The organism is Xenorhabdus ishibashii (assembly GCF_002632755.1).
Taxonomy (GTDB): Bacteria; Pseudomonadota; Gammaproteobacteria; order Enterobacterales; family Enterobacteriaceae; genus Xenorhabdus; species Xenorhabdus ishibashii.
Genome location: NZ_NJAK01000001.1, coordinates 865073 through 980415, shown reverse-complemented (window position 1 = coordinate 980415; position 115343 = coordinate 865073). Strand labels below are relative to the sequence as shown.

At 43.8% G+C, this 115343-nt stretch carries 93 protein-coding genes, 3 tRNA genes, 3 rRNA genes and 4 pseudogenes (2 of these 103 running past the window's edge); 67 read left to right on the top strand and 36 right to left on the bottom strand.

Features of this window, described 5'->3' with window-relative positions:
• Together Xish_RS04550 and Xish_RS04545 are read right to left on the bottom strand one after the other, a co-directional pair.
• Positions 1-254, bottom strand: the beginning of a protein-coding gene (locus Xish_RS04550; RefSeq protein WP_099116903.1) for an aminoglycoside adenylyltransferase family protein. 529 nt of this gene lie to the left of the window's left edge; the window shows 254 of its 783 coding nt (coding positions 1-254); its start codon is at positions 252-254; the stop codon falls past the left edge of the window.
• Positions 255-354: 100 nt separating this feature from the next.
• Positions 355-2103, bottom strand: coding sequence for a beta-ketoacyl synthase (locus Xish_RS04545; RefSeq protein ID WP_244185920.1), 1749 nt, complete (start codon positions 2101-2103; stop codon positions 355-357).
• A gap of 152 nt (positions 2104-2255) precedes the next feature.
• On the opposite strand from Xish_RS04545, the gene Xish_RS04540 reads away from it, so the two are divergent.
• On the top strand, positions 2256-3224 hold the full coding sequence (locus Xish_RS04540) for a GlxA family transcriptional regulator (RefSeq protein WP_167383216.1): 969 nt from the start codon (positions 2256-2258) through the stop codon (positions 3222-3224).
• 102 nt (positions 3225-3326) lie between these two features.
• Here Xish_RS04540 and glk read toward each other — a convergent pair whose 3' ends face one another.
• Entirely contained in the window at positions 3327-4295 is a 969-nt protein-coding gene (glk, locus tag Xish_RS04535; protein ID WP_099116900.1) for a glucokinase, read from the bottom strand.
• Between the two features lie 431 nt (positions 4296-4726).
• On the opposite strand from glk, the gene Xish_RS04530 reads away from it, so the two are divergent.
• The 3 genes from Xish_RS04530 (at position 4727) to Xish_RS04520 (ending at position 8940) form a co-directional block, all read left to right on the top strand.
• Positions 4727-6073: an NCS2 family permease gene (locus Xish_RS04530; protein WP_099116899.1), complete on the top strand. Its 1347-nt coding sequence runs from the start codon at positions 4727-4729 to the stop codon at positions 6071-6073.
• A gap of 296 nt (positions 6074-6369) precedes the next feature.
• A complete protein-coding gene (locus Xish_RS04525; protein ID WP_099116898.1) occupies positions 6370-8019 on the top strand; it encodes a Na+/H+ antiporter in 1650 nt (549 codons plus the stop codon).
• A gap of 21 nt (positions 8020-8040) precedes the next feature.
• The gene (locus Xish_RS04520) at positions 8041-8940 is read left to right on the top strand and encodes a carboxylate/amino acid/amine transporter (RefSeq protein ID WP_099116897.1); all 900 of its coding nucleotides are present in this window, start codon (positions 8041-8043) and stop codon (positions 8938-8940) included.
• On the opposite strand, the gene metR is transcribed toward Xish_RS04520, so the two are convergent.
• Positions 8825-9781 (bottom strand): HTH-type transcriptional regulator MetR, encoded by a 957-nt coding sequence (gene metR / locus Xish_RS04515; protein ID WP_141553939.1) that lies wholly within the window; start codon positions 9779-9781, stop codon positions 8825-8827. The genes Xish_RS04520 and metR overlap by 116 nt on opposite strands.
• A 108-nt stretch (positions 9782-9889) precedes the next feature.
• Between metR and metE the strand changes: the two genes are divergently transcribed.
• The 13 genes from metE to hemB all read left to right on the top strand — a co-directional run bounded on the left by metE (position 9890) and on the right by hemB (position 23823).
• Positions 9890-12169: a 5-methyltetrahydropteroyltriglutamate--homocysteine S-methyltransferase gene (gene metE / locus Xish_RS04510; RefSeq protein ID WP_099116896.1), complete on the top strand. Its 2280-nt coding sequence runs from the start codon at positions 9890-9892 to the stop codon at positions 12167-12169.
• Between the two features lie 304 nt (positions 12170-12473).
• Positions 12474-13847 (top strand): GntP family permease, encoded by a 1374-nt coding sequence (locus tag Xish_RS04505; RefSeq protein ID WP_099118667.1) that lies wholly within the window; start codon positions 12474-12476, stop codon positions 13845-13847.
• 186 nt (positions 13848-14033) lie between these two features.
• Entirely contained in the window at positions 14034-14789 is a 756-nt protein-coding gene (gene udp / locus Xish_RS04500; RefSeq protein ID WP_099116895.1) for a uridine phosphorylase, read from the top strand.
• A gap of 148 nt (positions 14790-14937) precedes the next feature.
• Positions 14938-15720, top strand: a complete 783-nt coding sequence (locus tag Xish_RS04495; RefSeq protein ID WP_099116894.1) for a tyrosine-protein phosphatase — start codon at positions 14938-14940, stop codon at positions 15718-15720.
• 76 nt (positions 15721-15796) lie between these two features.
• The gene (locus Xish_RS04490; protein ID WP_099116893.1) at positions 15797-16327 is read left to right on the top strand and encodes a DedA family protein; all 531 of its coding nucleotides are present in this window, start codon (positions 15797-15799) and stop codon (positions 16325-16327) included.
• A 204-nt stretch (positions 16328-16531) separates the two neighbouring features.
• Positions 16532-17887, top strand: a complete 1356-nt coding sequence (rmuC, locus tag Xish_RS04485; RefSeq protein ID WP_099116892.1) for a DNA recombination protein RmuC — start codon at positions 16532-16534, stop codon at positions 17885-17887.
• A gap of 75 nt (positions 17888-17962) precedes the next feature.
• Complete coding sequence (gene ubiE / locus Xish_RS04480) at positions 17963-18718, top strand: bifunctional demethylmenaquinone methyltransferase/2-methoxy-6-polyprenyl-1,4-benzoquinol methylase UbiE (RefSeq protein WP_099116891.1); 756 nt, start codon at positions 17963-17965, stop codon at positions 18716-18718.
• Between the two features lies 1 nt (position 18719).
• A complete protein-coding gene (locus tag Xish_RS04475) occupies positions 18720-19388 on the top strand; it encodes a ubiquinone biosynthesis accessory factor UbiJ (RefSeq protein WP_099116890.1) in 669 nt (222 codons plus the stop codon).
• The gene (ubiB, locus tag Xish_RS04470) at positions 19375-21012 is read left to right on the top strand and encodes a ubiquinone biosynthesis regulatory protein kinase UbiB (protein WP_099116889.1); all 1638 of its coding nucleotides are present in this window, start codon (positions 19375-19377) and stop codon (positions 21010-21012) included. Before Xish_RS04475 ends, ubiB begins: the two co-directional genes overlap by 14 nt.
• A gap of 132 nt (positions 21013-21144) precedes the next feature.
• Positions 21145-21411: a Sec-independent protein translocase subunit TatA gene (tatA, locus tag Xish_RS04465; protein ID WP_099116888.1), complete on the top strand. Its 267-nt coding sequence runs from the start codon at positions 21145-21147 to the stop codon at positions 21409-21411.
• 3 nt (positions 21412-21414) lie between these two features.
• The gene (tatB, locus tag Xish_RS04460) at positions 21415-21897 is read left to right on the top strand and encodes a Sec-independent protein translocase protein TatB (RefSeq protein WP_099116887.1); all 483 of its coding nucleotides are present in this window, start codon (positions 21415-21417) and stop codon (positions 21895-21897) included.
• A 3-nt stretch (positions 21898-21900) separates the two neighbouring features.
• Positions 21901-22689: a Sec-independent protein translocase subunit TatC gene (tatC, locus tag Xish_RS04455; protein ID WP_099116886.1), complete on the top strand. Its 789-nt coding sequence runs from the start codon at positions 21901-21903 to the stop codon at positions 22687-22689.
• Positions 22690-22806: 117 nt separating this feature from the next.
• On the top strand, positions 22807-23823 hold the full coding sequence (gene hemB / locus Xish_RS04450) for a porphobilinogen synthase (protein WP_099116885.1): 1017 nt from the start codon (positions 22807-22809) through the stop codon (positions 23821-23823).
• Between the two features lie 51 nt (positions 23824-23874).
• Here the strand turns inward: hemB and rfaH are convergent, their stop codons facing one another.
• Positions 23875-24363, bottom strand: a complete 489-nt coding sequence (gene rfaH / locus Xish_RS04445; RefSeq protein ID WP_099116884.1) for a transcription/translation regulatory transformer protein RfaH — start codon at positions 24361-24363, stop codon at positions 23875-23877.
• A 255-nt stretch (positions 24364-24618) separates the two neighbouring features.
• Here rfaH and ubiD point away from each other — a divergent pair, with 255 nt between their 5' ends.
• Positions 24619-26091 carry a 4-hydroxy-3-polyprenylbenzoate decarboxylase gene (gene ubiD, locus Xish_RS04440; protein WP_099118666.1) on the top strand — a complete coding sequence of 491 codons (1473 nt, stop codon included), beginning with the start codon at positions 24619-24621 and terminating at the stop codon, positions 26089-26091.
• Positions 26092-26101: 10 nt separating this feature from the next.
• The gene (fre, locus tag Xish_RS04435) at positions 26102-26803 is read left to right on the top strand and encodes an NAD(P)H-flavin reductase (protein WP_099116883.1); all 702 of its coding nucleotides are present in this window, start codon (positions 26102-26104) and stop codon (positions 26801-26803) included.
• Between the two features lie 163 nt (positions 26804-26966).
• Here fre and fadA read toward each other — a convergent pair whose 3' ends face one another.
• Positions 26967-28130, bottom strand: a complete 1164-nt coding sequence (gene fadA, locus Xish_RS04430; RefSeq protein ID WP_099118665.1) for an acetyl-CoA C-acyltransferase FadA — start codon at positions 28128-28130, stop codon at positions 26967-26969.
• Between the two features lie 11 nt (positions 28131-28141).
• Positions 28142-30328 carry a fatty acid oxidation complex subunit alpha FadB gene (fadB, locus tag Xish_RS04425; RefSeq protein WP_099116882.1) on the bottom strand — a complete coding sequence of 729 codons (2187 nt, stop codon included), beginning with the start codon at positions 30326-30328 and terminating at the stop codon, positions 28142-28144.
• Between the two features lie 273 nt (positions 30329-30601).
• Here fadB and pepQ point away from each other — a divergent pair, with 273 nt between their 5' ends.
• From pepQ to Xish_RS04370, 11 genes are all read left to right on the top strand, one after another.
• The gene (gene pepQ / locus Xish_RS04420) at positions 30602-31936 is read left to right on the top strand and encodes a Xaa-Pro dipeptidase (protein ID WP_099116881.1); all 1335 of its coding nucleotides are present in this window, start codon (positions 30602-30604) and stop codon (positions 31934-31936) included.
• A complete protein-coding gene (locus tag Xish_RS04415) occupies positions 31936-32547 on the top strand; it encodes an IMPACT family protein (protein WP_099116880.1) in 612 nt (203 codons plus the stop codon). The genes pepQ and Xish_RS04415 overlap by 1 nt, the downstream gene beginning before the upstream one ends.
• 70 nt (positions 32548-32617) lie before the next feature.
• Positions 32618-34069, top strand: coding sequence for a Trk system potassium transporter TrkH (gene trkH, locus Xish_RS04410; protein WP_099116879.1), 1452 nt, complete (start codon positions 32618-32620; stop codon positions 34067-34069).
• Positions 34070-34107: 38 nt separating this feature from the next.
• Positions 34108-34650: a menaquinone-dependent protoporphyrinogen IX dehydrogenase gene (gene hemG, locus Xish_RS04405; RefSeq protein ID WP_099116878.1), complete on the top strand. Its 543-nt coding sequence runs from the start codon at positions 34108-34110 to the stop codon at positions 34648-34650.
• 389 nt (positions 34651-35039) lie between these two features.
• Positions 35040-36582, top strand: a 16S ribosomal RNA gene (locus Xish_RS04400).
• A gap of 66 nt (positions 36583-36648) precedes the next feature.
• A tRNA-Ile gene (locus Xish_RS04395) sits at positions 36649-36725 on the top strand.
• Positions 36726-36746: 21 nt separating this feature from the next.
• Positions 36747-36822 (top strand) — tRNA-Ala (locus tag Xish_RS04390).
• A 175-nt stretch (positions 36823-36997) separates the two neighbouring features.
• Positions 36998-39907: ribosomal RNA gene (locus tag Xish_RS04385) — 23S ribosomal RNA — on the top strand.
• An 81-nt stretch (positions 39908-39988) separates the two neighbouring features.
• Positions 39989-40104 (top strand): 5S ribosomal RNA (gene rrf / locus Xish_RS04380).
• Together the 16S, 23S and 5S rRNA genes with 3 tRNA genes alongside form the textbook arrangement of a ribosomal RNA operon.
• 55 nt (positions 40105-40159) lie before the next feature.
• Positions 40160-40236 (top strand) — tRNA-Asp (locus Xish_RS04375).
• Positions 40237-40577: 341 nt separating this feature from the next.
• Complete coding sequence (locus Xish_RS04370; protein ID WP_279625652.1) at positions 40578-41408, top strand: endonuclease/exonuclease/phosphatase family protein; 831 nt, start codon at positions 40578-40580, stop codon at positions 41406-41408.
• A gap of 112 nt (positions 41409-41520) precedes the next feature.
• On the opposite strand, the gene Xish_RS04365 is transcribed toward Xish_RS04370, so the two are convergent.
• On the bottom strand, positions 41521-42906 hold the full coding sequence (locus tag Xish_RS04365; protein ID WP_099116876.1) for an amino acid permease: 1386 nt from the start codon (positions 42904-42906) through the stop codon (positions 41521-41523).
• A gap of 167 nt (positions 42907-43073) precedes the next feature.
• On the opposite strand from Xish_RS04365, the gene queE reads away from it, so the two are divergent.
• Positions 43074-43745, top strand: a complete 672-nt coding sequence (queE, locus tag Xish_RS04360) for a 7-carboxy-7-deazaguanine synthase QueE (RefSeq protein ID WP_099116875.1) — start codon at positions 43074-43076, stop codon at positions 43743-43745.
• 34 nt (positions 43746-43779) lie between these two features.
• On the opposite strand, the gene queD is transcribed toward queE, so the two are convergent.
• On the bottom strand, positions 43780-44142 hold the full coding sequence (gene queD, locus Xish_RS04355; protein ID WP_099116874.1) for a 6-carboxytetrahydropterin synthase QueD: 363 nt from the start codon (positions 44140-44142) through the stop codon (positions 43780-43782).
• Positions 44143-44418: 276 nt separating this feature from the next.
• Here queD and cysJ point away from each other — a divergent pair, with 276 nt between their 5' ends.
• From cysJ to rpoS, 15 genes and pseudogenes are all read left to right on the top strand, one after another.
• Entirely contained in the window at positions 44419-46215 is a 1797-nt protein-coding gene (cysJ, locus tag Xish_RS04350; protein ID WP_099118664.1) for an NADPH-dependent assimilatory sulfite reductase flavoprotein subunit, read from the top strand.
• A gap of 14 nt (positions 46216-46229) precedes the next feature.
• Positions 46230-47969, top strand: a complete 1740-nt coding sequence (cysI, locus tag Xish_RS04345) for an assimilatory sulfite reductase (NADPH) hemoprotein subunit (protein WP_099116873.1) — start codon at positions 46230-46232, stop codon at positions 47967-47969.
• Positions 47966-48700 carry a phosphoadenylyl-sulfate reductase gene (locus tag Xish_RS04340; protein ID WP_099116872.1) on the top strand — a complete coding sequence of 245 codons (735 nt, stop codon included), beginning with the start codon at positions 47966-47968 and terminating at the stop codon, positions 48698-48700. Before cysI ends, Xish_RS04340 begins: the two co-directional genes overlap by 4 nt.
• A 279-nt stretch (positions 48701-48979) precedes the next feature.
• Positions 48980-50400: pseudogene (gene cysG / locus Xish_RS04335) on the top strand (siroheme synthase CysG).
• A gap of 10 nt (positions 50401-50410) precedes the next feature.
• The gene (cysD, locus tag Xish_RS04330; RefSeq protein WP_099116871.1) at positions 50411-51319 is read left to right on the top strand and encodes a sulfate adenylyltransferase subunit CysD; all 909 of its coding nucleotides are present in this window, start codon (positions 50411-50413) and stop codon (positions 51317-51319) included.
• Positions 51320-51330: 11 nt separating this feature from the next.
• Positions 51331-52773: a sulfate adenylyltransferase subunit CysN gene (cysN, locus tag Xish_RS04325; protein WP_099116870.1), complete on the top strand. Its 1443-nt coding sequence runs from the start codon at positions 51331-51333 to the stop codon at positions 52771-52773.
• Complete coding sequence (gene cysC / locus Xish_RS04320) at positions 52774-53373, top strand: adenylyl-sulfate kinase (RefSeq protein WP_099116869.1); 600 nt, start codon at positions 52774-52776, stop codon at positions 53371-53373.
• 221 nt (positions 53374-53594) lie between these two features.
• A complete protein-coding gene (gene ftsB, locus Xish_RS04315) occupies positions 53595-53888 on the top strand; it encodes a cell division protein FtsB (RefSeq protein WP_099116868.1) in 294 nt (97 codons plus the stop codon).
• Between the two features lie 32 nt (positions 53889-53920).
• A complete protein-coding gene (gene ispD, locus Xish_RS04310) occupies positions 53921-54715 on the top strand; it encodes a 2-C-methyl-D-erythritol 4-phosphate cytidylyltransferase (protein WP_099116867.1) in 795 nt (264 codons plus the stop codon).
• On the top strand, positions 54712-55185 hold the full coding sequence (gene ispF, locus Xish_RS04305; protein WP_099116866.1) for a 2-C-methyl-D-erythritol 2,4-cyclodiphosphate synthase: 474 nt from the start codon (positions 54712-54714) through the stop codon (positions 55183-55185). The genes ispD and ispF overlap by 4 nt, the downstream gene beginning before the upstream one ends.
• Positions 55186-55187: 2 nt before the next feature.
• On the top strand, positions 55188-56234 hold the full coding sequence (gene truD / locus Xish_RS04300; protein ID WP_099116865.1) for a tRNA pseudouridine(13) synthase TruD: 1047 nt from the start codon (positions 55188-55190) through the stop codon (positions 56232-56234).
• Positions 56235-56343: 109 nt separating this feature from the next.
• Entirely contained in the window at positions 56344-57108 is a 765-nt protein-coding gene (gene surE, locus Xish_RS04295) for a 5'/3'-nucleotidase SurE (protein WP_099116864.1), read from the top strand.
• Positions 57102-57728: a protein-L-isoaspartate(D-aspartate) O-methyltransferase gene (locus Xish_RS04290; RefSeq protein ID WP_099116863.1), complete on the top strand. Its 627-nt coding sequence runs from the start codon at positions 57102-57104 to the stop codon at positions 57726-57728. The genes surE and Xish_RS04290 overlap by 7 nt, the downstream gene beginning before the upstream one ends.
• 170 nt (positions 57729-57898) lie before the next feature.
• Entirely contained in the window at positions 57899-58870 is a 972-nt protein-coding gene (nlpD, locus tag Xish_RS04285; protein WP_208614838.1) for a murein hydrolase activator NlpD, read from the top strand.
• A 54-nt stretch (positions 58871-58924) separates the two neighbouring features.
• Positions 58925-59920: an RNA polymerase sigma factor RpoS gene (gene rpoS, locus Xish_RS04280; RefSeq protein ID WP_099116861.1), complete on the top strand. Its 996-nt coding sequence runs from the start codon at positions 58925-58927 to the stop codon at positions 59918-59920.
• A gap of 273 nt (positions 59921-60193) precedes the next feature.
• On the opposite strand, the gene miaE is transcribed toward rpoS, so the two are convergent.
• Both miaE and mutS read right to left on the bottom strand, forming a co-directional pair.
• On the bottom strand, positions 60194-60958 hold the full coding sequence (gene miaE, locus Xish_RS04275) for a tRNA isopentenyl-2-thiomethyl-A-37 hydroxylase MiaE (RefSeq protein WP_099118663.1): 765 nt from the start codon (positions 60956-60958) through the stop codon (positions 60194-60196).
• A 17-nt stretch (positions 60959-60975) separates the two neighbouring features.
• Positions 60976-63537, bottom strand: coding sequence for a DNA mismatch repair protein MutS (gene mutS / locus Xish_RS04270; protein WP_099118662.1), 2562 nt, complete (start codon positions 63535-63537; stop codon positions 60976-60978).
• A gap of 384 nt (positions 63538-63921) precedes the next feature.
• Here mutS and Xish_RS04265 point away from each other — a divergent pair, with 384 nt between their 5' ends.
• From Xish_RS04265 to yjiA, 6 genes are all read left to right on the top strand, one after another.
• Positions 63922-64410 carry a Fic family protein gene (locus Xish_RS04265; protein ID WP_244185918.1) on the top strand — a complete coding sequence of 163 codons (489 nt, stop codon included), beginning with the start codon at positions 63922-63924 and terminating at the stop codon, positions 64408-64410.
• Positions 64370-64687, top strand: a complete 318-nt coding sequence (locus tag Xish_RS04260; protein ID WP_208614807.1) for a M24 family metallopeptidase — start codon at positions 64370-64372, stop codon at positions 64685-64687. Before Xish_RS04265 ends, Xish_RS04260 begins: the two co-directional genes overlap by 41 nt.
• Positions 64688-65090: 403 nt before the next feature.
• A complete protein-coding gene (locus Xish_RS04255) occupies positions 65091-66482 on the top strand; it encodes a phosphoethanolamine transferase (protein ID WP_167383215.1) in 1392 nt (463 codons plus the stop codon).
• Positions 66483-66783: 301 nt separating this feature from the next.
• Positions 66784-68937 (top strand): carbon starvation CstA family protein, encoded by a 2154-nt coding sequence (locus Xish_RS04250; RefSeq protein WP_099116859.1) that lies wholly within the window; start codon positions 66784-66786, stop codon positions 68935-68937.
• Positions 68938-69073: 136 nt separating this feature from the next.
• Positions 69074-69277 carry a YbdD/YjiX family protein gene (locus Xish_RS04245; protein WP_099118661.1) on the top strand — a complete coding sequence of 68 codons (204 nt, stop codon included), beginning with the start codon at positions 69074-69076 and terminating at the stop codon, positions 69275-69277.
• Between the two features lie 60 nt (positions 69278-69337).
• Entirely contained in the window at positions 69338-70297 is a 960-nt protein-coding gene (gene yjiA, locus Xish_RS04240; RefSeq protein WP_099116858.1) for a GTPase, read from the top strand.
• Between the two features lie 352 nt (positions 70298-70649).
• On the opposite strand, the pseudogene Xish_RS04235 reads toward yjiA, so the two are convergent.
• The 10 genes and pseudogenes from Xish_RS04235 to Xish_RS04195 form a co-directional block, all read right to left on the bottom strand.
• A pseudogene (locus Xish_RS04235) lies at positions 70650-71216 on the bottom strand (tyrosine-type DNA invertase); the annotation flags it as partial.
• Positions 71217-72373: 1157 nt separating this feature from the next.
• Positions 72374-72541 carry a hypothetical protein gene (locus Xish_RS18530; RefSeq protein ID WP_167383214.1) on the bottom strand — a complete coding sequence of 56 codons (168 nt, stop codon included), beginning with the start codon at positions 72539-72541 and terminating at the stop codon, positions 72374-72376.
• 161 nt (positions 72542-72702) lie between these two features.
• Positions 72703-73035, bottom strand: coding sequence for a hypothetical protein (locus Xish_RS04230; protein WP_244185915.1), 333 nt, complete (start codon positions 73033-73035; stop codon positions 72703-72705).
• 325 nt (positions 73036-73360) lie between these two features.
• Positions 73361-73695, bottom strand: a pseudogene (locus tag Xish_RS04225) (IS1-like element transposase); the annotation flags it as partial.
• A 183-nt stretch (positions 73696-73878) separates the two neighbouring features.
• The gene (locus Xish_RS04220) at positions 73879-75204 is read right to left on the bottom strand and encodes an SLC5/6 family protein (protein ID WP_099118659.1); all 1326 of its coding nucleotides are present in this window, start codon (positions 75202-75204) and stop codon (positions 73879-73881) included.
• A 459-nt stretch (positions 75205-75663) separates the two neighbouring features.
• Positions 75664-77004 (bottom strand): MATE family efflux transporter, encoded by a 1341-nt coding sequence (locus Xish_RS04215; protein ID WP_099116855.1) that lies wholly within the window; start codon positions 77002-77004, stop codon positions 75664-75666.
• 334 nt (positions 77005-77338) lie between these two features.
• Positions 77339-78133, bottom strand: coding sequence for an adenosylmethionine decarboxylase (speD, locus tag Xish_RS04210; RefSeq protein ID WP_099116854.1), 795 nt, complete (start codon positions 78131-78133; stop codon positions 77339-77341).
• Between the two features lie 27 nt (positions 78134-78160).
• A complete protein-coding gene (gene speE / locus Xish_RS04205) occupies positions 78161-79024 on the bottom strand; it encodes a polyamine aminopropyltransferase (protein ID WP_099116853.1) in 864 nt (287 codons plus the stop codon).
• A 118-nt stretch (positions 79025-79142) separates the two neighbouring features.
• On the bottom strand, positions 79143-79490 hold the full coding sequence (locus tag Xish_RS04200) for a YacC family pilotin-like protein (protein ID WP_099116852.1): 348 nt from the start codon (positions 79488-79490) through the stop codon (positions 79143-79145).
• A gap of 258 nt (positions 79491-79748) precedes the next feature.
• Positions 79749-80111, bottom strand: coding sequence for a MarR family winged helix-turn-helix transcriptional regulator (locus Xish_RS04195; protein ID WP_244185913.1), 363 nt, complete (start codon positions 80109-80111; stop codon positions 79749-79751).
• Between the two features lie 175 nt (positions 80112-80286).
• Between Xish_RS04195 and Xish_RS04190 the strand changes: the two genes are divergently transcribed.
• Positions 80287-80757, top strand: a complete 471-nt coding sequence (locus Xish_RS04190; RefSeq protein WP_099116850.1) for a carboxymuconolactone decarboxylase family protein — start codon at positions 80287-80289, stop codon at positions 80755-80757.
• A 328-nt stretch (positions 80758-81085) separates the two neighbouring features.
• Positions 81086-81625: a hypoxanthine phosphoribosyltransferase gene (gene hpt / locus Xish_RS04185; protein WP_074019160.1), complete on the top strand. Its 540-nt coding sequence runs from the start codon at positions 81086-81088 to the stop codon at positions 81623-81625.
• 74 nt (positions 81626-81699) lie between these two features.
• On the opposite strand, the gene can is transcribed toward hpt, so the two are convergent.
• Positions 81700-82353 carry a carbonate dehydratase gene (can, locus tag Xish_RS04180; protein WP_099116848.1) on the bottom strand — a complete coding sequence of 218 codons (654 nt, stop codon included), beginning with the start codon at positions 82351-82353 and terminating at the stop codon, positions 81700-81702.
• Positions 82354-82537: 184 nt separating this feature from the next.
• On the opposite strand from can, the gene Xish_RS04175 reads away from it, so the two are divergent.
• Positions 82538-83461, top strand: coding sequence for an ABC transporter ATP-binding protein (locus tag Xish_RS04175; protein ID WP_099116847.1), 924 nt, complete (start codon positions 82538-82540; stop codon positions 83459-83461).
• Positions 83461-84231 (top strand): ABC transporter permease, encoded by a 771-nt coding sequence (locus Xish_RS04170; protein WP_099116846.1) that lies wholly within the window; start codon positions 83461-83463, stop codon positions 84229-84231. The genes Xish_RS04175 and Xish_RS04170 overlap by 1 nt, the downstream gene beginning before the upstream one ends.
• A gap of 70 nt (positions 84232-84301) precedes the next feature.
• On the opposite strand, the gene panC is transcribed toward Xish_RS04170, so the two are convergent.
• From panC to sfsA, 7 genes are all read right to left on the bottom strand, one after another.
• Entirely contained in the window at positions 84302-85159 is an 858-nt protein-coding gene (gene panC, locus Xish_RS04165) for a pantoate--beta-alanine ligase (RefSeq protein WP_099116845.1), read from the bottom strand.
• A 39-nt stretch (positions 85160-85198) separates the two neighbouring features.
• Positions 85199-85990 (bottom strand): 3-methyl-2-oxobutanoate hydroxymethyltransferase, encoded by a 792-nt coding sequence (gene panB, locus Xish_RS04160; RefSeq protein ID WP_099116844.1) that lies wholly within the window; start codon positions 85988-85990, stop codon positions 85199-85201.
• 63 nt (positions 85991-86053) lie between these two features.
• Entirely contained in the window at positions 86054-86536 is a 483-nt protein-coding gene (folK, locus tag Xish_RS04155) for a 2-amino-4-hydroxy-6-hydroxymethyldihydropteridine diphosphokinase (RefSeq protein WP_099118658.1), read from the bottom strand.
• A 1-nt stretch (position 86537) separates the two neighbouring features.
• Positions 86538-87896, bottom strand: coding sequence for a polynucleotide adenylyltransferase PcnB (gene pcnB, locus Xish_RS04150; RefSeq protein ID WP_208614806.1), 1359 nt, complete (start codon positions 87894-87896; stop codon positions 86538-86540).
• 309 nt (positions 87897-88205) lie between these two features.
• Complete coding sequence (gene gluQRS, locus Xish_RS04145; RefSeq protein ID WP_099116842.1) at positions 88206-89087, bottom strand: tRNA glutamyl-Q(34) synthetase GluQRS; 882 nt, start codon at positions 89085-89087, stop codon at positions 88206-88208.
• A gap of 56 nt (positions 89088-89143) precedes the next feature.
• Positions 89144-89599 carry an RNA polymerase-binding protein DksA gene (dksA, locus tag Xish_RS04140; protein ID WP_074019168.1) on the bottom strand — a complete coding sequence of 152 codons (456 nt, stop codon included), beginning with the start codon at positions 89597-89599 and terminating at the stop codon, positions 89144-89146.
• Between the two features lie 195 nt (positions 89600-89794).
• Positions 89795-90505, bottom strand: coding sequence for a DNA/RNA nuclease SfsA (gene sfsA, locus Xish_RS04135; RefSeq protein ID WP_099116841.1), 711 nt, complete (start codon positions 90503-90505; stop codon positions 89795-89797).
• Between the two features lie 91 nt (positions 90506-90596).
• Here sfsA and hrpB point away from each other — a divergent pair, with 91 nt between their 5' ends.
• From hrpB to Xish_RS04120, 3 genes are all read left to right on the top strand, one after another.
• Positions 90597-93104, top strand: a complete 2508-nt coding sequence (gene hrpB / locus Xish_RS04130; protein WP_099116840.1) for an ATP-dependent helicase HrpB — start codon at positions 90597-90599, stop codon at positions 93102-93104.
• Between the two features lie 38 nt (positions 93105-93142).
• Positions 93143-95617, top strand: a complete 2475-nt coding sequence (gene mrcB, locus Xish_RS04125) for a bifunctional glycosyl transferase/transpeptidase (RefSeq protein WP_099116839.1) — start codon at positions 93143-93145, stop codon at positions 95615-95617.
• A gap of 254 nt (positions 95618-95871) precedes the next feature.
• The gene (locus Xish_RS04120) at positions 95872-96627 is read left to right on the top strand and encodes a hypothetical protein (protein WP_099116838.1); all 756 of its coding nucleotides are present in this window, start codon (positions 95872-95874) and stop codon (positions 96625-96627) included.
• A 91-nt stretch (positions 96628-96718) separates the two neighbouring features.
• On the opposite strand, the pseudogene Xish_RS19310 reads toward Xish_RS04120, so the two are convergent.
• From Xish_RS19310 to hemL, 3 genes and pseudogenes are all read right to left on the bottom strand, one after another.
• Positions 96719-96799, bottom strand: a pseudogene (locus tag Xish_RS19310) (IS5/IS1182 family transposase); the annotation flags it as partial.
• A gap of 50 nt (positions 96800-96849) precedes the next feature.
• Complete coding sequence (locus tag Xish_RS04115; protein ID WP_099116261.1) at positions 96850-97947, bottom strand: ISAs1 family transposase; 1098 nt, start codon at positions 97945-97947, stop codon at positions 96850-96852.
• A 224-nt stretch (positions 97948-98171) separates the two neighbouring features.
• On the bottom strand, positions 98172-99455 hold the full coding sequence (hemL, locus tag Xish_RS04110) for a glutamate-1-semialdehyde 2,1-aminomutase (protein ID WP_099118657.1): 1284 nt from the start codon (positions 99453-99455) through the stop codon (positions 98172-98174).
• A gap of 221 nt (positions 99456-99676) precedes the next feature.
• Between hemL and erpA the strand changes: the two genes are divergently transcribed.
• Positions 99677-100021: an iron-sulfur cluster insertion protein ErpA gene (erpA, locus tag Xish_RS04105; protein ID WP_099116837.1), complete on the top strand. Its 345-nt coding sequence runs from the start codon at positions 99677-99679 to the stop codon at positions 100019-100021.
• Positions 100022-100117: 96 nt separating this feature from the next.
• Here the strand turns inward: erpA and Xish_RS19120 are convergent, their stop codons facing one another.
• The 3 genes from Xish_RS19120 to mtnN all read right to left on the bottom strand — a co-directional run bounded on the left by Xish_RS19120 (position 100118) and on the right by mtnN (position 102203).
• On the bottom strand, positions 100118-100249 hold the full coding sequence (locus tag Xish_RS19120) for a hypothetical protein (protein ID WP_279625596.1): 132 nt from the start codon (positions 100247-100249) through the stop codon (positions 100118-100120).
• Positions 100250-100631: 382 nt separating this feature from the next.
• Positions 100632-101477 carry a vitamin B12 ABC transporter substrate-binding protein BtuF gene (btuF, locus tag Xish_RS04095; protein ID WP_099116836.1) on the bottom strand — a complete coding sequence of 282 codons (846 nt, stop codon included), beginning with the start codon at positions 101475-101477 and terminating at the stop codon, positions 100632-100634.
• A gap of 27 nt (positions 101478-101504) precedes the next feature.
• Positions 101505-102203: a 5'-methylthioadenosine/S-adenosylhomocysteine nucleosidase gene (gene mtnN, locus Xish_RS04090; RefSeq protein ID WP_099116835.1), complete on the bottom strand. Its 699-nt coding sequence runs from the start codon at positions 102201-102203 to the stop codon at positions 101505-101507.
• 134 nt (positions 102204-102337) lie between these two features.
• Here mtnN and dgt point away from each other — a divergent pair, with 134 nt between their 5' ends.
• On the top strand, positions 102338-103873 hold the full coding sequence (gene dgt / locus Xish_RS04085; RefSeq protein ID WP_099116834.1) for a dGTPase: 1536 nt from the start codon (positions 102338-102340) through the stop codon (positions 103871-103873).
• Here the strand turns inward: dgt and Xish_RS04080 are convergent.
• Positions 103857-106205 carry an ATP-binding protein gene (locus Xish_RS04080; protein WP_099116833.1) on the bottom strand — a complete coding sequence of 783 codons (2349 nt, stop codon included), beginning with the start codon at positions 106203-106205 and terminating at the stop codon, positions 103857-103859. The two genes, dgt and Xish_RS04080, sit on opposite strands and share 17 nt — an antisense overlap.
• Positions 106206-106258: 53 nt before the next feature.
• On the opposite strand from Xish_RS04080, the gene rlmD reads away from it, so the two are divergent.
• The 6 genes from rlmD to Xish_RS04050 all read left to right on the top strand — a co-directional run.
• The gene (gene rlmD, locus Xish_RS04075; RefSeq protein WP_099118656.1) at positions 106259-107593 is read left to right on the top strand and encodes a 23S rRNA (uracil(1939)-C(5))-methyltransferase RlmD; all 1335 of its coding nucleotides are present in this window, start codon (positions 106259-106261) and stop codon (positions 107591-107593) included.
• A gap of 9 nt (positions 107594-107602) precedes the next feature.
• On the top strand, positions 107603-109840 hold the full coding sequence (gene relA / locus Xish_RS04070) for a GTP diphosphokinase (protein WP_099116832.1): 2238 nt from the start codon (positions 107603-107605) through the stop codon (positions 109838-109840).
• Between the two features lie 17 nt (positions 109841-109857).
• On the top strand, positions 109858-110649 hold the full coding sequence (gene mazG / locus Xish_RS04065) for a nucleoside triphosphate pyrophosphohydrolase (protein WP_099116831.1): 792 nt from the start codon (positions 109858-109860) through the stop codon (positions 110647-110649).
• Between the two features lie 307 nt (positions 110650-110956).
• Entirely contained in the window at positions 110957-112594 is a 1638-nt protein-coding gene (pyrG, locus tag Xish_RS04060) for a glutamine hydrolyzing CTP synthase (RefSeq protein ID WP_099116830.1), read from the top strand.
• A gap of 130 nt (positions 112595-112724) precedes the next feature.
• The gene (eno, locus tag Xish_RS04055) at positions 112725-114026 is read left to right on the top strand and encodes a phosphopyruvate hydratase (RefSeq protein ID WP_099116829.1); all 1302 of its coding nucleotides are present in this window, start codon (positions 112725-112727) and stop codon (positions 114024-114026) included.
• A gap of 352 nt (positions 114027-114378) precedes the next feature.
• Positions 114379-115343: the 5' portion of an SLC13 family permease gene (locus Xish_RS04050; protein WP_099116828.1), read on the top strand. Its footprint extends 421 nt past the window's final position; 965 of the gene's 1386 nt are visible here — the first part of the coding sequence; it begins with the start codon at positions 114379-114381; its stop codon lies beyond the right edge, outside the window.

Sequence of the window (115343 nt, the reverse complement as noted above, 5' to 3'; positions counted from 1 at the left end):
ACAATCAGTTCAACAGGGCGACGTCCATCAGGATCAGAAGGATATCGCCCCGATATCATCATTAAATCGGCAGCAAGACATTTCCGAACCTCAGACGTCATTGGCTGGTCAATCACCACGAGCAAATCTACATCGCTGCGGGGGCGAAGACCACCAACCACAGCCGAACCATGAAGGTAAACAGCTACCAGCGATTTCGCTAATCGCTTCTGGACGATCAACAACACCTTATTTACTTCAGAAGGAATAGTCATAAATAATCCACCTTGGATATAGCGAGAATGATGTTTCTGAGGATCTTATCTCCTCATGCTGCTCCGTTAACCGGATTTCCGAATACCCGAAAAATCTCATTCATAAAAATTCACTAAATTCTTCTGCGGTAGGGAGCCTTATCGGTTGTTTAACACCATTTAATCTCACTTCCTGTCGCGAAAGCTGAATATCCGATGGTTGCAGCACTGCATTACCAAAGTTATAAACGATAGATTCTTCACCACGACAAATTGCCCGATCTTGTTCTTCACTCTTGCTTTTAACTATTTCATTGCGTTTATGGTATGAACTGATGGAAGATCTACCGTGTTTTTTGCCCAGCATTTGCATCGTTTGTTGGGGTGATAAAATCACTGCGCTTGCGTTATTACCGCCGAATCCTTTTGCATTAATGATTGTAGCCTGCATATTTTCGCCATATTCGCCGACAAATTTATTTTGCATTAAGATGTTTAAATTGGACGCATGTACATCTTCGGCAATATGATCAATCGTTGTAATTCCTGGAATCCAACCATATTGCCAAACACCTAAAACACAGGCTAATTGATCCCCTGCTGCTGCGGCAATAGAGTGACCAATATGTGCTTTAATAGCAGTGACGTCCCAGTTATTGAGTCCAAAAGTTTTAGCTACTTCATTAATAATATGACTTTCAGTCACTCTATTTTGTGGTGTTCCAGTTCCGTGTGCCTGAACATAGGAATGTCGCAATTTCCCATCCAGTAAGTGGTTAGTAAGGGAAGCTGCTTTCATCATAGTGATGTAATTACCTATCCCCGGTGAAGAAATTGATTTTTTGTTCGCATCGCTATTAACAAAAACATCCGGCACAGAGCCAAGGATATTTACGCCGCATTGCAAGGCTAAATCATCACTCATCAGTAATACAAATTGTGCGGATTCTGCAATAGTAAACCCGACATTAGTCGAAAATGGGCGGCAAGCACGACGGTGGTTAACGATATCAGTCCCATCGAGTTCACAGAGTTGGTGATCTTCGGCAAGAGCACTCATGGCTCTGAATCCTTCAATGATTGCAGGGACAACAGGTGCTTCGGCACATCCGACTAAACAGATCTTTGACTTACCTTGCTTGATATCATTAATGCCTTGTTTGAGGTTATATAGAAAGCTAGCACAGGCTCCAAGATTAGCCGAAGTCGTACCAAGATTGTTGATAATATAGCTATTAATAAAACCTGCTGGCATGTCAGCCATGGAAAGTGGGAGCATTTTGGAACTGACACGTGAACCATTCAATGGATTGCCGATTAATCCAGCCATTGATAATCGGTCTATCTGACCCAGAGAACTACCGGCATAAACCGAAATCTGATCAGGTTTCACCAAAGCGGTGATATCTGACCATGAAATGCCAATCGAATTTAACAAATCCGAAGCACCATAGACTGTTAAGCGTAAACCGCGTGGATGGCTGATTGCATTATATAAATCGCCAATTTCAAATCCCTCTGGCAATTGCCCTGCACTGGTGACAGAAAGCGATGTATGCATGCTGTTTAATAGCCTGTCTGAATTGTTGTCAATGTCGGTGAGTATTTTGTTTATTGGCACTTTTTGGGTATCAAATCGCGTGATTTTTCTTATTAATGTACCGTTTTGGGCGCATTCAATATGGGAGGCTGTCATAGATTCTACATTCCTGATAATACCCATCCGATTGCATAAATCAGCCCATGTATTTTGCATAATTTCGCCTTTGAGACTGTCTGATACAATGCGCTTATATCCGTGGAATCCAGAACTTCTTCCTGCTGCATTGATGCCACCCAAACCAACTATTACGGGTAATTTACTCATCATAAACTCCAAAAAGATTTTTATTGAAGTTTATCAGTTAGAACTAATTACTCTCTCTGAGATTCATGTCAATAAAGCAAAGAATATGGTCACTGTATCCATTATTTGGATGTAATATAGTGATATTTAGGCAGGCGCAATATGTGGAGATAGGCATGAAAATCGCGTTTGTTTTATATGATAAGGCATTGCAAAGTGGGATAACTTTAGCGTCGGATATGTTAAATAGCGCTAGTAGTTTGAGAAGTCGAAAGCAGCAGAGAGAACATCCTCTTCATATGTCTGTTATTGGGAATTTAACGAAAAATAATGAACAAATTAAGCTACATACTCATTGTCAGTTTTCAGATCAGGTTAATTTTGATTTAGTGTTTTTGCCTCCTATGTGGGGAAACCCATTTTCTTCTATGGCTGATAGAGAAGATATTCTTGAGTGGCTGTGTAGGCAAAAAGATAATCAGGCTATCATCATTGCGACGGGAACAGGAGGATGTTGGTTAGCAAAAGCGGGTTTGCTTGAGGAAAAAACAGTAACAACTCATTGGTATTTCTATGACAAATTTGAGAGCCATTTCCCAACAGTGGATGTGAATCGTAAAGCGAGCATCACATATTGCGACAACATTTATTGTGTGAGGAGTATTAATTCCCAAACGGAACTGCTCGTTTACCTTATCGCTCAATTTTTCAGTATCCCAATTGCTAAAATTATTGAGAAGCACTTTTTACATGAAGTATCACACTTTCAATCAGAACCATTTTTTCAAATCGGGGGTAATATGCAATTTGATGAAATGGTTTCAATAGCACAGAATTATATTAAGCAGCATGTTGATTCACAAATCACCATTAAAGATATTGCCACTTATGTTGGTGTATCGGAAAGTACTTTGATTCGTAGGTTTAAAGGGCAAATTGGTATTTCACCTCATAAATATATACTGAATCACCGACTGTCAACAGCCAAACAATTGCTAATGGACAATAGCTTAACCTTACTGCATATTGCTCAATTAGTGGGATTTAAGGATGCTTATTACTTTAGTAAGATATTTGAACAACATTTCAAACTAACTCCAACCGCTTATCGTAAGTTGGTAAAAGCCAAAGTGTTCCATGCTTGATGAATAGGTTAAAAAGATACTCATGCTAAATATTGCTCAAAATTATTACCAGAAAATCAAACAAACAACTAGCATGAGCGAATATAAATATCTCGGTTCTATTTAACTAATTGCTTTACCTAGTGATTGGCGAATATAAGATCCCGCACCCAATAATCCCGGTTTATCATGGGTAATCAGATACACAGGAATATCTTTTAAATAGTCCGTAAATCTGCCCTTGTTTTCAAACCCTTGCCGGAAACCTGATTTTTGGAAAAAATCAAGGAAACGCGGGACGATGCCACCCGCAATATAAACACCGCCAAATGCGCCAAGATTCAGCGCTAAATTCCCACCAAAACGTCCTAACGCGGTACAGAAAAGTTCTAACGCCTGTTTGCAGATAGGACAATTTCCATTCAGTGCGCGGTCAGAAATATCGCGAGGGGTAATATCTTCGGCGACTTGACCGTTAAGTTTCATCAGAGAACGGTAAATATTCACCAAACCAGGTCCAGACAGGACACGTTCAGCGGAGACATGACCATATTCTTCACGCAGTACGCTCAACATATGATCTTCTTCCGTACTCTCTGGCGCAAAATCCACATGACCACCTTCACCAGGTAAACTCATCCATTGGGTTCCTGTGTGAATAAGATGCGCGACACCTAACCCAGTTCCTGCACCATAAACCGCAATGGGACGTTTAGCCTGAGGTTGCTTTCCACCAATCTGAATTACATCATCTGCTCCCAAAACCGGAATGGCGAGGGAAACGGCAGTAAAATCGTTAATCACCTCAAAATGTTCCCATCCCAGCGATGCTTTCATTTGGCTAACAGAAAAACGCCAACTGTGGTTGGTCATACTGATCACATCATCTGTCACCGGACAGGCAATAGCGATACAGCCATATTTGACTTCACAGTTCTTCTGTTTCAAATATTGGCGGATAACAATTTCAAGCGATGGATAATGTGCACAGGGATAGAATTCGACTGCGCTCAGTTGCCCAGTATCTACATCACATAATGCCAGACGTGCATTTGTACCGCCGATATCACCTACCAGAGCATAAGTTGTCATGGTTTATCTCCTTAATTCTTACAGAAATCCTAATGAACCAGTCAAAAATCGAATTGAGGGGATTTTACACAAGGTCAGGCTTAAAGGCCGCATAAAAATGTGTCGATATGGAGCAGGATCCAGATAATTTTGCATCGGATACATATCCTTTAGTTTTCGAGTCACTTTAACCTACTGAATATGCGTTTTATCATCCTCAATGTGATTATCGCTTGATTCTTATCCCTGATTCACTGGATAATCGTCCGCCTCAAATTTTCTCACAGTTTCTTTATCCAGAAAGCCAAACGATTGCGCAAACGAATGGCTAAACCCATGAACACGGCACTAATTGTTATTATCTTGTGACGTAATCGTTTTCGTTTGGCGAGGTGAAGAAATAGAACGAACGCTTTTTAAAGCGACATATTTAACAGAAGCAGGGGAAAAACATGTCTGGTATGCAGGCACCAACTCAATGCAAACTCGATAGGTATTTTAAGATTACTGAACGTGGATCGACAGTACGTCAGGAAATTCTTGCCGGATTAACGACATTTTTGGCGATGGTTTATTCCGTTATTGTGGTACCAGGGATGCTTGGGCAAGCGGGATTTCCTCATACCGCCGTGTTTATTTCTGTTTGTCTGGTGACCGGTATTGGTTCGTTATTGATGGGATTGTGGGTCAATTTGCCAATGGCGATTGGTTGTGCGATCTCATTGACTGCATTTACCGCATTTAGCCTGGTATTAGGGCAACAAGTAAGCATTCCTGTGGCACTTGGTGCGGTTTTCCTGATGGGATGTTTATTTACGTTAATTTCAGTAACGGGCGTGCGAGCGTGGATTTTGCGCAATATGCCAATGGGCATTGCACATGGAACGGGCATTGGCATCGGGTTGTTTTTATTGTTGATTGCAGCTAATGGTGTTGGCTTGGTGATTAAGAATCCACACGCAGGTTTGCCTGTTGCGTTTGGTTCATTGGCTTCATTTCCTGTAGTTATGACGCTATTGGGGCTGGCAGGTATTATCGGTCTGGAACGAAAGAAGGTGCCTGGCGGTATTTTGCTGGTGATTATCGCAATTTCTATTATCGGCTTGATTTTTGACCCAGCCGTTAAATATCAAGGATTATTTAAGTTTCCTACATTAGGGGAAGATGGCCTGTCTCTGATGTTTAGTATGGATATTATGGGAGCCTTACAGCCTATTGTATTACCCAGTGTTTTGGCGCTGGTAATGACAGCGATATTTGATGCGACGGGTACTATTCGGGCTGTAGCGGGGCAAGCTAATTTATTGGATAAGAGAGGCCAGATTATTAATGGCGGCAAGGCACTGACAGCAGATTCTGTCAGTAGTATTTTTGCTGGGGTTATCGGTTCTTCTCCCGCAGCGGTTTATATTGAGTCTGCCGCAGGAACCGCTGCTGGTGGTAAAACGGGTTTAACAGCTTCCGTTGTCGGTATTTTATTCCTGTTAATTTTATTCCTGTCTCCGCTGTCGTATTTGGTTCCTGGCTATGCTACGGCTCCTGCCTTGATGTACGTTGGATTACTGATGCTGAGCAATGTGAGAAAGCTGAATTTTGATGATTTTGTTGATGCAATGTCAGGTTTATTGTGTGCTGTATTTATCGTGCTGACTTGTAATATCGTCACAGGCATTATGCTGGGTTTCAGTGCGCTGGTTGTTGGGCGTATTTTTTCGGGTGAATGGCGCAAACTGAATATTGGTACAGTTATACTTGCCATTATATTAGTTATATTTTATGCCGGAAATTGGGCCATCTAATTAAAATAAGATGCGCAAACAATAGGGAGTTGCGCATCCCTTCCACATCCTTACTATGCCAATGTTAGTCATACTGTGATTGCCAGGCATATTCTAAAATGTGTTAATTTTCTCAACACACTCAAGCCGATAAGCATAAAATAGAAAAATGAATCAATGCTTATTGATTTACAATGTGATTGCTTTTTGATTTTCTTTAATAACTGTAATATTTATGGTTATTAGCGCTATTATTAACAGTAAAAAACAGTCACAATCTTTCCACTGACGGATTTTTGGCAATTTGTAAGGGTAACATGGAAATATTCTTTACTATCTTGATCTTGATTTTGGTGGTGTCAGTTTCTGGTGTTCTTACTAAAATGATTCCGTTCCGTATCCCTTTGCCGATAGTGCAAATAGCAATGGGAGCGCTGCTGGCATGGCCTCATTTTGGTTTACACGTTACTTTCGATCCTGAACTATTTCTCGTTTTACTTATCCCTCCTTTATTATTTGTTGATGGTTGGAAAACACCGACTAGAGAGTTTTTCCAGCATGGGCGTGAAATCGTCATCTTAGTATTAGTATTAGTATTGGTGACGGTTATTGGCATTGGTTATTTGATCTATTGGTTATTGCCGAGTGTCCCGCTTATTGCTGCTTTTGCACTAGCGGCTGTATTATCCCCGACAGATGCGGTGGCGTTGTCATCAATTGTTGGAAAAGGGCGTATTCCTAAAAACATGATGAGCGTGCTGGAAGGGGAAGCATTAATGAATGATGCTTCTGGTCTGGTGGCTCTGAAATTTGCCGTGGCAATTGCTATGGGCACGATGGTTTTTACGGTCACTGGCGCAACAGTGGAGTTTTTCAAGGTTGCGGTTGGTGGTTTATTGTCAGGGATCGCTATCACATGGTTATACAGTAAATCACTACGCTTGATGAGTCGCTGGAGTGGGGATGATCCTGCAACTCAAATCATGTTTATGATGCTGTTACCGTTTGCTTCTTATATGATTGCTGAACATATCGGTGTATCCGGTATTCTGGCTGCGGTTGCCGCAGGGATGACTATCAGTAAGGCCGGAGTGATCCGCAACGCACCACTGGATATGCGTTTGCGTGCCGATAATGTATGGGGAATGCTGGCCTTTGTCTTCAACGGCCTTGTGTTTATCATGCTGGGGCTGCAATTGCCGGGGATTTGGGAAACATCGGTAACTCAAGCTGAGCTTGACCCGAATGTTGAAACCTGGATGCTGTTCGCTGCCGTTGGGATCATTTACATTGCGCTGGTATTACTGCGATTCAGTTGGTTATGGCTGATGAAAAATATCAGCAGGATGCTGATAAAGAAAAAACCACTTCAATTTGCCTCCTATACGACCCGTGAGTTGTGGTTAGCCTCATTTGCTGGCGTTCGTGGAGCAATTACGCTGGCAGGTGCGCTGTCTGTACCATTGTTCTTGCCGGATGGTGACCCATTCCCGGCACGTTATCAGTTGATTTTCATTTCTGCGGGCGTGATCCTGTTCTCCCTTTTTGTCGGGGTTGTTGCTTTGCCTTTGCTGCTACGTGGCATGAAAGTCGGTGATAAGCTGGCAGATCTCAATGAAATCAGAATGGCAAAATCGGCAATGGCTGAAGTTGCTATTGTCAGTATGAATAAGATGGAAGAGCGTTTGTCGGCCAGTACTGAAGAAAAACTGGATGCAGAAGTCATTAATGAAATTGCTTCTCGTGTTACTGGTTATTTACGGCGTCGTACTGCGGGAACGGATGAAATCGAGCATAACCTGATGGTTGAAGATTTGGAGCGCCGCTTCCGTTTGACGGCATTAAGGGCTGAACGGGGAGAGTTATATCATCTGCGTGCAACTCGTAAAATTAGTAATGAAACACTGCAAACATTACTGCATGATCTTGATTTGCTGGAAGCACTTTTAGTGGAAAAAGATCAATAAAAGGTAAAAGATCGATAAATTATGTGGCTGTTAACGATCACAACATTTTTGTGGGCCGCCTCATTTAGCCTGATTGGCGCTTATCTCGCTGGTCAGGTTGATAGCTGGTTTTCGGTTCTTGTCAGGGTAATGTTGGCCGCAATGGTATTTTTACCATTTTTGCGCTGGCGTGGGTTATCTCTGAAAGTCATTTCACTGTATATGGCTGTCGGTGCCTGTCAGCTCGGTGTGATGTATTTGTTTGTATTTCATGCCTATCACTATCTGACTGTGGCAGAATTTTTGCTGTTTACCATCATGACACCGCTCTATGTCACATTAATTTATGATCTGATGGGGCGTCAGCGGTTGCGCTCGGGCTATGCTTTAAGTTCTTTATTGGCAGTGGCTGGGGCTGCAATTATTCGTTATGACCGATTGAGTGAATCTTTTTGGATTGGCTTAATATTGGTGCAATTCGCAAATATTTTCTTTGCAATTGGGCAGGTCGGTTATAAGCGTTTGATGGAAACTCATCCGATCCCGCAACGAGTGGCATTTTCATGGTTCTATCTTGGGGCTTGTGTCGTCGCCATCATCGGCTGGCTGATGTTTGGTGATCCGCAAAAATTACCAACAACTCAGCTACAGTGGGGCGTCTTGATCTGGCTAGGTGTTGGGGCGTCGGGGATTGGTTACTTTATGTGGAACTATGGGGCAACGCAAGTAGATGCCGGAACGTTGGCAATTATGAATAATATGCTGATTCCGGCAGGGTTGTTAGTCAATTTTGCAATTTGGCAGCAACATCCTAATTGGCTGAGTTTTACCATTGGAGGCAGCTTGATTGTTGCGTCACTTTGGGTGCATCACCGTTGGATCCTGAAACCCGTTTCACAAACGGCAAATTGTCCACCGCGTGTTGACGCGCAGAACGAATAAAAGTATCAATAGCGGGTTGGCGCTGCTCCCCTTCTCGGCTGGCAGCGTACAATCTGCTCCATAATCCCTCTCCTAATGTTTGGGTTACAATCAACCCTTGTCTTTCGAATGTTTCCACCGCCCAGTGAGGTAATGCGGCAATACCCAATCGGGCGGCAACCATCTGAATCAGCAATAGCGTATTATCGACAGTTTTTAATGTTGGAGTAATATCCGCAGGCTGGAGAAAGTGTCGCCAAATATCAAGCCGTTGGCGCTGAACCGGATAAATCAGCAAAGTTTCAGCCGCGAGATCTTGTGGATGAATATCACGTTTATTTGCCAGTGGATGATCCGGTGCGATCACCAGCTTCACTTCATAATCAAACAGTGACGTATAGTGCAGGTTACTGTCTGCAATAATGTCAGATGTCAGAACGATATCCAGCTCGCGTTTTTGCAGTGCAGGTTGAGGATCAAATGTCACACCAGATGTAAAGTCCACATTAACCTGTGGCCAACTTTCACGAAAACGCTTAAGTGCGGGAGTCAGCCATTGAATGCAGCTATGACACTCAATGGCAATGCGTAAGTTTGTCTCTTCCGGCTCATGGCATTGACGTAAGGAATCCGTTACCAAGGGTAAAACTTGCTCTGCCAACTTTAATAACACTTCTCCTTGAGCCGTTAGCTTCAAGGGTTGGCTTTTACGAATGAATAACTTAAATCCCAACCGATGTTCTAATTCACTGAATTGGTGCGAAAGGGCGGATTGCGTCTGATGCAAATAATTTGCCGCTGCTGCAAGTGAGCCACACTGGTTCAGTGCATGTAGTGTTTTTAAGTGTTTTAATTCGATCATGAAAAACCTTCAAGATGATAATGAATAATTTGCGCTTGTGGTTTATACATTACCTGTTGATTATAGAAGTGTAAACATCTAGACGGCTAAAATTTTACGGGTGACGACATGACGGTTTTGAATCATACATTAGGTTTTCCACGTATTGGGTTGAAAAGAGAACTAAAAAAGGCGCAAGAAAGCTATTGGGCAGGAAATATTTCTCAACAGGAATTGCTGGAAACAGGCCGTGAATTGCGTGCACATCACTGGCAACAACAAAAAGAAGCGGGCGTTGATTTAGTCCCCGTTGGTGATTTTGCCTGGTATGACCAAGTATTGACCACAAGCTTGTTACTGGGCAATGTTCCCCCGCGTCATCAAAATGCAGATGGCAATATTGATCTGGATACGCTGTTCCGTATCGCTCGTGGTCGGGCACCAACAGGTACACCTGCGGCTGCTGCGGAAATGACGAAATGGTTTAACACAAATTATCACTATATTGTGCCTGAATTTCAGGAAGGGCAGGAATTTAAGCTAGGCTGGACTCAACTATTGGACGAAGTTGATGAAGCTTTGGCACTGGGGCACAAAGTAAAACCTGTTCTTTTGGGGCCTGTGACCTATTTATGGCTCGGTAAGGTGAAAGGCAAAGTTTTTGATCGCTTGTCTCTATTAAACGATATCCTGCCGGTATACCAGCAAGTACTGGCGGAACTGGCAAAACGTGACATTGAATGGGTACAGATTGATGAGCCGGCTCTGGTACTGGAATTACCAGAAGAGTGGCTGGCGGCATTCTCAACGGCTTATCAAGCACTTGATGGACAGGTAAAATTGTTGCTGACGACCTATTTCGATAGCATCGGTCACAATCTGGAGACAATAAAATCGCTGCCAGTGCAAGGATTGCATGTTGATTTGGTTGCAGGAAGGGATTCTCTTAAGGATTTGGATAAATCTCTGCCAAAAGATTGGTTGCTTTCATTGGGTGTGGTTAACGGCCGCAATGTTTGGCGAGCTGACTTAAGTGAGAAATATCAGCTTGTTGCACCATTGGTTGGTAAGAGAACTGTGTGGATCGGCACTTCCTGTTCATTGCTTCATAGCCCAATAGATCTGAATGATGAAACTGGGTTGGATGAAGAAGTGAAAAGCTGGTTTGCCTTTGCATTGCAAAAATGTGCGGAACTTGCTTTGTTATCACAAGCATTGAATGCGCCAGAAGGCAATAAACAGGCTGAACTGGATGCCTATAGTGCCCCAATCCGCGCCCGTCGTAGCTCCACAAGGGTGAATAACTCTGCGGTCGCTGAGCGTATTGCGGCAATTAAGCCACAGGACAGTGAACGTCATCAGGTATATCCTGAGCGTGCTAAGATTCAGCGCCAACGTTATAACTTACCACTGTGGCCAACAACAACTATCGGTTCATTCCCGCAAACCACAGAAATTCGTAGCCTGCGTCTCGATTTCAAAAAGGGGCGGGTGGATAGCACGAACTACCGAGCCAATATCAGTGAGCATATCAAACAGGCGATCCAAGAGCAGGAGCGTTTGGGGCTGGATGTATTGGTACATGGTGAAGCTGAACGTAACGACATGGTGGAATATTTCGGTGAACACTTTGACGGTTATGTCTTTACCCAAAATGGTTGGGTGCAGAGTTATGGCTCGCGTTGCGTGAAACCACCGGTAATTATTGGCGATATTAGCCGTCCAGAGGCGATAACAGTGAACTGGGCGACATATGCGCAATCCTTGACTGATAAGCCAGTCAAAGGGATGTTGACGGGACCTGTGACCATTCTCTGTTGGTCATTCCCAAGGGAAGATATCAGCCGTGAAACCATCGCTAAACAGATCGCATTGGCTTTGCGGGATGAAGTTGATGATTTGCAGAAAGCAGGCATTGGCATTATTCAGATTGATGAACCTGCATTGCGTGAAGGCTTGCCACTGCGCAGAGAAGAATGGCGGGAATATCTGGAGTGGGCGGTGGATGCTTTCAAACTAAGTGCAGCGATTGCGAAAGATGATACCCAAATCCACACGCATATGTGTTATTGCGAGTTCAATGACATCATGCCGTCAATTGCAGCGCTGGATGCAGATGTGATCACCATTGAAACCTCGCGCTCGGATATGGAGTTGCTGGATTCGTTTGAAGATTTCGCGTATCCGAATGAGATAGGGCCTGGTGTGTATGATATTCACTCACCAAACGTCCCTAGTGTTGAATGGATTGAGGCATTGCTACGCAAAGCGGCTGATCGTATTCCAGTCGAGCGTTTGTGGGTGAACCCTGACTGTGGCTTGAAAACTCGCGGTTGGACGGAAACCAGACAAGCGTTGGCAAACATGGTTGAAGCGGCAAAACGCTTGCGCTCTTCATTAAACAATTAATTTAAAGTTTATTTGTTCAATTTGAACTAATACAGTTACCATAATTCAATCTTGTTCTGACAATTACCCTTTTACTCAGGTAATTGTCAGGCAATTATCATTTTTCATCTCAACTATCCTCTCATTGTCACCGACCTGATTCATCACAAATACACGCTTCCCCTTGTGCCATGCATTTTTGTGGATTGTTTTACAAAATAGAAGTTATCTAAATTTTTCCTTGGAAAAATATCGATTTCTGATAGCGAAAAGCATAGCAAATATGGCATGTTCCAATTTATCCATTTTTAATGAGGTTTTTGTGATGGAGTTTTACATTCCAATTATTGGGTTGGGAGTGGCAGTATTTACGTTGGTTTTTCTGGTCTTGCGTACTCGTGTACATGTCCTTATTGCTATGCTAATTGCAGCAATAATCGCCGGAATATCAGGTGGTTTGACTATAGGGAATGTTGTTGAGGTGATCACCAAAGGATTTGGTTCGACATTAGGCAACATCGGTATCGTGATTGGGTTGGGATGCATGATGGGGAGGATATTGGAAGTATCGGGAGCAACAGAGCAGATCGCCTATAGCCTGATTAAATGGTTGGGTAAAAGACGCGAAGAGTGGGCTTTGGCGATTACCGGTTATATCGTCAGTATCCCCATATTTGTGAATTCGGCTTTTGTGATCCTCTATCCACTGGTGAAGGCATTGGCGAAGAAAGGGAAGCGCAATGTATTGTCCCTTGGGGTTGCTTTGGCGGGAGGGCTAGTAGTGACTCACCATATCGTTCCCCCAACACCAGGGCCGCTTGGTGTCGCCGGAATATTTGGGGTGAGTATTGGCAAAATGATGCTGGCAGGTATGGTACTGGCGGTGCCCTGTGTCATTGGTATTACCTGCTATGCAAAATGGTTGGAAACTAAATATCCTGAATATCAGCTTGATGATACAAAAGAGAATGCAGAAAATTTGCAACAAATACATCAGCATTATATGGATGAAAAGGAACAAAAATCACTTCCAAGCCTGTTTCTTTCCCTTTTACCTATCGTTACACCGATTGTTCTGATTTTTATTGGCGTAATTAATGGAATGATACTAAGAACTGGTGAGGAAAAATCTTTCTATTTTCAGATTTTTAATTTTCTAGGATCACCCATTATTGCGTTAGCAATCAGTGTATTACTGGCAGTTTATACTCTAATGCCAAACGTCAGTAAACATGAAGTGATTGAACATTTGGAAACAGGGTTAAAAACCGTAGGCATTATTTTGTTGGTGTCAGGAGCAGGGGGAGCATTAGGCGCAGTATTGAACGAAGGTTCAACAGGGACGATATTAGCGCATTATATTGCCAGCCTGCCAATAACACCTGTTTTGATCCCATTTATCATTGCGACTCTCATACGCATAATTCAAGGCTCTGGTACAGTGGCAATGATAACTGCGGCTTCTATTTCTGCGCCTGTTATCAAACAGATACCGGATGTTAATATGTTGGTGGCGGCACAAGCTGCGATGATGGGTACCCTGTTTTTTAGTTACTTCAATGACTGTTTTTTCTGGGTGGTTAACCGGATGATGGGTATCAAAAATGCGAGGCAGCAGATTATCGTCTGGTCGATCCCCACCACAATTGCATGGGGAATCGGATTGTGTGGTGTATTGCTTCTTAATCTTGTCATGTAACTTTTTATATGGATAGCGATAGCGCTCTGTAGCGGGCGCTATCTTTTAAATGTGACATTTATCACAAAATTATGTATGTGTTTCTTTCTTGTATTAATTAAAGATGATTTCAATCACTAAAAAATGTCAGAGTATTGACTAAATTTAGGTATTCATATTTTGAATCATGTCCGTTGAGGAGTCGATATGTCTGATGTGTTTCACTTAGGTATCACCAAAAGCGATCTGCAAGGCGCAACGCTGGCAATTGTACCAGGCGATCCTAATCGTGTTGAGAAAATTGCGCGATTGATGGATAACCCCGTACATTTGGCTTCCCACCGTGAATTTACAACCTGGCGTGCAGAAATTGACGGAAAAGCCGTGGTTGTCTGCTCTACAGGCATTGGAGGCCCCTCAACGTCGATTGCTGTAGAGGAGTTAGCGCAGTTGGGAGTACGTACTTTCCTGCGCATCGGAACAACTGGGGCAATTCAGGCACATATCAATGTAGGGGATATATTGGTTACAACTGCTGCGGTTCGTTTGGATGGTGCCAGTTTGCACTTTGCCCCAATGGAATTCCCTGCGGTTGCTGATTTTGAGTGTACAAATGCCTTGTATGAAGCAGCAAAAGCATCTGGTTCTGCTACTCATGTTGGTATTACTGCATCTTCCGATACCTTCTATCCAGGTCAGGAACGTTACGATACTTATTCTGGCCGTGTCGTTCGGCGTTTCCAGGATTCCATGAAAGAATGGCAAGAAATGGGCGTAATGAACTTTGAGATGGAATCAGCAACATTACTAACCATGTGTGCGAGTCAGGGATTGCGTGCTGGTATGGTGGCAGGTGTGATTGTTAACCGTACCCAACAGGAAATCCCAGATGCAGAATTACTGAAGAAAACAGAAAGCAATGCGCTGGGGATAGTTGTCGAGGCTGCCCGTCGCCTGCTGTAATGCCTTTCATTGAGGGTCAGAACATTCTGGCCCTATCGTTTATGCGATCTTTTCTTCCCTTCATTTCAAAATTTGCTAATGTCATAACATTTTGTACTAATAGATAGTTTGTTCTATTAACTATTTTTTAATCGCAACAAGAGTGACCATGACCACAACATTTTTATCTCATCCTTCATTACTTCCTCTGAATGGCGGCATTAATTTCCGTGATTTAGGTAATAAGACACTGAATAATGGCGTCAAAATTAAACCAGGAATGTTATTTCGTTCCGGTTCACTGGACAGACTGACAGAAAACGATCAGGCTTTTTTAGTGGATCAAAATCTTTTGCAGATCATTGATTATCGTGATAGCAGCGAAATTATGGATAAACCCGATCGAATATGGAATGGGGCACATTATTACCATGCTCCAGCCAATCCTCTTTCCAAAGAAGTGGACGCTAATCTGGATAAATTAGACAAAGAAATACTGGAGCAATTCGATGCGAAAACATTTATGTCTCGTTTATACAAATTACTCCCTATCAACAATCCGGCTTATAAAACGTTAGCGACATTATTATTGCAACCAGAGAAAGGCGGAATTGTGCAACATTGTGCGGTTGGCAAAGACCGAACGGGAGTAGGCTCTGCACTGGTTTTATTCGCATTGGGCGCTGATCTGGATACGGTGATGGAAGATTATTTGCTGACTAATGTCACATTGGCTCCGTACCGAGACTATTTATTGAATGAACACGCAAAAGTGATGAGTGAAAGTGTGGTCGAAAAATTTGCCTATGTTTATTCAGTGAGGGAAGAATTTTTACTGACTGCACTTGATAGCATTAACCAGCATTATGGCAGCGTAGATGTTTGGCTGGAAAAAGATATCGGCCTTAATATCCCTGCGCGTGAAAAACTACAAGCTTATTTTCTTGAATAAAAATATCAGATTAGCATTGGGCAGATTGTTCAGTGCTAACCTCTAACATCCCACTGATAACACAGGAAAGATTAATGTGAGTCTGCATGAAATTATCGAACTGGTCATAAGTTTCGTAAAAGCCCATGAAGTTTGGGCAATTCCCATCATTTTCCTACTGGCATTTGGTGAATCGTTGGCATTTATTTCTCTATTGTTACCAGCAACGATCATTTTGTTGGGATTAGGGGCATTGATTGGTGAAAGTGGGTTAACCTTCTGGCCAATATGGATAGCCGCAGCAGCCGGCGCTTTCTTTGGTGATTGGGTTTCTTACTGGTTTGGTTTCCATTACAAAGAAAATGTCGGCAAGATGTGGCCGCTTTCCCGCCATCCTCAAATGTTGGTTCGCGGGCACCGTTTCTTTGAACGATGGGGAGTATGGGGCATTTTTATTGGGCGCTTTTTTGGTCCGTTGAGAGCCGTTGTACCTCTGGTAGCCGGAATTTGTGCCATGCCAAAACGTTATTTTCAGCTTGCTAACTTAGCTTCTGCATTGATTTGGGCATTCGGTATCTTAGCACCGGGGGCATTTGGCCTGCGTTGGTTGGCTGAATGGATGGGATAAAGAGTGGATGGGGTAATTGCGAGCCACTTTGCAAACTGAAAGAAAGGCATTAAATACTCTGGACATCTATACAGCATCTATTTAACTTACATTGAGGCTAGTGACTCAGAAAAGTTGACTGAAATTTATCGGCAATGGTGCCAATGAAAAGTAGGCTTAACAAAGAATGGGGTTAAAAATAATAGCGTTAGCGAGGGTGTATAGGTGGATATCCAGTGGTTATACATGCTGATTGGTGGTTTAGGCGGATTGCTGGGCGGAGGGATCTTCGTCTGGCTTTCTGTTCAGCAGAGGATCCAGCAAAAAGAGCAGGAACTGCGTGAATTATATAGCCAATTGGCGGTCAGCCATGAAAAGCTGGAACAATCTCACTATTGGCGTACTGAATGCGATCAACTAAACCAAGCATTACTGGCTCAACGAGAAATTAACAGTGTGCAGGAAGCTGAATTGCGAGAATTGAGCACTCGGCTTGAAGAGACCAGACTAGCTGCGGAGGAAAAGCAGCGTTTATTGATCAACAGTGAGCAGCGATTAAATACCCAATTTGAAAATCTTGCCAATCGTATCTTTGAGCAGAATCAACGTCGTACCGATGAATATCAGCGTCAAAATCTCAATAATCTTCTGATGCCATTTCGTGAGCAACTTGAAGGATTCCGCCGTCAGGTACAAGATAGCTTTGGGCAGGAAGCTCGTGAGCGCCATACTTTGGCTCATGAAATTCGTAATCTTCAGCAACTTAATGCACAGATGGCAAAAGAGGCTATCAATCTCACAAAAGCCCTGAAAGGAGACAATAAAATACAGGGAAATTGGGGAGAGATGGTATTGGCGCGGGTTTTGGAAGCTTCCGGCTTGCGTGAAGGATATGAATTCGATACACAAGTCAATATTAAGGCTGAAAACAGCGAGCGTTTTCAGCCTGATGTAATAGTGCACCTGCCACAGGGAAAAGATGTCATTATTGATGCCAAAATGTCCTTGGTTGCTTATGAACGTTATTTCAACAGTGATAGCGAAGAACAACAAACACAAGCATTACAGGAACATATTAACTCCATCAGGAGACATATACGTGGCCTGAGCCGAAAAGATTATCAACAATTACCCGGATTACGATCGCTGGATTATGTTTTGATGTTTATTCCTGTGGAGCCGGCTTATCTGGTGGCTCTCAATCAGGCACCAGAATTACTTGATGAAGCACTGAAACATAATATTATGCTGGTTAGCCCATCAACTTTGCTGATTGCTGTTCGTACTATCAATAACTTGTGGCGTTATGAATATCAAAGCCAAAATGCACGTCTGATTGCTGATAAAGCCGCCAAAATGTATGACAAAATGCGGTTGTTTGTGGATGATATGCAAGGATTAGGGCAAAGCCTTAATAAAGCCCAGGCGAGTTACCATTTCGCAATGAAAAAGCTTGTTGAGGGCAGAGGCAACTTAATTAGTCAGGCCGAAGGATTTCGTGATTTAGGAGTGGATGTAAAGCGTCCTATTGATTCACAGTTGATTGATAAATCTTTCCAATCGTTGCAGGTGAATGAGTGAAGTCTGAATAGGGTTTTGTTGGAAAGGCTGATACACTGACTATAAATTTTTTTGAATAAAAAGCGGACAAATAACATGGCAGATCAATCAAAAGAAACCACTGATTTTGGTTTCCGCACCGTAGCCAAAGAACAAAAAAAAGAGATGGTGGCAGAGGTATTTCACTCTGTGGCCTCGAAATATGACTTAATGAATGACTTAATGTCATTTGGCATCCACCGTATCTGGAAACGTTTCACTATTGAGTCAAGTGGTGTTCGCCGTGGTCATAAGGTGCTTGATCTCGCTGGTGGGACAGGTGATCTAACCGCAAAATTTTCCCGGATGGTGGGGGAAAAAGGTCAAGTTGTTCTGGCGGATATCAACGACTCAATGTTGAAAGTTGGACGCGAAAAATTACGCGATATCGGTATCGTAGGTAATGTCAGTTATGTTCAAGCCAATGCAGAAGAACTGCCTTTCCCAGATAACCATTTTGATTGTATTACTATTTCCTTTGGCTTGCGTAATGTCACGGATAAAGAAAAAGCGTTACGTTCCATGTATCGGGTACTTAAGCCTGGTGGACGCTTGTTGGTGCTAGAGTTTTCTAAACCTGTATTGGCTCCGTTAAGTAAGGTTTATGATGTTTATTCATTCCATATTCTGCCTCGAATTGGCCAGATGGTTGTAAATGATGCGGACAGTTACCGCTATCTGACAGAATCCATTCGTATGCATCCTGATCAGGAAACCTTAAAAGGTATGATGGAAGAAGCGGGCTTTGACCAGGTTTATTATACCAACATGACTGGTGGGATCGTTGCACTGCATAAAGGGTTCAAATTCTGAGATGGAAACATCCTTATCAAGCCATAGTATGAGTTCTGCGGTATCAAAGGATAAGGTGTTATTTCCGGCATTGACGGCCTTTCTGGAAACAACCTTGAATCACTTGTTATATCGCGAAGCTGTATTAAAACCGGCACGCTTGAGACTAGTAAATAAGATACTATCCATTGAACTGAAAGAAATCGAAACACCATTGATACTGATATTCAGTGAGAGACGACTAGATATATTGAGTCAATGGTCAGAACCTGTGGATTGCTCAATGAAAGCAACGCTCCCTGCACTACTCAAGCTACGGGATCGCCAGTGCCTTTCAACCCTGATTAACAGCGGTGAAATTGTCATTGAAGGGGATATGCAGGTGATTCAACAATGGTCAGCTTTGCTGGATATGTCAGAGTGGGACCCTGCGCATTACCTTTCCCCTTATGTTGGTGATATTGCCGCAGAAGGTGTTACCCGAATGATGAAGAAAAGTGTTGGATTTGTCAGCAATACCATTGCAAGGAAGAAAACGTATTTTACCGAATCATTGACAGAAGAATGGAAAATGGTTCCCAGTGCGTTGGAAGTGGCCTATTTTAGTGAAGAGGTTAATGCCGTTGCTGATCAGATAAACCAACTTGAAAAACGGTTGGCGGCACTGGAGGGAAAACATGACACCCAGTGAAATTAGGCGGCTTTACTTTATCATCCGAGTCTTTCTTTCTTACGGATTGGATGAACTTATCCCTAATATTCGTTTGACATGGCCGTTGCGTTTTGGGCGTTATTTCCTGTTTTGGATACCTAACAGGCATAAAGATAAGCCTCTTGGCGAACGTTTACGTTTGGCATTACAAGAACTCGGTCCGGTATGGATCAAGTTTGGTCAGATGCTCTCTACACGTCGTGACCTATTTCCGCCTGCAATTGCAGATCAACTATCGATGTTACAAGATAGAGTGGTTCCTTTTGATGGCTTAGTAGCACGAAAATCGATTGAAACGGCTTTAGAAGGCTCGCTGGAAACATGGTTTGAGGATTTTGATCCACAACCACTGGCTTCCGCTTCTATCGCTCAGGTACATACTGCTCGGTTGAAAGAGAATGGTAGAGAAGTTGTCCTGAAAGTGATCCGCCCAGATATTCTGCCGGTAATTCAGGCCGATGTACGGTTAATGTATCGTTTGGCAAATCTGGTTCCCCTTTTACCAGATGGTCGTCGCCTTCGTCCGCGTGAAGTTGTAAGAGAATATGAGAAAACCCTGCTTGATGAACTAAATTTATTGCGTGAAACTGCAAATGCAATTCAATTGCGGCGTAATTTTGAAGATAGTCCAATGCTCTACGTGCCGGAAGTCTATCCCGATTATTGCAGGGAGAATGTTTTGGTGATGGAGCGAATTTATGGCATTCCCGTGTCAGATGTTGCTGCTCTGGAAGCGCAGAACACCAACATGAAAGTGTTGGCTGAGCGTGGAGTTCAGGTATTCTTCACTCAAGTATTTCGCGACAGCTTTTTCCATGCGGATATGCACCCCGGTAATATTTTCGTCAGTTACGACAAACCGGAAGATCCTACTTATATCGGTATCGATTACGGTATTGTTGGCTCTTTGAATAAAGATGATAAACGTTATCTGGCTGAAAATTTCATTGCTTTTTTCAATCGTGATTATCGTCGGGTCGCTGAACTGCATGTTGATTCTGGTTGGGTGCCGGCAAATACCAATGTGGAAGATTTCGAATTTGCCATCCGTACCGTTTGTGAACCGATTTTTGAAAAACCCCTGGCTGAAATCTCATTTGGGCATGTTTTGCTAAATCTTTTCAATACCGCCCGTCGTTTCAATATGACAGTTCAGCCCCAGTTGGTTCTGCTGCAAAAAACGTTGTTGTATGTTGAAGGTTTGGGGCGCCAACTTTACCCTCAGCTTGATCTGTGGAAAACAGCAAAACCTTTTCTGGAAGATTGGCTGCATGATCAGGTTGGGCTTCCCGCTATTGTACGTGCCTTTAAAGAAAAAGCGCCTTATTGGGCGGAAAAGTTACCAGAGCTTCCAGAACTGGTATATGGCACGCTCCAGCAGCATCGGCGTTTGCAAAGCAGCATTGATCAGATATCGCAACAATTCAGGGATCAACAACTCAGGCAGCGCAAATCTCTTTATTTATTGGGGATTGGTGCAACCCTCTTTATCTGTGGTAGTTTGTTTTTCATCATAGATCAGAAACATCTGGCGTGGGGGATGACAGGTATCGGAATTGCATCATGGGGATTAGGTTGGCGTCATTTAAACAAGCGTCAATAATTCAGTAATGATGAATATTAAATCAAGGTAATTTTACGACGATCCTTGTATGATTGCGTTATTTTTAAACAGAGTGTTCGTTGTTTATCATTAAATCACGAGTAATATTCTGATGAATAGAGGTAGGTCAGTATGGGTGGTATAAGTATTTGGCAATTGCTTATCATTGCTGTCATTGTCGTACTGTTGTTCGGTACTAATAAGCTTCGTACCTTGGGTTCAGACTTGGGTGAATCAATAAAGGGCTTTAAAAAAGCAATGAGTGATGATGAAAAACCACAGCAGCCGGAAAAAATGAGTCAGGATGCTGAGTTTGAAACTAAAAACCTCACTGAACAGTCCACGGCTGCACAATCTGAAAACGCAGGAAATAAAAGTAAAGATAAAGAGCAGGTATAAACCGTGTTTGACATTGGTTTTAGTGAACTACTGTTAGTGATGATCATTGGCTTGGTTGTTCTGGGGCCGGAACGTCTGCCTGTTGCGGTAAAAACAGTGGCTGGCTGGATCCGTGCATTGCGCTCTCTGGCGGCTAATGTTCAGAATGAGCTTGCTCAGGAACTGAAATTGCAAGAACTTCAGGACACCCTGAAGAAAATGGAAGAAAAAGCCGAGCTGCAATCACTTTCGCCAGAATTGAAGGCATCAATGGAGGAGCTAAAGGAAGCGGCTGAATCGTTGAAAAATACTTATCAGTTGAAACCGGATGAAATGAAAGAGTTAGAAGAAGACGAAACGCATTTTCATTCCTCTAGTGCTCAATCGTCTGCCAACCATTTGAATTCAGAACAATTAAGTTCAGAATCAGGCATTGCAGAGCAATCGAACTCAAAATCAGCGCAACAGAAAAAAAAATCTCCTGAACAAGCAAATGGCGAACACTAAAACATGTCCGTGGATAATACCCAACCTCTTATCAGTCACTTGATTGAACTGCGTAAGCGGATTTTAAATAGCCTCATTACCGTGCTGATAGTATTTCTGGCATTGGTTTATTTTTCTAATGACATTTACCGGCTTATTGCAGCGCCTTTAATGGAACAATTACCTAAGGGCGCTAATATGATTGCAACAGATGTTGCATCACCTTTTTTTACACCAATTAAACTGACCATTATGGTGTCTATCTTTGTTTCGGCACCGATGATCCTTTATCAAGTATGGGCATTTATTGCACCGGCACTGTATAAACACGAACGCCGCTTGATTATGCCCCTGCTGTTTTCCAGTAGCATATTATTTTATCTGGGAATGGCATTTGCATATTTTGTCGTTTTTCCCATTGTGTTTGGTTTCTTTATCAATACTGTGCCGGCCGGTGTGGTGATCTCAACGGATATCAGCAATTACCTAAGCTTTGTCATGGCGCTGTTTATGGCTTTTGGCGTTTCATTCGAAATACCCATTGCCATTATTTTGCTGTGTTGGAGTGGGGTAGTGACGCCAGAATCGCTAAAAAGAAAACGCCCTTATATTTTAGTTGGGGCGTTTGTGGTTGGGATGTTGTTAACACCACCTGATGTTTTCTCACAAACTCTGCTGGCGGTTCCCATGTATTTGTTATTTGAACTGGGAATTTTGCTTTCGCAGTTCTATGTTGGCAAATGGGGACGCCGTAATTTAATCAATCCAGAAGATAAATCAGACAGTGATATTGGTGACAATTTTAAAAAATAATCTGACGCCGAGCACTCATAATTATCGCGAACCGATTGATAGTGTTAACATCATTATCATGAAATGATGATTATTGACCCAGCGCTTTGTCGCTGGGTTTTACATTAGGAGAACCATATGAGCTATGTATTTCCGGGGGGATTTCCCGGTCGTCGTATGCGCCGTGTGCGCCGTCATGACTTTTCCCGCCGCTTAGTTGCTGAAAATCAGCTTACTGTTAATGACCTGATTTATCCTGTATTTGTTATGGAAGGAACGAATCAGCGTCAGGAAGTTCCTTCAATGCCAGGAGTGTATCGTCTGACAATCGATCTTTTGCTGAAAGAAGCAGAAGAGATTGCCCGACTGGGTATTCCTGTTTTGTCTCTGTTTCCCGTTATTGAAGCGGACAAGAAATCGTTGGATGCGAAAGAAGCCTATAACCCAGATGGATTGATCCAGCGTTCTGTTCGTGCGCTGAAAGATGCTGTACCTGAGCTGGGCCTTTTGACGGATGTAGCGCTCGATCCATTTACTACCCACGGGCAGGATGGTGTGATTGATCAGGATGGCTATGTTATCAATGACATTACCAAAGATATTCTGGTTAAGCAGGCATTATCCCATGCTGAAGCTGGGGCTGAGATTGTCGCGCCAAGTGATATGATGGATGGCCGCATTGGTGCTATTCGCGAACAGCTTGAGCTGGATAATTATGTCAATACCCAAATTATGGCTTACTCTGCCAAGTACGCCTCTTGTTACTATGGGCCATTTAGGGATGCGATTGGTTCCAGCGGTAACTTGAAAAGTGGTAATAAGATGACTTATCAAATGGACCCAGCAAACGGTGATGAAGCGTTGCAGGAAATTGCACAGGATCTGCAAGAAGGTGCTGATAGCGTCATGGTTAAACCAGGTATGCCGTATTTGGATGTGATCCGCCGAGTGAAAGATACTTTCGGTGTGCCAACATTTGCTTATCAAGTTTCTGGTGAATACGCCATGCATATGGCGGCTATTCAAAATGGTTGGTTAAAAGAGCAACCAGCAATTATGGAATCACTATTGTGCTTCAAAAGGGCGGGAGCGGATGGTGTTTTGACCTATTTTGCCAAACGTGTAGCGCAGTGGCTGCATGAACAAAAATATTGATCGCTGCAATGCTTGTATATTAAAGACGGGCAATGTTGCCCGTTTTATGATTTAAACTTTAATGAAATGTTTATTATCTAAAACTTTAGACACTTCTTTATTGAGAATATTTAGCAAGAGGATGGAACGGGTTTCCCCATCTGGCTCGTTATAAATTGCTTGGATCCCTTCGAAAATTCCCTCAGTGATTAAGACAGTATCACCAGTAATTGGGGTTTCAGGTGCTATGTATTCTTGCTCAGTAAGAGACATTAATTCATCAATTAATGTTTGTGGAACAATAGTAGGATAAGTGCTGAACCGAACGAAATGATTTACACCACGTGTTGAGTTAACAGTCGTGGTATGAATAAATTCAGGATCAAAGTGAACAAACAGGTAATTGGGAAACAATGGTTCAGTAACAATGGTTCGTTTACCTCGAATGATTTTTTCAATTTTGGCTGTAGGTGTTAAGCAAATTACATCCTGTCGCTCTAAATTCTCTATTGCCCGAGAGATTTGCCCACGTTTACAGTAAAGAAGATACCAATTTCCCATAATATTTCGACTCCATTGCGTTGAGTGCTTAGCATAACAAAACCAGTGCTAAAGGGTCATCAGTAAAAATAGACGTTATTTTAAGTTTAAGACGCATTTTTTTATATTCTATCGTACTTATTTTTCAATAAAAATTCATATATTAGTTATCGCACTAAATCCATTGTTTTTAGCAGGTTATGACTTTTCCTTGTAACCCTCATGGGAGGGATTATAATGGCTTTCCCTCCTTAAAAATCGGCACGAATGAACAATATGAAATATCGCGATCTAAGAGACTTTCTTTCCTTGTTGGAACAATCAGGTGAATTAAAACGAATTCGTATGGAAGTTGACCCGTATCTGGAAATGACTGAAATCGCAGATCGTACTCTTCGTGCCGGTGGTCCTGCCTTATTATTTGAAAATCCTAAAGGATATTCGATGCCTGTATTGTGCAACTTGTTTGGGACACCTAAGCGCGTTGCCATGGGAATGGGGCAGGATGATGTTAAGGCATTGCATGATGTTGGGAAGCTCTTGGCTTTTCTTAAAGAGCCTGAGCCACCAAAAGGCTTTCGTGATTTGGTCGATAAGTTGCCTAAATTCAAACAAGTTTTGAATATGCCCACCAAACGCCTTAGTTCTGCGCCTTGTCAGGAACAGATTTGGGCAGGGGATGAGGTGGATCTGACCCGTATTCCGGTTATGCATTGTTGGCCGGAAGATGCCGCTCCCTTGATTACCTGGGGATTGACGGTGACTAAGGGGCCTAATAAAGAGCGCCAGAACTTGGGTATTTATCGCCAACAGGTATTGGGAAAAAATAAACTGATTATGCGCTGGTTATCACACCGTGGTGGTGCGCTTGATTTTCAGGAGTGGTGTCAGGCTCATCCGGGGGAACGTTTCCCTGTATCCGTTGCATTGGGTGCCGATCCGGCCACGATATTAGGAGCGGTTACCCCAATTCCTGATACCTTATCTGAATATGCGTTTGCTGGATTATTGCGTGGGCATAAAACGGAAGTCGTTAAATGTATATCCAATGATCTGGAAGTGCCTGCCAGTGCTGAAATTATCCTCGAAGGTTATATTGATCCTGACGAAATGGCACCAGAAGGACCTTATGGTGATCATACCGGCTATTACAATGAAGTAGATATGTTCCCGGTATTTACGATTACCCATATTACCCAACGTAGTGATGCTATCTATCATTCCACTTACACTGGGCGTCCACCGGATGAACCTGCGGTGCTAGGGGTTGCGTTGAATGAAGTCTTGGTGCCAATATTACAAAAACAGTTTCCTGAAATTGTAGATTTTTACTTGCCACCAGAGGGCTGCTCTTATCGACTCGCGGTCGTTACAATGAAAAAACAGTATGCAGGCCATGCCAAGCGAGTAATGATGGGAGTTTGGTCATATCTGAGACAATTTATGTACACAAAATTTGTTATCGTTTGTGATGATGATATCAATGCGCGAGATTGGAATGATGTCATTTGGGCGATAACAACGCGAATGGATCCGCAGAGAGATACTGTTTTACTGGAAAATACACCTATTGACTATCTCGATTTTGCATCGCCTGTTTCTGGACTAGGCTCAAAAATGGGATTAGATGCAACGAATAAATGGCCAGGAGAGACACAAAGGGAATGGGGGCGTCCGATAGCGATGAGCGATGAGATTCGGGCCCGTGTCGATGAAATTTGGGATCAATTAGATATTTTGACGCGATAAGAGGGAACGCATGACAATATTAAGCTGTAAAGTAACATCGGTTGACTCCATTACAGATACAGTTTATCGGGTTCGTTTATTACCTGATTCGCCTTTTTCTTTCCGTGCAGGACAATATTTAATGGTGATTATGGATGAAAGGGATAAACGTCCTTTCTCCATGGCATCGCCACCATCAGAAAAACAGATAATTGAGTTGCATATTGGTGCTTCTGAACTAAATCTCTATGCGATGGCAGTAATGGATAGGATTCTGGATCAGAAAGTTATTGATATTGATATTCCGCATGGTCAGGCATGGTTTCGTGAAGACAGCAAAAACCCGATGTTATTGATTGCCGGTGGAACGGGCTTTTCATATACGCGCTCTATCTTATTGGCTGCATTGGAAAAAAATCCTGATCGTAAAATTTCCATCTATTGGGGAGGACGAGAATTGCAACACCTTTATGATTTGGGGGAGTTGCAATCATTGAGTGAGCGCTATCCTAATTTGACCGTTGTTCCTGTGGTTGAACAAGTAGATGAACACTGGTGTGGGAGAACGGGCACAGTCCTGAGTGCAGTTTTGGAAGATTTCGGCAGTCTGGCAAATCATGATATCTACATTGCTGGCCGCTTTGAGATGGCTAAAATTGCCCGTGAACGGTTCTGTAGTGAACGTGATGCATCCATCGAGCACATGTATGGGGATGCATTTGAGTTTATTTGAGCCGTTTGCCGATAAAAAATAAAAAACCCGCCCTTGACAGGCGGGAAACTACGGCAACAACGTACTAGAGTGATGCAATAGATAAGACAGACAAGGAGAAACGTTAATTTTTAAAAGCCATAAATTTCAATCATCAGCTATGTCTTATAGCTAAGTTTTATGGCTATACCCTTTCGATAATCGTGGCAATACCTTGGCCTAACCCGATGCACATGGTTGATAGCCCGAATTGAACATCTTTACGTTCCATCAAGTTAAGCAAGGTGGTCGTAATGCGAGTCCCAGAGCATCCCAATGGGTGACCGAGAGCAATAGCGCCACCATTCAGGTTTATTTTGTCATCCATGCTATCCAGCAGATTCAACCCTTTTATGCAAGCCAAGGATTGTGCAGCGAATGCTTCGTTCAGTTCCATGACGCCAATATCCGAGAGGCTTAATCCCGCTTTTTTCAAAGCCATTTGTGTTGCCGGCACAGGGCCGTAACCCATGATAGAAGGAGCGCAACCAACAACCGCCGTTGAGCGGATACGAGCACGAGGTTTTAACCCTAGCTCTTTAGCTTTGCTTTCGCTCATGATAAGCATGGCAGAGGCGCCATCGGAAAGTGCTGATGAGTTACCCGCTGTCACACTGCCAGTGACTGGATCAAAAACAGGACGCAGCGCAGCCAAATCTTTTAGGTTAGTTTCTGGGCGGATCACTTCATCAAAATCGACGAGTTTCATATTTCCATCAGCATCATGTCCATATAGAGGAACGATCTCGCTGGCGAAAGCTTTTGTTTCGCTCGCTTGGGCTGCACGCTGATGAGAGCGCAGGGCAAACTCATCCTGCATTTCGCGACTAATATTGTACATTTTGGCCAGCATTTCTGCCGTCAGCCCCATAACACCGGCTGCTTTGGCTACGTTGCGGCTTAATTTGGGATGAAAGTCGACACCGTGTGTCATGGGAACATGTCCCATATGTTCAACACCACCGACCATAATAATACTGGCATCACCAGTCATGATCATGCGGGCACCGTCGTGCAGTGATTGCATTGAAGAACCGCAAAGGCGGTTAACGGTTACCGCAGGGACTGAATGAGGAATACCGGCCAGTAAGGCAGAGTTACGGGCAATATTGAACCCTTGTTCCAGAGTTTGTTGCACGCATCCCCAAGAGATATCATCAATATATTCAGGCTTAACGGCAGGATTGCGCTTGAGTATTGATTTCATCAGATGTGCGGAGAGATCTTCGGCACGGATCTGACGGAATACACCACCTTTTGAGCGCCCCATTGGGGTACGGATACCATCAATAATAACTACGTTTTCCATGTTTTCAGACCTCACGCTTTTTCACCTGGATTAACAGCAAGCTCTGCGGGTGCAGGGTAGTAACTTTCATTACTTTCGGATTTGGTTTTTAAGCCGGCAGGTACGTGATAGAGAGCGCCCAAATGAGCATAACTTTCTGCCATTTTCACATAGGCCGCGGTTCCCATATTATCCAGATAACGGAAAACACCACCGTGGAATGGAGGGAAGCCTAAGCCATATACCAACGCCATATCTGCTTCTGCTGGGCTGGCAATGACACCTTCTTCTAGGCAACGAACAACTTCGTTAATCATTGGGATCATGGTTCGGGCAATGATCTCTTCGCCGGAGAAAGTATGTTTCGGTTTGCTGATGCTTGCCAGTAACTGATCGGTAGTATCATCCAGCTCTTTTTTCGGTTTGCCTTTTTTATCTTGGGTATATTTATAGAAACCAACGCCATTTTTCTGACCATAACGTTGATTTTCAAATAGCACATCAATAGCATCCCGATAATCACGGCTCATACGGTCAGGGAAACCCTGAGCCATGACAGATTGTGCATGGTGAGCGGTATCAATACCGACAACATCAAGGAGATATGCAGGACCCATTGGCCAGCCAAATTCTTTTTCCATAATTTTGTCGATTTGGCGGAAATCACCACCATCACGCAGCAACATGCCGAAACCAGCCAGATATGGGAACAATACCCGGTTTACAAAGAAACCAGGGCAGTCGTTAACGACAATCGGGGTTTTACCCATTTTACTGGCATACGCCACAACGCTTGAAATAGTCTTATCTGAGGTTTTTTCGCCGCGAATAATTTCGACCAACGGCATACGATGTACTGGGTTGAAGAAATGCATACCACAGAAGTTTTCCGGGCGTTTTAACGATTTTGCCAATTCAGTGATTGGAATGGTGGAGGTATTAGACGCCAGAATGCAGTTATCACTGATGTGTGATTCGGTTTCAGCCAGAACCGCAGCTTTAACTTTAGGGTTTTCAACGACAGCTTCAACAACGACTTGGGATTGTTCAATACCGGCATAGCTAAGAGTGGGTTGAATGGATGCCAGAGTTTTAGCCATCTTCATAGCATCTAAGCGTCCACGTTCAAATTGTTTATGCAGCAATTTGGCAGCTTCATTGATACCTAAATCCAGCGCTTTTTGATTGATGTCTTTCATCAAGACAGGAATACCTTTGCGTGCTGATTGGTAGGCAATGCCTCCTCCCATGATCCCCGCACCCAGTACAGCCGCATGTTCAGGTGTTGTGACAGCTTGCAGATGTTTTTTTGCCAGTCCCTTAACATATTGGTCATTCAGGAAGATACCGACTAAGGCACGGGCGACAGAGGTATGCGCTAATGATACAAAACTGGCAGATTCTAGTTTCAAGGCTTCATCGCGACCCAGTGTAGCGGCCTTTTCAATGGTTTTCACCGCAGTGATTGGAGCCGGATAATGTGGGCCAGCAACCTTCATTACCATACCTTTTGCTACGGTGAAACTCATGGTACGCTCGATCTCATTGAGATTCAGTGGTATTAGTTTAGGTTGACGGGCTGCTTTCCAATCTAAGTCTCCTCGAATGGCTTGTTCCAGAATTGAAACGGCAGAATCAAGCAGTTTTTCGGCAGGAACGACGGCATCAACCAGGCCATTTTTCAGTGCTTCTTCAGCACCAATATCTTTTCCAGCGGAAATGATTTCGAGAGCATTGTCTGTACCAATCAAGCGTGGCAGGCGGACAGAACCACCAAATCCCGGCATAATGCCCAATTTAGTTTCTGGTAATCCGATGCGAAGATCTGGAGAAGCGATACGGAAATCGGTTGAAAGTACCAATTCACATCCACCGCCAAGAGCGTAGCCATTGATAGCAGAGATAGTTGGAACAGGGAGATCTTCTATACGATTAAAGATATTGTTGGCGAGATTGAGCAATTCGTGCAGTTTTTCTGCTGGCGCACTGAATAACGATAAAAATTCTGTAATGTCTGCGCCAACAATAAAGGCTTGTTTTTCAGAGCGTAACAGTAATCCTTTCAGTTCAGTTTCTTGCTCAAGGGCGGCAACAGCTTTAGCCAGTGAAGTCACCGTTTTTGTATCTAATTTATTAATTGCAGCCGGTGCATTGAAGATGAGTTCAGCAATGCCATCTTTCAGCCATTTTACTTGAATAGTTTCACTTAGGTAGAGCATGTCATTCTCCTCAATGAGTGCATACCATCTGGTATGACCAGATGCAGTTGATTGTGATTACTGTGTTAATTTAATGCAAACCAATGATTAATTTTTTGTAGGGCGGATCACAGGTAAGATTTATGACAGGGAACAACATATTTAGTTAGTGTTCTGAAAAATATAAATATATTAGCTTAATTTTAGAAAGGGGGCTTTTCACGTGATAGCTCCCACAATAATGAATTGTGATAATATTTAAGCTCCTGCCAAAAAATCAAAAGGCTAATTAAGATGGAAAAGTTGGCATCTCTGTACCAAGAACACATTAAAACCTTACAAAAACGTGCCCAAGAAATCTTAGAACGCACCCAGCTTGACGCCTTGCTTATTCATTCAGGTGAATCATTACGGGTTTTTCTTGATGACAGCCATTATCCGTTTAAGGTCAATGCGCACTTTAAGGCATGGATACCTGTGACCAAAGTGCCTAATTGCTGGTTGTGGATTGATGGAGTTAATAAACCTAAGCTTTGGTTTTATTCACCTGTAGATTACTGGCACAGCGTAGAACCCCTGCCCAATGGCTATTGGACTGACGAAATAGAAATGATTCATTTGGCAAAATCTGAAGATATCAGCACAAAGCTGAATGGATTAGCCAAACAGAATACAGCTTATATTGGTGAACAAACTGAGCGTGCTAAATCTTTGGGTATTTTTGATCACAATATCAACCCAAAAGCTGTTTTGGATTATTTGAATTATCATCGTTCATATAAAACAGATTACGAATTGGTCTGTCTGCGTGAGGCTCAGAAAACCGCCGTTAATGGTCATCTGGCAGCCTATGATGCATTTTTGTCTGGCGTGAGCGAATTCGAAATTAATATGTTCTATTTGATGGCAACCGGACACCGTGATACCGATGTTCCTTATGATAATATTATTGCCTTGAACGAGAATACGGCTGTTTTGCATTACAATAAGTTACGACAGAGGGTTCCTTCTGAAATTCGCAGTTTCTTGATTGATGCTGGCGCTGAATATCATGGTTATGCAGCGGATATCACCAGAACCTATGCAGCAAAACCTAATAACGATTTCGCCTCATTGATAAAGGATCTGAGTGAAGAGCAGCAGGCGATCATCGGCACAATTAAAACGGGAGTCCGATATACTGATTACCATGTTAATATGCATAAACGCATAGCCAGAATATTGAAAAAACATGATATTGTTCATGGGATCAGTGAAGAAGGTATGGTTGAGGCCGGATTGACGACACCATTTTTCCCACACGGACTCGGTCATCCTTTGGGGTTGCAGGTGCATGATGCTGCTGGATTTATGCAAGATGATAGAGGAACCCATCTGGCAGCTCCAAAAATGCATCCTTATTTGCGTTGTACCCGTATCCTGGAGCCAAGAATGGTTTTGACCATTGAGCCTGGGATCTATTTCATTGAAACGTTATTAGCGCAGTGGCGTGAAAGCGAATATCGTCAACATTTCGATTGGAAAAAAATCGATATGTTGAAATCTTATGGTGGTATTCGTATTGAAGATAACATCGTTATTCACGATGGAAAAATTGAAAACATGACCAGAGACTTACAATTATCGTAATGAAGCCTTATTTGATCCCTGCGGCTTCAGTCAGCTTTACTGAAGAAATAAAAAAGAGTCGTTTCATTACCCTGCTGGAGCACACCAGCGGGGTGGATGAGGCTAAATTATTTATCCAAAGCATCAAAGAGCAATATCCTGATGCTCGGCATCACTGCTGGGCTTTTGTAGCAGGGGCACCGGATGATTCCCAACAGTTAGGTTTTTCTGATGATGGTGAGCCTACCGGAACCGCGGGCAAGCCGATGATTGCTCAGTTAATAGGAAGTGGTCTGGGTGAAATTACCGCAGTTTCTGTTCGCTATTTTGGTGGCATAAAACTGGGGACAGGGGGGTTAGTAAAAGCCTACGGCAATGGTGTGCAACAAGCTTTGAAACTGTTACAAACCGAATACAAAGTACCGCAGAAGTTATACCAATTGCAGTGTGAGTATGCGCATATTTCAATGGTAGAACAGTTGTTACACCAATTCTCTGGGCAAGTGATCGCCAGTGATTATGCTGAAAATGTTACGTTACAAGTTTCTCTGCCAGCTACCCTTGTTGGTGAGATAGGTGATAAATTACGGAACTTGAGCCGTGGTACTTTGTTTTTAACACCAAGCTCTTAATACCAGGCTCTTAACACTAAAATCATAACTATATTTCTTCTTCATACCGGATTTCTAAGGAACCAGCCGAATGCATTTTCGCGCCATAACCCGTATTGTTGGACTACTTGTCATTCTTTTCTCTGTCACAATGATTATTCCGGGATTGGTGGCATTGATCTATCGCGATGGTGCAGGCAGAGCATTCAGCCAGACATTTATTTTTGCTCTCATCATTGGTTTAATATTGTGGGTGCCAAATCGCGAACAAAAATCTGAACTCAAGCCGAAAGAAGGTTTTTTGATTGTTGTCCTATTTTGGACTGTGTTAGGAAGTGTGGGGGCATTGCCATTTATTTTCTCAGAAAAACCCAATCTTTCAATCACAGATGCCTTTTTTGAATCATTTTCTGGCTTGACGACAACTGGAGCGACGACGCTTGTTGGCCTTGATTCTCTTCCCAAGGCTATTTTGTTCTATCGACAAATGTTGCAATGGTTAGGCGGTATGGGAATTATCGTTCTGGCTGTGGCGATTTTACCTCTGCTTGGTGTTGGAGGAATGCAGCTTTACCGTGCAGAGATGCCTGGGCCACTGAAAGACAATAAAATGCGCCCCCGTATTGCAGAAACAGCAAAAACACTTTGGCTGATTTATGTCTTGTTGACCATAGCCTGTGCGGTAGCACTATGGGCTGCGGGGATGTCAGTATTTGATGCGATTTCTCATAGCTTTTCTACCATCGCTATTGGTGGATTTTCTACCCATGACTCCAGTATCGGTTTCTTCAATAGCCCAGCCATCAACACGATTATTGCCATTTTTTTATTGATTTCGGGCTGTAATTTTGGCCTGCATTTTGCGGTTCTTTCTGGACGAAGCTTGAAAGTGTATTGGCGTGATCCTGAATTTCGTATGTTCATTACTATTCAGTTGTCACTATTGGCAATCTGTATGCTGATATTATGGCAACATTCCGTTTATGAGTCAGAATTGGCAGCATTAAATCACGCTTTTTTTCAAGTTGTTTCTATGGCGACAACTGCGGGGTTTACAACTGACACTTTTGCCAATTGGCCTCTGTTTTTGCCTTTTTTATTGTTATGTTCTGCCTTTATAGGGGGATGCGCGGGTTCGACGGGAGGCGGTCTCAAAGTTATCCGTATCTTGTTATTGTTCTTGCAAGGATCTCGTGAATTAAAACGTTTAGTTCATCCGAATGCGGTATACACCATCAAATTAGGGCGGCGAGCATTACCGGAACGCATCATTGAAGCAGTATGGGGATTTTTTTCAGCTTACGCGCTCGTCTTCATTATTAGTATGTTGTTACTGATCGCAACGGGTGTTGACGAGTTTTCTGCTTTTTCTGCCATTGCAGCAACATTGAATAACGTGGGACCAGGATTGGGAGTCGTTGCTGATAACTTTACAACTATGAATCCTGCCGCTAAATGGATATTGGTTGTCACTATGTTATTTGGACGTTTGGAAGTGTTCACATTATTGGTCCTATTTACTCCCACTTTTTGGCGTGAATAGTGTTTATATGTGAACTTCTATTTAATAAGGGCGTATCTATGAATTATTTGTTGCTCTATTCTACTCAGGATGGACAGACCAAAAAAATTATTACCCGTATCGCAGGGAATCTCCGTCGTGCTGGTATTAGGTGTGAGTTAAGAGATCTTTCCACAGTGAAACAGGTCAATCTGATGCCTTACCAAAAAGTCATGATAGGTGCGTCGATACGCTATGGTCGTTTCAATTCTGTATTGCATAATTTTGTCGTTCGCCATCAAAAACAATTGAACCAAATGCCAACGGCTTTCTTTGGGGTTAATTTAACGGCGAGAAAACCAGAAAAAAGAACACCAGAAACGAACGCTTATGTACGCAAGTTTTTAATAAAAAGTCCGTGGCAACCTGATATCTGCGGAGTTTTTGCAGGGGCGTTACTGTATCCACGTTATCGTTGGTTGGATCGCATCATGATTCAGTTCATTATGCGAATGACTGGAGGAGAAACGGATACTACAAAAGAAATTGAATACACTGATTGGAAACAGGTAGATCATTTTTCTGAAAAATTTTTGCAAATATCGTGTGATAACACGCCTTAAAAACATCCTTTTTGCTGATTATCGCCTCGTTTTGAGTAAAAAAAACACGAACAGAAAGAAAATCAAAAAAAACTATTGTCAGAGCCACAAAACTCCCTATAATGCGCATCCGTTGTCCCGACAAACACACAAACCTGTTGAGATGACAACGTGAAAAGTCAGAAAAAATAAGGCTTGACACAGTAAGAGGAAAGCGTAAGATACGCAGCCTCGCAACCCGGCAGAAACGGCCGGTTGCCAACGCTCTTTAACAAATTAATCAGACAATCTGTGTGGGCACTCGCAAGACACTATCTCAGCCGAAAGGCAAAAAAGATTAAAGTCTTGAAGAGTGACTGACAGTTAATTCATTACGAACTAACAGTAAGATTCTTTGAGCATCAAACTTTTAATTGAAGAGTTTGATCATGGCTCAGATTGAACGCTGGCGGCAGGCCTAACACATGCAAGTCGAGCGGCAGCGGGGGAAAGCTTGCTTTCCTGCCGGCGAGCGGCGGACGGGTGAGTAATGTCTGGGGATCTGCCCGATGGAGGGGGATAACCACTGGAAACGGTGGCTAATACCGCATAACCTCTTTGGAGCAAAGTGGGGGACCTTCGGGCCTCACGCCATCGGATGAACCCAGATGGGATTAGCTAGTAGGTGGGGTAAAGGCTCACCTAGGCGACGATCCCTAGCTGGTCTGAGAGGATGACCAGCCACACTGGGACTGAGACACGGCCCAGACTCCTACGGGAGGCAGCAGTGGGGAATATTGCACAATGGGCGCAAGCCTGATGCAGCCATGCCGCGTGTATGAAGAAGGCCTTCGGGTTGTAAAGTACTTTCAGCGGGGAGGAAGGCGCAAGGTTGAATACACCTTGCGATTGACGTTACCCGCAGAAGAAGCACCGGCTAACTCCGTGCCAGCAGCCGCGGTAATACGGAGGGTGCAAGCGTTAATCGGAATTACTGGGCGTAAAGCGCACGCAGGCGGTCAATTAAGTTAGATGTGAAATCCCCGGGCTTAACCTGGGAATGGCATCTAAGACTGGTTGGCTAGAGTCTCGTAGAGGGGGGTAGAATTCCACGTGTAGCGGTGAAATGCGTAGAGATGTGGAGGAATACCGGTGGCGAAGGCGGCCCCCTGGACGAAGACTGACGCTCAGGTGCGAAAGCGTGGGGAGCAAACAGGATTAGATACCCTGGTAGTCCACGCTGTAAACGATGTCGATTTGGAGGTTGTGGCCTTGAGCTGTGGCTTCCGGAGCTAACGCGTTAAATCGACCGCCTGGGGAGTACGGTCGCAAGATTAAAACTCAAATGAATTGACGGGGGCCCGCACAAGCGGTGGAGCATGTGGTTTAATTCGATGCAACGCGAAGAACCTTACCTACTCTTGACATCCACGGAATTCTGCAGAGATGCGGAAGTGCCTTCGGGAACCGTGAGACAGGTGCTGCATGGCTGTCGTCAGCTCGTGTTGTGAAATGTTGGGTTAAGTCCCGCAACGAGCGCAACCCTTATCCTTTGTTGCCAGCACGTTATGGTGGGAACTCAAGGGAGACTGCCGGTGATAAACCGGAGGAAGGTGGGGATGACGTCAAGTCATCATGGCCCTTACGAGTAGGGCTACACACGTGCTACAATGGCGGATACAAAGAGAAGCGACCTCGCGAGAGCAAGCGGACCTCATAAAGTCTGTCGTAGTCCGGATTGGAGTCTGCAACTCGACTCCATGAAGTCGGAATCGCTAGTAATCGTAGATCAGAATGCTACGGTGAATACGTTCCCGGGCCTTGTACACACCGCCCGTCACACCATGGGAGTGGGTTGCAAAAGAAGTCGGTAGCTTAACCTTTTGGAGGGCGCTGACCACTTTGTGATTCATGACTGGGGTGAAGTCGTAACAAGGTAACCGTAGGGGAACCTGCGGTTGGATCACCTCCTTAACCAACGATGGTGAAATGTGAGTGTTCACACAGATTGTCTGATAGAAGAAGAGACGGGCTCGGTATAGGCTTGTAGCTCAGGTGGTTAGAGCGCACCCCTGATAAGGGTGAGGTCGGTGGTTCAAGTCCACTCAGGCCTACCAACTTTTTTTGTCCGATTCGATGGGGCTATAGCTCAGCTGGGAGAGCGCCTGCCTTGCACGCAGGAGGTCAGCGGTTCGATCCCGCTTAGCTCCACCATCCTCTTCTTAAATAACAAAAAGTATTTCAGAACACATTAAAAACAGTGTGTTATGGAATATTTGCTCTTTAACAATCTGGAACAAGCTGAAAATTTGAAACAATCGATGTTGTTGAACGATAACATTGATGAGTCTCTCAAAAACTCCAGTCCGAAGACACCTTCGGGTTGTGAGGTTAAGCGACTAAGCGTACACGGTGGATGCCTAGGCAGTCAGAGGCGATGAAGGACGTGCTAATCTGCGAAAAGCGCCGGTGAGCTGATATGAAGCGCTATCAGCCGGCGATGTCCGAATGGGGAAACCCAGTGCAATCCGTTGCACTATCCTTGCCTGAATTCATAGGGTAAGGAGGCGAACCGGGGGAACTGAAACATCTCAGTACCCCGAGGAAAAGAAATCAACCGAGATTCCCCCAGTAGCGGCGAGCGAACGGGGAGGAGCCCAGAGCCATCAGCGATAGGCGTGTCAGGAGAACGGTCTGGAAAGGCCGGCAGTAAAGGGTGAAAGCCCCGTATCCGAAGACATGCCTATTGTGAGCTCAACGAGTAGGGCGGGACACGTGGTATCCTGTCTGAACATGGGGGGACCATCCTCCAAGGCTAAATACTCCTGACTGACCGATAGTGAACCAGTACCGTGAGGGAAAGGCGAAAAGAACCCCGGCGAGGGGAGTGAAAGAGAACCTGAAACCGTGTACGTACAAGCAGTGGGAGCCTTGATTTATCAGGGTGACTGCGTACCTTTTGTATAATGGGTCAGCGACTTATATTCTGTAGCAAGGTTAACCGAATAGGGGAGCCGCAGGGAAACCGAGTCTTAACTGGGCGTTAAGTTGCAGGGTATAGACCCGAAACCCGGTGATCTAGCCATGGGCAGGTTGAAGGTTGGGTAACACTAACTGGAGGACCGAACCGACTAATGTTGAAAAATTAGCGGATGACTTGTGGCTGGGGGTGAAAGGCCAATCAAACCGGGAGATAGCTGGTTCTCCCCGAAAGCTATTTAGGTAGCGCCTCGTGAATTCATCTTCGGGGGTAGAGCACTGTTTCGGCTAGGGGGTCATCCCGACTTACCAACCCGATGCAAACTGCGAATACCGAAGAATGTTATCACGGGAGACACACGGCGGGTGCTAACGTCCGTCGTGAAGAGGGAAACAACCCAGACCGCCAGCTAAGGTCCCAAAGTCATGGTTAAGTGGGAAACGAAGTGGGAAGGCTCAGACAGCCAGGATGTTGGCTTAGAAGCAGCCATCATTTAAAGAAAGCGTAATAGCTCACTGGTCGAGTCGGCCTGCGCGGAAGATGTAACGGGGCTAAACCATGCACCGAAGCTGCGGCAGCGACATTTAGGTGTTGTTGGGTAGGGGAGCGTTCTGTAAGCCGGAGAAGGTGAACTGTGAGGTTTGCTGGAGGTATCAGAAGTGCGAATGCTGACATAAGTAACGATAAAGCGGGTGAAAAACCCGCTCGCCGGAAGACCAAGGGTTCCTGTCCAACGTTAATCGGGGCAGGGTGAGTCGACCCCTAAGGCGAGGCCGAAAGGCGTAGTCGATGGGAAACGGGTTAATATTCCCGTACTCGGTGTGGCTGCGAAGGGGGGACGGAGAAGGCTATGTCATCCGGGCGACGGTCGTCCCGGTTTAAGCGTGTAGGCTGGCATCCCAGGGAAATCCGGGGTGCTTTAAGGCTGAGGCGTGATGACGAGGCACTATGGTGCTGAAGTGACAGATGCCCTGCTTCCAGGAAAAGCCTCTAAGCATCAGGTCACATTGAATCGTACCCCAAACCGACACAGGTGGTCAGGTAGAGAATACTCAGGCGCTTGAGAGAACTCGGGTGAAGGAACTAGGCAAAATGGTGCCGTAACTTCGGGAGAAGGCACGCTGGCGTTAGGTGAAGGGACATGCGCCCGGAGCCGAGGCCAGTCGCAGATACCAGCTGGCTGCAACTGTTTAATAAAAACACAGCACTGTGCAAACACGAAAGTGGACGTATACGGTGTGACGCCTGCCCGGTGCTGGAAGGTTAATTGATGGGGTTAGCCGCAAGGCGAAGCTCTTGATCGAAGCCCCAGTAAACGGCGGCCGTAACTATAACGGTCCTAAGGTAGCGAAATTCCTTGTCGGGTAAGTTCCGACCTGCACGAATGGCGTAATGATGGCCAGGCTGTCTCCACCCGAGACTCAGTGAAATTGAACTCGCTGTGAAGATGCAGTGTACCCGCGGCAAGACGGAAAGACCCCGTGAACCTTTACTATAGCTTGACACTGAACCTTGAGCCTTGATGTGTAGGATAGGTGGGAGGCTGTGAAGTGTGGACGCCAGTCTGCACGGAGCCATCCTTGAAATACCACCCTTGAATGTTTGATGTTCTAACGTAGGCCCGTGAACCGGGTTGCGGACAGTGTCTGGTGGGTAGTTTGACTGGGGCGGTCTCCTCCCAAAGCGTAACGGAGGAGCACGAAGGTTAGCTAATCACGGTCGGACATCGTGAGGTTAGTGCAAAGGCATAAGCTAGCTTGACTGCGAGAGTGACGGCTCGAGCAGGTACGAAAGTAGGTCTTAGTGATCCGGTGGTTCTGAATGGAAGGGCCATCGCTCAACGGATAAAAGGTACTCCGGGGATAACAGGCTGATACCGCCCAAGAGTTCATATCGACGGCGGTGTTTGGCACCTCGATGTCGGCTCATCACATCCTGGGGCTGAAGTAGGTCCCAAGGGTATGGCTGTTCGCCATTTAAAGTGGTACGCGAGCTGGGTTTAGAACGTCGTGAGACAGTTCGGTCCCTATCTGCCGTGGGCGTTGGAAGATTGCAAGGGGCTGCTCCTAGTACGAGAGGACCGGAGTGGACGCACCACTGGTGTTCGGGTTGTCATGCCAATGGCACTGCCCGGTAGCTAAGTGCGGAAGAGATAACCGCTGAAAGCATCTAAGCGGGAAACTTGCCTTAAGATGAGTCTTCCCTTGTCCCTTGAGGACACTGAAGGAACGTTCGAGACGAGGACGTAGATAGGCTGGGTGTGTAAGCGTTGCGAGACGTTGAGCTAACCAGTACTAATGAACCGTGCGGCTTAACCTGACAACACCGAAGGTGTTTTGGGCATGAGAGAAGACAGTTTCAGAGAGAAAGCAGCTTGTTCGGGATTGAAAACAGGATTTGTCTGGCGGCAAGAGCGCGGTGGTCCCACCTGACCCCATGCCGAACTCAGCAGTGAAACGCCGTAGCGCCGATGGTAGTGTGGGGTCTCCCCATGCGAGAGTAGGGAACTGCCAGACATTCAATTAACCCTTTGTTGCTGGCATAAAAGGCAGCAAGGATAAAAAATTCGGTGGTGCGGTAGTTCAGTTGGTTAGAATACCGGCCTGTCACGCCGGGGGTCGCGGGTTCGAGTCCCGTCCGCACCGCCACCGTATTTAGAAAAAACCCTGAGAGATATCTCTCAGGGTTTTTTCTATTATCTAATCTACAGCTTATTATTTATATCCTTCTTATGTGTCTCTCGACCAAGAGAAATTTACTTCTTGAATATGATGTTTTTTGATAATTATCAAAAATATTAATATTTATTTTTTAATATTAAATAATCACTCTACTAATTCTAATGAATAGTTGTTTTATCAGTATGTTGTGTTGTTATTATATAGCTACATAGCCATGTTGGTTTTTTAAGCACTAGAGATTGAAATCAATGACTAAGATGTCATATTAGTGGGAGTAAAAGGTGTAGAAGTAAGCTGGGGGAAACTTGATCAGAAATAGTTATTTAAGAAGAAGCTGGGCGAGAAAAAATTACGCTCAAAAAAATTTTGCTATGAGATATGTTGCTGGACAGCCTGTGGAACGGGTTTTGCCTACTTCTAAACAATTACTTGAGGATGCATCGTTACCACGCGGAAAACCGCTTCTTGACCATAATTGCGAACTTTCTGTCGTTATCTGGAATATCTACAAACAGCAGCGCCCATCATGGCAACATGTTTTGGCTTCTTTGATTGAGAAGAGTGACCTTGTCTTGCTACAAGAAGCACAAACGACCCCAGCCCTATTGAAATTCATTACAGAAAGTGGCTTAGTTGCGGATCAGGTCCCTGCATTTGCTATCCCCCAACACCCATCAGGTGTGATGACATTGGCATCGTCTTCACCGATTTATTGTTGCCCGCTGCGTGAAAAAGAACCGATATTCAGGCTATCTAAATCATCATTAATTACGATTTATCCATTGCCGGATAAACGCCAGTTGATGGTGATAAACGTGCATGCCATTAATTTTAGTCTTGGCATTGATGTTTATAGCCGGCAGTTAAATAACATTGGCATTCATATAAACTTACATAATGGCCCTGTCATTTTTGCTGGAGATTTTAATGCGTGGAGTCGGCAGAGATTAAAAATATTAGAACATTTCGCACATCGTATGCACTTGAAAGAAGTCTATTTTAATGATGATCATAGAACGATTGTTTTTGGCAAACCGCTGGATTTTGTTTTTTATCGTGAATTAAAAGTTGCCCGTGCAACAGTTGTAATGACCGGTGCTTCTGATCACAACCCATTGATGGTGAACTTCTCTTTATGACGATTTTTCTGTGTGATGATAACTAATGGATAGAGTGACTCATTGATCTTGCAGAGAAAAAATAAAAAAGCGTCGGAGATTACCGACGCTTTTTGAAACATACTTGAATAGTTTACTGGTTAGAAGAGCGTTTTGCGGATAGTTTCTTCTTCACAGCGAAGAAATAGGCTAGAGTCAGAATAAATACCCAACCCAGACCAACATATAGAGCGTCTCTTGTTTGCTCAAAATACCCCAGCAATACGATGACACTGACCATGAAAACAAGCGTGATTATCGGAGCGATGGGCCACATTGGGATTGGAAATTTCAATCTCATGGCTTCTTCCGCACTCATTTGGCGACGCATGGCAATTTGCGAGATTAAAATCATCAACCATACCCAGACGGTTGCAAATGTGGCTACGGAAGCAATAAGAATGAAGATCTCTTCAGGGAGTAAATAATTCAGCACCACGCCAAGTAACAGAACCGCAGTCATGACAAGAACCGTCATCCAGGGCACACCATTACGAGTTAATTTTTTGAATGATTCGGGAGCTTGTCCTTCTTGCGCCATACCATACATCATCCTGCCCGCACCAAAAATATCACTATTAATAGCGGAAATAGCAGCGGTAATCACGACCACATTCAGAATGTTTGCAGCCGAATTAATTCCCAAATTGGAAAAAATCTGTACGAATGGGCTTCCATCCTGACCAATTTGGTTCCATGGATAGATGCTCATCAGGATACACAAAGTCAATACATAGAAGATCAAGATACGAAACGGAACCGCATTAATTGCCTGAGGGATCGTTTTTTCTGGATTTTTCGCTTCACTGGCAGTGATACCAATGACTTCTATGCCACCAAAAGCGAACATAACAATGGCGAATGAAGCTATCACCCCACTGATACCATTTGGCATAAAACCACCATGCTCCCATAAATTGGAGAGGCCGGTTGCATGCTCAGTTGCTTGCCCGAAACCGTAAAACATAATGGCAAGGCCGCCGATAATCATGGCAATAATGGCGGTGACTTTAATAATTGAAAGCCAAAACTCCATTTCACCAAAGATTTTTACGTGACACAGATTCAAGGCACCAATAAAACATACAATTCCTAAAACCCAAATCCATTGATCAACATACGGGAACCAGAGCTTCATATACATGCCGAATGCAGTAACATCAGCCAGGCAAACAAACAGCATTTCAAGAATATAGATCCAACCAGTTAAAAAACCGGCTAAAGGCCCCAAATAATGGCTGGCATATTGCGAAAAAGAACCAGAAACAGGATGGTGAACGGCCATTTCGCCCAGTGCTCTCATTACGATAAATACGGCAGCGCCGCCGATTAAATAGGCCAGCAATACAGCGGGGCCAGCTTGCTGTATTGCTGCTGCTGAGCCATAAAACAGCCCTGTGCCTATTGCAGAGCCTAAAGCCATGAAGCGGATGTGCCGCACGCTTAGACCCTGTTTAAGCTGATTTTCATTATTTTGCATTCGTTATTCCCATCTATCCTTTCAGCCTGAGAGTATTTAGGCATACGATGCTCTGTCTGACGTGAGATGCCAGCAAAAGCAACCCAGTACGATACCATAAAGATGGATGTTCGCGGGATAGATATCTGTAATAATAACGGGCAGTTTATTAAAACCAGAGTTTTTTTATGATTTACCCAATAAATGAAATCTTCCAAACTTTACAGGGAGAAGGAGTGTTTACCGGTGTACCTTCGGTTTTCATTCGATTACAAGGATGTCCGGTAGGGTGCAGTTGGTGTGATACCAAGCATACGTGGGAAAAAGAGGCTGATAAACAGCAGCCGATGGAAAATATCTTGCTGAAATCGCAAGAGAGTAATCTGTGGGGCGTTGCCAGTGCAAAACAATTGCTGAGCATATTCACTCGCCAAGGCTACAGTGCAAAGCATATTGTTATTACCGGAGGAGAACCGTGCTTATATGACCTTCGTCCTTTGACGGAAACACTGGAAAGTGAAGGCTATCAATGTCAGATTGAGACGAGTGGTACACATGCGATCCAGTGTTCTGACAAAACGTGGGTGACAGTTTCCCCGAAAGTGAAAATGCGCGGAGGATATCGAGTCTTGCCTGAGGCGATGAAACGTGCCAATGAAATCAAGCACCCTGTCGGGCGGCAACGCGATATTGAAGCATTGGATGAATTATTGACTATGCTTGATGGAAACCCTACTCCGGTTATTGCCTTACAGCCGATCAGCCAGAAAGAAGATGCAACCCGCCTGTGCATCGAAACATGTATTGCCCGTAATTGGCGTTTTTCGATGCAAACTCATAAATACTTAAATATCGCCTAAACCTCATTCAGCACCAGGCTCTGGTGCTGAACTCTTATTCGTCCCGATAGATACAACCTGCGCTACAAGTCTCTTTAACCATAACAGCACTGAGTTGAGGCAATGTCGGTTTTAACTTCTCCCAGATCCACTTGGCTAACACTTCGCTGGTTGGGTTTTCAAGCCCTGGAATTTCATTGAGGTAGTGGTGATCAAGCCGCTCCCAGACGGGTTTAAAAGCCGCTTTGACATCGGCAAAATCCATGAGCCAGCCACTAAGCGGATCGATTTCTCCGGTGATTTCCAGACGTACCATAAATGAATGCCCATGCAAACGCCCACATTTGTGTCCTTCCGGTACGTGTGGAAGGCGATGTGCTGCTTCGAATTGAAAATCTTTAAAAATGGTTGTACTCACTGTGCTTTCCCCTGATTTCAAAAGGTCGGCTATTCTACCTGAACTTTGCGAGCTTAACGTGATTTTTCTGGAAGGAAAAAGCACAATGCTTAACGACTTTATTGATATATTAAATCTGTAAATAAAGTTAGGCATTTTAGTTATGAGATATTGCGATCCTTTCTTTAAATACCGCTCCTATTCTGGGATAACCTTAATCAATTCATGCTGATGGCAAAGTTGATTTTTACATCTTTTACAACATGGATATTGGCTATAGCAAAAGGCACTGGGACAATGACCGCAAAACCACCTTCAATCGCATTACTACCTGTTTCTCCAGAACAATTATCACGCTTGCAATCTGCAATTAGTGATTTCTCTCCCCACCAATTAGCTTGGTTGTCTGGCTATTTTTGGGGAATGGTAAATCATCAGCCACAAACTGGAGCAGAAACCCCCGCAGTTTCCGTACAAGAAACCGTGACTTTGCTTTCCGCATCACAAACAGGCAACGCTCGTCGTCTGGCTGAACAACTAAGAGATTCACTATTAGCTGAAAATATTAATGTAAACTTAATTAATGCGGGTGACTATAAATTTAAGCAAATTTACCAGGAACGTGTATTGATTATTGTTGCTTCAACACAAGGTGAAGGTGAACCCGCAGAAGAAGCTGTAGCACTCCATAAGTATCTCTATTCCAAAAAAGCGCCATCAATGAAAGAGACGGTATATGCCGTATTTGGCCTTGGGGATACGTCGTATGAAAACTTTTGTCAGGCAGGGAAAGATTTTGACAGTCGTTTACATGAGCTTGGTGCTCAGCGCCTACTGGAGCGTATTGACGCTGATGTGGAATACGAAGAACAGGCTGCCCAATGGCGTCAGCAAGTTACGGATATTTTGAAGCAACGTTTGTCAGTACAAGCAAATTCTGTCATTTCATCGAATACTCCAGCGTATGTCAAAGAAACCCAAACGTACACTAGAGAAAGCCCTCTAACAGCCTCCCTGTTGACTAACCAGAAAATAACGGGACGGGGTTCTGACAAGGATGTTCGCCATATTGAAATTGATATAGGGGATTCAGGGTTGCGCTATCAACCAGGAGATGCCCTTGGCGTTTGGTTTGAAAACGATCCGGCTTTAGTGGATGAATTAATAGCCCTGCTTTGGTTGGAAGGTTCAGAGCAGGTCAATGTGTATGGAAAATCCCTCCCACTGCGTGAGGCGTTGATTCGCCATGTAGAGTTGACCCAAAATACCGGAATGATTGTTGGGAAATATGCAGCGTTGGCGAAAGATGAAAAACTGTTATCGCTGGCCGCTAACAAACAAGCATTGCAGCAATACGCTCAGACAACACCCATTGTAGATATGGTCAGGGCTGCGGCTTCACATCCAGAAGCCCAGCAATTTATTGATTTATTGCGTCCACTGACACCACGTCTCTATTCCATCTCTTCTTCACAATCTGAAGTGGAAAACGAAGTCCACATTACCGTGGGTGTCGTTCGTTATGATATTGAAGGGCGTGCCCGTACAGGTGGCGCGTCAGGTTATCTGGCGGATCGCTTGCAGGAAGATGACAACATACGAGTGTTTATCGAACAGAACGATAATTTCCGTTTACCGGCCGATCCTAATACACCAATCATCATGATTGGACCAGGAACGGGAGTTGCTCCGTTTAGGGCATTTTTGCAGCATCGTGACAGTCAGGGAGCGGAAGGTAAAAACTGGCTGTTTTTTGGTAACCCACATTTTATTGAAGATTTTCTTTATCAGGTTGAATTCCAGCGCTACGTGAAAGAGGGCTTATTGACCCGTATTGATCTGGCATGGTCAAGGGATCAGCAGCATAAAGTCTATGTACAAGACAAACTGCGTGAACAGGGAGAAGAAGTCTGGCGCTGGATTGAGGATGGCGCCCATCTGTATGTTTGTGGCGATGCGAATCGCATGGCAAAAGACGTAGAACAAGCCCTACTAGACATTATTTCACAATATAGTGGCATGGATGCTGAACAGGCTGATGAATTCTTGAGTGAATTGCGCCTTGAGCGCCGTTATCAGAGAGATGTTTACTAACGTGAGCAATTAACATGAGCAATGTGAGCAAAGAAAAACCAGATCCTTTGATCGTCGAAGGTAAACTTGCAGACAGCGAACGGATGAAGTTGGACAGTAATTATCTGCGAGGAACGATTAGCGAAGATTTAAAAAATGGGCTGACAGGTGGATTTGAGGGGGATAATTTCCTCCTTATCCGCTTTCATGGTATGTATCAGCAAGATGACCGTGATATTCGGGCGGAGCGCGCAGAACAAAAACTCGAACCGCGCCATGCCATGATGCTGCGTTGTCGTTTGCCTGGGGGAATTATTACGCCAAAACAGTGGTTGGGTATTGATCGGTTTGCAACAGAAAATACGTTGTATGGCAGTATTAGATTAACCAACCGCCAGACATTCCAGTTTCATGGGATCTTAAAAAATAATCTCAAGCCAGCACACCAATTATTGGCACAAATGGGGTTGGATTCACTGGCTACCGCCAACGACGTCAATCGTAACGTGCTGTGTACATCTAATCCAGTGCAATCTGCTTTACACCAACAGGCTTATGAGTGGGCAAAAAAGATATCGGAACATCTGCTGCCTCGTACCAATGCGTATGCTGAAATCTGGTTGGATAAAGAAAAAATTGCAACAACCGATGAAGAACCGATTCTTGGCACTACTTACCTGCCACGTAAATTCAAAACATCGGTGGTTATCCCGCCACAAAATGATGTGGATCTGCATGCCAACGATATGAACTTTGTCGCTATTGCGGAAAATGATCAATTAATTGGTTTTAACGTATTGGTGGGTGGGGGATTAGCCATGACCCACGGCGACAAAAAAACCTTTCCACGGCTGGCGAGTGAATTTGGTTTTATTGCACTGGAGCACACACTGGCAATTGCGGAGGCGATAGTGACCACCCAACGTGATTGGGGTAACCGGACTGACCGTAAAAATGCGAAAACCAAATATACCCTTGAACGTGTGGGCATTGAAACCTTCAAACAAGAGGTTGAAAAACGTGCTGGCGTGAAATTTGAAGCAATTCGCCCGTATCAATTCACTGGTCGGGGTGATCAAATTGGTTGGTTAAAAGGCATTGATGATCAATGGCATCTGACCTTATTTATTGAAAATGGTCGTTTGTTGGATTATCCCAACCAGCCATTAAAAACTGGGATTGCAGAAATTGCGAAAATCCATAAAGGAGATTTTCGTCTGACAGCCAACCAAAACCTGATTGTGGCAGGGATACCTGAGAGTGAAAAATCGCGGATCGAAGAAATTGCCCGTGCCCATGGCTTAATTGACGATAGCGTGACAACTTTGCGTCACCACGCTATGGCTTGTGTTTCATTTCCTACTTGTCCGTTAGCGATGGCCGAAGCAGAGCGTTTCCTGCCGACTTTTGTCGATTATGTTGATGCGTTAATGCAAAAGCATGGTGTTGGTGATGAAGAGATCATACTGCGCGTTACAGGTTGCCCCAATGGATGCGGCAGGGCGATGCTGGCAGAAATTGGGCTGGTGGGTAAAGCGCTTGATCGTTACAACCTGCATCTTGGTGGAAATCGCATAGGTGATCGAATTCCCCGCATGTACAGGGAAAATATCACATCAGCAGAGATCCTTGAGATACTGGATGAATTAATTGGTCGTTGGGCATTGGAGCGTCATACCGATGAATGTTTCGGTGATTTTCTGATCCGTGCTGATATCATCAAGCCAGTATTGAATTCGGCCGTCGATTTTTATGATTGGCAGGAGGCAGTATGAGCCGACTGAATTTATCGGAGCTGGTGGCACTGGCTCCAGAGCAGCAAATCACGTCATTGGCAGAAATCAATCAACAACTGGAGGTGTTGGATGCCCGTGAACGTGTGAGATGGGCGTTGGAACATCTGTCTGGTGAATTTGTGCTTTCCTCTAGTTTTGGTATTCAGGCGGCGGTTTGCTTGCATCTGGTGACGCGGGAGTACCCTGATATTCCTGTGGTTCTGACCGATACGGGATACCTATTTCCTGAAACGTATCAATTTATCGATAAATTGACTGAAAAACTCAATCTGAACTTGAAGATTTTTCGTGCAGAATATTCTCCGGCTTGGCAAGAAGCACGTTATGGCAAATTATGGGAACAGGGAATAGAGGGGATAGAACGTTATAACCAAATCAACAAAGTTGAGCCTATGAACCGCGCATTAAAAACGCTACAGGCACAAAGCTGGTTTGCGGGCTTGCGTCGTCAGCAATCAGAAAGCCGTACCCATTTACCTGTGCTGGCAATTCAACGAGGGGTGTTCAAAATCTTGCCCATTATTGATTGGGACAATCGGCAGGTACATCAATATCTGACAAAGTATGGTCTTGAATACCATCCATTATGGGAGCAGGGTTACCTTTCTGTGGGAGATACGCATACCACCCAAAAATGGGAACCAGGTATGAGTGAAGAACAAACTCGTTTTTTTGGTTTGAAACGTGAGTGCGGTTTGCACGAAGGTTAAATTAATATTACAAATCACAACAATTTCTATTAGACAGCGCATTTCGCAAAGAGAAGCGCTGTTTTTTTATTCTGAATATTTTGCTTAATCGGCCTTATAACACACGAAAAAATTATCTTATGCATTTCAGGAACAAATAATTACTTTTTGTCATTTCATAACCTGATCACAGCCTCATATATTCATCTTCTGGTCATCATAATAATTAAGAGCTATATCCTTTGTGACTATGAAATCCATAGGGTAGAACATGAACAGGCTCTAACGCGGGATGGTATCGTGGATTATTTACCTTTATTTATTGAGCTTAAAGCCCGATCTGTACTGCTGGTTGGGGGGGAGAAATCGCTTCTCGCAAAGCAGACTTATTACTTCGTACTGGTGCAGCGTTAACGATTGTTGCTCCTGAGCTACATGCAGAACTGCAACAACGCCATCAAACAGGAGAATTTGAGTGGTTACAGGGAACGTTTAAAACAGAATATCTTGATGGTGTATTTTTAGTGATTGCCGCCACAGACGATCACAACCTAAATCAACATATTTTTGCCGAAGCTAATAAGCGCGCTATCTTGACCAACGTTGTGGATAACCAACCACTCTGTTCGGCCATTTTTCCATCAATTATTGATCGCTCCCCGATTATCGTGGCGATCTCATCGGCTGGAAAATCTCCGGTATTAACCAGATTATTGCGAGAAAAGCTGGAGTCTTTGCTGCCATTTAGCTTGGGTACGATGGCAAATATTGCAGGGCGCTGGCGCGAACGCGTGAAACAACGTCTTACTTCCATACGTCAACGACGTCATTTTTGGGAAAAAGCGTTTAATGGGCGTTTTGCCACACTAATCGCCAATGGGCAATTACAACAAGCAGAAGAGCAACTTGAACAGCAGTTGGCACAAGGTGATCCTCATTCCCAAGGAGAACTTGCGTTGGTAGGCGCTGGGCCAGGTGATCCAGGATTATTGACTTTAAAAGGCTTGCAGGTGATTCAGCAGGCTGACGTCATTCTTTATGACCATTTAGTGAGTGCAGAAATTCTGGAATTAGTTCGCCGTGATGCAGACAAAATCTGTGTTGGAAAAAGAGCGGGTAATCACTCTGTGGCGCAGGAAGAAACCAACCGACTTATCATCAAATTAGCGGATCAGGGGAAAAAAGTAGTTCGCTTAAAAGGGGGCGATCCCTTTATTTTTGGTCGTGGTGGAGAGGAGTTACAGATTGCAGCAGCAGTGGGAATTCCTTTTCAAGTCGTGCCCGGCATTACGGCAGCAGTGGGCGCGTCTGCTTACGCAGGTATCCCATTGACCCACAGAGAACACGCGCAAAGCGTTACTTTTATTACCGGACATTGCCGTGAAAATGGCAATGAATTGGATTGGCCTGCGCTAGCGCGAGGCAATCAAACATTAGCCATTTATATGGGGATCATGAAAGCAGCCTTGATCAGCCAAAAGCTGATTTCACACGGTCGGGATAGCAATACTCCCGTTGCCGTGATCGGTTGTGGCACTCGTCCAGAGCAACAAGTATTGACCGGAACCTTGTCCGAATTGGAGCGATTGGCACAAGACGTACCATCACCCGCTTTGCTGGTAATAGGAGAGGTGGCTCAACTCCACCATCAGATAGGATGGTTTGAAAGCAAAAACGCTGCTGATCAAGTAAATCGCCCTGCTGTGATTGATTTAGTATAAGGAGTGCCTAATGGACGAAAAAAAACTGACACACTTACAGCAACTTGAAGCTGAAAGTATCCATATTATTCGGGAAGTAGCTGCTGAATTTGCCAACCCCGTCATGCTCTATTCGATTGGCAAAGATTCCTCAGTGATGCTGCATCTTGCACGTAAAGCATTTTATCCGGGAAAACTGCCTTTCCCTTTATTGCACGTAGATACAGGCTGGAAATTTCAGGACATGTACAACTTCCGTGATCGCACAGCGGAAAAATATGGTTTTGAGTTACTGGTTTACCGTAATCCACAAGGAGAGGCATTGGGAATTAATCCTTTTATTCATGGCAGTGCCAAACATACCGATATCATGAAAACAGAAGGATTGAAGCAGGCTCTGGATAAATATGGCTTTGATGCAGCATTTGGCGGAGCGCGGCGTGATGAAGAAAAATCGCGCGCTAAAGAACGAATTTACTCATTCCGTGATCGTTCCCATCGTTGGGACCCCAAAAACCAGCGTCCCGAACTTTGGCGCAATTATAACGGCCAGATTAACAAAGGGGAAAGTATCCGCGTCTTCCCGTTATCCAACTGGACAGAGTTGGATATCTGGCAATACATCTACTTGGAGCAGATCGATATCGTCCCCCTCTATTTTGCTAAATCTCGTCCGGTTGTTCAGCGCGAGGGGACATTAATTATGGTTGATGATGATCGCATCGATCTGAAATCAGGGGAAGTAATTAGCCAGCGCAAAGTGCGCTTTAGGACACTTGGCTGCTGGCCTCTGACCGGAGCTGTAGAATCAGGAGCAGAAACGTTGCCGGAAATCATCGAAGAAATGTTGATATCAACCACTAGTGAACGGCAAGGTCGGCTGATTGATAGTGATCAGTCGGGTTCTATGGAGCTGAAAAAGCGTCAGGGTTATTTTTAAGGAGTCCAGATATGCCAGCACTTGCATATAATGAAACCATTGCGAGTCAGATCAAGCAACAAGGTGGAGTTGAAGCTTATCTTCGGGAGCAGCAGGAGAAAGGATTACTGCGCTTTTTAACCTGCGGCAGCGTGGATGATGGCAAAAGTACATTAATTGGCCGCTTATTACATGACACACGCCAGATTTATGAAGATCAACTGGCAACCTTACAAAGCGATAGCAAGCGAATAGGGACTCAGGGAGAAAAGCTCGATCTGGCTTTATTAGTAGATGGGTTGGCGGCTGAACGGGAACAGGGTATCACCATTGACGTCGCATACCGCTATTTTTCCACGGAAAAGCGGAAATTCATCATTGCAGACACCCCAGGGCATGAACAATATACCCGCAATATGGCGACAGGTGCGTCAACCAGTGAACTTTCTATTTTATTGATCGATGCACGCAAAGGTGTTCAGGAACAAACTCGCCGTCACAGTTTTATCAGTACCTTGTTGGGGATCCGTCACTTGGTGGTGGCAGTTAATAAAATGGATCTGGTTGGATATCAGCAAGAGATATTTGAACAAATCAAGCAAAATTATTTAAATTTTGCGGCACAATTACCTACTGATCTAAACATCTATTTCGTTCCAATTTCGGCGTTGGAAGGGGATAACATCGTCATCCGCAGCGAAAACATGGCGTGGTATACAGGGGAAACTTTACTGGATATCTTGGAGATTGTAGACGTCAAAACAAAAGCGACGGAACAGCCCTTGCGTTTTCCGGTGCAGTATGTCAACCGACCTGATCTTGATTTTCGTGGATACAGCGGCACATTGTCATCGGGCGTTTTATGGCAAGGCCAGCAAATAAAAGTTATGCCGTCTGGTGTGGTTTCTACGGTGGAAAGCATTGTCACTTTTCATGGCGATCTCACATTTGCCGTGCCTGGAGAGGCTATTACCATCGTATTAAAAGATGAAGTAGATATTAGCCGTGGTGATTTACTGGTTGCTGTTGAAGATCAAATGAGCGCGACTCACCATGCTTTGGTTGATGTTGTCTGGATGTCAGAACAGCCACTGATTCAAGGGCAAAGTTTGGATATCAAAGTAGCAGGCAAAAAAAGCCGTGGTAAAGTCGATAATATTCAATATCAGGTGGATATTAACAACCTGACACAGAAAGTCGCAGTTGAGTTACCCCTCAACGCCATTGGGCGGGTGGAGTTTTCATTTGATGAACCTTTATTGCTCGACAGCTACGCGCAAAATGCAGATACCGGTGGCATTATCCTGATTGATCGTCTGACCAATGTTACCGTAGGTGCGGGATTGGTGCGTGAAATTCAGGCAGATGTTTACGAGGAGCCTAAAGAGTACAGTGAGTTTGAACTGGAACTTAACCAATTAGTTCGTCGCCACTTCCCGCACTGGGGAGTACGTGATCTATTGGGAGGAAAATAAGTGGCTCAGGAGAATATCGTCTGGCATTCACATGTTTTAGATAGGGTACAGCGGGAAAGCGCAAATGGGCATTCTGCACTGGTGATTTGGTTCACAGGGTTATCAGGCTCAGGAAAATCCACTCTTGCAGGCGCATTGGAGCAGGCATTGTTTGCTCAGGGCATCAAAACATACTTACTGGATGGCGATAATGTGCGTCATGGCCTATGCAATGATTTAGGCTTTTCTGAAATAGATCGGCAGGAAAATATCCGACGAGTCGGTGAAGTTGCAAAATTGATGGTTGATGCAGGGCTGGTTGTCCTGACGGCCTTTATTTCCCCTCATAGGGCAGAACGGCAAAAGATACGTGAATTAATAGAAGAGGGGCGATTTATTGAAGTGTATGTTGATACACCATTAGAGATATGTGAATCCCGTGATCCCAAAGGACTGTATAAAAAAGCACGAGCGGGAGAATTGCACAATTTCACCGGAATTGATGCTGTCTATGAAGCCCCCGAACAGCCAGAAATCTATTTAGATGGTTCACAATCTGTAGGATTTTCGGTTGAAAAACTGCTTTTTGCTCTGAAAAACTACCAAATCCTGCCAACTTAACGACCAAATCCAACAAACTGTCATGAAACACATTATTATTGTTAGTGAAATAATGTGTTTCTACACTCAGTTAATGCAGTGCATTTCGAGCATATCGTGTGATCCGGTTTTACCTGTGGTCTCAAAATGGTTTTGCGAATGATTTTGTAAATGGTTTTGTGAGAGTCGGTGGCGTCATGCTTTCAGTTGTGGGATGATTAGCGGGTTTTCAGGGGGGGGAGATGGGCAAACTAACGCTACTATTATTGGTTCTGCTGGGATGGTTACAGTATTCGCTGTGGTTCGGTAAAAATGGCATTCACGATTATGTGCGAGTTAAGGCTGAAGTTGATAAACAAGGGATTGATAACTTCAAACTGAAAGCACGTAACGACCAGCTATTTGCTGAAATTAAGGATCTTAAAGGGGGGCAGGAAGCGATTGAAGAACGCGCTCGTAATGAATTGGGCATGATTAAACCAGGAGAATCTTTTTATCGTATGGTGCCAGATATCTCAAAACATAATGCGCAATAATCTTTAAATCAAAACAGTAAATAATAATCGAAATGAATAAGTCACAACTTCATTCCCCTGCTGATGTTTCTCTTGCTGAAATTATCGCCTTGATCCCTGCTGCGGGTATCGGTAGCAGGATGAAATCAGATTGCCCAAAACAGTATCTGAACGTTGCCGGAAAAACAATTCTTGAACATACCTTAGCAGCACTGTTTGAGCATCCGCGTATACAACGCGTTATTATTGCGCTGAATCCTGCTGATACACAATTTGCGCAATTACCCATCGCTTCTGATCCAAGAATTACGACAGTAATTGGCGGCGAAGAGCGAGCTGATTCGGTTCTGGCTGGGTTAGATTATCTGTCTGATTTGCCTACAGACAGGACAACTTGGGTTTTAGTGCATGATGCTGCCCGTCCTTGTCTTCATAGAAATGATCTTGATAACTTGCTACAGATTATTGATCACAACGCAAGATCTCCTGATGTATGTGGTGGATTATTAGCATCACCTGTGAGGGACACGATGAAACGCATGGTATCGCAATCAGTGGCAGGATCGTCCACAATTAACCACGCATTAATTGCCCATACCGTTGACCGCAACGGGCTTTGGCATGCTTTGACTCCACAACTATTCCCTTTGCAGTTATTACGTGATTGTTTGATCAAAACACTTGCAGATCAAGCCTGTATCACCGATGAATCTTCGGCGCTTGAGCATTGTGGGTATCGTCCTGTGTTAATTAATGGACGAGCGGACAATATCAAAGTAACCCAGCCTGAAGATTTGGCACTGGCGGAATTTTATCTATCCCAAAAAGCTAAGGAATCTATCGTATGAGAATTGGACACGGTTTTGATGTGCATAAATTTGGTGGAGAAGGGCCATTGATCATTGGCGGTGTCCGCATTCCTTATGAACAAGGATTAATTGCCCATTCAGATGGCGATGTCGCCTTGCACGCTGCTACAGACGCCCTCTTGGGGGCGGCAGCATTGGGCGATATTGGTAAATTATTTCCCGATACCGACCCTGCTTTCAAAGGTGCAGATAGTCGTGAATTATTGAAAGAAGCCTACCGCCGTATCCGTGCGAAGGGCTATCGGATAGGGAACTTGGATATCACCATCATTGCACAGGCGCCGAAAATGTTGCCGCATATTTCCCAGATGCGGGTTAACCTGGCGGAAGATCTTGAATGTCATATGGATGATATTAACGTTAAAGCAACAACAACGGAAAAACTGGGGTTTGTTGGCCGTAAAGAAGGTATTGCCTGCGAAGCGGTTGCTTTGTTGGTAAAGGAATGAGCATGACTTTGAGTGAATTACATTGGCTTCATGGCCAACCGGAAGCGACTGGTATTGTTAAAGCTACACCAGAAGATTTCATTGTTCGCGAAGATTTGGGATTTTCTCCTGATGGAGAAGGCGAACACATAATGGTACATCTTCGTAAAACAGGATGTAACACCCAATTTGTCGCGGATCATCTTGCCCGTTTTGCCAAAATACCGGCTCGTTCTGTCAGTTATGCGGGATTGAAAGATCGTAACGCAGTGACGGAACAGTGGTTCTGTTTACATATACCGGGGAAACAAGATCCAGATTTCACGGCATTCCAACTTGAAGGTTGTGAAGTGCTGGCAATTTCCCGCCAGAAACGCAAGCTGCGGATTGGCGCATTGAAAGGCAATGATTTCACTCTGGTATTAAGAGAAATTTCTGACCAACAATCTGTAGAAAAACGCTTGCGGCAGATAGCACAAACTGGCGTTCCAAATTATTTTGGTGAACAGCGTTTCGGGCGGGATGGACAAAACTTAGTTCAGGCTCAACGCTGGGCAGATAATGAAATCCATGTCAAGGAACGCAACCGCCGCAGTTTCTACCTTTCTGCCTGTCGCAGCGCGATGTTTAATGCTGTTGCCAGCAGACGTATCGCCCAGGGTGAACACCAGAAGGTAAAAAATGGTGATGCATTACAATTAACAGGGCGCGGTAGCTGGTTTGTCGTTGATGAACCTGAATTATCGGTATTGCAGCAGCGAGTAATGGATGGAGAGTTACAGATAACGGCTCCTTTACCGGGAGACAAAGCATTAGGAACGCAGGATCAGGCACTGGATTTCGAACAACAATGCTTATTGGATTACGAAGCTCTTTGGGCATTAGTCAAACGTGAGCGTGTGGAAAGCGCCCGTCGGGCAATATTGGTGAAACCGCTTAACCTGCATTGGGAATGGCAAGACGACCAAACTGTCATTCTGCATTTCTCTTTGCCATCTGGTAGCTTTGCAACCAGCGTTGTCAGAGAACTGATCAATCAGGATCTTGGCTCTTTCCTTGATGTAGCCTGAATGTAAAGCACTCTACAAAACTGTCAGCGTCATGCTAAGATCAAACACACACAGGGTGAATTACCCTATTAACCTATTTTATTTTTAATAAAATCAATGAGATATATCAATGCTGCGGATATTGCTGAGTAACGATGATGGTGTCACCGCACCAGGTATTCAAACCTTAGCGGCTACATTGCGGAAACACTATCATGTTCAGGTCGTTGCACCTGACCGTAACCGTAGTGGTGCGTCGAATGCCTTAACGCTGGATCGCCCTTTGCGCATCAACACACTGAACAATGGTGATATCTCTGTTCAGGAAGGTACACCGACGGATTGTGTCTATTTGGGCGTGAATAATCTGGTACTTCCTCGTCCTGACATCGTCGTTTCTGGCATCAACTGTGGCCCTAACCTTGGTGATGACGTGATTTACTCTGGCACGGTTGCGGCTGCAATGGAAGGACGCCATTTAGGCTTACCGGCATTGGCGATATCACTCAATGGTAACCAACATTACGAAACGGCGGCAGAAGTGACAGTACGTTTATTAGCTCTGTTGCAAAAATCCCCATTGAGGGCGGGTAATATTTTGAATATTAATGTACCTGATATTCCCCTTGAACAAATCAAGGGATTTCGGGTGACGCGATGTGGTCGTCGTAGTGCTGCTGAACAAGTCTATGCCATGGAAGATCCCAAAGGTAATATGCTCTATTGGATAGGTCCTCCGGGAGAAAAAAGTGATTTTGGGCCTGAAACAGATTTTGCTGCGGTAGAAGAAGGATTTGTCTCCATTACCCCTTTGCAAGTGGACTTAACTGCTTATAAAGCCCAAGAGCTGATAAGTGATTGGTTGGCAAAAGTCGGGGATATTGGGGAATGTTAAAACGATCAATGAAAAATTTGCTGGCGCAATTGCGTCAGCAAGGAATTCACAATGAGCACCTGTTGGAGGTTATTGGCAAAGTACCTCGAGAATGTTTTGTGGATGAAGCTCTTGCACATAAGGCATATGAAAATACCGCCCTGCCTATTGGTCATGGGCAAACTATCTCCCAACCTTATATTGTCGCTCGCATGACAGAGTTGCTGAATTTAACCCCTGAATCTAATGTATTGGAAATTGGCACCGGCTCAGGTTATCAAACAGCAATACTTGCTCACTTAGCCAGACGCGTTTTCTCCGTGGAGCGGATTAAAGGCTTGCAGTGGCAGGCTAAGCGCAGATTGAAGCAACTCGACCTACACAATATCTCAACCCGACACGGTGATGGTTGGAATGGATGGCCATCAAAAGGGCCTTTTGACGCTATCATTGTCACAGCCGCACCACCAGAAATTCCGCAGGCATTACTCCAGCAACTTGCCGATGGAGGCGTGATGGTTTTACCTGTCGGTGAGCGAACTCAGTTACTGAAAGTGGTACATCGCTATGGGAATGATTTCCATAGCGACATTATCGAACCTGTCCGTTTTGTCCCCCTAATTCAAGGCGAACTAGCATAATCAGCTAATTTATTTAATAGGGGATAGTTTCAAATTAGCTGTTATTTTTTCTGAAATTAAGCAAAATGTTTCGCTTTAAATCTTTTGTAATCCTAAATTTTTATAAATCACCATTATTTACACTTATATTTGCCTTTATGGGGGAATAAAGTATGAATCTAGAAAACCCAATGAAAAAAATAAAATGGATAATTGCCTGTACTTTTATGGGAGCCGTATTGGTAGGTTGTAGTAATCCATCAAATCGTCCAGCCCCAATAGTGAATATCGATACAAATCGCGTATCAGATAATCATGCTATTAGAGACCGTCATCTAGTGAATAATGCTGTTAATAGTAGTTCGTTACAAGGGAAAATTATTTATAACCGTAACTACGAAAATATTCCCAAAGGAAGCTACAACGGGAGCACTTATACGGTTAAACATGGCGATACTTTGTTTTATATAGCCTGGATTACAGGTAGTGATTTCCGTGACTTATCTCACAAAAATAATATTTCAGAGCCTTATAGCTTAAATGTTGGTCAAGTCCTGAGAATAGGTAATCCAACCTCCAAAAATGGTGTATTAATAGCATCAAATAGTACTAAATCTAAAATTAGTCAGGTTGATTTTCAAAAAATTAATGCGTATCCTGCAAATATTGATAGACCAGAATCAGGAAAGATGTTGCCAAAGAAAACTATTTCTGATGGCAATATTTCTTATTCAAAAGTATCTACAGCAACAGATACAGGAGTAAATAGCGCTATTAATGGTATTGATACTATTAATAGTTGGAGGTGGCCGGCAGAAGGAAAAATTCTTGAAGGCTTTACTGATTCTCAAGGAGGAAATAAAGGCATTGATATTACGGGTCATCGTGGCCAACCCGTATTTGCAACAGCCAGTGGAAAAGTGGTTTATGCCGGAAATGCATTACGTGGCTATGGAAATCTAATAATAATAAAACATAACGATGACTACCTAAGTGCTTATGCGCACAACGACACAATGTTGGTTCGTGAGCAACAGGATGTTCAAGCGGGGCAAAAAATTGCCACTATGGGTAGCACCGGAGCAAGTTCAGTAAGATTGCATTTTGAAATTCGCTATAAGGGAAAATCCGTAAACCCGCTGCGTTATCTTCCGCAGCGATAAACAGGGGCAGGGTTCTGAAATTCCTGCCCGCATTATCATGGGTAGGAGTAGCTGATGAGCCAAAGTACGCTTAAAGTTAATGAGTTGTATGATGATGCGAATTTAGACGAAAATAGCATGGAAGCTGATGACTTTGATGAAGCGTTGCTGAAAGATGAGGATGATATAACTGGTCTTGATGAAGATGTGGATTTGTTGCAAGGAGTAAACCAAAGGGTACTTGATGCAACACAGCTTTATCTTGGAGAGATTGGTTTCTCACCTCTGCTGACAGCAGAGGAAGAGGTTCTTTTCGCCAGACGAGCACTGCGAGGGGATGTTGCTGCACGCCAACGTATGATTGAAAGTAACTTGCGATTGGTTGTAAAAATATCCCGCCGATATAGCAATCGTGGATTAGCACTGCTAGATCTGATTGAAGAAGGTAACCTTGGGCTTATTCGTGCAGTGGAAAAATTTGACCCTGAAAGAGGTTTTCGTTTTTCCACTTATGCGACATGGTGGATCCGTCAAACAATTGAACGAGCCATTATGAATCAAACTCGCACAATTCGCCTGCCTATTCATATAGTCAAAGAATTGAATGTCTATTTACGTACTGCAAGAGAACTGGCACATACATTGGATCATGAACCAAGTATTGAAGAGATTGCGGAAAAACTGGATAAGCCTGTTGAAGACGTAAGCCGTATGATGCGTCTGAACGAGCGCATTACTTCTGTCGATACACCAATTAGTGGTGATTCAGATAAAGCATTATTGGATATTTTGTCTGATGAAAATGATTCAGGGCCAGAAACAACTATTCAAGATGATGATATGAAACAGAGTATCGTGAAATGGTTGTTTGAACTGAACGCAAAACAACGCGAAGTTTTAGCCCGTCGTTTTGGTTTGCTTGGATACGAAGCAGAAACATTGGAAGATGTTGGGCGAGAAATTGGTTTAACAAGAGAGAGAGTTCGTCAAATTCAAGTTGAGGGATTGCGTCGTCTTAGAGATATATTGCATACCCAAGGTTTGAATATAGAATCATTATTCCGCACCTAATTCTTTATACCTGAGAATGTATACCTGAGAATGTATACCTAAGAAATATCAAATTGCGGCGTAGTGGAAAACGGACTAATTTCCAGAAACAAAGATAATTAGACAACTTGGTGATGGCAAGGGTAGAAGTAATTCCCGAAGTAACAATTGGAAAGATAAAGGTATAAAGAAGATCAAGGCATATCGATGGTAATCATAAGGTGGGCTAAATAAGCCCACCTTTTATTCATGTATTTATATTTTCATTACTATTGGATGTGTCATGTATCAATTTTAGATAATCGGAACACCACTGTGAAATTTAAAATCATGATCAGAAGTTTGAATAAGTTCCGCTTCAACCTGACCGAAATAATTCACTCTCTCTGTAATATCTTCTTTAGATATTGATTGAGCTAGCGTCAAATAATCTTGGTAATGGCGAGCTTCTGAACGCAGCAGAGAAATATAAAACTTCCTCAAATCCTCATCCAGATGAGGAGCGAGTTTTGCGAAACGTTCGCATGAGCGTGCTTCTATATAAGCACCAATAATCAATTTATCGATCAATGTATAAGGTTCATGGTTGGTTATATGCTGAAACAGGGATTTAGCATAGCGGCTGGCACTGATATTGTCATAGCTTATCCCTCTGGCATCCATGATCGCTAATACTTGATAAAAATGATGTAACTCCTCCTTAATCAATAACACCATCTTATCGATGAGGTCTTGACTATAAGGTGATTTTGCCCGCGCGGTAATTTGTTTGGTGGCCTGATTTTTCCCTTTCAATGAATGGATATCGCCAATTTTTTTATAGGCAAAATCCTCATAGGGCTGAAACCAGGCCAGCAGAGCGTCAGCACTCTCAGGATCAACGGCATATTTGCGAATTAAGAACATCGCACTTTGTGCTGCTTTCAATTCACATAGCAAATGATCGCGCAATAAAATTGGCAAATTTTCAGGCAGCCGCGCTTTTTCTACCCATTGATCAGGAGTTTCGCACTGTAAAAATTGATAAATGGGAGCTAACAGATTGGTATCAAACTTCATTGCTGTTCCATTCATTGTTAAACCATATCTTTTAGACGATAAATCCACTCCAATGCCTGACGCGGTGTCAAGGTATCTGGATTAAGGCCTTCCAAGGCTTCAACTGCCGGAGACGTCTCTTCTGTTAGTAAAGTTAACTGTGGTGTATCAACATGACCTGCTGTCGCGCTATTGGAAAGTGATTCCAGCTCCTTCAATTTTTGGCGAGCACGTTTAATGACATCACGTGGAACACCAGCCAGCGAGGCAACAGCCAGTCCATAGCTCTTGCTTGCAGCGCCTTCTTGTACACTGTGCATGAAAGCAATAGTATCGCCATGCTCGACAGCATCAAGATGAATATTGACAACCCCTTCCAGTTTCTCAGGCAGAGTTGTCAGTTCAAAATAGTGAGTCGCGAACAGTGTCATTGCTTTGATGCGATTAGCTAAATTTTCAGCACAAGCCCACGCCAGGGATAGACCATCATAGGTCGATGTACCACGACCGATCTCATCCATCAAAACCAGGCTGTGTTCAGTCGCGTTATGTAAAATATTGGCAGTTTCGGTCATTTCCACCATAAAGGTGGAGCGTCCTGATGCCAAATCATCGGATGCTCCGACACGGGTAAAGATACGATCTACAGGGCCGATAACCGCTTTTTCGGCAGGAACGAAGCTTCCAATATAAGCCATCAACGTAATCAAAGCCGTCTGACGCATATAGGTACTTTTACCTCCCATATTCGGCCCTGTAATAATCAACAAACGGCGCTGTGATGAGAGCGTCAATGGGTTAGAAATAAACGGCTCGCTTAAGACTTGTTCGACAACCGGATGCCGGCCGCCAGTGATCTGAATACCCGCTTTATCGGTGAGTATCGGGCGGGTGTAATTTAGTGTCTCAGCACGTTCAGCAAGGTTTGCCAGTACATCCAGCTCTGACAGCGCTTCGGCACAGGTTTGCAAATCGGCCAGATGAGGCAACAACAGCTCGAACAACTCTTCGTACAGGCCTTTTTCGATGGCAAGTGCTTTACCTTTGGAAGTCAGCACCTTGTCTTCATATTCCTTTAATTCAGGAATGATATAGCGTTCCGCGTTTTTCAGCGTTTGACGACGAACGTAATGGATAGGGACTAAATGACTTTGTCCACGGCTGACCTGAATATAGTAACCGTGCACTGCATTAAAGCCCACTTTCAGGGTATCAATACCAAGTTTTTCGCGTTCGCGGATCTCCAGTTTATCCAGATAATCGCTGGCACCGTCAGCCAATGCCCGCCACTCATCCAATTCAGCATTATAACCCGTGGCAATGACACCACCGTCACGCACCAGAACAGGGGGTGTTTCGACAATTGCATGCTCCAGTAGTGTTTGTAATTCATCAAAATGTCCCACACGCTGCTGTAGCGTTTGGATATAGGGGGCATCCGAGGATGTCAGGATCTGATGAATATCAGGCAGTTGCTGGAAAGCATGGCGCATTCTGGCCAGATCACGGGGACGGGCGGAGCGGAGAGCAAGACGGGCAAGCACACGCTCTAAGTCACCGACCTGACGTAAAAATGGCCGTAATTCATAACCGATTTCCTGTAATGCGGAAATGGCTTGGTGGCGATTTTCCAGCACGTCTTTATTGCGGGTTGGTGCATGCAGCCAGCGTTTCAGCATTCGGCTGCCCATCGGTGTCACGCATTGATCAAGTACTGACGCCAGCGTATTTTCAGTGCTACCGGATAAATTTTGTGTCAGCTCCAGATTACGGCGCGTAGCGGCATCCATAATAACCGTTTCCTGCGGGCGCTCCATCGTCATGCTGCGAATATGGGGTAAAGTGGTGCGTTGGGTATCTTTGACATATTGTAGCAAACAGCCCGCGGCACGCAGGGCGAGCGTCGCTTTTTCCACACCGAAGCCAATCAGGTCACGGGTGCCAAATTGCAAATTAAGTTGTTGTCTTGCTGTATCCAGCTCAAATTCCCACATTGGACGCCGGCGCAGGCCATGACAACGTTCAATCAGTGCCATATGCTCAAAAGTTTCAGGGTAGAGCAGTTCCGCAGGGCGGGTACGTTGCAATTCTGCGGCAATGCTATCTTCGTCGGACATTTCGCAAACGCGGAAGCGACCAGAAGTGATATCCAGCGTCGCGTAACCAAATCCCTGATGATCATGCCAGATAGCGGCGAGCAGATTATCCTGACGTTCTTGCAGCAAAGCTTCATCAGTGACGGTGCCAGGTGTGACAATGCGCACAACTTTGCGTTCAACAGGGCCTTTACTGGTTGCAGGATCACCAACTTGTTCGCAGATCGCCGCAGATTCACCGAGTTGTACCAGTTTTGCCAGATAGTTTTCGATTGCGTGATAAGGAACCCCAGCCATCGGAATAGGCTGACCAGCCGATTGCCCGCGCTTGGTCAGGGAGATATCCAGTAACTTCGCTGCCTTTTTGGCATCATCATAGAACAACTCGTAAAAATCTCCCATTCTATACAGCAGCAGAATATCTGGATGCTGCGCTTTCAGGCGCAGATACTGCTGCATCATGGGAGTATGGCTATCTATATCCTTTGCTGGAGATTCTTTCATATTGACTTGATTCAATTTTATTATTCCTGTTGACTCAGTTGGGTCATCGACGCTCAGTCAACCCATCTAAATGACAAAACCTAAATATAATCAGCTAAGGATGGAACGCTAATAGACCTCATCCTGGGCGAAAACGCTATCTTATCACTGATAATCTGTGTGATTCACCTGTGGATGCGATTAGAAGATTTGAGCAGTAGGTTAGCAGGATCACTCGCAGGAATGTATCAGATTTTTTCACAATTCAGCAGGATTGCGAAGCGGCTCGATTGTTGTTTGATTTGAGTCATACTACCAAATAACAAATAATAGGAAAGCAGATGACATAAAGCACTTGAATGCTATTAGAGATATTGAGAATTGACGGACTGAGAGGAAATTATCGTGGCTATTTACCAACCCCCTTACAATGGCCGTATGGGGCGTTTGTGGCAAACATTGATTTTGAGCGAATGGCGCCCTGAGTTAGCGTGGTTACCGGTTGAAACGTTAATTCATTATCAACAGCAGGATTATTATCATGTGCTTAGAGAGTGTGATCGTACCAGCGACTGTACGCTATTTATCGATTTTATGCTGGAAAAATTAGCCGAAGCACTTAAAGAAAGCCTGGATCTGCAAAAACAGAATTCTGTCGTAATGTCGGTAGAAGTGCCGGTACAAATGTCGGTGGAAAATCCACAACCACTGAATGCTACTGCGCAAAAAATCTTGTTGGTTATTGCTGCTCATCCGGCCACCACCATAACCCAATTGGCTGATGAATTGGGGGTAAGCCGGCGCACAATCGAGCGAAATATTAAAATATTACAGGATATTGGGCGTTTGATTCGTGTTGGGGCGAAGAAAGGAGGCTATTGGCGTATCGGGTAGCTTAGGGCAATATGGTTTTCCTTATACGGTTAATACCTCAGTAAATCATGTTGTTTGTCATGGCTGGGCTTCGGAAAAGAAGCTGAAAAATGGGGATATCGTTAATGTGGATGTCTCCGTCAAAAAAGAGGGATATTACGGCGATAGCAGCATCACATTCTGTGTCGGGGATGTACCGTCCCATGCTAAACGTTTGGTTAATGTGACTCAAGAGTGCTTATATAAGGCAATTAAGATCGTCGGTTATCGGCTCAGTTTGAGCATACTATCTTGGTAACCCGTGATGGTTTTAAGGTGTTGACGCTGCGGGATGAAGAACGCGAAGCTTTTGCACGTTACTTGTCGATCACTCAATAAATTATAATTTATGATGTAATAGTATCCCCAATACGGTATTGTGCAGTGTTGGGTTTTATTTGGCTAAAATCTCGCCACGTTGGGTTTATAGAAATTTAACTACGGCTATGTGAAATTACAGGGTGATTATGTCTTGGCTTTATAAAAACAAGGATCTCTCTTGTTTTATTGTTCTCTTTTTTCTTATTTTTCTGATACATAAATGTTTAGGATATCAATTAAAATTAATATATGTTTTCAGTGCCTTTGCTCTCTTTTTATTTTTGTCTGCTATCAGTAGACGAATATATATCTTTTTGATTACGTTCTTTTCCTTGGTGGGAATGCTTTATACCCCAATTGGTCTCAATTACGGTTATCCAGACATCAATGCGGTAGGATCATTAATCTATACAAATAGGAATGAAACAGCGGAATATATTAGTGGCCTTTCTGTATCAACGTATTTAACCGCTATAGCTATTTTTGTTCTGATGATATTTTCACTTAAGCTAAATGTCACCTTAACAAGCAAAAGTAAAAAGTGGTTGTTTACCCTGTTTTTTATTTCGGCTTTCTGGTCCCCAGCCAAAGGGTATATAAAATCGGGTTTTGAAGATAGCTCAGAACTTTTGAATACCAGTTTACCGGAAGTTCGCTTTTTCAGTGATGCTTATCAGAGCTACAAGCAAGTCATGTCAGAAAATCACCGATTTGCCAAGATTATTAAATATCGGGATGACTGGCAGCCAGTGGTGAAAGAAGAGAAATACGACACCTATATCATGGTGATTGGTGAGAGCGTCCGAAAAGATTTTATGAGTATCTATGGGTTCCCGAATAAAAATACCCCTTGGTTGGATAACGCGAATGCCACTGTGTTAACCAACTATATTTCGGCAGCACCATCAACACAATTATCGTTGACTAACTCTCTGGCGATCCGTGAAGAAAATGAAATTCAACTGAATAACAGTATTATTTCACTGGCAAAAAAAGCGGAATTTGAAACTTACTGGTTGTCTAATCAGGGAATGAAAGGAGGATTTGATTCTCCTGTAGCACTGATTGGGCAGCAGGCCGATCATTATACTTTTTTAAAAGAAGGCAATTCAGATGATCGCAGTTATATGCCGGATGAAAATTTATTGCCTTATATTCGCAAGGCATTAGTGAAGAATGAACAGAAGAAGAAACTGGTTGTTATTCACTTAATGGGTTCGCATCCACAACCTTGTGTCAGAACGAATGATAAATATGGCACCTATTTCCATTCCAAAAATATTTCATGTTATCTCCAGAGTATCCACAATACGGATAACCTGTTAGCTGACATTGAAACTATTGCCAATAAAAATCAATTACATTGGACAATGCTTTACTTTGCGGATCATGGTTTATCACTGGTAAATAAAAACACAGATAACGAGAATCTGACCCATGATGATAGTAATAAGCAGAATTATCAAGTTCCCTTTATTATTACTGGTTATGACTATGCCATTAAAAGTACCAACAAAAATATAGCCAGCAAAAATATCATAGATGCTCACCGCAGTGGTTTGAATCTGCTGTCTATGTTATCCACATGGTTGGGAATTGAAGAGCCTCGTTTGGTATCCAAATGTGCATGGTTTTCCAATGAAAAGTGTCCGAACCAACATACAGTGATTTCATTCAATAACGAATATAAAGATTTTAATCATTTGAATAATGATGCTATTAACTTCGATTGATGGATATACCTTCTTCTTAAAAGTTAATGAGTAAGTGAGTTACCTCACAAAACTTGGCTTATGTTTTATATGTATGAACCACTGATTGGAGGATTTTGACCGCTCAATGTTGGTATTCAACCGCTGGGCAAGATCCTCCCACTCTTATCAGGGAGAGTTTTATATCATAGTGCAGTGTGACGAGGAGTATATACCTTTATAGGTATCGCTTCCTGCCGGCTGTAGATGGTCGGTTTATGGAGAAGGAAGTAAAAATTAAATAATGACGTGCTGTTCGTCTTACTGTGGAAAAGGACGTTTTATGAACAATAATAAACTGTTAAAACATATCCCCTGGATGGTATTGGGGATAATTGGCGCATTCTGTCTCGGAGTTGTTGCGCTACGTCGGGGAGAACATGTTAGCGCTTTGTGGATCATTGTTGCTTCCGTAGCCGTTTACTTGGTTGCTTATCGGTATTACAGCCTGTATATCGCCACGAAAGTGATGAAACTGGATGCCACGCGAGCAACTCCCGCTGTTATCAATAATGATGGTTTGAACTATGTTCCCACCAATAAAAATGTCCTGTTTGGCCACCATTTTGCCGCCATCGCGGGGGCTGGTCCGTTAGTCGGGCCAGTATTGGCGGCACAGGTCGGTTATCTGCCAGGAACATTGTGGTTGTTGGCAGGGGTTGTGCTGGCCGGAGCGGTGCAGGACTTTATCGTGCTGTTTATCTCCTCCCGCCGCAATGGGGCATCACTGGGTGAGATAGTCAAGGAAGAGATGGGACGCGTGCCAGGCACAATAGCGCTGTTTGGTTGCTTCTTGATCATGATCATCATTCTGGCAGTGCTGGCCTTAATCGTCGTGAAAGCATTGGCGGAAAGTCCGTGGGGCGTATTTACTGTTTGCTCAACAGTACCCATTGCGCTTTTCATGGGGATCTATATGCGTTATATCCGTCCAGGGCGTGTGGGTGAAGTCTCTGTGATTGGTATTCTCTTGCTGATTGCTGCCATTTGGTTTGGTGGTGTCGTCGCCGCCGATCCTTACTGGGGACCCGCGCTGACTTTCAAAGATACCACTATCACTTATGCGCTGATCGGATATGCCTTTATCTCTGCATTATTGCCTGTTTGGCTTATTTTGGCACCGCGTGACTATCTGGCAACTTTCCTGAAAATTGGGGTTATTGTTGGCCTTGCAATTGGGATTGTCATCCTGAACCCTGAACTGAAAATGCCAGCCGTCACACAATATATTGATGGTACAGGGCCAGTATGGAAAGGAACGCTGTTCCCATTCTTATTCATTACTATTGCTTGTGGTGCGGTGTCTGGTTTTCATGCCCTGATCTCTTCGGGGACAACACCTAAGCTATTGGCAAATGAAAAAGATGCACGTTTCATTGGTTATGGTGCGATGTTGATGGAATCGTTTGTGGCGATCATGGCATTGGTTGCGGCATCCATCATTGAGCCGGGCCTGTATTTTGCGATGAATACCCCTCCGGCAGCATTAGGTATTACCATGCCGGATCTGCATAATTTGGGTACTGCCGAAGCACCAATGATTATGGCTTCTTTGAAAGAAGTAACGAGTCATGCGGCAGCAACCGTAAGTTCTTGGGGCTTTGTTATTTCACCTGATCAAATTCTGCAAACGGCAAAAGACATTGGTGAGCCATCCGTCTTGAACCGCGCAGGAGGAGCACCAACCTTAGCAGTGGGTATTGCCCATGTGTTCCACCAAATCATCCCAGCAGCAGATATGGGCTTCTGGTATCACTTTGGTATTCTGTTTGAAGCTCTGTTCATTTTGACGGCGCTGGATGCAGGTACACGCTCTGGCCGTTTCATGTTGCAGGATCTTTTGGGTAACTTTGTTCCATTCCTGAAAAAAACGGATTCCCTGATTGCGGGTATCATTGGTACAGCCGGTTGTGTCGGTTTATGGGGTTATTTGCTGTATCAAGGCGTGGTTGATCCATTGGGTGGCGTTAAGAGCTTGTGGCCGTTATTTGGTATCTCCAACCAGATGTTGGCTGCCGTTGCATTGGTATTGGGCACAGTTGTCCTGATCAAGATGAAACGCACCCGATATATCTGGGTAACGGTTATTCCTGCGGTTTGGTTGTTGATTTGTACCACATGGGCGCTGGGGCTGAAATTATTCAGTGATAACCCACGGCTTGAAGGCTTCTTCTTTATGGCGAAAGAATACAAGCAGCGGATCGCCGAAGGCGGTGCAGAATTGACGGCCGGACAAATCAGTAACATGAATCACATTGTTGTGAACAACTACACCAATGCGGGCTTAAGCATTCTGTTCCTGATCGTGGTGTATAGCATCATCATTTATGGTATCAAAGCTGCGATTAAAGCAAGCAAAAATCCAGAGCGTACCGATAAGGAAACGCCTTATGTTCCGGTTCCTGAAGGTGGGGTGAAAGTCTCGTCTACGCACTGATACGATAGTAAAACTGATATCGACCAAATCATTTCGTATCAGTAACCGCTATACCCCACATAATTGGCTTTGTATTATGTGGGGTATTTTTTATTGGGAAGCTATTCCTTATAAAACAAGCCCTGGAGAACAATTTATGTTTGGTAATCTTGGTCGGGCAGGCAAATATTTGGGGCAGGCTGCCCGAATGTTGGTAGGCGTTCCAGACTATGACACATATGTACAGCATATGAAGGAAAACCACCCTGATAAGCCCTATATGTCTTATGAAGAATTTTTTCGTGAACGTCAGAATGCTCGCTATGGCGGCGATGGAAAAGGTGGAATGCGTTGTTGTTAGTGAAAAAGCGACTAATTCATTGGGAAATTGTTAGAAGTTAAGAGGCATCGGGAAACGAAAATGCAACCAATATCAGTCACGATCTTAACTGGTTTTTTGGGATCAGGAAAAACGACGCTGTTACGTCATATCCTCAATGCCAATCATGGGCATAAAATAGCCGTGATTGAAAATGAATTTGGCGAAGTCCCTATTGATGATGAATTGATTAGTGATCGCGCAACTCAGATTAAGACTTTAAGCAATGGCTGTATCTGTTGTAGCCGTTCAAATGAGCTGGAAGAAGCTCTATTAGACTTGCTGGATAGCATGGATAAAGGGCAGATCAATTTTGACCGCTTGATTATCGAATGTACAGGCATGGCTGATCCCGGCCCGATCACGCAGACTTTCTTTTCTCATGAAGTTTTGTGCCAGCGTTTTGTACTCGACGGTATCATCACGCTGGTGGATGCGGTTCATGCGGAGAAACAGTTAGATCGTTTTTCCATTGCACAGGCGCAGGTGGGATATGCAGACAGGCTTCTTTTAACGAAAACAGATGTTGCTCCCGTTCGTGATGCTTTAGTTGAACGTTTGCAGCGAATCAATATCAGAGCACCCATTCATAAGGTTATTCAAGGTGAAGCAGATTTAGACTTACTGTTCAATATCGAAGGTTTTATGTTGAATGACAAACTGACGGTTTCGACTCCTGTTTTTCGATTTGTACCCAAACAACAAAACTTGGTTCAGTCGATTGTCATTAATTTAGCGTATCCGGTTGAACTGTTAGCAGTTTCTAACCTGATGGAGGAGCTATTACTGAGTTTCGCGGATAACCTTCTGCGGTACAAAGGAATTCTTGCTATTAAAGAGGAATCACGCCGGTTACTGTTTCAAGGAGTTCAGCGTCTGTATAGCGCGGATTGGGATAGAGAATGGCGCGATGATGAAGTGCGTGGAAGTGTAATGGTTTTTATTGGTACAGATCTGCCAGAACAGAAAATCCGTGAAAAATTTGCGAAATTGTTTGAATAATAATTGATTAAGCAATCATTTTTTGAAAGTTTTAATTGTTCATTTTTATTTCTTATTGAGCAGTGAAATTATTCATATAAATTCGCTGCTCAAGTTTAAATAGAAGTTTAATTTATATATTTAGTCGTTAGACTTAAATCTTTTTAAAGAAAAAACCTGATGAATTAACAAATGAAAAACAATAAAAATAAAACCTATTCACAAATTAAATTTGTCATACGTAAAAATAGTCATTTATCTTAGATGTTCATGGTATTGTTTATTTTATCTGCCGGCAATCTCCACAAACTAATTAGTGGAGATTGTTGCGATAACAGATTATGTTAGTGAAAACAGCAGAAAAATAACATAGCTATTTAGAATGAGACTCCCAAATTCTGGAAAAACGTTTCACATTACTGGCGGTATAAATTACGGTATGTGAAATGTTACGGTGTCCAAGATAGTCTTGAATCAAACGGGTATCACGACCGAGATCGGCTAAAGCATAACCGCAAGCGTGTCTTAACATATGCGGATGTGGAGAAACACTGACAGATGCCTGCTTCCCATAGCGTTTTAATAATCCATAAACTTGTTGCCGTGAAACAGGGCCGGATTTTTGAGAGAGAAATACCCACGGAGAGTCGGCTTCCCGCCATCTTTGACGAATATCTAGCCATTTATTTAACGCTTCTATTTCTTCTGGAATCAAAGGATGTGTGGTTGAAAGCCCACCTTTTAACCGCCTGATGTGAATGATTGCTGAATTTAAATCGAGATCAGATAGGCATAAATTACATAACTCACTTACCCTAAAACCGTGAATAAAACACATCAACAGCATGCAGTAATCGCGCTCTGCGTGGCGTCCTTGTTTTGTTGCTGCCAAAATTGCGTCTATTTCGTATCGGGTTAAAAACTTACGTTGCTTCATGAAATTATCATTCCTATGAAATCAGAGAGATGAATTGTGAATAGCAAAGTATTTAAGCCAATTGAATACAACAAAAACATTAGTGTTTTTTAAATATGATCGGCCAAATACCAGATTGGATTAATTGGAATTCAGCAAATAAAAAAATTTGCTGCTTATTTTTGTCTTATTTTTAATGAAAATGCTAATTGAAATCGTATAAATACGTGCTATGTGATTCTGATACACAGAATGAGGCAATCATAAGTAGAATTCCATACATAAAAACAACTCTATTGAACTTTACAACTAATCATTTTTCTTGGTTTGTTTTTTAGTTTTTTATTCTTTTAAAAATCCATTTAGGTGTATTGAGATTGTATTTTTACTGCATTTAGTGAAAAAAGTAAATGATTTATCTAAATTGTTTGCATAACGCCTTGTTATTGATTGAAAATTAACTTTTATTTGTTAAATTTGAAATAAAATTTTATTTTTAATTTTTTATTGGTTTTTTATTCTTATAAATTTTGTTTTTTTTGATTAAAATGAAATATTATAAGGTATAGTAAAGGATGATATATAGAATAACTTTAGGCTAAAGGGCGATTTTTAGTTAATTTAATAACTAAAGTTATAGTTTATATTGTTTATTATTTTTTTGGTTGGATGCAGATAACTGGTTGCTTTTTATTCAATTTATTAAATTTAGTTAAATAGATATTTTTTATGATTAATTAAATATGGTGTCATCATTGAAAGAATTATTTAATGAATGCTGTAGATTTTGTGGAGAGTTGATGAGATGGAAAAAATGGGTCATGTATTAAATAGTTAGATTAAATATCAAAAATAGTACTTACGCTCAATGAAAGTCCCTATCACTTTATCGTGCATTGTAGTGATATAAAGATCTCGGACAACACAATAATCTTCTGTAGTGACATTTCGAAAGGAATAGTGACGATAAATTCACTGGTCTGTTGGGTAGAAATCAGAGTGACGGAATTTTCTGAGATTTCTGCTTACAATTCTAATGTATGCATACATAATATTCAGGCACCATCTTCGGATGATAAACCATCGAAAATATGAACATAAGATTTCTCATGATCAAATTCATAGTAGCTGTTCTGATGATTAGTGTGACGGTACGTTACTGTGCTACTTAAGAGAAGAATTCAGACATAAACTATCACCAACTTAAGTTGGTGATAGTTTATTTGGTTAGTATATAAATCACCCATCATGCCCATCATGCCCATCATGCCCATCATGCCCACCATTTGAACCACCGCGACCTCCATGACCTCCTTGCCCCCCATTACCTCAGGGATTATTGGCTCCATTACCATTTCCTCCGTTTCCTCCGTTTGCAATGAGAACATAGCCGTTATTATGGGATGTACTCTTTTCGAATGAATTGGTTGAAGCTGATACTGAGGCGATTGTTAATGAGCAAATAAAGACGAATAATAGTTTGAAATAATTCATAGTGTTCTCCTTCTATTCAATTACGATCACCGCTACCACCGGCACCTCCATCACCTCCGTTACCACCTGCACCTCCATTAGCTCCTCCATTTCCTCCATGTCCGCCATTCCCACCGCCTTCAGCCCCATTGCCGCCATTGCCTCCATTGATACAATCACTCCTTGGTATTCCATTCTGGCCGTTTTGACCTGCTTCTCCATTTAATTCATCACAATTAGTAGGGTTCGTAGTTTTGGCTATTTTTGTTTTCATAGTGGAATGATTTGTAGGTTCAGCCTGTAAGGATAGAAAAGGAAAACTCAATATAGAAACGGCGATAATTAATTTATATAGTTTCACTTTATTCATCTCCAAAAAATATTAGCGATATGAAATAACGTATCTAAATGACTTTTTAAAATGGTAGGAGTATCAAAGAAACTCAGTCCCATTTTTGCGAATTTGGATTTTCCAGAAACAAAAAAGCAAAAAGAAGGACTGAGTTATGGTTATCCTACCACCCATTCCCCGTAATGAACGACGCATGATGAAAAAAATAGCGCAAAAAACGAACGATAAAAAGTATGCCATTCGTATCCTAACGCGATGCTCGACTTTTAGGGTGAGTTGAAATGACATAGCCGCTCCTTTATTGTAGCGGTCAAGAACTTCCGGACGCCATTTTAGCCTGCTCCCATTGCTTATCTATTTCACAGATAAGCTGAATATTATTTCCAGCAAGGGGCAACGTCGTTACGTTTCGGAGCGTGAGGTTTTTAACGTTTTCATGACAGTGGCGGTGGCGACTTTCAGGATCCGGGCGGTGTCACGAATTCCTCCGTTATTCATCGCGATGTCGACAATCTGCGCTTTAACGCCAGGTTTGCAGGCTTGGTAGGTGTATTCCAACTGAAAAACCTTGCAGCAGGCATAACAGCGATAACGCTGATGTCCGCCATTTCCTTTTCCATGCCCTTTGACCTGTTCTGATGTGTGACAATAACGACAATAGACGTCAACTTTAGCCATACTTTATCTTTATCACTAAAAATCGGGAAGTCTACCATAACTAACCATTTAATACATGACCGAAAAATGCGCCTTATATCCTCGAACAGAGAGGCGAGGATTTATGGCGCATTGAGTAAATCTTAATAGTAAGACTGATCGTAATTGATGTTCTTAAACACTGATCTTTTAACTATACCCATGTCAGGAGAAGGCCAGAAAAGGAGAAATGCATAGCAAGATCCCAGTAAAGATAATCAAGATAAGAGATATCCCTTTGTAATGGCGCAGGCCAGGGACTTTGTAGACCAAATAAGCCGGAATGAGGCAGCCAACGATGCCAAATATTGGGCTACAAATAGAAGTAAAGCTTAATACTGGGACATTCAGGAGGATTGCACTCCATGCCAATAAGATGGCAAAAACGATAATGCCTCTTTGAACCCATTTTTCATTGATTTTTTCGGCAGGTATCAGGCGACTAAGAACATTGATGGCAATGCCTTGGCTGGCTTCGCGAAAACCCAGATAAACACCAAAAAAGGCAGTCATCACGGCAAAGACATTGAGCATAATACTGACGGCAATAACCCAGCCGCCAGGAAAGAACTGGGCAGCAATTGCTAGTGCTGAAATATTCTGTTCATAGGCTTTGAGCGCTTCGTCATGTCCCATTGCCAGCGTAAAAGAGATGGCATAGAAAAATACCGTACAAAACAGGATACCAAAGGCAATGTTCATGGCTCGCAGTGCCTTGTAACGGGCAACTTCACGGTTTTTTTCCCGATTACGATAAGAAATCACCATTGGGCTAAGTGTTTGTATAAACAGGATAGACGTGAGCGTAAAAGGTAACGTGATGATGGCTTGTTTGATCAATAGCCCTAGGGGAGGCAATGCTCCGACATTGTAAAGATGCCACATACCAATCATGGAAAATCCTAATGCCGCGATAACAAATAACTTTGTTATGACCATCAGGCTGGATATTTTGAACAGTAATTTTTCACCGCGGGAAGAGATCGCGACTAGTACACAGATTAATACCAACCCGTACAGTGGATTTTTCGACATTAATTCATCGGTAACTCCGAATGTTTGCAAGTAAGAAGCACTGTCATTGGTTATAGCGATGGAATAAACAAACATCCAGATCACCAACATAATGAAGTAGAGTACTCCTAGAAAAATGCCCCAGTTTTTACCAAGATAACCGCTGATAACACTGGGATAATCTTTGCATTCTGGTGACTCTGCAAGGGTATTGATGAAGAGCCGTTGAAAGAGATACATGGCAGGATAGCCAATAATGGAAGAGAGCAGAAAAACCCACAATCCCATCAATCCAACCTGAACAGGCAAGAAAACAATTCCGGCTCCGATTGCCATGCCAATACTCATAATGATCCAGCCGGTATCGGTATGGTCGAATTTTATGGCTTTTTTCCATTCCTTTTCTGTCATGTTGGCGCGTTTGGCGGATGGAGATAACTGTGACGTGACATCATTGTTTTTTGTTTCTGTTTTCATATCTTTTAGTAAGTGAATTATCGTGTGCTGATAGTCAATGATTTCAAGGAGAACAACTTCTGTATGAAGAAGAAATTGCAAAGGGAAATTGTGCAAAAAAGAAAGGCGTCGAAAACACCCTGTCAGGATTAAATCCTTTTTATTCTTAATATTATGCGGTAGTTTAGGGGATTAATCTAGAATTTTTTACTAGTAAAGTAGGGTTATACATAGATTAATCCTGCTTTCCGCTGAACAATAAAGGAAAATTAATACCTAATTGGTCTGCCTGTATTTACCATAGTTTTGGGGTAATAAAAACGAATGGAACCGTGTTATTGATAAAATCAAATTATATTTCATTGAAATTTTGAGATTACAAATAAATAAAAAAATGGCGTTTTATGTTTTCCCTGAAATTAAAATGCCGCAAGCAGAGTTACGGCATTTTTTACACTTATTTTTACTGTTATTTTTTAATTAGACATCTAATCGCTTGGTTTGCCATTTTTTAGACTTCCAACGCCAGGCGTTCACTAATCCACGTATCCACTCGTCGCAGAAGAATCCTATCCAGATCCCCAGGAGACCCATACCCATGGTAATTCCCAGAAAATATCCGACAGGAATAGATATTCCCCACATACAAATTAACGCAGTATAGAGTGGAAAACGGGCGTCGCCAGAAGCACGTAGGGCATTAACCATCACAATGTTGAAAGTGCGTCCTGGCTCCAAAAAGACCGAGAGCAAGAATAACGGTAGAAGAAGTTCAACAATTTTCTGATCTTCCGTCATGACATAAAGAAGCGGCTCCCTGAAAATCCAGAACGCCAAAACGATGCCTACTGTAACAATCACACCAATTTTCAGACTTTTCAGCCCCCGAAGATAGGCATCTTCAAAACGTTTTGCCCCAACAAGGTGACCAACCATAATCTCGTTGCCAATGCTGATAGAAATACCAAACAACATAATGAACAGAGATAGTTGGAAGTACAGCGTTTGCGCGGCCAGAGACATTTCACCCATCAGGCCGATAAATGCCTGTGCAGTCATATATTGCAGGATCCACACAAAATTTTCACCCGCGGCTGGCAAGCCGATATGCAGGATTTTACTCAACATATTTTTAGACCAGTTCACGAGCAATTTAGGCTCGAACTTGATCTTCAAACCACAAAACAGTAATCCACAGAGCAAAATCACAGCGACAGTACGACCAAATACTGTAGACCACGCTACGCCCTCAAGCCCATATTGAGGCAATCCAAAGAACCCATACAGCACGATCATATTACCGATAATGGTAAGAAAGTTGGCAATCAGTGTGACATACATGGCCGATTTCGACTTTCCATAAACCCGCATGCAGGCTGCCAAAATAATCGAAATTGCTTCGGGTATCAGACAGATACCAAGAATATGCAGATAAGCAAAGCCATCTTCCATCAGATTTTCGGGCAGGTTCATGATATGCAGGATTTTATAACCGAAGAACACCGTGATCAGAGCACAACCGAAACCCAGCACAAAATTAAAGGCGATGGAAATATGAATCGCCTGACTCGCCTTATCGCGTTTTCCTGAGCCCAGATATTGTGCGATGACAACACTGCAACCTACACTGATGAAGTTAAAAATTGTAATAAAGAGATCAAAAACATGATTACCCACTCCCATAGCAGCAAGATAAGAAGAAGAAATATGGCTGACCATGTATGTATTGATTAATAACGTCGCCATATGCAGAAAGATATCAATGAAAATCGGCCAGCTTAATGAAAAAAGAGAGCGATCAACAACATCAGACTGATGCATTAGTAAAACCTATTTATTAGAAGTTAGATGAATGGTCTTTTACGGTGTGGCATACCCAGAAAAAGCATAGATGATTTTACAGGGTTTATTGATGAGTGAATAGTATTAGTAGTTTTATTACCCTTTATGACATCAGTCATTAGCATTGGCATCAGTAATAATTCTATGACAGCGACTGTAAGAGCCAACAAGGCAAACCAATTTATGGCGATAAAATTATTACAAATACTGAGTTAGATGTGCCATTAAAATGAAGAATGCTATGTTTGATAAAAATGAATAACTGGCAGATTGATATTCTGCCAGTCAGATAGATCAGGTCGAATACAATTATCTATAGATCGGGTAAATTTCGTCCGTAATAGATTTCCTGTATCTCTTTTTTGAGTAAACGGGTGATTTCTATTTTTTCCGTTTCACTTAGTTCTTCCGCTGTGGTATTGAACAAATATTCATTCAGATCGAATTCTTTCAACATCATTTTGGTATGGAAGAGATTTTCCTGAAAAATATTCACATCAATCATATGGTACTGAGATTGAATTTCTTCTGTCACATAATTCTGGATGGAGCTAATCTCATGGTCAATGTAGTATTTTACGCCATTAATATCTCGGGTAAAACCACGAACGCGATAATCCATTGTTACAATGTCAGATTCCAATTTATAAATCAGGTAATTAAGGGCATTAAGGGGAGAAATAACACCGCAGGTTGATACTTCAATATCTGCCCTGAAGGTACATATACCATCATCTGGATGGCTCTCTGGATAGGTATGTACACAAATATGGCTCTTATCCAAATGGGCGACGACAGAATCAGGGAATAGTTCGGGGTTTTCCGTATTATCCACCAGTTTGACAGCAATGGGTTCTTCACTAATCAGAATGGTAACGCTCGCTCCTTTGGGATCATAGTCTTGGCGAGCAATATTAAGAATGTTTGCACCAATGATTGAACAGGTTTCACTGAGTATTTCAGTCAGGCGGGTTGCATTATATTGTTCATCAATGTACGCGATATAACTGTCGCGATCGGCCTTCGTTTTTGCATAACAGATGTCATAAATACAGAAACTCAAGCTTTTTGTTAGATTATTAAAGCCGTGCAATTTCAGTTTGCGCAATTTAGTTCACCTCCCGGTTAATGGAGATTATTGGTTTTCAGATAGTGCATTCAGCAAGTATTGCGGCAGCGCAAAACTTCCTGCATGTACGGCTGGTGTGTAGTAACGGCAAGTTATAGCCGCATCTTCAAAGCGTTGTTGCAGCATTGTCAGAGGCACCTGACGCAAGGCAGAATTTTGGGTTGCCCATGCAAACGTCATGATCCCGCCGTAATAAGTTGGAATAGCTGCCTGATAAAAACTACTGTCAGTAAAATAGTGGCTCAGCTTTTTATGGCTATTGACAGCTTCATTCTGTTGAAGAAAACAGACACCATTTTGGGCAACAAAAATGCCACCTTCGTTTAAGCAAGCAGCGCAGCCTGCATAAAATTCAGAAGTAAACAGGCTTTCACCTGGTCCATCAGGGTCAGTACAGTCAGAAATGATAACATCAAATTTTTCAGATGTGGTTTTGACAAAATTAACACCGTCGTCAATCACCAACTTGAAACGGGGATCGTTATAGGCACCTGCGTTATGGTTTGGCAAATATTGGTGGCAGAATTCGATTACACCAGCATCAATCTCGACCATTGTAATACTGTCGAGATAGTGATGACGGCAAACTTCACGCAGCATCCCGCCATCACCACCGCCAATGATCAACACTTTTTTGGCTTGGCCGTGGGCAAATAGTGGTACATGAGCCATCATTTCATGATAGATAAACTCATCGCGCTCTGTGGTTTGAACCACACCATCAAGTGCCATGATGCGGCCTAGTTCTGTATTTTCAAAAATAATTAAATCTTGATGCTCTGTTTTATCGTGATAAAGCACGTTTTCAACTGCGAAATACTGACCGAAATTGGAATGCAATGTTTCATACCAAATTTCTTTTTGTGACATGTTCCGTTATTCCTCCATTGTGACATTCATCGGTATTGGGTGCACATAGTAGCCAATGGTTCACATGGTTGTCACTTAGTTTCAACATTAAACTAACTCTGGAGTTATTTAAAAAGCACTATTTTATATACGAGAGCAGACTGAGTGAGTTCTTTGCCAGAGAGCGGCATTTAACCTCATGGGGTAAGTTGATTTCCTTTAAATCGTTGTAACCTAATTGATTTAATTCTTTCATTAACTGGTTATTGTAGTTACTGAGATCCCATTTGTTACGTTGAGCAAAATAGATAATTGTACGCTTAATTTGAAAGTCTGGGATTTGTCTATAGCCGCAGTCATGTTTTAGATAGAGATAAACGGCTGTCAGATCGGCGAGATCCTCAGCTTCATTCTCAGACAGCGCTTGTGCTGGTTGAGTAAAACTAAACAGAACTAGAATGTACGCGAATAAGGCAATTTTTTGCATAATTTCTATTATACTAATTTTCTACCATTTTATTTAAATTAACATATTAATATCTTTGTTAGCTAAGCTTTATTTACTTAATTTTTATGAAATTACCATTTTTTCCACTGGTGAGAACATCGGGTTGTACGTTAACGAACAGGTTTGTATTTGACGAGTAGAATCCGGTCATTATGAATAATGATAGCTTTTGCTGAAATACGAAGAGTAAGCAACTAATCCCAAACTCCAGTAGAAAAACATACACCATTATTGGATTTACATTGTGCCCAACTGTTTTGCAACTTGAACCAGCCATCGGCGAACGACTATTTCGTCGGCATTGCTTACACCGGCGAGCAGTATAGTTTCAGTTGGCTGGACTGCTGATTTGCAGCGAACAAGCAGTTCTCGACCGGCATCGGTGATCTCGATAATTTGAATTCGGCCATGCTCTTTGTGCGGCCGTCGCAACACCATTCCTGCGCGTTCCAAATTGCCGACAATGACGCTCATCGTTTGTGGTGTCAGCAATGATAAGCGAGCTAGTTCAGCTCCCGAAGCCTTGGGATATTCGGCAAGCATGGTTAGCACCGAAAATTGAGGCAGGGTCAACCCAATGTCCTGCAATGCGCGTTCCATCCTTATTCTGTGGGCAGCATGAGCCTGCCGCAGCAGATAACCGATATGACCAGCCTCTCCTCGCTTACCTTCACCTATTTCTGGAATTGATGGATTGTGTATCCTTGACTTGCGCATAATGTTAGAGTTCTTATATTATTGTTCGAATTCTTATATTAATCGGTTGGAGTGTTTTATGAAACCTTTATTTGATCGACGAAGCGACTGGACTTCTTTTGAACAAGTTGCGCCAAATGTTATCGCCGCACTAGGAATGCTGGGCAAGGCAGTTGACGATTCAGGGCTGGAAAAACAGCTCACCGAACTACTGAAATTACGGGTCTCCCAGTTAAATGGATGCGCCTTCTGCCTCCAATTCCATTTGAATCTGGCACGCAAACTCGGTCTAGAACAGGCCAAAATCGACTTGGTGGCAACATGGCGCGAAGCGGGCGTGTTTTCTGTTCGGGAGCGTGCTGCTCTGGGCTGGGCTGAGGCGTTGACCTTAATGGCGCAACAGCACATTACAGATGTTTTATATGATGAGATGCAAGCCGCGTTCACCGAATCAGAAATCGCATTTTTGACCACCGCTGTGGGTGCTATCAATGCTTGGAATCGTATCGCAGGTGCCTTACAGTTTTCTCCGCCTATTCCGAAGGTTTAAATGACTGAGAGCGTGCGACGATGAGCAAGCAGAACTTAGTACTCCGCTTTGTCAATAATAAAGAAGATGTGTTCTCTGTTGCTTCCAACTGATGCAGCAGCTTCGTCCACACTTGCACTTCAAATCCCTATTGGTAGGTAGTCATAGTTTCAACCCTTCTTTTACTGTAGGTGATGAATTCTGATATGCTTTGCAAAATATTTTGTTCTCATGTTTTCTTATGTGTACGTATTTGTGCGGCGAATTGTGTATCAATCGGTGTATCAGTTTTAAAGAGTTATCACATAACCTGACATGAATTTGTTATTAAAAACAAATGGTTATATTAATGAAGAAACATATTGTAGAAGTGATGATCTCCGAACAGGAGGTCAAGCAACGTATTGCTGAGTTGGGACAACAAATTACTGCGCACTATCGTAATAGCGATCGTGAATTAGTGTTAGTTGGCCTGTTGAGAGGATCGTTTATCTTTATGGCTGATTTATGCCGTGAAATTCAGGTTCCTCATGAAGTGGATTTTATGACTGCATCCAGCTATGGCAATGAGATGAGTTCTACCCGCGATGTGAAAATTCTCAAGGATCTGGATGAAGACATACGTGGTAAAGATGTGCTGATCGTTGAAGATATTATCGACTCAGGCAATACACTGAACAAAATCCGCGAGATTCTTGCACTGCGTGAACCTAATTCACTGGCAATTTGTACTTTGTTGAATAAACCATCGCGTCGTGAAGTCGATGTGCCAGTTGAATGGATTGGTTATTCAATTGAAGATAAGTTCGTAGTCGGTTATGGCATTGATTATGCACAACATTATCGCCATCTGCCTTATATCGGGCATGTCACCCTGTTAGAAGATTAATTTTTGCGATAAGCAAATGGCAGCAAAAAAAGCTGCCATTTGTTTTTATAATTAATGGGTTATCCTTCGATCTGCTATTTTGTCTGGGATAATTTGGAAATAGCCTGACGGTAATTGAGTTCCAATTTTTCACGACTGTCAGCTGTAATATCCAGATCATGTAATTCACCATCCTTTAAACCATATACCCAACCATGAATCATCACTTTCTGCCCACGTTTCCATGCAGATTGCATAATGGTTGAGTGGCCAAGGTTGTAAACCTGTTCAATGACATTCAATTCACACAAGCGATTCAGTCTATCATTAGGAGGTAACTCACCAAGCATGGAACTGTGTTTGTACCACAAATCACGGATATGGAGCAGCCAGTTATTGATTAAGCCCAATTCAGTGCCATCCACGGCAGCTTCAATACCACCACAACCGTAGTGACCACAGATAATGATGTGTTCAACCTGTAAAACATCAACTGCATATTGTACAACAGATAAACAGTTTAAATCGGTATGGATAACGAGATTAGCGACGTTTCTATGAACAAAAAGATCGCCTGGAGCTGCATCAATCAGTTTTTCGGCAGGTACTCGGCTATCAGAGCAGCCTATCCATAGAAAATGAGGTTTTTGCGCTTTTGATAATTCTTTGAAAAAAAGTGGATTTTCTTCGTTTACGGACTTTGACCACTGCTTGTTCCTGGCAAACAGCTCTTCAATTTTTCTCATCATAACAAATAGCCTAGTAACATTTTTGAGATAGAATCATATACAACATTAATTGAGAATTTAATATTTAATTGAAGAATGTTTTTTATTTACCCCCTACGATTGCTAAGAAATAGAGGAAAAATAATGGCATAATTTCTATCTGGCAGCAGTCAGGAATAGCAAATAATAAAGGTATTTTTTACTTATGGCTTACGCATTAGAATTGACGCAGCTCACGAAAGTCTATGAGAGTGGAGTGAAAGCGCTGCGGGGGATTGATTTGCGTGTAGAAGCAGGTGATTTCTACGCGCTTTTGGGGCCAAATGGCGCTGGGAAATCTACCACGATAGGTATTATTAGTTCCTTGGTTAATAAGAGTGGGGGTAAGGTCAAGGTCTTTGGTTACGATATTGATACGGCTCTCGTCAATGCTAAACGGCAGCTTGGCCTTGTTCCACAGGAATTTAATTTCAACCCGTTCGAGACGGTGATTCAGATTGTATTAAACCAGGCGGGATATTATGGTGTTCCGCGCAATGTGGCATTGGAGAGAGCGGAAACCTACCTTACTCAATTGGATCTCTGGGGAAAACGCAACGAGCGGGCAATTCGTTTATCGGGTGGGATGAAACGGCGTTTAATGATTGCCCGTGCTTTAATGCACCAGCCAAAGTTGTTAATTCTTGATGAACCTACGGCGGGAGTGGATATTGAGCTGCGTCGATCTATGTGGGAATTTTTGAAAGAATTGAATGCGCAGGGAACCACCATCATTCTGACGACTCACTACCTTGAAGAGGCTGAGATGCTGTGTCGAAACATCGGTATTATCCAACATGGTGAGCTGGTGGAAAATACAAGCATGAAAAACCTGCTTAGCCAACTTGAATGTGAAACATTCTTGCTCGATTTATCACCGAAAGGGACGAAGCCTATTGTTGAAGGTTACGACTACCGTCTAATTGATGCAGTAACACTGGAAGTGGATGTAAAACGTGGTCAGGGATTAAATGATGTTTTCACCCAGCTAAGTACGCAGGGCATACAAATCAGCAGCATGCGTAACAAAGCGAATCGTCTGGAAGAACTGTTTGTCGGACTAACCAATAATAATCAAGGAGATAGATGATGTTCCAACTATATTGGGTAGCTCTGAAAACCATTTGGATTAAAGAGGTCACTCGTTTTGGTCGTATTTGGGTGCAGACATTACTGCCGCCTGTGATCACTATGTCCCTTTATTTCGTTATCTTCGGCAATCTGGTTGGTTCCCGCATTGGCGAAATGGGTGGCTTTGGTTATATGCAGTTTATTGTGCCAGGGCTGATAATGATGTCCGTGATCACCAACTCTTACGCTAACGTTTCTTCATCTTTCTTCGGCGCTAAATTTCAGCGCAGTATTGAAGAAGTGCTGGTTGCTCCGGTTCCAACCCATATCATCATTGCTGGATTTGTTGGGGGCGGAGTAGCTCGTGGGGTATGCGTTGGCATTATGGTGACATCGGTTTCCCTATTGTTTGTACCATTACAGATACATTCATGGGGCATGGTGGTGATCACTTTGCTGGCAACGTCGATCCTCTTTTCATTGGCGGGGCTGTTGAATGCCATTTTTGCGAAAACATTTGATGATATTAGTATTATTCCAACATTTGTTCTGACACCGTTGACCTATTTGGGGGGCGTGTTCTACTCCCTTACCCTGTTACCTACTTTTTGGCAGATAGTGTCAAAGCTTAATCCGATCGTTTATATGGTCAGTGGTTTCCGTTATGGTTTTCTCGGTATTATGGATGTTTCTCTGGCGATGACATTAGGGATGTTGGGGATCTTTATTGTTGGATTCTATACATTGGCCTGGTATCTCATTGAATCAGGGCGAGGGCTAAGAACCTAATAGCCAAAATATAATACTCCGCCGTTGATTGCGGCGGAGCGAGGGATACACACATACCCCACAATTAAAATCAGTCAACCAAATCAACCTGCTGATTATCAATCAGTCGTATTTGCCCCAGCCATGCAGCCATCAGGATCACGGCTTTTTTACTTTGTGCTGTTAATGGCATCAGGTTTTCTGCATCACGGATAAATAACTCATCCGGCATAAAGCCTTCTTCATGCAAATGTGCAGAAGCCTGTTCAATGAGTCGTTCAGTATCCCGTTCGCCATTTTTCAGCTTTTCTGCCATCGATTGCATAATTTTATTCAGCAAAGGCGCTGTTTTTTTCTCTTCAGCGGACAGAAGGTTATTACGCGAGCTTAGCGCCAATCCATTTTTATCACGGACAATCGGCACGGAAACCAATGTAATATCGTAGGCCATATCGGCAATCATTTTGCGGATAATTTGTAATTGCTGGAAATCTTTTTCGCCGAAGTAAACCAGATCGGGCTGGATCAGGTTAAACAATTTGCTGACAACGGTAGTAACGCCACGGAAATGTCCTGGTCGGCTGGCGCCTTCAAGGATATGAGAGAGTTCTTGAACTTCGATAAAAGTTTGGTTGCCGTTTAAGCCGTGTGGGTACACTTCGTTAACATTAGGGGCGAATACCAACTCGACGTTGCGACGGCTCAGTTTTTCGCAATCCTCCTGCAAGGTTCGGGGATAATTGACCAGATCATCTTCTCGGTCAAATTGCATTGGATTGACGAAAATACTGACGATAACGACGTCAGCTTGCGCTTTGGCGGTATCAACCAACGCCATATGACCATCATGCAGGTTCCCCATCGTGGGAACAAAAGCAATACGCAAGCCAGCTTGGTGCCAGCGACGGATTTCTCGGCGTAAAATTGGGATCGTTTCTATAATCAGCATTGCTGTACTCCTTTAATTAGCCGTCATGCTGGAAAATAATCAGTTGAATGAATGTGACTGGTCGGGATAGACGCCGCTTTCCACTTGTTCAATATACAGGCAGATGGCATCCCTTATATTGCCGGTTTCTTTGAGGAAGTCTTTGGCAAATTTTGGTGGTCTTGCGGTGATGCCCAAGGCATCATGCATAACCAGAATTTGACCGTCAGTCATATTGCCTGCCCCGATGCCTATAACCGGAATGTCCAGCGCTTCGGTAATGCGCTGTGCCAGTGTAGTCGGGACACATTCTAACACCAGTAGTTGCATACCTGCTTTTTCCAACGCAATCGCATCGTTGAATAACTTCTGGGCTGAGGATTCATCGCGCCCCTGAACTTTATAACCACCGAGTACATTGACTGATTGTGGTATCAAACCTAAATGACCACAAACGGGGACGGCACGCTCGGTCAGCATTTTGACGGTATCACATAGCCAGTCTCCACCCTCAATTTTGACCATATTGGCACCAGAACGCATTAATGTAGCCGCATTGTCAAAACTTTGTTCGGGGGTGGCGTAGCTCATAAAAGGCATATCTGCGATAAGAAAAGCATGTGGGGCGCCAGCGCGAACACTTCGGGTGTGGTAGGAAATATCTTCAGTGGTAACCGGCAGGGTAGAGTTGAACCCTTGTATGGTCATGCCGAGTGAATCACCAATGAGCATGACATTAATGCCTTGTTCAGCGAAAAGGTGGGCGAAACTAGCATCGTAAGCTGTGATAGTTGCAAATTTGCGCTTTTCTTTTTTTAACTGACTTAGATCAGCCAGAGTTGTTGGTTTCATCATTCTCTCCTGAATAGTTATACCCTCTATTTTTCAAGTTGCTTCTCTACTTTCTACTACAAGCTATAACCAAAGCGTCAGGCCATTTTCTGGAACTTTTTTTAATTGCTCTGCCAGAGTTTCTCCATCGGGAAATACAAGATCTGGTGCGATTTCTGCAAGTGGATAGAGCATGAATTCACGCTGTTTTAACCCGTAGTGAGGAACGGTCAAGCGTTCAGTATTGATGACGTGATGACCAAACAGCATGATATCCAAATCGAGTGTTCTGGGGCCCCAGCGTTCGCCCTTACGAACGCGCCCTTGTTCCAGTTCGATTGCTTGAGTGTGATCAAGCAATGCTTCTGGAGGTAATTGGGTTTCCAATGCGACGGCAAGATTGAGGTAATCTGGTTGATCCTGTGGCCCCATTGGCTTAGTTCGGTAAAAAGATGATCGCACCACAAAAGTGGTATCAGGGATCTTGCTTAAGGCAGCAAGTGCGTTTTTGACTTGCTGCAAAGGATCGGCCAGATTGCTGCCAATGGCGATATAGACTAACGTCATATTAACCATGATTCCTATTCTGGCGAACGCGTCCACCACGGTGGGGGCGTGTCCTGCGGCGAATGGGTTCGCTGCCCAGCCCTGATATCATTTCGCGTTGTTTTGATGAAGTTGATTGTTGGAATGCACTCCACCATTGCACCAGCTCTTTCAGGTCATGGCGTGTCTCAATGCTGGCGCGTAATTCTAGTAAGTCATACGCAGCGCGGAACTTCGGGTGTTCCATCAATTTATTTGCTCGCTTTCCTTGACGGCGCGGCAAGCGAAGCTGAAGTAACCAAATATCGCGCATGGTCGTGGTATGGCGTTTCGGGATCGCAATGGAGCGGCACTGTTCATCAAGAATATCATTCATTGCTAACGCAAAGGCGTCGTAATACTGTAATCCGCCTTCTTGTGTCAATTTTTCCGCATGCTCAATTAATGGATACCATAACATGGCGGCAAATAAGAAAGCAGGATTCACTCTCTTGTCACTTTGCAAGCGGAAATCGGTATTTTTCAGCACTTGTGCCAGCAGCTTTTCCATTGGCGAATCATCACGTTGGGTGAAACCAGGTTGAATAAGCGGAAACAATGGCTGGAATAACTGATATTCGCGCAGCAGTTTATAAGTTTTGTAACCCTGTCCTGTCTGTAACAGTTTCAGAGATTCTTCGAACAGACGCGCCGCTGGAATATCTTTCAACAGAAAAGCAAGGCGTGGGATAGGCTCAGCAGTTGCTGGCTCGATAGTCATATCCAGTTTGCTGGCAAAACGGACAGCCCGCAGCATACGCACGGGATCTTCCCGATAGCGAGTTTCTGGATCACCAATCAGGCGAATAATACCAGCGTTCAGATCTGCCATGCCACCCGCGTAATCCCGCAGTGCGAAATCTTCAATGCCATAATAGAGGCTATTGATCGTGAAATCGCGACGAACCGCATCTTCTTCTACTGAACCGAAAATATTATCACGCAGTAACATGCCGCTCTGGGCTTTATGTGACTGGTTGCGGTCATTGTTTCCAATTTGATCATGTGGCCCGCGGAAGGTGGCAACTTCAATCACATCAGGGCCAAACATGATATGGGCAAGGCGGAAACGACGTCCGACAAGGCGGCAATTGCGGAACAGTTGACGAACTTGTTCAGGTGTCGCATTGGTTGCTATATCAAAATCTTTGGGTTTTTTGTGCAACAGTAGATCACGAACTCCGCCACCAACCAGATAAGCTTCAAAACCTGATTTATTTAGGCGATGCAGAACCTTCAAGGCATTATCACTAATGTCCTTGCGTGAAATTGGGTGTTGTTCGCGTGGGATCACCGTGATCGGGGAGTCCGAAGGCATCGCCTTTGCGGATTTTTTCTTCATTTTGTCGTTTTCGGCATGTGATGAAGATGAATGATTCCCTCTGCTACGTTTACGCAAAGGGCTGCTCTCTGTTTGAGCAGAATGGTCAGATACGGTGACTGGCCTTTCACTGACTGCCGCTGTGTCGCGCTTTACTCTGTGATCGCGGATTAACAGATTACGGCAGAAAGTTGCTACTCGGTTAAAAATGGTACACCTCGGTAGTGACTGATCAATTAAAACAAAAAAACAGCCGCCAATCATAACTTACTGGACATTTTTTGAGAATGCCTACAGTATCAATAGAAAGACTTTATTTAACTTAGTCTATTAACTAGGTTTTTTTGGCGGAACCGTGTTTATATTCCAACCGATGATAGCCTGCTGTAGCAGTTGATCTGTTGTGAGATCCTGCCAGCCTGCGATAATGGGCTGATTTAAAAATGATAACGCATCAATAAGCAATGGCCTTGGATCGCTTAATGGGATCGGCTGGGCATGATTTTGCTTAGAAAGCTTATTTCCCTCTTTATTTAGCACGAGAGGTAAATGCACATAATTTGGTGTTGCAAAATTCAAATGCTGATACAGAGATAGCTGGCGAACCGTGGGTTCAATTAAATCAGCTCCTCTGACAATTTCAGTGACACCTTGATAGTTATCATCAATAACAACGACAAGATTATAGGCAAATAAACCGTCTTTGCGATAAATAATGAAATCTTCTTCGGCCATTTCCGTGGGGACAGTGATATGGCCTTGCAATTTATCGTAAAAACCGTAAATCGGCTGGTACTGTTTTAGACGAATGGCAGCGTTGTGAATTGGCAGATGTAAATGTTGGCAGTGACCATCATAAAAGCCGCCTAATTGTTGGATACGTTGGCGGGTGCAGGTGCAATAATAGCTATCTCCCTGCTGTTTTAATTGATCGAGGACGGCACGGTAAGCATCATGACGCTGAGATTGATAGAGTACTTCGCCATCCCAATAAAGTCCGTAATGCTCAAGGGATTGTAATATCCGGTTGGCTGCTCCAGGAACTTCCCGTGGAGGATCAATATCATCAATACGCATCAGCCATTTTCCGTGGCAGGCACGGGCTTGCAGATAACTGCCTAGTGCAGTTACCAGAGAACCAAAATGGAGATCGCCAGAAGGAGATGGAGCAAAACGCCCAATGTATAACGAGGAGTGTCTGGATTGAGTCATAGTGGATTCAATATAGGGGCATACGGCGCATTTAGCGCCGTACTTAACCCTAATGGTTAGCCAGCCATTTGTTTTTCACGAATTTCGGCTAACGTCTTGCAATCAATACATAAATCGGCTGTTGGGCGAGCCTCTAAACGGCGGATGCCGATTTCAATTCCACAGGCCTCACAATAGCCAAAGTCCTCTTCTTCGACCTTTTTCAGCGTTTTTTCGATCTTTTTGATCAACTTACGCTCACGATCCCGATTACGTAATTCAAGACTGAACTCTTCTTCTTGCGCCGCACGGTCAACTGGATCAGGGAAGTTTGCTGCCTCATCTTGCATATGAGATACAGTACGGTCTACTTCATCCCTGAGTTGATTGCGCCATGCTTCCAGAATCAGCTTGAAATGCTTTAACTGGGCATCGTTCATGTATTCTTCGCCTGGCTTTTCCTGGTAAGGTTCTACCCCAGCGATGGCGAGAATGCTCAAGGACGAGGTTTTACGTTTTTGCCCTTCTTGCATAATGCTTCTCCTTACACACGCACTATCAAACGACCCCTCGATAAGAGGGGGAAAAAAATAGGCCGCTATAAATAGCAGATGACTGCGAGGTTGGCAATTGTTCCTGCCATTAGTTTTGCAATGGTGTGAAGGCAGGCATGTTTACTGCCTAAATATGTTGCAAAACCCCTCTCGTTAGCAGGATTTGTTTACAAATTATCCCATTGATACGAAAGATAATTTGTCACTTAGAACCATCCCGTTTTCTGTCATGCTGGCCTTATAACAGATTACTTCGACCCCTGATTGGCATGCTTGTTCCAAAAGAAAAGCATAATCAGGGTCAATATGTTTTGCTGCTGCAACCTGACTGATCCCAGAATGTAAGACAGCAAATAACAAAACAGCACGCTGGCCTTGTTGTGCTATCAATGATAGCTCACGTAAATGTTTTTGCCCTCGAATTGTGACGGCGTCAGGAAAATATCCATAATTTCCCTGTAACAATGTGACTGACTTGACTTCAATATAGCAGTTAACAATTTGTTTTGATTGTAATAATAAATCTATGCGACTTTTCTCTTTTCCATAGCTAACTTCCCGACTCATGTGCTCATATCCAGATAATTCTGAAATGATATTTTTCTCAATAGCTTTATAGACCAGATCATTGGCTCTGAGGGTATTGACACAAATCCAGTGACCATCTTGGGTTTGCGTTAATTCCCAGCTATTGGGATATTTGCGTTTGGGATTATCGGATGTGGAATACCACACGGTATCCCCTGGTGTGGCACATCCTGTCATGGCCCCCGTATTGGCACAGTGTATGGTGAGTGTTTCTCCTTCTGGCGTGAGGACATCCGCAAGAAAGCGTTTATAGCGGCGGATTAAGGTTGCAGGCTTCAGGGATGGTGAAAATTCCATAAACTTTCCTTCATAACCAGTGGGCGAATAAAATCAAAGGCGCTAATGCTACAATGGCATCCATTGAAAGTTAATTCATTATGGTGATCCTTTGTCATTACCTATTTATGACTCATTACCCATTTATGATGTAGTGGGTTCCGTGATTGCTGCACTGCAAACGTCGAAGCAAGTGTTATTACATGCGCCAACGGGAGCTGGAAAATCAACCGGATTGCCATTGGCGATTTTACAGCAGGCACAGTTATCGGGGCGCATCATTATGCTGGAACCGCGGCGTATTGCTGCACGTAGTGTGGCTGAGCGCCTTGCCGAACAACTCAATGAGCCTGTTGGTATGACTATAGGCTACCGGATGCGTTCGGAAACCAAAGTCAGTGCTGCAACACGGCTTGAGGTTGTGACCGAAGGGATTTTGACGCGTATGTTGCAACAAGATCCTGAATTGAGCGGCGTTTCTCTCGTCATTCTTGATGAATTCCATGAGCGTAGCTTACAGGCCGATCTTGCACTGGCACTGCTGCTGGATGTACAGGAAGGATTGCGTGATGACCTGCGTATCTTAGTGATGTCGGCAACATTGGATAACCAGCGCCTTTCTTCTTTATTACCCGATGCGCCTGTGATTGTGTCAGAAGGGCGCAGCTATCCGGTAACGAGGTCATATCATCCACTCCCTTCTCATCAACCTTTTGAACAATCAGTTGCATCGGCGGTATTGCGGTTATTACAGCAGGAGACAGGATCGTTGTTGCTGTTTCTGCCTGGTGTCGGTGAAATTCAGCGGGTGTTGTCGCAATTGGAAGGCAAAGTGAATGACGATACGCTGTTGTGTCCATTATATGGTGCATTGTCGTTATCAGATCAACGCAAAGCAATAACACCTGCGCCAGTGGGAATGCGTAAGGTCGTACTCGCTACCAATATTGCCGAAACCAGTTTGACGATTGAAGGTATCCGGTTAGTGGTAGACAGCGGACTGGAACGATCTGGTCGATTTGAACCGAAGAGTGGCCTGACGCGTTTGATTACCCAACGCATCAGCCAGGCATCTATGGTTCAGCGAGCAGGGCGGGCTGGTCGATTGGAAGCCGGTGTTTGTTGGCACTTATTCAGTCAGGAGCAAGCAGAAAGAGCCAGAGAATATAGCGAGCCGGAGATCTTGCATTCAGATCTCAGCGGCGTACTGCTCTCTTTATTGCAGTGGGGGTGTCGTGACAGCACCCAACTTCATTGGCTGGACAATCCACCACAACCCGCATTGGCGGTTGCAGAATCTCTGTTGCTGCGTCTGGGGGCGTTGGATAATAATCAACAACTGACTGCCCGCGGCTGGCAAATGGCAGAATCCGGTAGTGAACCACGTTTGGCGGCCATACTCTGTTCAGGTAAAGAGAGTGAAGGGCAGGAACAAGGCCGTGCGGCATTGATAACAGCAGCGAAATTGGTTGCTATTCTGGAAGAACCCCCACGTCGTGGACAGCCTGATCTTCTTTATTGGATGACAACGGATCAGCGTCATTGGCAACAACGAATCCGTCAACTGGTCAGAAATTTTGCAAATCAACTGGCGGATAAAAACGAGACACAACGCGTTGCAAGCCATGCTAAGAACCTCAGATTGGATCTTGTACCTGAACTATTGGTACAGGGTTTCCCAGATAGGATTGCCAAAAACCGCGATAATCTTGGGCGTTTTCAGTTAGCCAATGGCTTGGGGGTAGCACTGGAACGTGAAGAGCCACTTTCGGGAGAAGCCTGGTTGGTGACTCCCTTGTTACAGCAGGGAAGCAGCCACCCTGAGGCGCGGGTTTTACTTGCTTGTCCGTTGGACATTGAACAGGCCATAAAGCAGCACCCTCTTCTGTTTACTGAACATACAACTGTAGAGTGGGATGATAGTAAAGGTTCGTTACGGGCGTGGAAGCGTTTGCAATGTGGGCGATTAATTGTCAAAGCCCAGCCATTGGCAAAGCCTTCGACATCAGAATTACAGAAAGCCTTGCTGAATTGGGTCAGGCAGGAAGGATTATCGGCATTGAATTGGTCACAGGAAGCGTTGCAGTTGCGCATTCGCCTGCAAAGGGCGACAGAATGGTTACCGGAGGTAGAATGGCCTGCAATTGATGACGAAGCGTTGTTGAACTCCCTTGAACAGTGGTTGCTTCCTGCTCTGGGTGGTGTTGATGACTTGAAAGGCTTGCGCCAGATTGAACTGTCCTCCTGTTTGATAGGATTGCTTGATTGGCAACAGCGGCAAATACTGGATAATGAATTGCCTACTAATTACACTGTGCCAACTGGGAGCAGGATTACTATCCAGTATTTCCATGACAAACCTCCTGCTCTGGCAGTGAGAATGCAGGAAATGTACGGAGAGCAGCAAAATCCAGTATTGGCGAAAGGACGGGTTCCGGTTGTCATTGAGTTGTTATCTCCTGCCCATCGTCCATTACAGATCACGCAAGACCTCGCTGCGTTTTGGCAGGGAACTTATCGTGAGGTGCAAAAAGAGATGAAAGGGCGTTACCCCAAACATTTATGGCCTGATGATCCTGCCAACACGGCACCGACCAGGCGTGTGAAAAAACAGATGTAATTGTTTCAGTTAATTAATAAACAGTTGGAGAATTCGGTATGTCTGATGATGATCGTCAGCCAATCGGACGCAAGGGTAAAAAATCCGAACTTCGTCGTGGGCAAACATCTAACAAACGCAATCGGCGGGATGACTATGATAAAAATGATGATTTTAATGACGACGATGATGGGGGTGAAGTCATGACTAAAAAAGGGAAAAATACCCGCAGTCCTAAGTCCCGCCCGCCTAAAAAAGGCGGGCATTGGTTTTTGTGGTTGCTGCTAAAGATCTTTATTGTGCTGGCAGTACTCATTGTCATTTATGGTTTCTATCTGGATAACAAAATTCGCGAGCGTATTGACGGAAAAGTCTGGGATTTACCGGCAGCCGTGTACGGACGGATGGTCAATCTTGAACCCGGTATGAATTACAGCAAAGACGAAATGATCCATCTGCTGGAAGGTATGCAGTATCGAAGAGTGACAAAAATCACCCGTGCAGGTGAATTTGTAGTCAGGGGGAATAGCATAGAGATGCTACGCCGCCCGTTTGATTTTCCTGATGGTAAAGAAGAGCAAATTCAGGCACGACTGACCTTTGATAATAACCATCTTGCCAGCATTGAAAACATGGAAAACCAACGCCAGTTTGGTTTTTTCCGCCTTGATCCGAAATTGATCACCATGATGCAATCGCCAAATGGTGAACAACGTCTGTTCGTCCCGCGTTCCGGCTTTCCTGATTTGCTGATCCAGACTTTGCTGGAAACAGAAGATCGGCACTTTTATGAACATGATGGCGTCAGGCCGTTTTCCATTGCCCGTGCGGTTTTAGCTAACTTGACGGCGGGACGAGCGGTTCAGGGGGGCAGTACCCTGACACAGCAATTAGTAAAAAACTTGTTCCTTTCTAATGAACGTACCTTGAGTCGTAAAGCGAATGAAGCTTATATGGCGTTGCTGATGGACGCACGTTATAGCAAAGATCGTATTCTGGAATTGTATTTGAATGAAGTTTATTTAGGACAAAGTGGTGATGAACAGATCCGTGGTTTCCCATTGGCGAGTTTGTACTATTTTGGGCGTCCGGTTGATGAATTGAGTTTGGATCAGCAGGCGTTGCTGGTGGGAATGGTCAAGGGAGCCTCGTGGTATAACCCGTGGCGCAATCCTAAGGCCGCACTGGAGCGTCGCAATATCGTTTTGAAAATCCTCCAAAACCAAAAAATCATCGATCAGGAGCTGTATGATCTACTTAGTGCCCGTCCGTTAGGTGTAAAACCGAAAAGCGGGGTGATTACGCCACAGCCAGCCTTTATGCAATTGGTTCGTCAGGAATTGCAGGAAAAGATGGGTGATAAAGTCAATGATTTGTCAGGGGTGAAGATCTTTACGACCCTCGATCCTGTTTCGCAGGATGCGGCGGAAAAATCGGTTGAAGAGGGCATTGCTGCCCTGCGAAAAGCCCGCAAGATTGATGATTTGGAAGGGGCGATGGTCGTTGTTGACCGTTTCAGCGGTGAAGTTCGTGCTATGGTTGGCGGCTCCCAGCCACAATATGCCGGATTTAACCGAGCCTTAAATGCCCGTCGTTTAATTGGTTCGCTTGCTAAACCAGCCACTTATCTGACGGCATTGAGTCAACCGGATAAATATCGCCTGAATACCTGGCTGGCTGATGAACCTATCTCTATCCCTCAGGCGGGCGGAAAGCCGTGGGAACCAAAGAACTTTAGCCGTACTTTCAGTGGGCGTGTCATGTTGATCGACGCGTTAGCACGTTCGATGAATGTGCCGACAGTGAATTTGGGGTTGGATGTTGGATTAGATCGCATTTCCAGTACCTTGATTGCACTGGGTATTCCTGCAAAAGAGATCCAACAGAATCCTTCTATGTTGTTGGGCGCGATTAACCTAACGCCAATGGAAATGGCACAAGAATTCCAGACGATTGCCAGCGGGGGCAATCGGGCGAAACTCTCTGCGTTGCGCTCCATTATTGCTGAAGATGGTACGGTGATTTACCAGAGCTATCCACAGGCAGAGCGAGTTGTGCCGCCACAGGCCGCTTATCTGACGCTATACGGTATGCAGAAGGTAGTGGAGAGAGGTACAGGGCGCTCATTGACTGGGAAATATGGCAAATATCATCTGGCAGGTAAGACTGGAACAACCAATGATCTGCGTGACAGTTGGTTTACAGGCATTGATGGTAAAGAAGTCACGATTGTTTGGACTGGACGTGATAACAATGGTCCAACTAACTTAACCGGAGCGACGGGTGCACTGACGATTTATCGTCGTTATCTGGAAAATGAAACGCCACTGGAGCTGAATAACCGTCCACCGGAAGGTATTGCGGATATGTCAGTCAATGAAGATGGCAGTTTCAACTGTGAGGGAGGCGGTATCAGAGTATTGCCAGTCTGGACTGATGACCCACAGAGGCTGTGTCAGCAATCGGTACAACAACCGATAGAGGAGAATGAAGAAGAAGCGCCTGGCTGGTTACGTGAGATGTTTGGTCAGTGATAATTTTTTGAAAAATAATAAAATATAGCTCCCGACTCGAAAATGAGTAGGGAGCTTAATTAAATGAACTATCTTTGGAGGAAACCCGATTGCCTCGAATACTGCTTAAGAAAAAACTCGGTGCCTGAGGTATGATCATTACTTATTTTTATCCATTTTGTATTTTTATTTAAATAACTATATAAATAAAAAACATATCTTTAAAAAACTTGTGTTTATAATGAAATTAATTTAAATTAAAAGAGAATAGAAACATGCCATTCCATCCTCCTTTCATAGAAAAATTTAAAGCAGGTGATTTAATATATGGCCTAAGTGAGGCTAGAATTAATTATATTAATAAAAACCCCCACTTTAGAGATGCTAAAGATTACTTTAATGAAAACCGTTGCCCACCAATAATAATTGATGACTACTTGATTCCTGCGGAATTAGAATATAAGGATTTTTTGGGGAAGTATCTCAAAAATAAACTTTATAAAGATGAGGAAGAAAAAAATAAATTTCTGAGTGAAATTAAAACCTTTGAAGCAAAATGCGATTTCATTAATGCTAATATTAATACTTACAAAAAGTATGAAAAAGATTTCTTTACACATCTAAAAAATGATAATAAATATTGCAATGTAACTGAAAGCCATAGGGGATATAATATTTCAATTATTGGAAGAAAATGTAAGGGAGGATTATCATGGGTAAATACAAGCAATAGTGAGTTAACTCAGGATATACATGTACATTTTATACTTGATGGTATAGATATTAAACGGATAGCTGAAAAAGATGATAAAAATATAACTGGGAAAGAATTAAGATGGATTTTCAGACACAGAAACCACCCCAAAGTTATTAAAAAGGTACAATTCTGGGAGAATGGCAGCCCCACTTTCCCACCTTGGGAAGGTTTAAATCAACCTGTATGGAATAACTATGTAATACATCTGGAGGAAAAAGAAAGGTTATATGAAGAAAAATGTGAATATTTATCCAGATTATTTAATATCCTATGAGCATAGGGTGGGCAGGCATTTGATTGATTATTCTCTATTGCACGAAAATGTTTAATTTTGGCAAATGCATTTCCCACTCAATGACGGTATTTAAATGTATTTTGGTCGAAAGTCTTCCTCGGTTTTTTCTGATGGTTTCATCTTTCTTTGTGGTGGAACCCGAACTATGTTGGCGGTGATGTCAGCTATTCAGGCAGGGCGGGATTCCACTTTGTATTAAGTTTAATCAAATATAAGCTGACTACGGAATTCCGCTGACCACATTGCTCTTCGGCGTTTAGCGGCCTGACTGTCCTTTATACTGGTATTTTGTTTAATCACATTTAATGCAATTCGATTAAAAAGGGCCATTTGTGCCGCCCCATCAGGATCTTTCAGCGAGATTGCATCTTCCCGAAAAGTGACGTCCAAAACCCAGTGCAGCTCATTTTCCACCGACCAATGCTTTCTTATTGCCGTGGCCGCTAGCTCCGCATCTAAAGGGAGTGAACTGACATACCAGCGTGAATCACGGTGAGGGGGGTGGCCTTTCACACTTCGTTCACTGACCACTTCGATAACCGATTGTATTGAAGGCCATTTTGCCTGAAATTCTTCTGACAACGTCGCACTAATTTGCATAACATGACGGAACTCCTCTCGTCCATGACCACTGCTTTTTTCTGTAAATTCAACAAGTTCATGACTTTCATAATGTGCAGCAAAATGGGATTTAACAAACTCAGCCAGACTTTTTTGATTACCTTTGACACCCACAATAAAATCGCCGCCTCGTTGGGTAATTAACTCAAGGGTTTCTTTCTGACAATGCAGGGCATCCATCGTGACTACAGCCCCATCAAGCGCCAATAATTCAATGAGTTGCCTTGCGACTGGGCCTTCTTTCCCTTTACTTTCTGCGACCCGATGATATAGGGCAACACCGGACTCGACATCATAAGCACTGACCACATGGAGGGCTTCAAACAGGGTGCCTTTGCAAGTGCCTCTCATCGTTTTTCCGTCAATAGCGATAAGGCTTCTCCCTGCCTTGACCCGGCGCTGGTTGATCCAGTCATAAAAGGCTTCAACCAGTGCATCCTGCTCTATCATTTTGATAATATTAGCAATACAGTGACGACGAGGAATGCCATGAGTAAAGCGCGTATATTTTTTAAGCCACTCAATTTGTATCTCACCAAACTCTTGAATCGCTTTCCAGCCAGAAGCCCCGCATAACACGGCTGCAAAAGCCAAAAAAATCACATCCATTAACTCATGCTTTTTATTGATATCAGAACGCGGGTCATCGATCTTACTGATAAAGTTAAAAATACTCATTATTACGATCGCTATTTTTATGGAATAGCGTGATCTTATCGTTTTAATGAGAGAAAGAGCTATAAGAAGTTATATTCTGGTCTTTATTTAACCTAAATAGCCTTACTAAATATATGAGATCTCACCCTGGCTATTCAGGCGATACGAACTTTGGTGTGAATATTTATCCAGACGCCACTGAAATGGAAAACAGTGACGTCTGGAATTTCGGAAAACTGAATATCTTATTGCAGTTTTGCAAAACAACGTGCTGCCGCATCAACAGTACGTTGGATATCTTCCTCTGAATGAGCGATGGACATAAAGCCTGCTTCAAATGCAGAAGGAGCCAGATAGATACCTTCGTCCAGCATCAAGTGGAAGAACCGCTTGAAACGTTCTACATCACACTTCATGACATCCTGATAACAGGTAACGCTTTCCGCATCAGTAAAGAAGATACCGAACATGCCGCCAACGTGGTTTACTACCAGCGGGATGCCGGCTGCTGATGCCGCACTTTTTAAACCCGTCGTCAGTTTGTCGGTCAGTTCGCTCAAGCGTTGATGAACACCGACCTGAGCCACTTCTTTCAAGCAAGCAAGGCCAGCCGCCATCGCGATGGGGTTGCCCGAAAGGGTTCCGGCCTGATAAACAGGGCCAGTTGGAGCCAGTTTTTCCATGATTTCCAGACGGCCACCAAAAGCACCTACAGGCATACCGCCGCCGATGATTTTACCAAGGGATGTCAAATCTGGCTTAACATCGTAATATTCTTGTGCACCACCTAGTGCGACACGAAAACCGGTCATCACTTCGTCAATGATTAGCAGCGCACCAAATTCATCACACAGCTTACGCAGACCCGGCAGGAATTCTGGCAACGGTGGAATGCAGTTCATATTACCTGCGACAGGTTCGACGATAATACAGGCGATTTCTGCTGGATATTTTTCGAAGGCTTCACGGACAGAGCTCAGATCATTATAAACACAAATCAGGGTGTGTTTAGCGAAATCAGCGGGTACGCCTGGAGAGTTCGGCTGACCGATAGTCAGGGCACCCGATCCCGCTTTGACCAGTAAGCAATCGGCATGGCCGTGATAGCAACCTTCGAATTTAATGATTTTGTCACGTTGGGTATAACCACGAGCCAGACGAATGGCGCTCATGGTGGCTTCTGTACCTGAATTCACCATACGAACCATATCCATGGAAGGCACCAGTTCAGTGACCAGTTTTGCCATTTCCACTTCGGCGGCGGTTGGTGCGCCAAAACTTAAACCACGTTCCGCGGCCTCAATAACGGCGTTGCGGATAGCAGGATGGTTATGCCCAAGAACCATTGGTCCCCATGAGCCGACATAATCGATATAGGCATTGCCATCAACATCATAAAGATAAGCGCCATTAGCACGTTGAATAAAAACAGGTGTCCCACCAACACCGTTAAAAGCACGTACAGGTGAATTGACGCCACCAGGGATCACATGTTTTGCCTGAGAGTAAAGTGTTTCGGACTGGCTCATTAATAAAAGCTCCTGAAAAATAGCGGGATATGGGAATTCCATTCTAAATTACCCTGATAGGGAAGCCAAATCATCATATCCTCTCATTATTCGGGTTACGGCGTTCATGTGACAAAACTTGAACGAATCAGTCAGGTATTGGATAATCTCGGCTAACTGATCAGAAAGCATAAAATAACTTTCCGAGAATTTTTACCGGAGAACCGGACTGGAGTAAAAGTATGAGCGATGATGCTGCATTGCCTTTGCAGTTTACTGATGCCGCGGCCAATAAAGTCAAAGTACTGGTTGCTGATGAAGATAATCCAAACTTGCGCTTGCGGGTTTACATTACAGGTGGTGGTTGTAGCGGCTTCCAGTATGGTTTCACTTTCGATGACCAAATCAACGAAGGTGATATGACCATTCAGAAACAAGGGGTTGAATTGGTTATTGACCCCATGAGTTTACAATATTTGATAGGCGCTTGTGTGGATTATACCGAAGGGTTGGAAGGTTCCCGTTTTGTTGTTTCCAATCCGAATGCAAAAACCACTTGTGGTTGTGGCTCTTCTTTCAGTGTCTGATTGGGGGAGCCACGCTTGTAATAATTGATTGTAATAAATAGCCTCCTGTTTGGGAGGCTATTTGTGAGAAATGAAAACCACGTCAAATAATCCCAGCTATTCCATAGTTTCCACGATGGCTATTTTGAACAAGTCGATAAAGAGTTCATCATCAAAAGGAATGAGTGGCGTGACACGCATACCGGAGTTGTTTTGTTCAAAGATCGGTAATTCATTAAATCGATGCAATATTGGCTGAGGCTGGGGTTCGGCGCCTTCTAAGAAGGTTGAAAAAGCAATATTAAAGCCTATGGCAATTTTCCACAGAGTCGAAATCGTCGGGCTTGATTGACCGCGTTCAATTTGTCCAAGCTGACTCCTGTCAATTTAGCCGCCTAACTGAGACTTAATCCTTGAGAAGCTCTTAATGATTTAAATTTCTCAGCTATTTTCGATGTGATACCACTCATTGGTGTCTTCTCAGAACAATAAAAGCATGCACCAGGGATCGCTACTCTACAGGATGCGGGCTAATTTACTGGGTATCAGTTCCGCATTTTGGGGATTGTTCGGTGGGATCATTGCTCATGACATGATGAAAAAACGCACTGAGATGAAAAGATAGATTATTTTAGTTGGGATGATTTAACTGATTACAAAGCTGTTCTGCCGCTAAAATAACCCTCGGCCCTGCACGGCTAAACCAGTCATCGTTCAGGGCGATAATAGTGACATTCATTTGTGGCCGCCAAAAATCGGCAACCTGTTGTTTTTGCTTTTCCGTTCCACCTATGATGATCACTTCTGGTTTGCGGGTAAGCACTTGCTCACGATTAACTTGTGGCCACGGAACAGGACTATCCGCGAAAATATTTTTACCGCCACATACCGAAACAATTTCGCTTTGAATGGTATGGCTGGAGGAAGTAAAAATAGGGTGCATGCCAAACTGTAAGAGCACGGGTTTAGGGGGTAGGTTAGCGTACTTTTGTTTTAATTGATTGAACTTATCGCGAATATTTGCCGCTGATTGCATAGCCAGATCGGGATGTGGGCTATAGGCAGCCAGCCGTTCCAGATCTGTTGCAACATCTTCCACTTTTTTTATATCGGAGTAGAAAATCGGGATGCCGAAAGCAGCGAGTTGTTCCAGAGGTCGTTGGGGATTACCACCCCGCCATGCCAGAATCAGGTCAGGCTTGAGGGCAATGATCCGTTCAACATTGATGCCTTGCCAATCCGCAACCTGCTCTAATTTTTTAGCTGTTTCAGGATAATCGGAGTAAGCACTAACTGCGATAAGCTGGTCGCCCAGCCCCGCGGCATAGGCCAGCTCTGTCGTTGATGGGGCAAGGCTAATAACACGGGAAGCTGACGCGTAAAGTGGAGCACAGAAACCCCACCAAAAGCTACACAAAAAGAATAAGAATGCCAGCCAAATGGATCGAGGGGGAATTATTTTCAACCATGATTGCATTATCGATGCTCCACTTTACATAATGGACTACTGTTTACTCAGTTCGGTCAGCATGGCATTGACCATCCGTGTCGATTCACGCGCCGCGACCACCAAAAATTCATCAAAACTGATATGGGACTCTTGATCGGCAACGTCAGAAATCGCACGAACAACCACAAAGGGGACGTTATATTGATGGCAAACATGACCAATGGCTGCCGCCTCCATTTCAACCGCAGCAACTTTCGGGAAAGTAGAACGAATGCGAGCCAATGGCTCTGAACCATTGATAAAGGCATCACCGCTGCAAACCAGACCCCGAACGGCATTCAGATCGAGAGATTGAATACATTTTTCCGCCAGGGCAATCAATTTCTCGTCAGCAATAAATGCGGCTGGGCATTGCGCCATTTGTCCCGCTTCATAGCCGAAAGCGGTAAGATCGGCGTCATGGTAGCGAACTTCTTCGGAAACCACGATATCTCCCACTTTTAGTTTAGGATCAAGGCCACCGGCTGAACCCGTGTTAATCACGATATCTGGCTGGCAATGCTCAATCAACAAAGTGGTGCCAAGTGCGGAGGAAACTTTACCAATACCAGATTTCAACAAGGCGATATCAACGCCATTTAGTTTACCGGTATAAATTTCGCATCCACCTCGTGACAATGTTTGCAGACCTTCAATCTGGTCACGCAATAAAGTCACTTCTTGTTCCATTGCACCTATTACACCTATTTTCATTGTGTCATACTCGCTTGTTATTCATGGATTGATGCCTATATTAAAAGGCTGATTTAATCGGCAAGTGTATCATTGAATAGTTATTTACCGCAGATGCCAATTCTAAATAATCGTTTCATGTAGCGGGAGGGGTAATGTCTAAGATTGATTTCAAGCAAAAGTTGAATTACCAACGCAAGTTCAGTAAATCCTCTATTCATTCCGATGATGAAGAACAAGTGACTCGCCAATTTGAAAGTGATCGTGGGCGGATCATCAACTCAGCCGCTATTCGGCGGTTGCAACAGAAAACACAGGTTTTTCCACTGGAACGCAATGCGGCTGTACGCAGTCGGCTGACGCATTCGCTCGAAGTGCAGCAAATAGGGCGCTATATATCAAAAACGATTATCGCGGAGCTGGCAAAGCAGAACTTATTGGAAAAATATGGGCTGAGTGATCGCTTGCTTGCTTTTGAAAGCCTGATTGAGATGGCTTGCCTGATGCACGATATTGGTAATCCTCCCTTTGGCCATTTTGGCGAGGCAGCGATTAAGGATTGGTTCTCCCGTCGATTAGATCCTGACTATTTGCCCCATTTGCCGAAAACACAGAGTCGGCAGGATGCCTGTAAGGTCGCAGCATTGCGCCTGACGGGAGAAGATAAGAAAGATCTATTTCGCCGGCAATTGCGTAGAGATTTATGTCAGTTTGAAGGTAATGCCCAGGCTATCCGTCTGGCACACAATCTGCTGCGTTTAAATCTCACTTATGCCCAGATTGGTTGCATATTGAAATATACCTGTCCGGCCTATCGTCTGGAAGAAACTCCGGCTGAATTCAGTTACCTGATGAAAAAAATAGGTTACTACTGGTCAGAAGATAGCTTTATCCGTGAATTGAAAAAAGAACTGCAAATGGGAGATTTCTGCCGTTTCCCGCTGACATATATTATGGAAGCCGCAGATGATATCTCATATTGCATCGCAGATTTGGATGATGCGGTTGAAAAAGACATTTTTAATGTTGCTCAGTTGGTAGAATATCTGAAAAAAGAGTGGGAAGAAAACGGGGGGCACCGGAAAGGGGATTTGTTCGAATCCACCGTAATACAAGCTTATAAAAAAACCACTAATAACGAAGCCCGTCGTAATATCCATGAACAATTTTTCATGTATTTACGGGTATTTATCACAGGGAAATTGGTGCCTTATACCGCCAAATTGTTTATTGAACACCTGCCTGAAATCTATGCTGGTACATTTAATCATGCCCTGCTGGAAGGAAATGGCGATGAACACCGTTTATTGAAAACCCTGAAAAATGTCACCCGTAAACGGGTTTTCAATCATCCTGAAGTGGAAGAGCTGGAATTACAGGGATACCGCATTATTACCGGATTGCTGGATGTATATAGCCCTTTACTGGAATTGCCTCGACAGGATTTTATGGAACTGAACCAGCATAATTTTCACAAACAATACTTTATTGAAACGCGCCTGCTGCACAAACTTTCGACCAAGCATCGTTTGGCTTATAGTGAGGCCGTGGAAGGAATTGTTGCCACTGATGAGGCCGAAAAAGATGCGATCGAATTTTATTATCGGGCGCGCCTCATTCAGGACTATATCAGTGGCATGACGGATCATTACGCTTATGAAGAATATCGTAAATTTATGGTATCAAAGTAACGGATTGACTCGCCCTGAGGATATCAGGGGTAGCAGCCATGACATGATTAATTTCATCCATAAATTCCAGTAATTCTGGCTCCAGATCGACCAGTGCAGCCCCTTGTTGCAGTTGTTTTTCGACAAATTCGCAAATTGCTTTTAGTTTAGGCACACCGTTGTAGCAGCAACTGCCATGCAATTGGTGGACATGATGCTGAAAGTGTTTGCGGATGGCTTCACCATCGCCAGTCAAAACCTGCTCAATCCTATTTTTCATATCAGGTAATGATTGCACCAGCATCTCTAACATCTCCCGTGCCAATGATTCTTTGCCGGCGGTTTGCTGCAACGCCATCTCCCAATCAATGGCTTGTGGTTTTTTTTGCTGGCAATACTGGTGCAACAGTGTTTTAAGATGGTTTTCATCCAAGGGCTTGGAAAGGCAATCGATAAACGGTGCACTTTTTTTCTCATGGCAGGTAAAAGCGGTAACGGCCACAATGGGTGTCTCTTTGTGTTGAGGTAATTGATGGATCTGTTCAGAAGTTTGGATGCCATCCATATCCGCCATCTGGATATCCATTAAAATCAGATCCAGCGAATATTGTTGCGCTATTTCCAGTGCTTCTACCCCATTACTGCACAGCAAGGGATTTTCAACGAGTTCATTGAGCAGCGTGCCAATCAATTTCAGGTTTGCGGGATTATCGTCCACCGCCATAACGGTCATGGGTAAACGTGATAATGCCGAACAGACTGGCAGATGTTCTGGCAAGGCTCCGAATGAATACTCTTCTTTTTCCAGCCAGATATCAAAATAAAATACTGTTCCTTTCGCAACTTCACTAATAAAATCGATTTCTCCCTTCATTTCATTAACCAGTCGCTTAGTAATACTCAACCCCAATCCGGTGCCCCCGTAATGACGGGTAATACTGGCATCTGCCTGATTGAAGGCCTGGAACAGAATTGGACGGTATTCCGGTTTGATCCCAATACCTGTATCGGTCACAGTAAAATCAATCTGTACAAGGTGGTGTTGCTGTTGGCGTAATTTGATATCCAGCGTCACGCTGCCTTTATCCGTGAATTTAATAGCATTGCCAATCAGGTTAGTCAGTATTTGTTGTAATCGAATGGGATCGCCAATCATCAAGTTGGGTAACTCATCATCAATATGGTGATGCAGGGAAAGATTTTTCACGCTGGCAGCAGGTGTCAAAAGTTCAATAACTTCATTGACGGTATCCCTGAGCAGAAAAGGCACCTGATCCAATACCAGTTTATTAGATTCCAGACGTGAAAAATCCAGAATATCATTGATAATTTTCAATAGATTATTAGCCGATCTGTCAATGACATACAGATATTCCATCTGTTGTGGCGTAATGACGGTTTTTAACATCTGGCGGGTAAAGCCAATGACCCCATTAAGCGGCGTGCGTAATTCATGGGACATATTGGCCAGAAATTCCGTTTTGATCCTGACCGCTTCCTGTGCGCGTTTTTTGGCGATAGTCAGTTCAACATTCTGAATCTCCAACTGTTCCATCGTAATTTGCAGGTCGGAAGTGGCTTGATCAATATGAAGTTGCATCTCATATTTATATTTTGAGAGCGATTCTGCCACGGTATTAATGCCATTTTGGAGTGCAGCCAATTCTCCAGGCATAGCACCTGTCACGCGACTGTTCAGTTGTCCCTGACGGATGCGATCGACAGCTTTAACCATGCAATTCAGAGGTTGAGTAACTTTACGTACCAGCCCATGGGCAAACAAGGCTGTTCCCCCAAGGCACAAAATCAACAAAATGATGGCAGTGGAAATCTCTTTGTATTGCTGGAGCTGGGCAACGCGTAAATCCAAATCAATAGCGATATAGCCAATCGGCGGCGTATCGCTGGTGGACGTGTTCCAGGGATTAGGAGAAGAATTTCCTGAGATAATTGGCATCTTCAGGATGATACTGTTGTCGTATTCCGTTTGGGATAAGGTTGTAGGCATGGCTTCGTTGGCAGTGAGCTTCAAGCGATTGACATCATACTTGTCATTCGAAATATCGAATAACTTGTTATGCTTATCAAAGATCGCAATTGCCTTGACAATCTCAAAGTTTCGTCGATGCAGGCTGTTTATCAATGAGTCAACTTGCTGGCAGTTGTCCAGATTAATGCCAACCTCGCTGGCGATAGATAAGGGTTCAATAATGCTGATCCCTCTGAGGACTATCAGTTTCTTCAACTCGTAATAGCGGTATGAGATAAATGATATACTCACAAGCGTTCCGACCAGTAAAACAGGAACCAATATCAGGCTCATCATACGGGTGCGTAGGCTATATTTGGTCATAGGCGTCCATTGTGGGAAAATCAGAACTCAATTTTTCAAAGTCAGTCAGAATCATGGTGCAATTTTACTCCCCAAATCGTCGCTCCGTAAACCGAGGCATTATTTCCGTTACCGCAGATAACCTTGATGCACAAGGGCAAGGCATTGCCCGTCATCAGGGAAAAACCATCTTTATTGCAGGATTATTGCCAGATGAGCAGGCGCAGATCCAACTGACAGAAGAAAAACGTCAATTTGCTAAAGCAAAAGTTGTGAAAAGGTTATCAGATAGCCCGCATCGCGTCGCACCTCACTGCCCACATTTTAAGGTGTGTGGCGGGTGCCAACAGCAGCACGTTGCCACTGAGCTGCAAGTTAAAACTAAGGCTAGTGTACTGGAACGCCTGATCCAACGGGAAACAGGCATTAGCATCAGCGCTCATCCCATTATTCACAGCCCAGAATATGGCTATCGGCGCAGAGCCAGACTCGGCCTGCAATATCACGCTAAACAACGCACATTATTGATGGGATTTCGCCAGAGCCAGACCAATGATTTGGTGAATATTAAACACTGTCCGGTGATGCGTCCTGAGTTGGAACAATTATTGCAGCCGCTGTACCAGTGCCTGAATAGTCTGCATACGGTAAAACGGCTGGGGCATGTAGAATTAGTCTTAGCGGATAATGGCCCATTAGTCGTGTTGCGCCATCTTGACTCCCTTAAGCACGAAGATAAGGAAACACTGCGCCTCTTTTCGGTGCAGTACAATGTAGCAATTTATCTGCTGGGTGATGAAAAATCCCTTGAACCATTGGCGGCGGAACAACCCGCGCCGTGGTATCAGGTGAATGGGGTGAAACTGGTGTTCAGCCCGCAAGATTTTATTCAGGTAAATGATGTGGTTAACCAGAAAATGGTTGCACAGGCGTTGGCGTGGCTGGATTTACAACCAACAGACAGAGTATTGGATCTGTTTTGTGGCATGGGGAACTTTACCCTGCCGATCGCAACTCAAGTACAGGCAACTGTGGGTGTGGAAGGGGTTGCTGAGCTGGTGGCAAGTGGGCAATATAACGCCCGGCTCAATAAACTTAATAATGTCGATTTTTTTCATGAGAATCTGGAATCGGAGATTCACCAGCAGCCTTGGGCAGCACAAGGATTTAATAAAGTGCTGCTGGATCCCGCCCGCGCTGGTGCGGCGGGGGTTATGGCACATATTGTAAAATTGGCCCCCGAAAAAGTGGTTTACGTTTCCTGTAACCCCACAACACTCGCACGGGACAGCAAGGTTTTGTTGGAGGCAGGTTATCATCTTGTCAGTGTGCGGATGCTGGATATGTTCCCGCACACAGGCCATCTAGAGTCCATGGCGCTGTTTAGCAGTGAACCCATGATCGAGTAGGGAGAAATTATGGTTGCGGTAAGAAGTGCGCATCTCACACCGGCAGGTGAATTTGCGGTCGATAAGTGGATCGCGAGTTTAAACATTACTAACCCACAATCCAGTGAAAAGTTGGTCGAAACCTGGCGATATTGTCACGAAAAAGTTCAGGGTCACTCCAATGCGGAACTGTTGCTATGGCGCGGTGTGGAAATGGTGGAGATCTTGTCCACATTGAGCATGGATAATGACAGTATGCGTGCTGCGCTACTTTTTCCCATCCTTAATGCCAGGCTACTCGATAGCGAAACAGTGACAGAAACATTTGGCAAAGGCATCACGAATTTGGTGCATGGTGTATTGGAAATGGATGCCATTCGCCAACTAAAAGCCACTCATACCGATGCGACTTGCTCAGTACAGGTTGATAATGTTCGCCGGATGCTGCTGGCGATGGTGGAAGATTTTCGTTGTGTGGTTATCAAGCTGGCAGAACGCATTGCCCATTTGCGGGAGGTGAAAGATGCCAGTGAAGATGAACGGGTGCTGGCTGCCAAAGAGTGTTCCAATATCTATGCTCCTCTTGCCAATCGGCTGGGAATTGGGCAGCTAAAATGGGAGCTGGAAGATTTCTGTTTCCGTTATTTACATCCCGATGAATATAAGAAAATTGCCAAGTTATTGCATGAGCGCCGGATTGATCGTGAACAGTATATCGAGAAATTTGTGACAACTTTGCGTAAATATATGCTGAAAGAAGGGGTTCGTGCTGAAATATACGGGCGACCGAAGCATATTTACAGCATTTGGCGCAAAATGCAGAAAAAAGCCCTGTCTTTTGATGAATTGTTTGACGTGCGTGCCGTACGAATTGTTGTTGAGCGTTTGCAGGATTGCTACGCAGCACTTGGGATAGTCCATACTCACTATCGTCATTTGCCGGATGAATTTGACGATTACGTTGCCAACCCGAAACCGAATGGTTATCAGTCGATTCATACTGTCGTTTTGGGACCAAATGGCAAAACGCTTGAGATCCAGATCCGTACCCGTCAGATGCATGATGATGCAGAACTTGGCGTAGCAGCACATTGGAAATACAAAGAAGGCGCTGCGCTTGGTGGTGGTAAATCCGGCAGTTATGAAAGCCGTATTGCATGGCTGCGGAAATTGATCGCATGGCAGGAAGAAATGGCGGATACCGGTGAAATGCTGGATGAAGTGCGCAGTCAGGTATTTGATGATCGCGTCTATGTCTTTACGCCAAAAGGGGATGTCATTGATTTACCAATTGGCTCTACGCCATTGGATTTTGCCTATCACATTCACAGTGATGTCGGCCATCGCTGCATTGGGGCAAAAATTGGCGGGCGTATCGTACCATTCAGCTATCAGCTTCAGATGGGCGATCAGATTGAAATCATTACCCAGAAGCAACCTAATCCAAGCCGCGACTGGTTGAATCCTAACCTTGGCTATGTAACGACCAGCCGTGGACGCGCAAAAATCCACAATTGGTTCCGTAAGCAAGATCGTGACAAGAACATCATTGCTGGCCGCCAGATGCTGGACAATGAGTTGGCACATTTGGGGATCACGGTCAAGGAAGCGGAGAAAGAGCTGATTGCCCGTTATAACGTCCATACATTGGAAGAAGTGCTGGCGGGCATTGGTGTCGGTGATATCCGTATCCACCAGTTAGTGAATTTCCTGCAAAGCAAATTCAATAAAATTACGGCGGAAGAAGAAGATCGCGAAGCGCTTCGCAACCTGGAGAACAAAACCTATACACCACGTAATACCAGCAAAGATAATGGCCGTATTGTTGTGGAAGGGGTAGGTAACCTAATGCATCACATTGCGCGTTGCTGTCAGCCTATCCCTGGTGATGAGATTATTGGATTTATCACTCGTGGGCGCGGGATTTCCATCCACCGTGCGGATTGTGATCAGTTAGCGGAACTCGAAGCCAGCTCGCCGGAAAGGATAGTCGATGCGGTCTGGGGGGAGAGTTATTCCAGCGGCTATTCACTGGTGGTGCGCGTTGTTGCCAATGATCGCAGTGGATTATTGCGTGATATTACGACCATCCTCGCCAATGAAAAAATTAATGTATTGGGCGTCAGCAGCCGCAGTGATGTTAAGCAACAGCTTGCCACTATTGATATGGACATTGAGATTTATAACTTGCAAGTGCTTGGGCGGGTATTGGCAAAACTCAATCAGTTGTCTGATGTGATTGAAGCCAGACGTTTGCACGGTAATTGATTAAAGCATGGATTAAGATGAAACCAAACTCTATTGAACGACTAAAGGGGATTATGGCGCAGTTGCGCCATCCTCAGGATGGCTGCCCTTGGGACAAGGTACAAACCTCCGCAACAATTGCCCCATATACATTGGAAGAGACCTATGAAGTGCTTGATGCGATTGAGCGCAATGATGTCAACGCATTAAAAGAAGAGCTGGGGGATTTGCTGTTTCATATCGTGTTTTATGCCCAGATGGCTCAGGAGCAGCAACAGTTTGATTTTGATGATATCTGTGAAGCGGTGTGTGACAAACTGGAGCGCCGCCATCCTCATATCTTCAATCAACAAGCGGGGATTAGCAGCGAAGAGGCAATAGGCAGTTGGGAACAACGCAAGGCCGCAGAAAGGGCTGAAAAAGATCAGCATTCGGTACTGGATGATATTCCTGCCAGTTTACCAGCCCTGATGAAGGCTTATAAAATCCAGAAACGCTGCGCTTCGGTAGGTTTTGATTGGGATACTATTGGCCCTGTGCTGGACAAAGTCTATGAAGAAATTGATGAAGTCATGGATGAAGCGAAACAGGCGGTGGTTGATAAAGAACGATTGGAAGAAGAGTTGGGGGATTTACTGTTTTCAGTGGTTAATTTATCCCGTCATTTTGGGCATAAGCCGGAGATCGCACTACAAAAAGCCTGCCAGAAATTCGAGAATCGTTTCCGTAATGTCGAAAAACTGATCCTCGACAAAGGCTTGTCACTGGAAACGGCTACATTAGATGAAATGGAAGCGATGTGGCAGCGAGTGAAAAGTCAGAAGATATAGCAATCACAAACCAGGTGGCATTATAGACTCACGAGCAACTCCTGCGTTGCTTTATCCTGTCAAAAAATCATGGAAATAACGAAAAGGATGTCGCTTAAACGGCTAAATAACCTGAGTCAGTGAAAAAAATTCACGACATTAACATAATGAATTTAAAGAGAAATGAGAGTATTTGTTTCGCTGTGTTACTGTTTATATGACACCTTACCCCATTTAGATGGTTTGTAGCGAAATTAAGGTTAGGGTATACTGCTTTCCCGTCCTGTTATATTCATCATCCTTTTAAACCTAAACTTTCAGGTTCAGCATGAAAACTAATTATATTTTTGTGACCGGCGGGGTCGTATCCTCTCTGGGTAAAGGCATTGCCGCAGCCTCTTTGGCGGCTATACTCGAAGCCCGTGGACTCAATGTCACCATTATGAAACTGGACCCGTACATCAACGTTGATCCAGGCACAATGAGCCCAACCCAACACGGGGAAGTTTTCGTTACCGAAGATGGCGCTGAAACTGATCTTGATTTAGGTCATTATGAACGTTTCATCCGAACCAAAATGACACGCCGCAATAACTTCACGACGGGTCGTGTCTATTCTGAAGTGCTGCGCAAAGAACGCCGCGGCGATTATTTGGGTGCAACCATTCAGGTTATTCCTCACATCACCAATGAAATCAAAGACCGCATTATCCGTGGTGCAGAAGGTCATGACGTTGTGTTGGTGGAAATCGGGGGCACTGTCGGTGATATCGAATCCCTGCCATTCCTTGAAGCCATTCGTCAGATGGCGGTGGAAGTAGGCCGTGAAAACACGCTGTTCATGCATCTGACTCTAGTGCCTTATATGGCCGCAGCGGGCGAAGTGAAAACTAAGCCGACCCAGCATTCCGTGAAAGAATTGCTGTCCATTGGTATTCAGCCTGACGTATTGATTTGTCGTTCAGATCGCATCGTCCCTGCCAATGAACGTGCAAAAATTGCGCTTTTCTGTAACGTTCCAGAGAAAGCAGTTATCTCCTTAAAAGATGTTGATTCCATTTATAAAATTCCAGCCCTCTTGAAATCTCAGGGCTTAGATGATTATATTTGTAAACGATTCAGCATCGAATGCCCTGAAGCGGATCTGTCTGAATGGGAACAGGTCATTTATGAAGAAGCCAACCCATCGGGTGAAGTGACCATCGGGATGGTGGGCAAATACGTTGAGCTGCCAGATGCGTATAAATCAGTGATTGAAGCACTGAAACATGGCGGGTTGAAAAATCGCCTGACTGTTAACATCAAGCTGATCGATTCACAGGATGTTGAAACACGTGGTGTTGACGTATTGAAAGGTCTGGATGCGATTCTGGTGCCGGGTGGTTTTGGTGGCCGTGGTATCGAAGGCAAGATCATGACCGCACGCTATGCTCGTGAAAATAAAGTCCCATATTTGGGAATTTGTCTGGGTATGCAGGTGGCTCTGATTGAATTCTCTCGCAATGTTGCGGGAATGGCTGAGGCTAACTCCACTGAATTCGATCCTGAATGTAAGTTACCGGTTGTTGCTCTGATCACTGAATGGCGTGATGAGAACGGCAACGTAGAAGTACGTAGCGAAGAGAGCGATCTCGGTGGAACGATGCGCGTTGGTGGCCAATTGTGCCATCTGACTGAAAATAGTCTGGTACGTAAACTTTATGGCCAGAATGACATCATTGAGCGTCATCGTCATCGTTATGAAGTGAATAATTTGCTGTTGAAACGCATTGAAGATGCAGGCTTGCGTATTGCTGGCCGTTCAATCGACAACAAACTGGTGGAAATTATCGAGAACCCAGCGCATCCGTGGTTCGTGGCGTGCCAGTTCCACCCAGAATTCACTTCAACGCCTCGCGATGGTCATCCGCTATTTGCTGGCTTCGTCGAAGCTGCCGGCAAATATCAGAAAGGCCAGTTGAAATAAGATATGGGGCAATGGATTGATATTAAGCAAATTAATTTTAAGGTAATAGTTTTAAGATGTTAGCTTTTAAGAGAATGGCTTTTAGTTTCAATTTGTTGTCCTGAATTTAACTTGTACTGAGGAAAACCTAATGTCCAAAATCGTTAAAGTGCTTGGCCGTGAAATTATCGACTCCCGTGGTAACCCAACGGTAGAAGCAGAAGTACACCTGGAAGGCGGCTTCGTTGGTCTGGCTGCTGCACCATCAGGTGCATCAACCGGTTCTCGTGAAGCACTGGAACTGCGTGATGGCGATAAGTCTCGTTTTATGGGTAAAGGTGTACTGAAAGCAATTTCTGCGGTTAATGGGCCGATTGCACAGGCTCTGGTCGGTCAGGATGCAAAAGATCAGGCTAACATCGACAAAATCATGATCGAGCTGGATGGTACTGAAAACAAATCTAATTTCGGTGCTAACGCGATTTTGGCTGTTTCTCTCGCAAGCGCCAAAGCCGCCGCCGCAGCGAAAGGTATGCCTCTGTATGAGCACATCGCTGAGTTGAACGGTACTCCAGGTAAATTCTCCATGCCTCTGCCAATGATGAACATCATCAACGGTGGTGAACATGCAGACAACAACGTAGATATTCAAGAATTCATGATCCAGCCAGTTGGTGCAAGTACACTGAAAGAGGCTGTACGCATGGGTTCTGAAGTATTCCACAATCTGGCGAAAGTGCTGAAAGCCAAAGGTATGAACACTGCGGTGGGTGATGAAGGTGGCTATGCGCCAAACCTGGAATCTAACGCAGCAGCGCTGGCAGCAATCAAAGAAGCGGTTGAGAAAGCGGGTTACGTACTGGGTAAAGACATTACTCTGGCGATGGACTGTGCAGCTTCTGAATTCTATAACGAAGAAACGGGCAACTATGAACTGAAAGGTGAAGGTAAGACTTTCACCTCTCAGGAATTCACCCACTATCTGGAAGGACTGACCAAAGAATACCCGATCGTTTCCATCGAAGATGGCCTGAACGAATCTGATTGGGATGGTTTTGCTTACCAGACTAAAGTATTGGGTGACAAAATCCAGTTGGTTGGTGATGATCTGTTCGTAACTAACACCAAGATCCTGAAAGAAGGTATCGAAAAAGGTATCGCAAACTCCATCCTGATCAAGTTCAACCAGATCGGTTCTTTGACTGAAACTCTGGCTGCAATCAAGATGGCAAAAGAGGCAGGTTACACAGCGGTCATCTCTCACCGTTCTGGTGAAACTGAAGATGCAACGATTGCTGATCTGGCTGTTGGTACTGCGGCAGGTCAAATCAAAACGGGTTCTATGAGCCGTTCTGACCGTGTTGCTAAGTATAATCAGTTGATCCGTATTGAAGAAGCACTGGGTAATCGTGCTCCTTTCAACGGCCTGAAAGAAGTGAAAGGCCAGGCATAATCGTCGGTTTTCCCTGCTAAAAAATAAATATTTTTTATGTTTCGGCGAAAGAGAGTTTTCTCTTTCGCCTTTTTATTGAAAGAAAATTTTATTTTTCATACCGGTTACTTATCTTATTACAGGGTGAAAGTGTGATATGACAACAGAAATTTAGTTCTTTTTTTAGCCAATAATTCAGTGGTCAGATAAATCCCGCGTAACAGATCCCAAAATTATACAACCCGTATTTTATTCTTTGCTAATACTCCTTATTATTTCACATGTAATGTAATTCCTTAACATTTGTGGCAATGATTCATCAATTATTCTTTTTACATTGCAAAGTTATGTTTCATTGTTTTATGGAGTCTTCATGGACGCTTCTGAATCTTTAACACCAGCGATTGGGCCTACACTCTCAAATAAAAGAGGCTTAATTATTCTCGCGCTGGACATCATTTTGCTTGTGACATTACTTAAGTTTTTACCCTATGGTGAAAAAGCAAATGCAGGCTTGGCATTAATGGTATTTGTTGGCGTGTTATGGTTAACAGAAGCCATTCATGTCACCATTACAGCTCTGTGTATTCCTATTCTGGCGGTTGGCCTGGGATTGATGAATACCGGTGATGCACTGAAATCTTTTGCAAACCCAATAATCTTTTTGTTCTTCGGTGGTTTTGCACTGGCAACGGCGCTACATATTCAAGGTTTGGACAGATTGATAGCTAACCGCTTGCTGATGATCGCCCGTGGACGTTTATCTGTGGCGGTATTGCTAATATTTGGTATTACTGCTCTGCTTTCTATGTGGATAAGTAACACGGCAACTGCAGCCATGATGTTACCACTGATCCTTGGAATTCTGGCTAATCTGGATGTGCGTACTGAGCGTAATACCTTTGTCTTTGTGCTGCTTGGTGTTGCATACAGCGCCAGTATTGGTGGCTTGGGAACGTTGGTAGGTAGCCCACCCAATGCTATCGCTGCCGCACAACTGGGTATGGATTTCTTTACATGGATGAAATACGGCGTGCCAATGGTCATTATTCTCATGCCCGTTATGGTTGGGGTGATGTACCTCATGCTGCGTCCAAACCTGAATCATAAATTTGAGCTGGAATTGGAGCACCTGGAATGGAACGGTAAACGTGTTATTACTATGGGCATTTTCCTGTTAACCGTAGTGTGCTGGATTTTCAGTTCATTCATTAGTGATGTACTGGGCGGTGTCAAAGATCTGGATACAATTATTGCAGTGAGCGCTGCCATCCTGATTGGTATCACTGGTGTATCAACATGGTCACAGATTCAAAACAACACAGAATGGGGAGTGTT

Bases quoted from the DNA above. Each gene is read 5' to 3' on its own strand.
- surE (WP_099116864.1), top strand. From the start codon at position 56,344: ATGCTGCGGATATTGCTGAGTAACGATGATGGTGTCACCGCACCAGGT.
- Xish_RS04525 (WP_099116898.1), top strand. From the start codon at position 6,370: ATGGAAATATTCTTTACTATCTTGATCTTGATTTTGGTGGTGTCAGTT.
- nlpD (WP_208614838.1), top strand. From the start codon at position 57,899: ATGAAAAAAATAAAATGGATAATTGCCTGTACTTTTATGGGAGCCGTA.
- Xish_RS04190 (WP_099116850.1), top strand. From the start codon at position 80,287: ATGAAACCTTTATTTGATCGACGAAGCGACTGGACTTCTTTTGAACAA.
- Xish_RS04115 (WP_099116261.1), bottom strand. From the start codon at position 97,947: ATGAGTATTTTTAACTTTATCAGTAAGATCGATGACCCGCGTTCTGAT.
- btuF (WP_099116836.1), bottom strand. From the start codon at position 101,477: ATGCAATCATGGTTGAAAATAATTCCCCCTCGATCCATTTGGCTGGCA.
- miaE (WP_099118663.1), bottom strand. From the start codon at position 60,958: ATGAAGTTTGATACCAATCTGTTAGCTCCCATTTATCAATTTTTACAG.
- fadA (WP_099118665.1), bottom strand. From the start codon at position 28,130: ATGGAAAACGTAGTTATTATTGATGGTATCCGTACCCCAATGGGGCGC.
- Xish_RS04175 (WP_099116847.1), top strand. From the start codon at position 82,538: ATGGCTTACGCATTAGAATTGACGCAGCTCACGAAAGTCTATGAGAGT.
- Xish_RS04215 (WP_099116855.1), bottom strand. From the start codon at position 77,004: ATGCATCAGTCTGATGTTGTTGATCGCTCTCTTTTTTCATTAAGCTGG.
- ftsB (WP_099116868.1), top strand. From the start codon at position 53,595: ATGGGCAAACTAACGCTACTATTATTGGTTCTGCTGGGATGGTTACAG.
- trkH (WP_099116879.1), top strand. From the start codon at position 32,618: ATGCATTTTCGCGCCATAACCCGTATTGTTGGACTACTTGTCATTCTT.
- Xish_RS04520 (WP_099116897.1), top strand. From the start codon at position 8,041: ATGTGGCTGTTAACGATCACAACATTTTTGTGGGCCGCCTCATTTAGC.
- mrcB (WP_099116839.1), top strand. From the start codon at position 93,143: ATGTCTGATGATGATCGTCAGCCAATCGGACGCAAGGGTAAAAAATCC.
- queE (WP_099116875.1), top strand. From the start codon at position 43,074: ATGATTTACCCAATAAATGAAATCTTCCAAACTTTACAGGGAGAAGGA.
- Xish_RS04255 (WP_167383215.1), top strand. From the start codon at position 65,091: ATGCTTTATACCCCAATTGGTCTCAATTACGGTTATCCAGACATCAAT.
- sfsA (WP_099116841.1), bottom strand. From the start codon at position 90,505: ATGGAATTTTCACCATCCCTGAAGCCTGCAACCTTAATCCGCCGCTAT.
- rpoS (WP_099116861.1), top strand. From the start codon at position 58,925: ATGAGCCAAAGTACGCTTAAAGTTAATGAGTTGTATGATGATGCGAAT.
- pyrG (WP_099116830.1), top strand. From the start codon at position 110,957: ATGAAAACTAATTATATTTTTGTGACCGGCGGGGTCGTATCCTCTCTG.
- Xish_RS04200 (WP_099116852.1), bottom strand. From the start codon at position 79,490: ATGCAAAAAATTGCCTTATTCGCGTACATTCTAGTTCTGTTTAGTTTT.
- Xish_RS04245 (WP_099118661.1), top strand. From the start codon at position 69,074: ATGTTTGGTAATCTTGGTCGGGCAGGCAAATATTTGGGGCAGGCTGCC.
- relA (WP_099116832.1), top strand. From the start codon at position 107,603: ATGGTTGCGGTAAGAAGTGCGCATCTCACACCGGCAGGTGAATTTGCG.
- dksA (WP_074019168.1), bottom strand. From the start codon at position 89,599: ATGCAAGAAGGGCAAAAACGTAAAACCTCGTCCTTGAGCATTCTCGCC.
- glk (WP_099116900.1), bottom strand. From the start codon at position 4,295: ATGACAACTTATGCTCTGGTAGGTGATATCGGCGGTACAAATGCACGT.
- Xish_RS04195 (WP_244185913.1), bottom strand. From the start codon at position 80,111: ATGGAACGCGCATTGCAGGACATTGGGTTGACCCTGCCTCAATTTTCG.
- Xish_RS04120 (WP_099116838.1), top strand. From the start codon at position 95,872: ATGCCATTCCATCCTCCTTTCATAGAAAAATTTAAAGCAGGTGATTTA.
- hemG (WP_099116878.1), top strand. From the start codon at position 34,108: ATGAATTATTTGTTGCTCTATTCTACTCAGGATGGACAGACCAAAAAA.
- Xish_RS04495 (WP_099116894.1), top strand. From the start codon at position 14,938: ATGACCACAACATTTTTATCTCATCCTTCATTACTTCCTCTGAATGGC.
- cysJ (WP_099118664.1), top strand. From the start codon at position 44,419: ATGACCGCAAAACCACCTTCAATCGCATTACTACCTGTTTCTCCAGAA.
- Xish_RS04540 (WP_167383216.1), top strand. From the start codon at position 2,256: ATGAAAATCGCGTTTGTTTTATATGATAAGGCATTGCAAAGTGGGATA.
- Xish_RS04290 (WP_099116863.1), top strand. From the start codon at position 57,102: ATGTTAAAACGATCAATGAAAAATTTGCTGGCGCAATTGCGTCAGCAA.
- pcnB (WP_208614806.1), bottom strand. From the start codon at position 87,896: ATGAAGAAAAAATCCGCAAAGGCGATGCCTTCGGACTCCCCGATCACG.
- eno (WP_099116829.1), top strand. From the start codon at position 112,725: ATGTCCAAAATCGTTAAAGTGCTTGGCCGTGAAATTATCGACTCCCGT.
- panB (WP_099116844.1), bottom strand. From the start codon at position 85,990: ATGAAACCAACAACTCTGGCTGATCTAAGTCAGTTAAAAAAAGAAAAG.
- Xish_RS04475 (WP_099116890.1), top strand. From the start codon at position 18,720: ATGGAAACATCCTTATCAAGCCATAGTATGAGTTCTGCGGTATCAAAG.
- cysD (WP_099116871.1), top strand. From the start codon at position 50,411: ATGGACGAAAAAAAACTGACACACTTACAGCAACTTGAAGCTGAAAGT.
- Xish_RS04250 (WP_099116859.1), top strand. From the start codon at position 66,784: ATGAACAATAATAAACTGTTAAAACATATCCCCTGGATGGTATTGGGG.
- Xish_RS04230 (WP_244185915.1), bottom strand. From the start codon at position 73,035: ATGAATAAAGTGAAACTATATAAATTAATTATCGCCGTTTCTATATTG.
- Xish_RS04170 (WP_099116846.1), top strand. From the start codon at position 83,461: ATGTTCCAACTATATTGGGTAGCTCTGAAAACCATTTGGATTAAAGAG.
- cysN (WP_099116870.1), top strand. From the start codon at position 51,331: ATGCCAGCACTTGCATATAATGAAACCATTGCGAGTCAGATCAAGCAA.
- ubiE (WP_099116891.1), top strand. From the start codon at position 17,963: ATGGCAGATCAATCAAAAGAAACCACTGATTTTGGTTTCCGCACCGTA.
- hemL (WP_099118657.1), bottom strand. From the start codon at position 99,455: ATGAGCCAGTCCGAAACACTTTACTCTCAGGCAAAACATGTGATCCCT.
- Xish_RS04340 (WP_099116872.1), top strand. From the start codon at position 47,966: ATGAGCCGACTGAATTTATCGGAGCTGGTGGCACTGGCTCCAGAGCAG.
- rlmD (WP_099118656.1), top strand. From the start codon at position 106,259: ATGGTGCAATTTTACTCCCCAAATCGTCGCTCCGTAAACCGAGGCATT.
- metE (WP_099116896.1), top strand. From the start codon at position 9,890: ATGACGGTTTTGAATCATACATTAGGTTTTCCACGTATTGGGTTGAAA.
- cysI (WP_099116873.1), top strand. From the start codon at position 46,230: ATGAGCAATGTGAGCAAAGAAAAACCAGATCCTTTGATCGTCGAAGGT.
- mazG (WP_099116831.1), top strand. From the start codon at position 109,858: ATGAAACCAAACTCTATTGAACGACTAAAGGGGATTATGGCGCAGTTG.
- truD (WP_099116865.1), top strand. From the start codon at position 55,188: ATGACTTTGAGTGAATTACATTGGCTTCATGGCCAACCGGAAGCGACT.
- metR (WP_141553939.1), bottom strand. From the start codon at position 9,781: ATGATCGAATTAAAACACTTAAAAACACTACATGCACTGAACCAGTGT.
- Xish_RS04505 (WP_099118667.1), top strand. From the start codon at position 12,474: ATGGAGTTTTACATTCCAATTATTGGGTTGGGAGTGGCAGTATTTACG.
- fre (WP_099116883.1), top strand. From the start codon at position 26,102: ATGACAATATTAAGCTGTAAAGTAACATCGGTTGACTCCATTACAGAT.
- ispD (WP_099116867.1), top strand. From the start codon at position 53,921: ATGAATAAGTCACAACTTCATTCCCCTGCTGATGTTTCTCTTGCTGAA.
- rfaH (WP_099116884.1), bottom strand. From the start codon at position 24,363: ATGGGAAATTGGTATCTTCTTTACTGTAAACGTGGGCAAATCTCTCGG.
- Xish_RS04220 (WP_099118659.1), bottom strand. From the start codon at position 75,204: ATGAAAACAGAAACAAAAAACAATGATGTCACGTCACAGTTATCTCCA.
- tatC (WP_099116886.1), top strand. From the start codon at position 21,901: ATGTCCGTGGATAATACCCAACCTCTTATCAGTCACTTGATTGAACTG.
- ispF (WP_099116866.1), top strand. From the start codon at position 54,712: ATGAGAATTGGACACGGTTTTGATGTGCATAAATTTGGTGGAGAAGGG.
- Xish_RS04415 (WP_099116880.1), top strand. From the start codon at position 31,936: ATGAAGCCTTATTTGATCCCTGCGGCTTCAGTCAGCTTTACTGAAGAA.
- Xish_RS04545 (WP_244185920.1), bottom strand. From the start codon at position 2,103: ATGATGAGTAAATTACCCGTAATAGTTGGTTTGGGTGGCATCAATGCA.
- tatA (WP_099116888.1), top strand. From the start codon at position 21,145: ATGGGTGGTATAAGTATTTGGCAATTGCTTATCATTGCTGTCATTGTC.
- udp (WP_099116895.1), top strand. From the start codon at position 14,034: ATGTCTGATGTGTTTCACTTAGGTATCACCAAAAGCGATCTGCAAGGC.
- ubiB (WP_099116889.1), top strand. From the start codon at position 19,375: ATGACACCCAGTGAAATTAGGCGGCTTTACTTTATCATCCGAGTCTTT.
- Xish_RS04080 (WP_099116833.1), bottom strand. From the start codon at position 106,205: ATGACCAAATATAGCCTACGCACCCGTATGATGAGCCTGATATTGGTT.
- Xish_RS04365 (WP_099116876.1), bottom strand. From the start codon at position 42,906: ATGCAAAATAATGAAAATCAGCTTAAACAGGGTCTAAGCGTGCGGCAC.
- erpA (WP_099116837.1), top strand. From the start codon at position 99,677: ATGAGCGATGATGCTGCATTGCCTTTGCAGTTTACTGATGCCGCGGCC.
- Xish_RS04530 (WP_099116899.1), top strand. From the start codon at position 4,727: ATGTCTGGTATGCAGGCACCAACTCAATGCAAACTCGATAGGTATTTT.
- can (WP_099116848.1), bottom strand. From the start codon at position 82,353: ATGATGAGAAAAATTGAAGAGCTGTTTGCCAGGAACAAGCAGTGGTCA.
- mutS (WP_099118662.1), bottom strand. From the start codon at position 63,537: ATGAAAGAATCTCCAGCAAAGGATATAGATAGCCATACTCCCATGATG.
- ubiD (WP_099118666.1), top strand. From the start codon at position 24,619: ATGAAATATCGCGATCTAAGAGACTTTCTTTCCTTGTTGGAACAATCA.
- hpt (WP_074019160.1), top strand. From the start codon at position 81,086: ATGAAGAAACATATTGTAGAAGTGATGATCTCCGAACAGGAGGTCAAG.
- panC (WP_099116845.1), bottom strand. From the start codon at position 85,159: ATGCTGATTATAGAAACGATCCCAATTTTACGCCGAGAAATCCGTCGC.
- yjiA (WP_099116858.1), top strand. From the start codon at position 69,338: ATGCAACCAATATCAGTCACGATCTTAACTGGTTTTTTGGGATCAGGA.
- dgt (WP_099116834.1), top strand. From the start codon at position 102,338: ATGTCTAAGATTGATTTCAAGCAAAAGTTGAATTACCAACGCAAGTTC.
- gluQRS (WP_099116842.1), bottom strand. From the start codon at position 89,087: ATGACTCAATCCAGACACTCCTCGTTATACATTGGGCGTTTTGCTCCA.
- hemB (WP_099116885.1), top strand. From the start codon at position 22,807: ATGAGCTATGTATTTCCGGGGGGATTTCCCGGTCGTCGTATGCGCCGT.
- folK (WP_099118658.1), bottom strand. From the start codon at position 86,536: ATGACGTTAGTCTATATCGCCATTGGCAGCAATCTGGCCGATCCTTTG.
- speE (WP_099116853.1), bottom strand. From the start codon at position 79,024: ATGTCACAAAAAGAAATTTGGTATGAAACATTGCATTCCAATTTCGGT.
- fadB (WP_099116882.1), bottom strand. From the start codon at position 30,328: ATGCTCTACCTAAGTGAAACTATTCAAGTAAAATGGCTGAAAGATGGC.
- pepQ (WP_099116881.1), top strand. From the start codon at position 30,602: ATGGAAAAGTTGGCATCTCTGTACCAAGAACACATTAAAACCTTACAA.
- Xish_RS18530 (WP_167383214.1), bottom strand. From the start codon at position 72,541: ATGGAGCCAATAATCCCTGAGGTAATGGGGGGCAAGGAGGTCATGGAG.
- mtnN (WP_099116835.1), bottom strand. From the start codon at position 102,203: ATGAAAATAGGTGTAATAGGTGCAATGGAACAAGAAGTGACTTTATTG.